The organism is Pseudomonas sp. B35(2017) (genome assembly GCF_002113645.1).
Lineage (GTDB): Bacteria > Pseudomonadota > Gammaproteobacteria > Pseudomonadales > Pseudomonadaceae > Aquipseudomonas > Aquipseudomonas ekonensis.
Genome location: NZ_NEIZ01000003.1, coordinates 424,200 through 510,072, shown reverse-complemented (window position 1 = coordinate 510,072; position 85,873 = coordinate 424,200). Strand labels below are relative to the sequence as shown.

General features: G+C 58.8%; 69 protein-coding genes and 7 pseudogenes. 41 read left to right on the top strand and 35 right to left on the bottom strand.

Annotation, left to right across the window (positions count from 1 at the left end):
• Together CAG41_RS08990 and CAG41_RS08985 are read left to right on the top strand one after the other, a co-directional pair.
• A partial coding sequence (locus CAG41_RS08990; protein WP_256575737.1) for a DUF6124 family protein occupies positions 1–208 on the top strand: 208 nt, incomplete at its 5' end.
• 263 nt (positions 209–471) lie between these two features.
• Positions 472–4,434 carry an Ig-like domain-containing protein gene (locus CAG41_RS08985; protein ID WP_085706891.1) on the top strand — a complete coding sequence of 1,321 codons (3,963 nt, stop codon included), beginning with the start codon at positions 472–474 and terminating at the stop codon, positions 4,432–4,434.
• A gap of 61 nt (positions 4,435–4,495) precedes the next feature.
• Here the strand turns inward: CAG41_RS08985 and CAG41_RS08980 are convergent, their stop codons facing one another.
• A complete protein-coding gene (locus tag CAG41_RS08980; RefSeq protein WP_085706890.1) occupies positions 4,496–13,915 on the bottom strand; it encodes a retention module-containing protein in 9,420 nt (3,139 codons plus the stop codon).
• 536 nt (positions 13,916–14,451) lie between these two features.
• On the opposite strand from CAG41_RS08980, the gene CAG41_RS08975 reads away from it, so the two are divergent.
• From CAG41_RS08975 to CAG41_RS08965, 3 genes are all read left to right on the top strand, one after another.
• Positions 14,452–15,810 (top strand): TolC family outer membrane protein, encoded by a 1,359-nt coding sequence (locus CAG41_RS08975; protein ID WP_085584948.1) that lies wholly within the window; start codon positions 14,452–14,454, stop codon positions 15,808–15,810.
• 83 nt (positions 15,811–15,893) lie between these two features.
• Positions 15,894–18,053, top strand: a complete 2,160-nt coding sequence (locus CAG41_RS08970; RefSeq protein ID WP_085641276.1) for a type I secretion system permease/ATPase — start codon at positions 15,894–15,896, stop codon at positions 18,051–18,053.
• A gap of 10 nt (positions 18,054–18,063) precedes the next feature.
• Complete coding sequence (locus tag CAG41_RS08965) at positions 18,064–19,425, top strand: HlyD family type I secretion periplasmic adaptor subunit (protein WP_085584952.1); 1,362 nt, start codon at positions 18,064–18,066, stop codon at positions 19,423–19,425.
• Between the two features lie 559 nt (positions 19,426–19,984).
• Here the strand turns inward: CAG41_RS08965 and CAG41_RS08960 are convergent.
• Positions 19,985–20,581, bottom strand: coding sequence for a tRNA-uridine aminocarboxypropyltransferase (locus CAG41_RS08960; protein WP_085633082.1), 597 nt, complete (start codon positions 20,579–20,581; stop codon positions 19,985–19,987).
• Positions 20,582–20,583: 2 nt separating this feature from the next.
• Entirely contained in the window at positions 20,584–21,477 is an 894-nt protein-coding gene (locus tag CAG41_RS08955; protein ID WP_085584957.1) for a LysR family transcriptional regulator, read from the bottom strand.
• Between the two features lie 347 nt (positions 21,478–21,824).
• Between CAG41_RS08955 and speB the strand changes: the two genes are divergently transcribed.
• The 6 genes from speB (at position 21,825) to CAG41_RS08925 (ending at position 27,411) form a co-directional block, all read left to right on the top strand.
• The gene (gene speB / locus CAG41_RS08950) at positions 21,825–22,775 is read left to right on the top strand and encodes an agmatinase (RefSeq protein ID WP_085584959.1); all 951 of its coding nucleotides are present in this window, start codon (positions 21,825–21,827) and stop codon (positions 22,773–22,775) included.
• Positions 22,776–22,784: 9 nt separating this feature from the next.
• Positions 22,785–23,207, top strand: a complete 423-nt coding sequence (locus CAG41_RS08945) for a nuclear transport factor 2 family protein (protein WP_085584961.1) — start codon at positions 22,785–22,787, stop codon at positions 23,205–23,207.
• Between the two features lie 54 nt (positions 23,208–23,261).
• Positions 23,262–24,773 carry a cytosine permease gene (locus CAG41_RS08940; protein ID WP_085584963.1) on the top strand — a complete coding sequence of 504 codons (1,512 nt, stop codon included), beginning with the start codon at positions 23,262–23,264 and terminating at the stop codon, positions 24,771–24,773.
• A 156-nt stretch (positions 24,774–24,929) separates the two neighbouring features.
• Complete coding sequence (locus CAG41_RS08935; RefSeq protein WP_085584965.1) at positions 24,930–26,309, top strand: sodium:solute symporter; 1,380 nt, start codon at positions 24,930–24,932, stop codon at positions 26,307–26,309.
• A gap of 84 nt (positions 26,310–26,393) precedes the next feature.
• A complete protein-coding gene (locus CAG41_RS08930; protein WP_085584967.1) occupies positions 26,394–27,119 on the top strand; it encodes an MBL fold metallo-hydrolase in 726 nt (241 codons plus the stop codon).
• A gap of 43 nt (positions 27,120–27,162) precedes the next feature.
• The gene (locus tag CAG41_RS08925) at positions 27,163–27,411 is read left to right on the top strand and encodes a phosphopantetheine-containing protein (RefSeq protein ID WP_085584969.1); all 249 of its coding nucleotides are present in this window, start codon (positions 27,163–27,165) and stop codon (positions 27,409–27,411) included.
• Between the two features lie 164 nt (positions 27,412–27,575).
• Here the strand turns inward: CAG41_RS08925 and CAG41_RS28800 are convergent, their stop codons facing one another.
• Together CAG41_RS28800 and CAG41_RS08920 are read right to left on the bottom strand one after the other, a co-directional pair.
• Positions 27,576–27,704, bottom strand: a complete 129-nt coding sequence (locus CAG41_RS28800; protein ID WP_003184145.1) for a PA1414 family protein — start codon at positions 27,702–27,704, stop codon at positions 27,576–27,578.
• A gap of 142 nt (positions 27,705–27,846) precedes the next feature.
• On the bottom strand, positions 27,847–28,740 hold the full coding sequence (locus CAG41_RS08920; RefSeq protein WP_085584971.1) for a LysR family transcriptional regulator: 894 nt from the start codon (positions 28,738–28,740) through the stop codon (positions 27,847–27,849).
• Positions 28,741–28,843: 103 nt separating this feature from the next.
• Between CAG41_RS08920 and CAG41_RS08915 the strand changes: the two genes are divergently transcribed.
• Positions 28,844–30,025 carry an MFS transporter gene (locus CAG41_RS08915; RefSeq protein WP_085584973.1) on the top strand — a complete coding sequence of 394 codons (1,182 nt, stop codon included), beginning with the start codon at positions 28,844–28,846 and terminating at the stop codon, positions 30,023–30,025.
• Here the strand turns inward: CAG41_RS08915 and CAG41_RS08910 are convergent.
• Complete coding sequence (locus CAG41_RS08910) at positions 29,970–30,902, bottom strand: DMT family transporter (RefSeq protein WP_085584975.1); 933 nt, start codon at positions 30,900–30,902, stop codon at positions 29,970–29,972. The genes CAG41_RS08915 and CAG41_RS08910 overlap by 56 nt on opposite strands.
• A 163-nt stretch (positions 30,903–31,065) precedes the next feature.
• Positions 31,066–31,902 carry a S1 RNA-binding domain-containing protein gene (locus CAG41_RS08905; RefSeq protein ID WP_085633078.1) on the bottom strand — a complete coding sequence of 279 codons (837 nt, stop codon included), beginning with the start codon at positions 31,900–31,902 and terminating at the stop codon, positions 31,066–31,068.
• Between the two features lie 325 nt (positions 31,903–32,227).
• On the opposite strand from CAG41_RS08905, the gene CAG41_RS08900 reads away from it, so the two are divergent.
• From CAG41_RS08900 to CAG41_RS08890, 3 genes are all read left to right on the top strand, one after another.
• On the top strand, positions 32,228–32,416 hold the full coding sequence (locus CAG41_RS08900; protein ID WP_170929956.1) for a hypothetical protein: 189 nt from the start codon (positions 32,228–32,230) through the stop codon (positions 32,414–32,416).
• A 197-nt stretch (positions 32,417–32,613) separates the two neighbouring features.
• The gene (locus CAG41_RS08895; protein WP_085584981.1) at positions 32,614–33,330 is read left to right on the top strand and encodes a TorF family putative porin; all 717 of its coding nucleotides are present in this window, start codon (positions 32,614–32,616) and stop codon (positions 33,328–33,330) included.
• A gap of 68 nt (positions 33,331–33,398) precedes the next feature.
• A complete protein-coding gene (locus CAG41_RS08890; protein ID WP_085584983.1) occupies positions 33,399–34,268 on the top strand; it encodes a DUF6279 family lipoprotein in 870 nt (289 codons plus the stop codon).
• A gap of 324 nt (positions 34,269–34,592) precedes the next feature.
• Here the strand turns inward: CAG41_RS08890 and CAG41_RS08885 are convergent, their stop codons facing one another.
• Positions 34,593–34,985: a transcriptional regulator gene (locus CAG41_RS08885; RefSeq protein ID WP_085656166.1), complete on the bottom strand. Its 393-nt coding sequence runs from the start codon at positions 34,983–34,985 to the stop codon at positions 34,593–34,595.
• A 174-nt stretch (positions 34,986–35,159) separates the two neighbouring features.
• Between CAG41_RS08885 and CAG41_RS08880 the strand changes: the two genes are divergently transcribed.
• A complete protein-coding gene (locus tag CAG41_RS08880) occupies positions 35,160–35,894 on the top strand; it encodes a thioredoxin family protein (protein ID WP_085656165.1) in 735 nt (244 codons plus the stop codon).
• 81 nt (positions 35,895–35,975) lie between these two features.
• On the opposite strand, the gene CAG41_RS08875 is transcribed toward CAG41_RS08880, so the two are convergent.
• The 3 genes from CAG41_RS08875 to CAG41_RS08865 are packed head-to-tail and all read right to left on the bottom strand — an operon-like array spanning position 35,976 to position 37,163.
• Positions 35,976–36,278: a hypothetical protein gene (locus CAG41_RS08875; protein WP_085656164.1), complete on the bottom strand. Its 303-nt coding sequence runs from the start codon at positions 36,276–36,278 to the stop codon at positions 35,976–35,978.
• A 28-nt stretch (positions 36,279–36,306) separates the two neighbouring features.
• Entirely contained in the window at positions 36,307–36,738 is a 432-nt protein-coding gene (locus CAG41_RS08870) for a DUF2846 domain-containing protein (RefSeq protein WP_256576716.1), read from the bottom strand.
• Positions 36,735–37,163 carry an Sbal_3080 family lipoprotein gene (locus tag CAG41_RS08865; RefSeq protein ID WP_085706889.1) on the bottom strand — a complete coding sequence of 143 codons (429 nt, stop codon included), beginning with the start codon at positions 37,161–37,163 and terminating at the stop codon, positions 36,735–36,737. The genes CAG41_RS08870 and CAG41_RS08865 overlap by 4 nt, the downstream gene beginning before the upstream one ends.
• Positions 37,164–37,318: 155 nt before the next feature.
• Between CAG41_RS08865 and CAG41_RS08860 the strand changes: the two genes are divergently transcribed.
• The 3 genes from CAG41_RS08860 (at position 37,319) to CAG41_RS08850 (ending at position 39,035) form a co-directional block, all read left to right on the top strand.
• A complete protein-coding gene (locus tag CAG41_RS08860; RefSeq protein ID WP_085584991.1) occupies positions 37,319–37,594 on the top strand; it encodes a hypothetical protein in 276 nt (91 codons plus the stop codon).
• Between the two features lie 247 nt (positions 37,595–37,841).
• Positions 37,842–38,423 (top strand): C39 family peptidase, encoded by a 582-nt coding sequence (locus CAG41_RS08855; protein ID WP_085584993.1) that lies wholly within the window; start codon positions 37,842–37,844, stop codon positions 38,421–38,423.
• A 12-nt stretch (positions 38,424–38,435) separates the two neighbouring features.
• Positions 38,436–39,035, top strand: coding sequence for a hypothetical protein (locus CAG41_RS08850; RefSeq protein WP_085633065.1), 600 nt, complete (start codon positions 38,436–38,438; stop codon positions 39,033–39,035).
• A gap of 63 nt (positions 39,036–39,098) precedes the next feature.
• On the opposite strand, the gene CAG41_RS08845 is transcribed toward CAG41_RS08850, so the two are convergent.
• Complete coding sequence (locus CAG41_RS08845; protein WP_085706898.1) at positions 39,099–40,436, bottom strand: DEAD/DEAH box helicase; 1,338 nt, start codon at positions 40,434–40,436, stop codon at positions 39,099–39,101.
• Between the two features lie 190 nt (positions 40,437–40,626).
• On the opposite strand from CAG41_RS08845, the pseudogene CAG41_RS08840 reads away from it, so the two are divergent.
• From CAG41_RS08840 to CAG41_RS08820, 5 genes and pseudogenes are all read left to right on the top strand, one after another.
• Positions 40,627–41,331 (top strand): annotated as a pseudogene (locus CAG41_RS08840) (mechanosensitive ion channel family protein); the annotation flags it as partial.
• A 76-nt stretch (positions 41,332–41,407) separates the two neighbouring features.
• Complete coding sequence (locus CAG41_RS08835) at positions 41,408–42,892, top strand: site-specific integrase (RefSeq protein ID WP_085706887.1); 1,485 nt, start codon at positions 41,408–41,410, stop codon at positions 42,890–42,892.
• Positions 42,837–44,720 carry an integrase gene (locus CAG41_RS08830; protein WP_085706886.1) on the top strand — a complete coding sequence of 628 codons (1,884 nt, stop codon included), beginning with the start codon at positions 42,837–42,839 and terminating at the stop codon, positions 44,718–44,720. Before CAG41_RS08835 ends, CAG41_RS08830 begins: the two co-directional genes overlap by 56 nt.
• Entirely contained in the window at positions 44,717–46,678 is a 1,962-nt protein-coding gene (locus CAG41_RS08825) for an integrase (RefSeq protein WP_085706885.1), read from the top strand. Before CAG41_RS08830 ends, CAG41_RS08825 begins: the two co-directional genes overlap by 4 nt.
• Positions 46,679–46,846: 168 nt before the next feature.
• Positions 46,847–47,269, top strand: coding sequence for a hypothetical protein (locus tag CAG41_RS08820; protein WP_085706884.1), 423 nt, complete (start codon positions 46,847–46,849; stop codon positions 47,267–47,269).
• A 300-nt stretch (positions 47,270–47,569) separates the two neighbouring features.
• Here CAG41_RS08820 and CAG41_RS08815 read toward each other — a convergent pair whose 3' ends face one another.
• Positions 47,570–48,418 carry a DUF2726 domain-containing protein gene (locus tag CAG41_RS08815; RefSeq protein WP_085706883.1) on the bottom strand — a complete coding sequence of 283 codons (849 nt, stop codon included), beginning with the start codon at positions 48,416–48,418 and terminating at the stop codon, positions 47,570–47,572.
• A 757-nt stretch (positions 48,419–49,175) separates the two neighbouring features.
• Here CAG41_RS08815 and CAG41_RS08810 point away from each other — a divergent pair.
• The 4 genes and pseudogenes from CAG41_RS08810 (at position 49,176) to CAG41_RS28795 (ending at position 52,236) form a co-directional block, all read left to right on the top strand.
• On the top strand, positions 49,176–49,865 hold the full coding sequence (locus CAG41_RS08810; RefSeq protein WP_085706882.1) for a hypothetical protein: 690 nt from the start codon (positions 49,176–49,178) through the stop codon (positions 49,863–49,865).
• A gap of 566 nt (positions 49,866–50,431) precedes the next feature.
• Positions 50,432–50,611 carry a DUF3606 domain-containing protein gene (locus CAG41_RS08805; RefSeq protein WP_085706881.1) on the top strand — a complete coding sequence of 60 codons (180 nt, stop codon included), beginning with the start codon at positions 50,432–50,434 and terminating at the stop codon, positions 50,609–50,611.
• 612 nt (positions 50,612–51,223) lie between these two features.
• Entirely contained in the window at positions 51,224–51,841 is a 618-nt protein-coding gene (locus CAG41_RS08800) for a pentapeptide repeat-containing protein (protein ID WP_085706880.1), read from the top strand.
• A 199-nt stretch (positions 51,842–52,040) separates the two neighbouring features.
• Positions 52,041–52,236 (top strand): annotated as a pseudogene (locus tag CAG41_RS28795) (hypothetical protein).
• Positions 52,237–52,299: 63 nt separating this feature from the next.
• Here the strand turns inward: CAG41_RS28795 and CAG41_RS08790 are convergent.
• Complete coding sequence (locus tag CAG41_RS08790) at positions 52,300–52,788, bottom strand: hypothetical protein (protein WP_256582547.1); 489 nt, start codon at positions 52,786–52,788, stop codon at positions 52,300–52,302.
• 466 nt (positions 52,789–53,254) lie between these two features.
• Here CAG41_RS08790 and CAG41_RS08785 point away from each other — a divergent pair, with 466 nt between their 5' ends.
• Positions 53,255–53,644: a hypothetical protein gene (locus CAG41_RS08785; RefSeq protein ID WP_139834960.1), complete on the top strand. Its 390-nt coding sequence runs from the start codon at positions 53,255–53,257 to the stop codon at positions 53,642–53,644.
• Between the two features lie 276 nt (positions 53,645–53,920).
• On the opposite strand, the gene CAG41_RS08780 is transcribed toward CAG41_RS08785, so the two are convergent.
• Positions 53,921–54,262 (bottom strand): rhodanese-like domain-containing protein, encoded by a 342-nt coding sequence (locus tag CAG41_RS08780; protein WP_218192173.1) that lies wholly within the window; start codon positions 54,260–54,262, stop codon positions 53,921–53,923.
• 79 nt (positions 54,263–54,341) lie between these two features.
• Here CAG41_RS08780 and CAG41_RS08775 point away from each other — a divergent pair, with 79 nt between their 5' ends.
• The gene (locus CAG41_RS08775) at positions 54,342–54,788 is read left to right on the top strand and encodes an NAD-binding protein (RefSeq protein WP_085706878.1); all 447 of its coding nucleotides are present in this window, start codon (positions 54,342–54,344) and stop codon (positions 54,786–54,788) included.
• A gap of 144 nt (positions 54,789–54,932) precedes the next feature.
• Here the strand turns inward: CAG41_RS08775 and CAG41_RS28250 are convergent, their stop codons facing one another.
• Positions 54,933–56,243 (bottom strand): hypothetical protein, encoded by a 1,311-nt coding sequence (locus CAG41_RS28250; protein WP_139834959.1) that lies wholly within the window; start codon positions 56,241–56,243, stop codon positions 54,933–54,935.
• Positions 56,244–57,012: 769 nt separating this feature from the next.
• Between CAG41_RS28250 and CAG41_RS08755 the strand changes: the two genes are divergently transcribed.
• Positions 57,013–57,375, top strand: coding sequence for an amidase family protein (locus tag CAG41_RS08755; RefSeq protein WP_218192172.1), 363 nt, complete (start codon positions 57,013–57,015; stop codon positions 57,373–57,375).
• 98 nt (positions 57,376–57,473) lie between these two features.
• Here the strand turns inward: CAG41_RS08755 and CAG41_RS08750 are convergent, their stop codons facing one another.
• A complete protein-coding gene (locus CAG41_RS08750; protein ID WP_085706874.1) occupies positions 57,474–57,875 on the bottom strand; it encodes a hypothetical protein in 402 nt (133 codons plus the stop codon).
• A gap of 737 nt (positions 57,876–58,612) precedes the next feature.
• Between CAG41_RS08750 and CAG41_RS08740 the strand changes: the two genes are divergently transcribed.
• From CAG41_RS08740 to CAG41_RS08720, 5 genes are all read left to right on the top strand, one after another.
• Positions 58,613–59,053: an XRE family transcriptional regulator gene (locus CAG41_RS08740; protein ID WP_256582545.1), complete on the top strand. Its 441-nt coding sequence runs from the start codon at positions 58,613–58,615 to the stop codon at positions 59,051–59,053.
• A 239-nt stretch (positions 59,054–59,292) separates the two neighbouring features.
• Positions 59,293–59,853, top strand: a complete 561-nt coding sequence (locus CAG41_RS08735; RefSeq protein WP_085706871.1) for an SLATT domain-containing protein — start codon at positions 59,293–59,295, stop codon at positions 59,851–59,853.
• Positions 59,850–61,214 (top strand): reverse transcriptase domain-containing protein, encoded by a 1,365-nt coding sequence (locus tag CAG41_RS08730; protein WP_085706870.1) that lies wholly within the window; start codon positions 59,850–59,852, stop codon positions 61,212–61,214. The genes CAG41_RS08735 and CAG41_RS08730 overlap by 4 nt, the downstream gene beginning before the upstream one ends.
• A 105-nt stretch (positions 61,215–61,319) precedes the next feature.
• Entirely contained in the window at positions 61,320–62,126 is an 807-nt protein-coding gene (locus CAG41_RS08725) for a hypothetical protein (protein WP_139834956.1), read from the top strand.
• 171 nt (positions 62,127–62,297) lie between these two features.
• On the top strand, positions 62,298–63,221 hold the full coding sequence (locus tag CAG41_RS08720) for a hypothetical protein (protein ID WP_256582542.1): 924 nt from the start codon (positions 62,298–62,300) through the stop codon (positions 63,219–63,221).
• 631 nt (positions 63,222–63,852) lie between these two features.
• Here CAG41_RS08720 and CAG41_RS08715 read toward each other — a convergent pair.
• From CAG41_RS08715 to CAG41_RS08705, 4 genes are all read right to left on the bottom strand, one after another.
• Positions 63,853–64,821 carry a hypothetical protein gene (locus CAG41_RS08715; protein ID WP_139834955.1) on the bottom strand — a complete coding sequence of 323 codons (969 nt, stop codon included), beginning with the start codon at positions 64,819–64,821 and terminating at the stop codon, positions 63,853–63,855.
• Between the two features lie 289 nt (positions 64,822–65,110).
• Positions 65,111–65,851 carry an HNH endonuclease gene (locus tag CAG41_RS28245; RefSeq protein ID WP_139834954.1) on the bottom strand — a complete coding sequence of 247 codons (741 nt, stop codon included), beginning with the start codon at positions 65,849–65,851 and terminating at the stop codon, positions 65,111–65,113.
• Positions 65,829–67,184, bottom strand: coding sequence for an AAA family ATPase (locus CAG41_RS28560; RefSeq protein ID WP_170930270.1), 1,356 nt, complete (start codon positions 67,182–67,184; stop codon positions 65,829–65,831). Before CAG41_RS28560 ends, CAG41_RS28245 begins: the two co-directional genes overlap by 23 nt.
• A 386-nt stretch (positions 67,185–67,570) precedes the next feature.
• Complete coding sequence (locus CAG41_RS08705; protein WP_085706867.1) at positions 67,571–68,503, bottom strand: hypothetical protein; 933 nt, start codon at positions 68,501–68,503, stop codon at positions 67,571–67,573.
• Positions 68,504–68,903: 400 nt separating this feature from the next.
• On the opposite strand from CAG41_RS08705, the pseudogene CAG41_RS08700 reads away from it, so the two are divergent.
• A pseudogene (locus CAG41_RS08700) lies at positions 68,904–69,506 on the top strand (mechanosensitive ion channel family protein); the annotation flags it as partial.
• A 91-nt stretch (positions 69,507–69,597) separates the two neighbouring features.
• On the opposite strand, the pseudogene CAG41_RS28790 reads toward CAG41_RS08700, so the two are convergent.
• Positions 69,598–69,751: pseudogene (locus CAG41_RS28790) on the bottom strand (DUF3077 domain-containing protein); the annotation flags it as partial.
• Between the two features lie 116 nt (positions 69,752–69,867).
• Here CAG41_RS28790 and CAG41_RS08695 point away from each other — a divergent pair.
• Positions 69,868–71,436 (top strand): TIGR04141 family sporadically distributed protein, encoded by a 1,569-nt coding sequence (locus CAG41_RS08695; RefSeq protein WP_085706866.1) that lies wholly within the window; start codon positions 69,868–69,870, stop codon positions 71,434–71,436.
• A gap of 129 nt (positions 71,437–71,565) precedes the next feature.
• On the opposite strand, the pseudogene CAG41_RS08690 reads toward CAG41_RS08695, so the two are convergent.
• The 5 genes and pseudogenes from CAG41_RS08690 to CAG41_RS08670 all read right to left on the bottom strand — a co-directional run bounded on the left by CAG41_RS08690 (position 71,566) and on the right by CAG41_RS08670 (position 75,767).
• Positions 71,566–73,099: pseudogene (locus CAG41_RS08690) on the bottom strand (IS66 family transposase).
• A gap of 63 nt (positions 73,100–73,162) precedes the next feature.
• Positions 73,163–73,498: an IS66 family insertion sequence element accessory protein TnpB gene (gene tnpB, locus CAG41_RS28785; RefSeq protein WP_170930269.1), complete on the bottom strand. Its 336-nt coding sequence runs from the start codon at positions 73,496–73,498 to the stop codon at positions 73,163–73,165.
• Complete coding sequence (locus CAG41_RS29135; protein WP_085706865.1) at positions 73,495–73,815, bottom strand: transposase; 321 nt, start codon at positions 73,813–73,815, stop codon at positions 73,495–73,497. The genes tnpB and CAG41_RS29135 overlap by 4 nt, the downstream gene beginning before the upstream one ends.
• A gap of 226 nt (positions 73,816–74,041) precedes the next feature.
• A complete protein-coding gene (locus CAG41_RS08675; protein ID WP_085706864.1) occupies positions 74,042–74,407 on the bottom strand; it encodes a histone-like nucleoid-structuring protein, MvaT/MvaU family in 366 nt (121 codons plus the stop codon).
• A 196-nt stretch (positions 74,408–74,603) separates the two neighbouring features.
• Positions 74,604–75,767, bottom strand: coding sequence for a hypothetical protein (locus tag CAG41_RS08670; protein WP_085706863.1), 1,164 nt, complete (start codon positions 75,765–75,767; stop codon positions 74,604–74,606).
• A 373-nt stretch (positions 75,768–76,140) separates the two neighbouring features.
• Between CAG41_RS08670 and CAG41_RS08665 the strand changes: the two genes are divergently transcribed.
• The gene (locus CAG41_RS08665; RefSeq protein WP_085706862.1) at positions 76,141–77,076 is read left to right on the top strand and encodes a hypothetical protein; all 936 of its coding nucleotides are present in this window, start codon (positions 76,141–76,143) and stop codon (positions 77,074–77,076) included.
• A gap of 126 nt (positions 77,077–77,202) precedes the next feature.
• On the opposite strand, the gene CAG41_RS29130 is transcribed toward CAG41_RS08665, so the two are convergent.
• Both CAG41_RS29130 and CAG41_RS29015 read right to left on the bottom strand, forming a co-directional pair.
• The gene (locus tag CAG41_RS29130; protein ID WP_371917406.1) at positions 77,203–77,442 is read right to left on the bottom strand and encodes an antitoxin Xre/MbcA/ParS toxin-binding domain-containing protein; all 240 of its coding nucleotides are present in this window, start codon (positions 77,440–77,442) and stop codon (positions 77,203–77,205) included.
• Positions 77,437–77,532: pseudogene (locus CAG41_RS29015) on the bottom strand (hypothetical protein); the annotation flags it as partial. The gene CAG41_RS29130 and the pseudogene CAG41_RS29015, both read right to left, overlap by 6 nt.
• Positions 77,533–78,228: 696 nt before the next feature.
• Here CAG41_RS29015 and CAG41_RS08650 point away from each other — a divergent pair.
• Positions 78,229–78,762 (top strand): HAD domain-containing protein, encoded by a 534-nt coding sequence (locus CAG41_RS08650; RefSeq protein ID WP_371917405.1) that lies wholly within the window; start codon positions 78,229–78,231, stop codon positions 78,760–78,762.
• A gap of 202 nt (positions 78,763–78,964) precedes the next feature.
• On the opposite strand, the gene CAG41_RS28230 is transcribed toward CAG41_RS08650, so the two are convergent.
• The 5 genes from CAG41_RS28230 to CAG41_RS08630 all read right to left on the bottom strand — a co-directional run bounded on the left by CAG41_RS28230 (position 78,965) and on the right by CAG41_RS08630 (position 83,727).
• Positions 78,965–79,834: a hypothetical protein gene (locus CAG41_RS28230; RefSeq protein ID WP_139834951.1), complete on the bottom strand. Its 870-nt coding sequence runs from the start codon at positions 79,832–79,834 to the stop codon at positions 78,965–78,967.
• Between the two features lie 186 nt (positions 79,835–80,020).
• Positions 80,021–81,838, bottom strand: coding sequence for a hypothetical protein (locus tag CAG41_RS08645; protein ID WP_085706861.1), 1,818 nt, complete (start codon positions 81,836–81,838; stop codon positions 80,021–80,023).
• A complete protein-coding gene (locus CAG41_RS08640; RefSeq protein ID WP_256582541.1) occupies positions 81,838–82,290 on the bottom strand; it encodes an ABC-three component system middle component 2 in 453 nt (150 codons plus the stop codon). Before CAG41_RS08640 ends, CAG41_RS08645 begins: the two co-directional genes overlap by 1 nt.
• On the bottom strand, positions 82,266–83,345 hold the full coding sequence (locus tag CAG41_RS08635) for an ABC-three component system protein (protein ID WP_085706860.1): 1,080 nt from the start codon (positions 83,343–83,345) through the stop codon (positions 82,266–82,268). Before CAG41_RS08635 ends, CAG41_RS08640 begins: the two co-directional genes overlap by 25 nt.
• A 52-nt stretch (positions 83,346–83,397) precedes the next feature.
• Positions 83,398–83,727, bottom strand: coding sequence for a hypothetical protein (locus tag CAG41_RS08630; RefSeq protein ID WP_085706859.1), 330 nt, complete (start codon positions 83,725–83,727; stop codon positions 83,398–83,400).
• 426 nt (positions 83,728–84,153) lie between these two features.
• Between CAG41_RS08630 and CAG41_RS08625 the strand changes: the two are divergent.
• Positions 84,154–84,756: pseudogene (locus CAG41_RS08625) on the top strand (mechanosensitive ion channel family protein); the annotation flags it as partial.
• Between the two features lie 108 nt (positions 84,757–84,864).
• Here CAG41_RS08625 and CAG41_RS08620 read toward each other — a convergent pair.
• A complete protein-coding gene (locus tag CAG41_RS08620; RefSeq protein WP_085633061.1) occupies positions 84,865–85,731 on the bottom strand; it encodes a carboxylate/amino acid/amine transporter in 867 nt (288 codons plus the stop codon).
• Positions 85,732–85,873: the final 142 nt, after the last annotated feature.

Below are 85,873 nucleotides of genomic sequence, written 5' to 3'. Positions count from 1 at the left end.
CGCCCCCGCCGCCGACAACGAGGAACTGCTGGCCGACGCCTGCGAGACCCTGACCTCGGCCAAGGTCATGGCCAACAACTTTGCGGGGCTGCTGGACGGCCAGCACCGGCACACGGCGCAAGGCATCGCGCAGCTGATCATGCTCGGCGAACTGGCGGTGAACCGGGTGCTGGACAGCCTGGAGCTGAAGGCCGACGCGGTCCTCTGAGCAGATACAAGACCCTGTGGGAGCCAGCCTGCTGGCGATGGCGGTGGGTCAGCCAACATCACATTCGACTGACCCACCGCTATCGCCAGCAGGCTGGCTCCAGGGTTCGCGGTGGGCTGAAACAGGCTTCGTGCATGCAGCCGGTCATCGGAAATCACCCTCCCCCTGTCAGATCTGACAGTGGTCAAACACCCCTGCGCAGTCCCTAATTCCGGTCAACGACCCGCCTGCACATCCATGCCCACCTCGGCAAGGAGCTGACCATGACCGCCTTGCGTTCCTACTTGCCCGCCCCGCTCACCCTCGTCGGCAACGCGCCCGGTTTCGGCGTGCTGGCCCTGCAGCCGTTGTTCATCGCCGGCATGACCCGGCCGATCACGGACGGCGACGGCGGCATCAGCATTGCGGTGGTCAGCGACCATGAGCAAGGGGTGATGTTCGTCATCGACCCGTGGATCTCCATGGCCGAAGGCGACACCGTGGATGTCTTCCTTGACCAGAGCGTGGTCTATCACCAGGTGGTGACGGCGAACGACGTCAATCAGCGGCTGTTCTTCTTCGTCGCGGCCGCCCGCTTCGTGCCGGGCTGGATCGAGGAGTGCTATTTCCTGCTGCACCGCGCAGGGGAAGCGGCACCGGACGATCCCTCCGTGCCGCTGCGCTTGCGGGTCAAGCTCGACCGCCCGGCCGGCATCGACAAAGAGCCGCACAAACCCGGCCACTCGGAGCTCAAGATCGTGCAACTGCCCCAGGAGGTGATCGAGCAAGGCGTCGACGCCGAGTGGGCCGCCAAGGGCGTGCCGATGACGATCCAGCGCTACCCCAACATCGCGTTGCGCGACACGATCCAAGTGAAGTGGGGCAGCGTGTTCCTGGCACCGCTGGTGCTGACGCAGGCCCACGTCGACGGCACCTTGCCCATCGTGGTGCGCGCCGAGCAGGCCGACATCCTTGCCGGCGGCGACAGCTCCGCCCTGCTGATCGCGTATGAGGTGTACGACGAGGTCTGGAACTATTCGGAAAAGTGGTCGCTCACCACCACCGTCGACGTCGAGGCCGGTGCCTCGCGCCTGGAAGCGCCGATCATCAGGGAATCGTTCAATGGCGTCATCGACCTCAAACAGCTCAACCAGCAGCCCGTCACCGTGCAGATCCACGTCCGCACCGAAGACTTCGCCGTCGGCGACACGGTGACGATGACCTGGACCGGCACACCGCTGAGCGGCAAACCGCTGGTTCACACGCAGTCGACGGTCATCGCCAACGTGCCGAGCATTCTCGAACTGCGGGTTCCCTACGAAGAGGTGCGGGCACTGGTCAACGGCTCGGTGGATGTGTTCTACATGCTGACCAAGAAGGACGGCCAACCGCCGCTGGCCTCCAAGCACACCTTCGCCAACGTGATCGGCGATGTGTACGCCCACCCTGCCCCAGTGGTGCGCGAAGCGGTGGGCGATGTCCTTGAGCCGGGCGTGAACCACGCCACCGTCGACATCCATTACCCCGGCATGGCGGACGGCGACACTGTCGAGCTGATCTGGGAAGGCACCCTGGCCAACGGCGCGCCCTATGTGTACACAGTGCAGTACGACGTAAGCCGCAACGACGCCGTGGCGAAGCTTGTCACGCTGTATGTCATGGGCGAGCACATCGGCTTGCTGGCCAATGGGCGCCTGGATCTCTGGTACCGGGTGATCAACGACACCTCGGCCTACGGCACGAGCGAGTCCGAACACCTGCTGCTGAAGGTGCAGGCGATCCCCGCGACCTTGCCGGCGCCGGACGTGCCCGAGGCCATCGAGGGCGTTCTCGACCCGGCCAGGGTGTACGAAAAGGTGACGGTGCGGGTCGGCTACACCGGCACGGTGAAGGACGACATTCTGACCTACTACTGGACCGCTGTGGACTCGGACATCAGCACCAGCGACTGGCTGCCCATCACCACCGTGTCGGCCGGCAAGCCGGTGAACTTCCGGGTGGACGCCCGCTTCGTCACGCCCAGCATCGGCCAGTACGTGAAGATCCGCTACACCCTCAAGCATGCGGCCACCGGGCTGCTGAGCTATTCGGCCACGTATGAGCTGCTGATCGGGCAACTGGTCGGGGAGCTGCCGCCGCCCGACGTGATCCAGGCCGACGGCGACAGCCTCGACCCGATGAAGGCGCTGGGCGGGGTGGATGTGGCGGTGGCGTACGCCAACATGGATCCGGCACTCGACACCATTGCCCTGAAGTGGCGCGGCACGCCCGGCGCCGGTACGTCGGAGGACCTGGAACTGCCGGCCGACGCCAGCGGCCGGGTGCAGTTCCATCTGCCGGCGTCGGTGGTGGGGCCCAACATCGGCCGGCCGGTGTCGGTGACCTATGACGTCAAGCGCTACAACTTCTGGACCACCTCGGAGCTGCTGACGCTCAACGTGCTGCGGTTCCAGTCACCGGAAACCGAGCTGCCGCGCCCGGAGGTGCCGCAAGCGGTCAATCAGGTGCTGGATCTGATGGAATTTGCCGGCGATCCGGATGTACAGGTCAAGGTCTGGCCTTACATCGCGCTTGAGCAGCGTTTGTGGCTGCGCCTGGAAGGCAAGGCGCTGGACGGCAGTGATTACCGCATTGTGTTGCTGGACGGTGCGCTCATCACCGCCGGACAAGTCAGCGCCGGTCTGAAGGAAACCCTGCCCCGTTCCGAGCTGCTGAAACTGGATCACGCTTCATCGGCGTCGGTCGTGTGCAAGGTGACGTTCGACGGCGACGTGCAGGAGCACACCGCCATTGAGTTTCCCCGGCTGAACCTGACGATCCGCACCCGCTACGACTACCTGACGCCGGCGATCACCCGGGTCACCGACCAATGGGGCACGGTGGCGAATGGCGGCGTGACCTACAACGACCAGGTCACCGTGACGGGCACGGCGACCCGTGGGCAGAAAGTGGAGATTCTCGACGGGGCCAACTCCTACGGCTCGGCGGACGTCGCCCCGGGCGGCACCGGTTCGGAAGGTGTCTGGAGCAAGGTGCTGAACAACCTGACGGTCAAGGCCTATCACCTCACCGCCCGGGCGCTGTATGACGCCAACCCGGTGACCAGCCCGCCGTGGGCGTTCACGGTGGCCGTCGCCAACAAACCGGTGATTTCCAACGTCACCGATTCCCTTGGCAGCGTCGCCAACGGCGCCACCACCTATGACCGGACCGTTACCGTCAGAGGGACGGCCAGCCCGAGCCAGAAGGTGCGGCTGCTCGACGGCACGCAGGCGCTGGGCGAGCCGCTTGCCAACGCTCAGGGCGACTGGAGCCACGTCGTCAACGGGTTGACCGCCAAGGCGTACAGCCTGACCGCGCTGGCGCTGTACGGCGACAGCCCGGTGTCCGCGCCGCCGCGCACGTTCGTGGTGGCCGAGCACGTTGCCCCGACGCTCACCTCGGTGAGGGATTCGAACGGTGAAGTGCCGAACGGCGGGCGGACGACCCGCACGACCGTGACCCTGCAAGGCAGCGTCACCCCCAATCACGAAGTGCAGATCCACGACAACAATGTGCCCAAGCACACGGTGCGGGCCGTGGGAAATGTCTGGAGCACCACGCTGAATGTGGCCTTGGGTGCGCACTCGGTCACGGCCAAGGCCGTGAGCACCGGGCAGGTGTCCAATGCGCGGAGCTTTACAGTGATTTCGCCGTTGAGCTTCAACACCAGTCCGGTGACGTTGAGCGGAAAAATCTATTTGCTGCCTGCCTATCCAAATTTACTGCCGGCCTTTGGCCCTGGCACCTCAGTGCGTTACCAGGCATCCAACGGCCAGCCACCCTACACCTACACATCCAGCAATCAGGCAGTGGCAGTCGTTGACGCAACCGGGTTGGTGACCGTCAGGGGGCGCGGAACCGCAAGCATTACAGTGAGGGATGCGACCAATCAATCGTTGAGCTATTCGGTGTCCGTCAGCGGTGTGATTCATGTTTTAGGGGTGGGGGCAGGCACCTGGGCACAAATGAGCTCAGCGGCCAGCAACTTGGGAGCGCATATCCCTAACGCAGATGAAATGCACGAGATCCAACGCACTTACGGTGGAAGCTGGCCAATGGGAAGCAACTTTTACTGGTCGAGCACACCTACCAGCTATTTCTTGAAGCCGGCCAAGGTCACGGTTCATCTTGTAACGGGAGCCAGGAGCGCAGCCATCGTAAACAGCTTCTTCAACAACCACGCCTTTGGTGTTGGAATCAGGTAATCAGCGAAGCCCCGTGCTCCCGTACACCGTGAGCGCGGGGCTATGCTGCCTCAACCGCCCCTCAGACCGTATCCACCTTCAAAGAATGATCATTCAGCATCCCGTTGATGATCGTCGCCGTATCCGCCCCGCCCGCGATCACCCCGCCCGCCCCCGGCGTCACGCCGTAGTGGCTGGCCAGGTTGACGCCGGCCAGGTCGATGGTCTGGTTCGGCGTGGCGCCGGCCATGGCGCTCACATCGATGGTGGTCACCACCGACGCGCCGCTGCCGGTGACGGTGAAGTGCAGGTAGTCGTCCAGCGACGCCGCCGTGCCGTTCTCCCCTTGCAGCAGTTGCGACAGGTCGAGCTTGTCGGTGCCGGGGGTGAAGTCGGTGACGGTGTCGTGGCCGCTGTTGCCCTTGAGCCACTGGAAGGTGTCGGCCCCCGGTCCCCCGGTGAGGGTGTTGTTGCCCATCCCGCCGATCAGCAGGTCGTCGCCGCCCCCGCCGTTGAGGATGTCGTTGCCCAGGCCGCCGTTGATGACGTTGCTGTTGCTGTCGCCGATGAGGGTGTCGTTGAAGTTCGAACCCACGAGGTTTTCGATGCCGGTCAGGGTGTCCGTCCCGGCGCCCACGGTGTTCTGCGCACCGAGCAGGCTCAGGTTGACCGTCACCCCGGCGGTGGCGTGGGCGTAGCTGGCGGTGTCGATGCCGCTGCCGCCGTCGAGCAGGTCGTTGCCGGGCCCGCTGTAGAGCAAGTCGTTGCCGGCGCCGCCGTGCAGTTCGTTGTTGCCGGAGCCTGCGGTGAGCACGTCGTTGCCGTCGCCGCCGTTGAGGATGTTGTCGCCGCTGCCGGCCACCAGCACGTCATCGCCCGAAGTGCCGGTGAGGGTGTGGCCGTCCTGGTAGCTGATGGTCACGTTGGCCGTGTCGTTGCCGCCGTGGTTGTCGTTGGCGGTGTAGGTGCCGTGGTAGTCCGGGGTGGTGTTCTGGGCCCCGGCGTAGTTCACGGTCATGGTCAGCTGGTAGTTCTCCGCCGCGTTGGCGTTGCCGCCGCTGGTGTTGGTGATGTTGGTCAGGTGGATCTGATAGGTGCCGTCGGCGCCGGCGGTGATCGTGCCGCCGTCGGCGATGCTGACGAACGCCCCGCCGTTGAGCGAGTACTCCATGGTGATGTGCCCGGCCGCCAGGTTGTGGTCCAGGTTGAGGGTCTCGCCCTGTTTCAGCTTGATGGTGATCAGATCCTCGTCGTTGGCGTTGGCGTTGGTCACCGCGCCCAGGTAACCGCTGACCACCAGCACGGCGGTCATGGTCGCGGCGTTGGCGGCGAACGAATTGCGCACGTCGGCCAGGCTCTGGTTGGCGGCGGTGTTGCTGGTGCCGGAGAAGTTGATGGCGCCTGAGCCGGTGAAGTCCGCGCCCTTGGCCACCCAGCCGGTGTTGAAGCTGGTGGGCGAGGCGTTGAGGGTGTCGCCGTCCGGGTCGGTGTCGTTGGCCAGCAGCAGTTCCCCCGGCACCACGATGTTGCCCGACAGCACGTTGGTGATGATGTGGTCGTCCACCGCCACCGGCGGCGAGTTGGGGATCACTTTGACCGTCAGCGTCGAGCTGGCGAGGTCGCCGTCGTTGTCGCTGACGGTGAAGCCGATGTTCTCGGTGATGACCACGGTGGTGGTCTTCTGCGAGGTGTAGCTGTAGTCGCCGGTGTCGAGGTTGATCACCAGGGTGCCACTGTTGTTGGTGGCGATGCTCAGGGTGTTGTTGACCGTGTTGAAGGTGCCGTGGTTGGCGCCGCCGCTGAAGGTCAGCGAACCCTGGCCGCTGTTGGCTTTGGGGTCGTAGGTGTAGGTGGTGCCGTCCACCACGATGGATTTGATGAAGCCGCCGTCGGCGCCGAACGTACCACCCTCGCCCAGCAGGGAACCGGTGACCGGCGCGCCCTGCACGGTGCCCGACAGCACCGAGTTGAGCTGGTTGAGGTCGGTGACCACCACCGCGTTGGTGTCGGTGTGGCTGATGCCGTCGTAGGCCAGCGGATCGAGGTTGGCGTTGCTCACGCCGTTGCCCAGGCCGATGGCGTAGTTCTTGATGTTGTTGGCGTCGAGGAAGGCCTTCAGCGCGGCCTCGTCGGCGGTGCCGATCTCCTGGCCGGTGGTGGGTTTGCCGTCGGAGAAGAAGTAGCCGACGTTCTGCGCCCCGGTGAGTTTGCCCGAGGTGTTGAACGCCGTCTGCAGCATGGCCACGGCGGCGTCGTAGTTGGTGCCGCCGCCGGCGCTGAGGCCGGCCAGGATCGTCTTGGCAGTGGCCACGTCGACCCACACCGAGGTGCGGTCGGTGGCGCTGCTGCTGAAGGTGACGAGCTGCACTTTCACATCGCCCAGGTCGTCGTACTTGTCGAGCAAGGCGCTGATCGCCTGCTTGGCCAGGTCCAGCCGCGACAGGCCCGGCACGCCGGAGGCGTCAGCCATGCTGCCGGAGATGTCGAGCACGATGAGGATGTTGGAGTCGATCTCCACCGCCGCCACCGAGCGGTCGGATGCCACGGCCTTGGGCACGTCGTCGACGATGTTGACCACGATGGTGCTGGTGGTGGAGTTGCCCAGGGCGTCGGTGGCCTTGTAGGTGAAGCTTTCGCTCAGCACGTTCGGCCCGTCGTTGGCGTTGGGCGTGGTCTTCGGCGCCGACGTCAGGGTGTAGGTGTAGGTGCCGTCGGCGTTGAGCAGGATCTGCCCGTAGGTGCCGGTGCCGCTGCCGACCAGGGTGTAAGTGATCGCCCCGCTGCCGCCGGTGACCGAGCCGACCAGGGTGCCGGACATGGTTTCGCCGGTGTTGCCGGGCTCGCTGCCGGTGACCGTGCCGGCGGCCAGGTCTTGGCCGTCCTTGGTCAGGTCGAGGGCTTTTTCGTAGACGGTCACATCCTGGTCGACCGACGCCTTGAGGTTGGAATCGGCGACGTTGATGGTGATCGTGGTGGTGCTCTCGTCGCCGTCGGTGTCGCGGATGGTGTAGGTGAAGGTGTCGGTGGCGCCGGGCGGGCTCACCGAGTTCGGGTTGCTGTGGTAGACCGCGTTGCCGGCGGCGTCCAGGGTCAGGTAGCCGTAGGTGCCGTTGATGTTGCTGTTGAGGCCGCCGATCGCCGAGGTCGACGTGTTGCCGCCGGCCCGCACGCCCACCACGGTGGCCGCGCCGTCGGCGCCGCTGACGTCGTTGCCCAGCACGCTGACGTTAACCGTGCCGCCCTCCGCCACCGAACCGGTGTCGGGTTTGGCGGTGGGCAGGTCATCGATGATGTTGACATTGATCTGCCCGCTCGCGGTGCTGCCGTCGCCGTCGGTGGCCACCACGTTGAAGTTCTCGGTGAGGCTGTTGGCGCCGTTGGCGGTCGGGTGGGTTTCGTTGTCCACCAGGGTGTAGCTGTAGCTCACGACGCCGGTCGCGGCGTTGAAGCCGGTGATGGTCAACGTGCTGCCCAGCGGCGTGGTGACCGATTGCGGGAAGCCTGCGGCCACGCCGTTGGTGACCACGGCGATGCCGCCCACGGTCAGGGTTTGCAGACCATCCGGGGCCGTCACGGTGAAGGTGCCGCTTTGGGTCAACGCGGAGGCATTGGGGCTGCTGCCGTCGCTGAGGTTCTTCTCGTAGACGGTCAGTTCGCCGCCGTTGACGTCGAGGCCGCTGAGGGTCACCGGATCGTCGTTGTTGTGGATGTTCAGCACCAGGTTCGCGGTGCTGGTGTCGCCGTCCGAGTCGGTAATGGTGTAGGTGAAGGTCTCGGTGCCGTTACCGCCGCCATGCAGGTTCTTGAAGTCCGGATCGTTGGTGTTGAGGGTGTAGGTGTAGGTGCCATTGGCGTTCAGCACCAAGGTGCCGTAGGTGCCAGTGAAGGTGCCCGCCGTGATCGGGCCCGCGTTGGGGCCGGTCGGTACGCGGTCGGCGCCTTGCACGTCGTTGGTCAGCACGTTGCCGGTCAGGGTGAGGTTGGTTTCCGAGGCCGTGCCAGCGTTGGAGTCGTTAACGCCCTTCGGCAGGTCGTCGATGATATTGACGTCGAGGGTTGCGTTGGCCGTCGTGCCGTTGTCGTCAACGACAGTCACGGCGAACTGCTCGGGCAGGTTGTTGGCGCCATTCGCGTTCGGATGGGCTTCGTTGTCGACCAGGGTGTAGCTGTAGCTGACCACGCCGGTCGCGGCGTTGAAACCGGTGATGGTCAGCGTGCTGCCCAGCGGCGTGGTGACCGATTGCGGGAAGCCTGCGGCCACGCCGTTGGTGACCACGGCGATGCCGCCGACGGTCAGCGTGGTGACGCCGTCCAGTGCGGTGATGGTGAACGTGCCGCTTTGGGTCAGGGCCGCCGAGTCAGGCGCGCTGCCATCGCTGAGGTTTTTCTCGTAGACGGTGAGTTCGCCACCGTTCACGTCCAGGCCGGAGATGATGACCGGGTTGTCGTTGTTGTGGATCTGAAGCACGAGATTGGCGGTGCTGGTATCACCGTCCGAGTCGGTGATGGTGTAGGTGAAGGTTTCGGTGCCGTTACCGCCGCCATGCAGGTTCTTGAAGTCCGGATCGTTGGTGTTGAGGGTGTAGGTGTAGGTGCCATTGGCGTTCAGCACCAAGGTGCCGTAGGTGCCAGTGAAGGTGCCCGCCGTGATCGGGCCGGCGTTGGGGCCGGTCGGTACGCGGTCGGCGCCTTGCACGTCGTTGGTCAGCACATTGCCGGTCAGGGTGAGGTTGGTTTCCGAGGCCGTGCCAGCGTTGGAGTCGTTAACGCCCTTCGGCAGGTCGTCGATGATGTTCACGTCCAGCGTGCCGTTGGCCGTCGTGCCGTTGTCATCCACCACTGTCACGGCGAACTGCTCAGGCAGGTTGTTCGCGCCATTCGCGTTCGGGTGGGCTTCGTTGTCCACCAGCGTGTAGCTGTAGCTGACCACGCCGGTCGCAGCGTTGAAACCGGTGATGGTCAAGGTGCTGCCCAGCGGCGTGGTGACCGATTGCGGGAAGCCTGCGGCCACGCCGTTGGTGACCACGGCGATGCCGCCGACGGTCAGCGTGGTGACGCCATCCAGCGCGGTCACGGTGAACGTGCCGCTCTGGGTCAGGGCCGCCGAGTCCGGTGCGCTGCCGTCGCTGAGGTTCTTCTCGTAGACAGTGAGTTCGCCACCGTTCACGTCGAGGCCGCTGATGGTCACCGGGTCATCGTTGTTGTGGATGTTCAGCACCAGGTTGGCGGTGCTGGTGTCGCCGTCCGAATCGGTGATCGTGTAGGTGAAGGTTTCGGTGCCGTTGCCGCCGCCATGCAAGGCCTTGAAGTCGGCATCACTGGGGTTGAGGGTGTAGGTGTACGTGCCGTTGGCGTTCAGCACCAACGTGCCGTAAGTCCCGACGAAAGTCCCTGCGGTGATCGGCCCGGTGCTTTCCCCGACCTGAACCCGGTCGGCGCCCTGCACGTCGTTGGTCAGCACGTTGCCCGTCAACGTCAGATTGGTTTCCGAGGCGGTCGATGTGTTGCTGTCATCCACACCCTTCGGCAGGTCATCGATGATGTTCACGTCCAGCGTGCCGTTGGCCGTTGTGCCGTTGTCGTCCACCACCGTGACGGCGAACTGTTCAGGCAGGTTGTTCGCGCCGTTGGCGTTCGGATGCGCCTCGTTGTCGACCAGCGTGTAGCTGTAACTCACGACACCGGTCGCCGCGTTGAAGCCCGTGATGGTCAGCGTGCTGCCCAATGGGGTCACTACGGACTGAGGGAACCCTGCCGCCACGCCGTTGGTGACCACGGCAATGCCGCCCACGGTCAGGGTGGTGACGCCGTCCAGCGCGGTGATGGTGAAGGTTCCGCTTTGGGTCAGGGCCGCCGAGTCCGGCGCGCTGCCGTCGCTGAGGTTCTTCTCGTAGACGGTCAGCTCACCGCCGTTCACGTCCAGGCCGCTGATGGTCACCGGATCGTCGTTGTTGTGGATGTTCAGCACCAAGTTGGCGGTGCTGGTGTCGCCGTCCGAGTCGGTGATGGTGTAGGTGAACGTTTCCGTGCCGTTGCCGCCGCCGTGCAAGGCCTTGAAGTCGGCATCGGTGGTGTTGAGGGTGTAGGTGTAGGTGCCGTTGGCGTTCAGCACCAACGTGCCGTAAGTCCCGACGAAAGTCCCTGCGGTGATCGGCCCGGTGCTTTCCCCGACCTGAACCCGGTCGGCGCCCTGCACGTCGTTGGTCAGCACGTTGCCCGTCAACGTCAGATTGGTTTCCGAGGCGGTCGATGTGTTGCTGTCATCCACGCCCTTCGGCAGGTCGTCGATGATGTTGACGTCCAACGTACCGTTGGCCGTCGTGCCGTTGTCGTCCACCACCGTGACGGCGAACTGCTCAGGCAGGTTGTTGGCGCCATTGGCGTTCGGATGCGCCTCGTTGTCGACCAGGGTGTAGCTGTAGCTCACGACGCCGGTGGCGGCATTGAACCCGGTGATGGTCAGCGTGCTGCCCAAAGGCGTGGTGACGGACTGAGGGAACCCTGCCGTCACGCCATTGGTGACTACGGCAATGCCGCCCACAGTCAGCGTGGTGACGCCATCCAGCGCGGTCACGGTGAACGTGCCGCTCTGGGTCAGGGCCGCCGAATCAGGCGCGCTGCCGTCGCTGAGGTTCTTCTCGTAGACAGTGAGTTCGCCACCGTTCACGTCGAGGCCGCTGATGGTCACCGGGTCATCGTTGTTGTGGATGTTCAGCACCAGGTTGGCGGTGCTGGTGTCGCCGTCCGAATCGGTGATCGTGTAGGTGAAGGTTTCGGTGCCGTTGCCCCCGCCGTGCAATGCCTTGAAGTCAGCATCACTGGTATTGAGCGTGTAGGTGTACGTGCCGTTGGCGTTCAGCACCAACGTGCCGTAAGTCCCGACAAAAGTCCCTGCGGTAATCGGCCCGGTGCTTTCCCCGACCGGAACCCGGTCGGCTCCCTGCACGTCGTTGGTCAGCACGTTGCCCGTCAACGTCAGATTGGTTTCCGAGGCGGTCGACGCGTTGCTGTCATCCACCCCCTTCGGCAGGTCGTCGATGATGTTCACATCGAGGGTTGCGTTGGCCGTGGTGCCGTTGTCGTCCACCACCGTGACGGCGAACTGTTCAGGCAGGTTGTTGGCGCCATTGGCGTTCGGATGCGCCTCGTTATCCACCAAGGTGTAGCTGTAGCTCACGACGCCGGTCGTCGCGTTGAAGCCCGTGATGGTCAGCGTGCTGCCCAAAGGCGTGGTGACGGACTGAGGGAACCCTGCCGTCACGCCATTGGTGACTACGGCAATGCCGCCCACAGTCAGCGTGGTGACGCCATCCAGCGCGGTCACGGTGAACGTGCCGCTCTGGGTCAGGGCCGCCGAGTCCGGCGCGCTGCCGTCGCTGAGGTTCTTCTCGTAGACGGTGAGCTCACCGCCGTTCACGTCCAGGCCGCTTATGGTCACCGGATCGTCGTTGTTGTGGATGTTCAGCACGAGATTCGCGGTGCTGGTGTCGCCGTCCGAGTCGGTGATGGTGTAGGTGAACGTTTCCGTGCCGTTGCCGCCGCCGTGCAAGGCCTTGAAGTCGGCATCGGTGGTGTTGAGGGTGTAGGTGTAGGTGCCGTTGGCGTTCAGCACCAACGTGCCGTAAGTCCCGACGAAAGTCCCTGCGGTGATCGGCCCGGTGCTTTCCCCGACCGGAATCCGGTCGGCTCCCTGCACGTCGTTGGTCAGCACGTTGCCCGTCAAAGTCAGATTGGTTTCCGAGGCGGTCGATGTGTTGCTGTCATCCACCCCCTTCGGCAGGTCGTCGATGATGTTGACGTCCAACGTACCGTTGGCCGTCGTGCCGTTGTCGTCCACCACCGTGACGGCGAACTGCTCAGGCAGGTTGTTGGCGCCATTGGCGTTGGGATGCGCCTCGTTGTCGACCAGGGTGTAGCTGTAGCTCACGACGCCGGTCGCGGCGTTGAAGCCAGTGATGGTCAAGGTGCTGCCCAGCGGTGTGGTGACCGATTGCGGGAAGCCGGCGGCCACGCCGTTGGTGACCACGGCGATGCCGCCCACGGTCAGGGTGGTGACGCCGTCCAAAGCGGTGACGGTGAACGTGCCGCTCTGGGTGAGCGCCGCCGAATCAGGCGCGCTGCCAAGGGACAGGTTCTTCTCGAACACCGTCACTTCGCCCCCTTCGACGTTCAATCCGCCGATGACGACGGGATCGTCATTGTTGTGGACCTGCAGCACCAGGTTCGCCGTGCTGGTGTCGCCATCGGCGTCCCGCAGGGTGTAGGTGAAGGTCTCGGTGCCGCTGCCGCCGCCGTGCAGGTTCTTGAAGTCGGCGTCGCTGGTGTTGAGCGTGTAGGTGTAGGTGCCGTTGGCGTTGAGCACCAAGGTGCCGTAGGTGCCGACGAACGTGCCGCCCACCACCGGCCCGCTGTCGGGGCCGACGGGGATGCGGTCGGCGCCCTGAACATCGTTGGGCAGCACATTGCCGGTCAGGGTGAGGGTGGTTTCCGAGGCGGTCGAGGCATTGCTGTCGTCCACGGCCTTGGGCACGTCGTCGGTGATGTTGACGTCCAGCGAGCCGGTCGAGGTGTCGCCGTTGCTGTCCCCGGCCACCACGGTGAAGTGTTCGCCGAGGCTGTTGGCGCCGTCACCCGATGCATGGGTTTCGCTGCCGTTGAGGGTGTAGCTGTAGGTCACGGTGCCCGTCGCCGGGTTGTAGCCGATGACGGTCAAGGTGTTGCCCAGCGGCGTGGTGACCGACTGCGGGAAACCTGCGGCCACGCCACCGACGATCACGTTGATGCCGCCGATGCTCAGGCTGGTCAGGCCGTCGGGGGCGGAGACCGTGAAGCTGCCGGTCTGGGTCAGCGCCCCCGGATTGGCGGCGGAGCCGTCAGGCAGGTTGGCTTCGTTGACGGTCAGTTCGCCCCCCGGCACATCCAGGCCGCTGAGGGTGACGGGATTGTTGACCGGCGGCACGACCGGCGCCGGGGTGTTGTCGCCGTTGTCGATCACGGCGTTGTGGCGCTCTTCGGGAAACTCGGGAATGCCGCCGAACCCGGCGGTGGGGAAACCGATGATCGGATCGACCCGCCCGCCCACTTCGGTCAGCAGCACGAAACTGTGGCCGCCGCCCAGTTCGCCGGGTGCGCCGCCGGTCGCACCGGGGCCGGCCGCGGTGGCTTCAGCGGATTTCGTCGGATCTTCGCCGGCGGCGATGGCTTTCTGGATCTGCTCGACGTCGGTCAGCTGCGCTTCGCTGGGGGTCAACGCTTCCGGGGTGTCGACATGAGTGGCCTGATGGGCCAGCAACTGGCCGGTCATGGTCAGGCTGCTGTCGCGGCCCAACGTCAGTTCCTGGCCGTTCTGCAGGTGCACCGCCACGGCGCCTTCGGCCCCCGTGACCAGCTGATCGCCGGCGTAGAGCCGGTCGCCTTCGACCAAGGCGCGACGGCTGCCGTCGCCCCCCACCGCAAAAACCTGACCCACGACCTTAGTGACGATCCCGATGAGCGTTGCCATGTGCATTTCCTCCGCTGCCGACCACCGTCGGCGCTGGTTCGCGAAGCAGCCCATGGCTCAAGCGGGTTGCCGGGGCGACGCTCTCGCACCTCGGCAGTTCGTTTCGCAGGTCGCGCAGGACCGGGAAATGTCAGTGCCCTCAAGCACTTGTGATCCCTGATCACTGCAGCACGCCCACTAGCGCTACGTAACGGTGGTGAATCACCCGAGTGACAAAAAACTGTCGCCCATTGACCGCTACGCGTCCCTCCCCTTTAGCAGTACTTCGCCGTATGTCGCAAAGTGAGTGGAACTTTCCTCAAGCCTTTCTGTGCTCCCTAAAGCTCATAAAACAAAGGCTTTCGAGAGGAACAATGTGCCGGTTTCGGCCAAGCGCATAAGTTTTTTTCGGCATAACCCATATGAAAAATTTTTCTTAGCTACGCTTCAGGATGTTCTTAGCTCTGTTGTTAAAGAGATGAAACGCTTTTTACAACAAAAATCGTCAATAAATTGGCGACAGTGAAACACCATCAGGACTCAGGGAGATGTAAACCATGCGCGTATTGACCCCCCTCTGCAGTGCGGTTTTGCTGGCCATGGCTTGCACTTCCCAGGCTCAGGCCATGAACCTCACCGAAGCCATCCAGAGCACCATCGCCACCCACCCGGAACTGGCCTCGCGCGTGGACGCCCGCCTGTCCGCGGATGAGCAGGTGAAGGTCGCCAAGGGCGGCTTCTACCCGTCGGTGGACCTGAACGCCGCCTACGGGCGCGGCTACAGCGACAACACCAATACCCGGGCCTTCGGCAACCACCACACCGAAATCCTCAACTACACCCAGTCCGAACTGCGCCTGCGGCAGATGCTGTTCGACGGCTTCAACACCGCCAACGAGGTCGAGCGCACCAAGGGCGTGTCCAACTCCCGCGCCTACTATGCGCAAGGCACCGCCCAGGACCTGGCCCTGCGCACCATCGAGGTCTACCTCGAAGTGCTCAAGCGCCGCGAACTGGTGACCCTGGCCAAGAACAACCTGCAGGCGCACCTGCGGGTCAACGACCAGATCGGCCTGCGCACCGAACGCGGCGTGGGCAGCACCGCCGACTCCGACCAGTCGGTGGCCCGTAAGGCGCTGGCGCAGAACAACCTCGACACCGCCGAGGTGGACCTGGCCGACGCCGAGTCGAACTTCTACAGCGTGGTCGGGCGCATGCCCGACGAGCTGGAGGCCCCGCCCTCGACCCGCGGCGAGATGCCCGCCGACCTGCGCGAGGCCCAGCAGAGCATGGTCGAGAACAACCCTTACCTGAAATCCGCCCAGGCCGACGTGCAATCGGCCGAGAGCCAGTACGAAGTCGCCAAGTCGCCGTTCTACCCGCGCTTCGATGCCGAAGCCGCCGTGGGCGCGAACAACAACGTGCAGGGCGACGAAGGCCACGACAACGAATGGCGCGTGGGCGTGGTGATGAACTACAACCTGTTCCGCGGCGGCAGCGACAAGGCTCGCCTGGCGTCCGACGCGCACCAGATCAACCAGGCGATGGACATCCGCAACAACGCCCTGCGCCAGCTCAACGAGAACATCCACCTGGCGTGGAACGCGATGGTCAACGCCAAGAAGCAGACCCCGACCGCCCGCGAATACGCCGAGACCACCAAGCGCGTGCGCGCCGCCTACCAGGACCAGTTCGGCCTCGGCCAGCGCACCCTGCTCGACTTGCTCGACAGCGAAAACGAGCTGTACAACGCCAACCGCCGCTACACCGAGATCCGCTACACCGAAGAGTTCTCGATGTACCGGGTGCTGGCGAACATGGGCCAGTTGCTGAGCAAGCAACGGGTGGTGCTGCCCGCCGACGCGATCGCCGCCACGGAAGTGAAGAACGAGGCGCGTCTGCCCGAACTGAAGTAGCTCGTCTGAAGTGATTCGCTGCGGCGAGGGCGCTTGCTCCCTCGCCGCAGGTCATCGGCCCTTCATCAAGGGGAGCGATCGGTATGACCAGCATGGAACCCGGCAACACCGGGATCGATCCGCGGCTGAGTTTCGACGACCCGTTGCTTGACGGTCTGTTGATCCTCTGCAAGCTCCACGGCGCCATCGTCAGCCGCGCCAGCCTGAGCGCCGGCCTGCCCCTGGACAAGCAACGCCTGAGCCTGGACCTGCTGCCCCGCGCAGCGGCACGGGCCGGTCTGCAGGCACGCCTGCTGCGCCGTGAGCTGAAGGACATTTCCCCGCTCAACCTGCCGGTGCTGCTGCTGTTGAACAACGGCCGCACCGCCGTGCTGCGGCGCCTGGCCGACGACGGCAAGGCGCTGATCCTGCCCAGCGAGGCCGACGGCGGCGAGCAGTGGGTCAGCCACGAAGAGCTCGCCGGGCACTACAGCGGCCAGGCCCTCTTCGCCCGGCCGCGCCATGAACTGGAAGACCTGCGCTCGCCGCTGGTGCCGCGGGTGCAGGCGTGGTTTCGCGACACCCTGAAGCTGTCGAAATGGCTGTACAGCGACGCGATCCTCGCCAGTTTCCTGATCAACCTGCTGGGCCTGATGGTGCCGCTGTTCGTCATGCAGACCTACGACCGCGTAGTGCCGAACCAGGCCACCTCGACCCTGTGGGTGCTGGCCATCGGTCTTTTGATCGGCACCGGCTTCGAACTGGTGCTGAGGGTTGTGCGCGCGCACCTGCTGGACACCGCCGGCAAGAAGACCGACGTGATCCTGTCCGCGACCCTGTTCGAGCGCATCACCGGCATGGCGATGAAGGCCAGGCCCGCGACCATCGGCGGGTTCGCCCAGAGCATCCACGACTTCCAGGGCCTGCGCGAATTCCTCACCGCCGTCACCCTGACCAGCCTGATCGACCTGCCCTTCGTGGTGCTGATGCTGGCGGTGATCGGCCTGCTCGGCGGCTGGCTGGTGGTGATTCCGCTGGCGGCGTTCCCGGTCACCATCGTGTTCGCCCTGGTGATCCAGGCCCGCCTGCGCGACACCGTGCAGAAGAGCCTGAGCCTGGGCGCCGAGCGCCAGGCGCTGCTGATCGAGACCCTCGGCGGCCTGGAGACCCTCAAGGCGTGCAGCGCCGAAAGCGAGCGCCAGCACAAGTGGGAAAGCACCCACGGCGCCCTCACCCGCCTCGACAGCCATGCGCGCAACCTCTCGGCGCTGGCGACCAACGGCACGCTGTTCATCCAGCAGTTCTCGGGGATGGCGACGATCGTCGCAGGGGTCTACAGCATCATCGCCGGCAACCTGAGCGTCGGCGCGCTGGTGGCCAGCTACATGCTCGGCAGCCGTGTGCTCGCGCCGCTGGGGCAGATCGCCGGGCTGATCACCCGCTACCAGCAAGCGCAGCTGACCATGAAAAGCACCGACGCCCTGATGGCCCTGCCCCAGGAGCGCGACGGCAAGCAGCGGCCCCTGGAGCGCACGCAACTGCAAGGCGCGCTGGACGTCAACGGCGTGACCTTCCATTACAACGGCCAGAACGCCCCGGCCCTGAACCACATCAGTTTCAGCCTCAAGCCCGGCGAACGGATCGGCATCATCGGCCGCAGCGGCTCGGGCAAGAGCACCCTGGCACGGCTGGTGATGGGCTTCTACGAGCCCGGCGAAGGCCAGCTGCTGCTCGACGGCCTGGACCTGCGCCAACTGGACGTGGCCGACCTGCGCCAACAGGTCGGTTACGTCGCCCATGACCTGCCGCTGCTGGCCGGCAGCCTGCGCGACAACCTGACCCTCGGCGCCCGCTACGTCAGCGATGCGCGGATGCTCGAAGTGGCCGAACTGACCGGCGTCACCGAACTGGCCCGCCAGCACCCGCAAGGCTTCGACCGGCCGGTGGGCGAGCGCGGGCAACTGCTCTCCGGCGGCCAACGCCAGGCGGTGCTGCTGGCCCGGGCGCTGCTGCTGGATCCGCCGATCATGCTGCTGGACGAACCCACCAGCGCCATGGACAACAGCAGCGAAGACGCCCTGCGCCAGAAGCTCCACGAACAGGTGCAAGGCAAGACCCTGCTGCTGGTCACTCACCGCACCTCGATGCTGAGCCTGGTGGACCGGTTGCTGGTGCTGGACAACGGCCGGATCGTCGCCGACGGTCCGAAGGAAGCGGTCATCGATGCGCTGCGCAAGGGCCGGGTCGGCTCGGCCGCGGTCTAGGAGTTGCCCCATGTCTGCTTCTTCGTCTTCAAAACAGCGCGGCTACTTCGACAGCTTCGGCAAAAGCGCCGAGGCCGAGTTCATGCCGGAAACCGCCGGCGCCTCGCTGCAGGATTCGCCGCGGGCCTCGCGCATCACCGTGTGGCTGGCGGCGGCGCTGCTGATCAGCGCGCTGGTGTGGGCCAGGTTCGCGGTGCTCCAGGAAGTGACCATGGGCGAAGGCAAGGCGATCCCGTCGAGCAAGGTGCAGGTGATCCAGAACCTGGAGGGCGGCATCGTCACGGAAATCTTCGTGCGCGAAGGCCAGATGGTGAACAAGGGCGACACCCTGCTGCGCCTGGACGACACCCGGTTCCTGTCGAACAAGGGCGAAAGCGAGGCCGACCGCTATGCGCTGATGGCCCAGGTCGAGCGGCTGTCGGCGGAGGCCGAGGGCCGGCCGTTCACGGTGTCCGCCGAAGTCAGCGGCAAGGCCCCGCAGGTGGCCGAGGACGAACGCTCGCTGTACGAACAACGGCAGCGGCGACTGGCCAGCGAACAGCGCACTCTCAGCGAGCAACTGCGGCAGAAGACCCAGGAACTGGCCGAGTTCCGCTCCAAGCAAGGGCAGTTCAGCTCAAGCCTGGCGCTGGTCAATCAGGAGATGAACATGTCCGAACCGCTGGTCAAGACCGGCGCGGTCTCCCCGGTGGAGATCCTGCGGCTCAAGCGCAGCGCGGTGGAGATCCGCGGCTCGCTCAACGCCACCACCCTGGCGATCCCCCGGGCCGAATCGGCCATCGCCGAGATCCGCAGCAAGATCGACGAATCGGAGCAGACCTTCCGCTCCGAAGCGGCCAAGGAGCTCAACGAGAAACGCACCGACCTGTCGAAGATCACCGCGTCGAGCATCGCCATCGACGACCGCGTCAGCCGCACCACCGTGACCTCGCCGGTGCACGGGGTGATCAAGCAACTGAAGGTCAACACCATCGGCGGCGTGGTGCAGCCAGGCAGCGACATGGTGGAGATCGTGCCGCTGGAGGACAACCTGCTGATCGAGGCCAAGGTGCGTCCGCAGGACGTGGCGTTCCTGCATCCGGGCCAGAAAGCCATGGTCAAGTTCAGCGCCTACGATTACACGATCTACGGCGGGCTCAGCGCCAAGCTGGAACTGATCGGCGCCGACACCATCACCGACGACAAGGGCAACAGCTTCTACCTGATCCAGGTGCGCACCGACAAAAACCATTTGGGCGGGGACGTGAAGCCACTGCTGATCATCCCGGGGATGGTGGCGACGGTGGACATCATCACCGGCGAGAAAACCGTGCTGGACTACCTGCTCAAGCCGGTGCTCAAAGCCCGGACCGAGGCGATGCGCGAACGCTAGTGATTATCCGGAATTTGTGCTGATAGGCATGGCCTCATCGCTGGCAAGCCAGCTCCCACAGGTTCAGCGCCGGGCTCGGACTTTGTGTTCGACAGGGACACTGTGGGAGCTGGCTTGCCAGCGATAGCGGTAGGCCAGGCAACAGAGATGTCGGCTGAACTGGCCTCATCGCTTGCAGGCAAGCTCCTACAGGTTGTGGGGTGTACAGGGATTCTGCGGACAGACTGGATCCTTTGTGGGAGCCAGCCTGCTGGCGATGGCGGTGGGTCAGGCAGCAGAAATGCCGGCAGTGCCGGCCTCATCGCTTGCAGGCAAGCTCCTACAGGTTGTGCGGTGTACCGGGATTCTGCGGACAGCCGGGATCCTTTGTGGGAGCCAGCCTGCTGGCGATGGCGGTGGGTCAGGCAGCAGAAATGCCGGCAGTGCCGGCCTCATCGCTGGCAAGTCGAGTCGTCGCACCGCAGCTCCCACAAGTGTTTGCGGTGTGCCTGGATTTTGCAGGCACCGGTGATACCTGTGGGAGCTGGCTTGCCAGCGATGGGGCCAGCAAGGGCACCGGTCATTTTTCTGCATGATTGCGCTGGAAGGTCTCCTCCCCCATCGCCGCGATCTGCCCCTCGATCAACGCCTCGAACGGCTTGAGCAGCGGCTCGAACGACGCCGGCGCCTCCAGCGTCTGCAAGGCCTGGACGATCGCCTCGACCGTGGACAACGCCCCGGGCCCGGGCGCCTTGCGCAAGCGGTAGCGGGACACCCCGCCGTCGGCCAGCGTCACCCGCGGCAGCGCCGCCAGCAACGGGTTGAGGTGCAGCAGCTTGCGCGCCTTGCGCCAGGTGCCGTCGGGCACCACCAGCAGCAGCGGTTCGTCGGACGCGCCGTAGGCCTGCAGCGGCTGCGCATCGTCCGCCGGAAACAGCAAGCGCGCCTGATACCCCGGCCGGTTCAGCAGCGCCGGCAGACCCTCGAACACCTCACCGACGATCAGCTCGGCGTTGGTCAGCCCCAGCGCCGCCAGCCGCGCCGTGTTGAGCGCATGGTTGACTTCGCTCGGGTGCTGCAGCAGCAACACGCGCGTGCGGCTGTCGAGGCGGGGGATCAGCGCGCACAGGCAATGGGTTCGGGGGCGCAGACAGCGCGGGCATTGGGGTCTGGACATTTTCAGGCCTGATTGAGCTGGGCTTTGAGCAAATCGCGGAAGGTCTGGATCAGCGGCTCGCGGCTGCGGCCACGGCGCATGATCATCGAGAACGGCGCCTGGTAGCCGAAGGTCGCCGGCAGCAGCACGCGCAGGTCGCCCTTGTCGGCCCAGGCCTGGGCGTAATGCTCCGGCAGGTAACCGATGTAGGCGCCGGACAGCACCAGGATCAGCTGCGCCTCCATGCTTTCCACCGTCGCGGCGCTGTGCTTGAAGCCGTGGCGGGCCAGTTCCGCCTGGCTCCAGTAGCCGCGCCCGACCATGCGCTGCTGGGTGATGACCTGCTCGGGGATCCGCCGCTCGGTGAACAGCGGATGACGGTTGCTGCAGTACAGCCAGTGCTGCTCGCGGTACAGCGGCATGTACACCAGGCCGCTCATGCGCGTGGAGAACGCGCCGATGGCCAGGTCGAGGCGGTTGTCCTGCACGCCCAGCTGCAATTCGTAGGGGCTCATCACCGACAGGTGCAGGTGCACCGCCGGGTGCTCCTGACTGTAGGCGCCGATGGCCTCGGCGAACGGCAGGGCCTTGTCGCTGACGGTGGAGTCGATCACCCCGAGGTTGAGCGTGCCGCGCAGCTCGCCCTTGAGCGCGGCGGCGTACTGCTCGAAGCCTTCGAGCTCGGCCAACAGGCGCAGGGTCTCCTGATGGAACAGCTCGCCCTTGCTGGTCAGGCTGAACCCGCCGCGCCCGCGGTGGCACAGCACCAGGCCGAGGGCGGCCTCCAGCTGGCTCATGTAGGTGCTGATCGCCGAGGTCGACAGGTTGAGCTCCTGCTGGGCGTTGGCGAATCCCTGATGGCGCACCACGCTGACGAAGATGCGCAAAAGTTTCAGGTCGGGTAAAGCGTTGGCCATACAAATGCTCCGGACTCGGGTAAAGCGCTCAACTCAACACAACGGAAAACCCTGCAGGAGCGAGCCTGCTCGCGATGGCGGTGGCTCAGTCAACGTTGACGCTAGCCGCCAGTCCGTCATCGCGAGCAGGCTCGCTCCCACGGGTTTTGTATTCGTCATCCCAATTGGGGATGGCCGAGAAGTCTATCTCGCGCCTCGCCATTAGTTCAGAAAAATCTGAACTAAGTATTTGCCCGCAGCGATTCTTCCGACCTGCGGCATTTCGCAGAATCCGCCCACAACGGTGCCCGAACCTTGCGTAAGCGGCGTACCCGAACAACTAAAACAAAGACGATGAGGCCCTACCCGTGGACAAGATTCTTCACCAACCACTGGGCGGCAACGAAATGCCGCGCTTCGGCGGCATCGCCACCATGCTCCGACTCCCCCACCTCGACACCGCCGCCGGCCTCGACGCCGCCTTCGTCGGCGTGCCGCTGGACATCGGCACCTCCCTGCGCCCTGGCACCCGTTTCGGGCCGCGCGACATCCGCACCGAATCGGTGATGATCCGCCCGTACAACATGGCCACCGGCGCCGCCCCGTTCGACTCGCTGTCGGTGGCCGACATCGGCGACGTGGCGATCAACACCTTCAACCTGCTCGACGCCGTGCGCATCATCGAAGAAGCCTACGACAACATCCTCGAGCACAACGTGATCCCGCTGACCCTGGGCGGCGACCACACCATCACCCTGCCGATCCTGCGCGCCATCCATAAAAAGCACGGCAAGGTCGGCCTGGTGCACATCGACGCTCACGCCGATGTGAACGATCACATGTTCGGCGAGAAGATCGCCCACGGCACGACCTTCCGTCGCGCCGTCGAAGAAGGCCTTCTGGATTGCGACCGCGTGGTGCAGATTGGTCTGCGGGCCCAGGGCTACACCGCCGACGACTTCAACTGGAGCCGCGACCAGGGTTTCCGCGTGGTGCAGGCCGAAGAGTGCTGGCACAAGTCGCTGGAGCCGTTGATGGCCGAAGTGCGCGAGAAGGTCGGCGGCGGCCCGGTGTACCTGAGCTTCGACATCGACGGCATCGACCCGGCCTGGGCGCCCGGCACCGGCACCCCGGAAATCGGCGGCCTGACCACCATCCAGGCGATCGAGATCGTGCGCGGCTGCCAGGGCCTCGACCTGATCGGCTGCGATCTGGTAGAAGTCTCGCCCGCCTACGACACCACCGGCAACACCTCGCTGCTGGCCGCCAACCTGCTGTACGAAATGCTCTGCGTACTGCCTGGCGTGGTCCACCGCTGAGGGTTCGCCATGAACGAACGTGATCAGGTTCTGCAGGCGGCCGCCGACCTTGTGTCCGCCTTCGCCCGCAACGACCGCGAAGCCTACTTCGGTGCCTTCAGCGCCGACGCCAGCTTCGTGTTCCACACCCTCGAACAGCCCCTGCTGTCGCGCGACGCCTATCAGGCGCTGTGGGACAGCTGGCGCGCCGAGGATGGCTTCGAGGTGCTCTCGTGCACCTCAAGCAACGCCTACGTCAGCCTGCAAGGTGACGTGGCGGTGTTCATCCATGACGTGGCCACCGAGCTGCGCATGCAAGGGGAGCAACACTTCAGCCAGGAGCGCGAGACGATTGTGTTCAGGAAACACGCGTCGAGCCTAGAACAACAAGGCCTATGGCTGGCCTGCCATGAACATTTGTCCGCAATGCCGGAAGGGCTGCCACCCCCTTAGCCAAACAGGCGACGACCACGCACGATGGGCGCGCCTTGATGATCGGAGCAGATCATGAATAACAAGAACAACGACCAAAGCCTTACGCAGATTGAAACCCACGGGGTCGAACAGATCCCGGACCACGAACGCACCGCAGGTCCCGTGGACTTGTTCCGCATGATCTTCGGCGGCGCCAACACCTTCGCCACCGCCGTGCTCGGCAGTTTCCCGGTGCTGTTCGGCCTGTCTTTCCAGGCCGGTGTCTGGGCGATTGTCTCGGGCGTGCTGCTGGGTTCGCTGATCCTTGCGCCGATGGGCCTGTTCGGCCCGCTCAACGGCACCAACAACGCCGTGTCGTCCGGTGCGCACTTCGGCGTGCACGGACGGATCGTCGGCTCGTTCCTGTCGCTGCTGACCGCCATCGCCTTCTTCTCGCTCTCGGTGTGGAGTTCGGGGGATGCGCTGATCGGCGGCGCCAAGCGCCTGATCGGCCTGCCGGAAACCGACCTGACCCTGGGCCTGGCCTACGGCCTGTTCGCGGTGCTGGTGCTGACCGTGTGCATCTACGGCTTCCGCTTCCTGCTGTGGGTCAACAAGATCGCGGTGTGGAGCGCCAGCCTGCTGTTCCTGCTGGGCGCGTTCGCCTTCGCCGGCCCCTTCGATGCGCAGTACGCCGGCACTGTCAGCCTCGGCCAGCCGGGCTTCTGGGCAGCGTTCATCGGTGCGGCGCTGGTGGCCATGAGCAACCCGATCTCCTTCGGCGCGTTCCTCGGCGACTGGGCCCGCTACATCCCGCGCGACACCTCCCGGCAGCGGATCATGACGGCGGTGATCCTTTCGCAGATCGCCACCTTCATCCCGTTCCTGTTCGGCCTGACCACCGCCACTATCGTGGCGATCCAGGCGCCGGACTACATCGCGGCCAACAACTACGTCGGCGGCCTGCTGGCGGTGTCGCCGGGCTGGTTCTTCCTGCCGGTGTGCCTGATTGCGGTGATCGGCGGCATGTCCACCGGCACCACGTCGCTGTACGGCACCGGCCTTGACATGTCCAGCGTGTTCCCGCGGGTGCTGTCGCGGGTCAAGGCGACGCTGCTGATCGGCGTGCTGTCGATCGCCTTCATCTTCATCGGGCGCTTCGCGGCCAACCTGGTGCAGAGCGTGTCGACCTTCGCCGTGCTGATCATCACCTGCACCACCCCGTGGATGGTGATCATGATCATCGGCCTGGTGGTGCGCCGCGGCTTCTACTGCCCGGACGACCTGCAAGTGTTCACCCGCGGCGAGCGAGGCGGCCGCTACTGGTTCCACCACGGCTGGAACTGGCGCGGCATGGGCGCCTGGATCCCCAGCGCGGCGGTCGGCCTGTGCTTCGTCAACCTGCCGGGGCAGTTCGTCGGCCCGCTGGGCGAACTGGCCGGCGGCATCGACATCAGCCTGCTGGTGACCCTGGGCCTGGCCTCGGTGCTGTACCTGATGCTGCTGAGCCTGTTCCCGGAGCCGGCGCTGGTGTACGGCCCGCAGGATGCCCGGAGCCGACAGACAGATGCACAGAGCAAGACGGCCATGCGCCAAGCCGCCTGACCAAACGCTGTACCCCTGTGGGAGCGGGCTTGCCCGCGATGACGGCGGCACATCCGGCAATGATGCGACGGATGCACCGCTTTCGCGGGCAAGCCCGCTCCCACAGGGAATCGAACTCGGCCTCAACATAAAAAAGACAATCGGAGACACGCCATCATGGCTTTGGATTTATTCGTCGTCCTCATCTACGCGGCCGGCATGCTCTTGCTCGGCTACTTCGGCATGCGCAAGGCCAAAACCAACGAAGACTTCCTGGTCGCCGGGCGCAACCTGGGCCCGAGCCTGTACATGGGCACCATGGCGGCGACCGTGCTGGGCGGTGCGTCCACCGTCGGCACCGTGCGCCTGGGCTATGTGCACGGGATCTCCGGCTTCTGGCTGTGCGCGGCCCTGGGCTGCGGCATCGTCGCGCTGAACCTGTTCCTGGCCAAGCCGCTGCTGAAACTGAAGATCTACACCGTCACCCAGGTGCTGGAGAAGCGCTACAACCCGATGGCCCGCTCGGCGAGCGCGGCGATCATGCTGGCCTACGCGCTGATGATCGGCGTGACCTCGATCCTGGCCATCGGTACCGTGCTGCAGGTGCTGTTCGGCCTGCCGTTCTGGATCTCGGTGCTGCTGGGCGGCGGCGTGGTGGTGGTCTACTCGGCCATCGGCGGCATGTGGTCGCTGACCCTGACCGACATCGTCCAGTTCATCATCAAGACCGTGGGCCTGATGTTCATCCTGTTGCCGATCTGCCTGTACCGCGTCGGCGGCTGGGACGACCTGGTGATGAAGCTGCCGGCGGCGGCGTTCAACTTCACCACCATCGGCTGGGACACGATCATCACCTACTTCATGATCTACTTCTTCGGCATCCTGATCGGTCAGGACATCTGGCAACGGGTGTTCACCGTCAAGAACGAGAAAGTGGCCCAGTACGCCGGCAGCTTCGCCGGGGTCTACTGCATCCTCTACGGCCTGGCCTGCGCCCTGATCGGCATGGCGGCCCACGTGCTGATCCCGGACCTGGACAACGTCAACAACGCCTTCGCCGCCATCGTCAAACTGTCGCTGCCGGACGGCATCCGCGGCCTGGTGATCGCCGCCGCGCTGGCCGCGATGATGTCCACCGCCAGCGCCGGCCTGCTGGCTGCGTCCACCACCCTGACCGAAGATCTGCTGCCCAAGCTGCGCGGCGGCAAGCCGTCGAGCCTGGGCATCAATCGCCTGTTCACCCTGCTGACCGGCGCCGTGGTGCTGGCCATCGCCCTGGTGGTGAACGACGTGATCAGCGCCCTGACCCTGGCCTACAACCTGTTGGTGGGCGGCATGCTGATCCCGCTGATCGGCGCGATCTTCTGGAAGCGCGCGACCACCGCCGGCGCCATCGCCAGCATGGGCATGGGCTTCGCCACGGCGCTGCTGTTCATGGTCAAGGACGGTCTGGACGCCAACACCCCGATCTACTACAGCCTGGCCGTGGGCCTGGTGAGCTTCGTTGTGGTGAGCCTGATGTCCCGTCGCCCTGCCCCGGTGGCCAGCGCGATCTAAGCTTCACATAACGACTCGATGCTTTCTTCGGCGGGTGTGGCGTCGGTTGCCACACCCGTTTTTTTCGTCTGGAGAAAATGATTGATGAAGATCGTCAGCCGCGACCGGTGGTTCGAAGTGCAGTCCCTGGGCGACGGCATCCGCCTGATCCACGAGCCGTACATCCGGCCGTTCTACCGCTGCAACCTGTGGCACATCCAAGGCCGCGACAAGGACCTGCTGCTCGACAGCGGCTCGGGGCTGGTCAGCCTGCGCGAACAACTGCCCTGGCTCACCGAGCGGCCGCTGGTGGCGGTGGCCAGCCATTGCCACTTCGACCACATCGCCGGCCACCACGAATTCGCCGAGCGGCTGGTGCATCCGGCCGAGGCCGACATCCTGGCGGCGCCGGACGGCGACAACGACCTGAGCCGCGCCTTCGTCGGCGACGACATGTTCGAGGCCCACCCGGACTGCCCGCTGTGCTATGCCGAGTACCGGGTCAAGGCAGCGCCGGCCACCGGCTTCGTCGAGGACGGCGACGTGCTCGACCTGGGCGACCGCACGCTGCAGGTGCTGCACACGCCGGGGCATTCGCCGGGCGGGATCAGCCTGTACGAAGCGGCGACCCAAACCCTGTTCAGCGGCGACATCATCTACGACGGCCCGCTGATCGAAGACGCCTACCACTCCGACCTCGACGACTACGCCGCCAGCCTGCGGCGCCTGCACGGCCTGCCGGTGCGCACGGTGCATGGCGGGCACTTCGGCAGCTTCTCCGGGGAGCATCTGCGGGGAATGATTGACCAGTGGCTGCGCCGGCACGGGTGAAGCCTGCTGTACTCCATCAGGTCGACACCTTCGAATGACTGCCATGAACAGAGCCGCCGTGCGCGCCGCCGTGCACCGATTCATCTTTCGCCTGCTGGAGAACCGCGAATTCGACGACAACACCAGCCTGGCGCAATTGGGGCTGGAGAAAGCGGACATCGAAGATCTGATCTTTCATCTGGAAGATGAATTCGGACTGACGGCGTTCACCGCGGAGGAAGACCGAATGCTCAGGCGCGCGAAAACGGCGAATGACTTGAGCCGGTTCCTGATGGAAATCAGCCGGCATTGAGAACGGTTGTCTGATACGTGCTTGAGGACGAGACCGGCTGAGTCGAAGAGCAGGTCTGTGTGGCGAGGGCGCTTGCTCCCGCCGGGCCGCCAAGCGGCCCTGTGATGGGTGGCGGCTGAACCGTAGGCGGGAGCAGGCGCCCTCGCCACAGGATTGCGCCTTGGTTACCGGCGACGCGGCTGACGCCGGCGCTGTTCGTCGTCGGTGCGGATCGGTACGGGTTGCAGAGGCGGTTCGATCAAGCCGAGGGCAACACCCAAATCGTGCAGCCAGTTCTGAATTTTCTCTTTCATCGTCATGCCCCCTTCAGGGTGGTGCCGAGCGGCCGGAATTCTGAGGCCGCTTCGCACTGATAATAGTCTGAAGTCCTACGCAATGCGCAGTGAAATCCGCAATGATCTGTTACTGAATCGGACGAAATCCCTGACCGTTCGCTCAAGCCGTTTCCCGCGTGTCTTCACCGGCCACGGGATAGAGCGCCCGCTGCTGTTCGATCCAGGCATTGAGGTTGGCGCCGACCATCCCTCTGCGCCACATCAGCCACGTCGTCGCACTGGCGAACGGCTCGGCCAGCGGGTGCACCGCCACGCCTTCGCGCCCCGGCAGGCTGGCGAGCATCGACTCGGACATCAGCGCCACCCCGCTGCCGGCGATCACGCAGGCCAGCATGCCCTGATACGACTCGATCTCCATCGCCCGGCCCATGGCCGCGTGGTAGTGGGCAAACCAGGATTCCAGCCGCGCACGGTAGGCGCAGCCATGGCGGAAGGTGAACACCGCGCGCCCCTCGACATCCTTGGCGCTGCGCACCGGCGGGTGCTCGGCCTCGCTGATGAGCACCAGCCGCTCGTTGCACAGCGGCACGCCGTCGATGCCGGCCAGCTGCGGCGGGCCGTCCACCAGCGCCGCGTCGAGCCGGCCGGTGAGCAGTCCTTCGAGCAGCTCGCCGCTGGGCCCGGACTGCACTTGCAGGTTCACCGCCGGATAGCGCTTGTGATAGCGGGCCAGCAGCGCCGGCAGATGGATCGCCGCCGTGCTGTACAGCGTGCCCAGCACGAAGTCCCCCGCCGGCTGCCCGCCCATCACCGCCGCGCTGGCCTGGTCACGCAGGGCGAACAGCTTGCCGGCGTAGTCCAGCAGGACTTTTCCCGCAGGCGACAGCTGTAAACGCTGACGCTCGCGGACGAACAGTTCGACGCCCAACTGCTCCTCCAGCTGTTTAAGCCGGGTCGACAGGTTGGACGGCACCCGGTGCAGGCGTTCGGCGGCGCGGGTGATCGAACCTTCCTCGGCCACCGCCTGAAAGATCCGCAGTTGGCTGAATTCCACGAGTATTCTCCGTAACAGAACAAGTTACTCACTATTATTCAATTTTAAAGAAAGTCAATCAGTCCTAGCCTGACGGTCATCGAACCTTCCTGGAACTGCGACCATGTCACCGCTGATTCGCCTTCTCGCCAGTTTTGTCGCCCTGATGATGGCCATGGGCATCGGGCGTTTCGCCCTCACCCCGCAAATGCCGCACCTGCTCAGCGAAGGCCAGGTCGACCTGACCGCCGCCGGCCTGATCGCCGCCGCCAATTACCTCGGCTACCTGCTGGGCGCGGTGGATGCGATGTTTTCCCGTCGGCCGGAGCAGGTGCGCGGCCGCTTGCACGGCGGCCTGTGGCTGTGCGTGCTGCTGACCCTGGCCTCGTTCTGGGCCGACGGGTTCTGGTCGCACCTGATCCTGCGCTTCGGCACCGGCGTGGCCAGCGCCTGGGTGCTGGTGATGATCACGGCCTTGAGCCAGCCGCTGGCGTTGGCCGCCGGTCGCCCACGGCTGGGCGCGGTGGTGTTTGCCGGGCCGGGATTGGGGATTTTTCTGACAGGCCTGCTGGCGCTGGCCTCACACCTGTTGAACCAGACGTCCGCCACCTTGTGGCTGATCTACGCCGCCGTGGCGCTGGCGATGCTGCTGGGCATCGTGCGGATCCTGCCGCAACCGGCCGTTCCGGCGGCCGCAGCCCCCGAGGCCAGCGGCGCGCCGACCCGCGGCATCGCCCGGCTGGCCGCGGTGTACGCACTGTACGGGGTGGGTTACATCATTCCGGCCACGTTCCTGTCGCAGATGGCCAACGCGCAGTTCCACGGGCAATGGCAGGCGGATCTGTTCTGGCCTTGCTTCGGCCTGGCGTCGGCCCTCGGCGTCGTGCTGGTGAGCCTGCGCAAGCCCGATGGGGGCACCACCCGCCATTGGCTGCTGGCCACCCTGTGGCTGCAGGCGGCCGGGGTGTTCGCCTGTCTGTTGGGCAGCGGCGCCGGGCTGGCGCTGGGGGTGATCCTGTGCGGCACGCCGTTCCTGGCCTGCATGCAACTGGTGATGCAGCGCTCGCGGGAACTGGCGCCCCACGCCACCCAGCGCAACGCCGGGCTGCTGACCGCGTGCTTCGCGGTCGGTCAGCTCAGCGGCCCGTTGCTGGCGGCGCTGAGCAGCCATTTCGGCGGCGGCCTGCAACCGGCGCTGGTGCTCGCCGGCAGCGGCCTGCTGGTCGCCGGCGGCCTGGCCCTGCAACCGCTCAGGGCTGACCCAGAGCTTTGCGCAGGCGCCGGCGCACCCACTGCTCGGCGCTGACGAAGGTGATGCCGAGCAGCACCAGCACCGCGCCGGCGATGAAGTTCAGGCTCAGCTTCTCGCCCAGCAGCAACACGCCGAACGTGACGCCGAACAGCGGCGTCATGAACGAAAACACCGCCAGGTTGGCCGCCAGGTAGCGCCGCAGCAGCCAGAACCAGATCAGGTAGCTGAAGAACGACACCACCACGCCCTGGAACAGCACGCTGGCCACCGCCACGCCGGTGAGGCTGACGTGGGTGATCTGGCCGCTGAACAGCGCAATCGCCAGCAGGCCGAGGAAACCGACGATCAGCTGATAGAACAGGGTCAGCGTCACCGGCGCCTCGGACAGGCGCGAGGCGCGCACCACCACCGTGGTCGCGCCCCAGCAGGCGCCGGCCAGCACGCCCAGGGCATCGCCCAACAGCATGCGCCGGTCGAGGTTGTCCCACGACACCCCGCCGGCGAAGGCGATGGCGATGCCGACGAACGCCAGGCAGATGCCCAACCACTGCACCGCGCGCAGACGCTCGCCGGGCAGCAGGAAATGCACGCCCAGCGCCGTGAAGATCGGCGCGGTGTAGAGGAACACCGACATGTGCGCCGCCGTGGTCAGTTGCAGCCCCTCGGCGATGAAGAAGAACTCGAGGCCGAACAAGGCACCGGCCAGCAGGCCGCCGCGCCAGGTCGCGCCCACCTGGTCCCAGCCGCCCTTGACGCAGATCAGCAGGCCCACCAGCAACGCCGAGATCCCCGACCGACCGGCCGCCTGCATCACCGGCGCGATGTCGGCCGCCGCCCACTTGATCATCACCTGCTGCACGCCCCAGACCAGGCACAGGCCGATCATCACTTGCAGGGCGAAACCGTCGGCGTTGCGCCGCTCGGCGCTCATCGCGACACCTCGAACACACAGGTCATGGCAGATTTCCCCAACGCTGAAAATAAAGCCCCGGACGGATCCGGGGCAAATGGATGACGGCTGCGCCGTCCATCGCGAGCAGGCTCGCTCCCACAGGGAACGAGGCCGGTTCGGGCAGCACAGACAGCGGTAAAACTCAGGTCAGCTCGATGCGGTCGGCATGGATGACGATCTGGCCGTTCTTGTACAACGCCCCGATGGCCTTCTTGAAGTTGCCCTTGCTGACGCCGAACAGGCTGCTGATCAGCGCCGGATCGCTCTTGTCGCTCACCGCCAGGGTGCCGTTGCTTTCGCGCAGCTTGGCGAGGATCTTCGCGTTCAGGCTGCCCGCCGCTTCCTGGCCGACCGGTTGCAGGCTGAGGCTGATCTTGCCGTCGGCACGCATTTCCTTGATGAAGCCCTTCTCGCGCATGCCCGAGCGCATGTACTTGAAGATCTCGTTCTTGTGGATCAGGCCCCAATGCTTGTTGTTGATGATCGCCTTGTAGCCCATGTCGGTGGACTCGACGACCAGCAGATCGACCTCTTGCCCAGGCGCGTAGGTGGCCGGGGTCTTGTCCAGGTAGCGGTCCAGCCGCGCGGTGGCGGTGATGCGGCGGGTGCGCTTGTCGAGGTACGCATGCACCACGCAGTAGTCGCCGGCGCTCAACTGGCGCTTTTCCTCGGAGTACGGCAGCAGCAGATCCTTGGGCAGGCCCCAATCGAGGAACACGCCGATGCTGTTGATCTCGACCACCTTGAGGCTGGCGAACTCGCCTACCTGAATTTTCGGTTTCTCGGTGGTGGCGAGCAGTTTGTCTTCGCTGTCCAGATAGACGAACACGTTGAGCCAGTCTTCATCTTCGCTGGGCACATCCTTGGGGACGTAGCGGTTGGGCAAGAGAATCTCGCCGTCGGCGCCGCCGTCCAGGTACAGGCCGAAGCTGGTGTGCTTGACCACTTGCAAACTGTTGTAACGCCCGACTAAAGCCATTTCCAATACCCTCACTTGCGTGGGCGGCATTCTACCCGGTTTTGTCCGGTGCGTTGACGGCACGAACGGCCGGCGAGGCAGATTCGCCCATGGCTTGCGCTTCCTTTCAACGGTGCCGTTCGTCCGATTGTCGAAAGGGCCTGCTGCATGCTGCGCTTGCCTCCGTGCCCGCCTGCGTTCTGATTCAAAACAGGAGGTTAGCGGGTCGTTTCAACCTGCGGGCGACAATATCCGACTTTTCAGGTTGGTCTTTGCCCTGGACATTCACCCAGATTTTGTCGGGGAATTACGGTAGTCTGGCCGGCCGAGCCACTTCTACAGGTCAATGCCCGCCATGCGTGTCAAAGCCTCCGCCAGCAAAGCCAAGCCCGCTCCAGCCGTTGAAACCAGCGAATCGCTGAACGACCAGATCGCCGCGTTCCTCAAGTCCGGCGGCGAGATCCAGCAGATCGCCAAAGGCGTCAGCGGCCAGACCTACGCCCCTTCCCGGCAGATCAGCCTGGGCAAGAAGTAACCCCCTCCGTCCACAGGCGCTTTGAGTTTCGAAGCGTCTGGACCGGCCCCTCGCTGCACCTCCCTCGCGTTTAATCCCTCACCGACAATCGACGAACGGCCCCCGGCGCCGATCATTCGCCGGTATCCTTGCACGCGTCTGGATAAAGCGTTTCAGCAGGCCCTACCGCCCTGCCCTCGCTGTTCAAGGAGTGACGCATGTTCAAACCCTTCTGTTTATTGCTTGTCGGCCTGCTGGCCTGCCCCGGCGCCGTTGCGCAGATCTTCCAGCGCGAACTCGGCGACTTCGACCTCAAGCTCGGCACCAGCCCCAGCCGCAGCATGGCCCAAGGCCTGGTCAAGCCTTCGGCGGTCGGCGCCTTCCACGGCGGCCTCGACCTGAGCCACGACAGCGGCTTCTACTTCGGCCAATGGTCGCCCAGCATGGGCATCACGCCGGGCAAAGACCTGGAAGTCGATTCTTACCTGGGCTTCAAGCAACCCTTCGACCAGACCCTGGGCTACGAAGTCGGCACGATCCGCTACAGCTATCCCCGCGTCGACACGCCCGACAGCCAGGAACTGTTCGGCGGCCTGACCCTGCTCGGCAGCCGTTTCGGCCTGGCCTTCAGCGACGATCCGGACAAGCGCAACAACACTCTGTTCGCCGACTTCGGCGGCAACCAGCCGTTCGGCATCGGCATCAGCATGAAGTACACCCGCCACCGGCTGAACACGCCGGTGTCGGTGGACGGCGGTTATGTCAGCGCCTTCAGCGACTGGTCGCTGAAGTTCTCCCGCCCGTTCATGGGCATCGACCTGAACCTGATCTACAGCAACTCCAGCCTCGGCGGCAGCGACTGCTCAGCCTACTCCGGCCACAACAGCCAGTGCGACGGGCTGGTCACGCTAAAGGCCGAGCGCGCGTTCTATTGATCGGCTGAACCGGCGGGGCCATGCTGCGTTCACATGAACATCAGACTGGCTTTCGCAAGGATTCGCCCATGTCTCGCCGGTTCAAGCACCTCTTTGTCCTGTTGGCCTTCATCCTCGCCCTCGGCGCCTGCAGCCGCATCGGCCTGGCCTACCGCAACCTCGACGTGATCATTCCGTGGACGCTCAGCGACTACCTGGACATGAACGGCGAGCAGAAAGGCTGGTTCAACGAGCGCCTCAAGGCGCACCTGAGCTGGCACTGCACCACGCAGTTGCCGGGTTACCTCGACTGGCTGGACCGCCTGCAAACGATGGTCGAGCGCAACCAGGTCACCGACGACGCCCTTCAGGCCCGCACGGCGGAAGCCAAGCAGGCCATCGCCGAGACCGCCCGGCAGATCACCCCGTCGGCCGTCGAACTGCTGCAAGGGCTGGACGACCGGCAGGTCGCCGAGATGAACGACGCGTTCGCCAAGGATCTGCGCAAACGCGAGCAGGAATACCTCAAGCCGCCGCTCAACCAACAGATCGCCGAACGCGGCGCCCGCATGGACAAGCGCCTGAACGACTGGCTCGGGCCCCTGAGCGTGACGCAAGAACGACGGGTAATGGCCTGGTCTACGGCGCTGGGCGACCAGAACACCCAGTGGATCGCCAACCGTGCCCACTGGCAAAAGCAGTTCAGCGCGGCGGTGGCGCAGCGGCAGAGCCCCGGGTTCCCACAAAGGATCGAGACGCTTCTGGTCAACCGCGAGAGCTTATGGACGCCGGACTACCGCACGGCCTACGCCAACACGGAGGCCCAGGCCCGTTCGCTGATCGTCGACCTCATGGCCGAGAGCACACCGCAGCAGCGTCAGCGGCTGTTGAAGAAAATCGAGGGCGTGCGCAAGGACTTCAACGACCTCAAATGCCTGAAAGCTGCCCAAAGCAGCTAGGCCAGCGGTGCCTGGGCGGGCGCCATCGCCAGCAGGCTGGCTCCCACAGTGATTTGGGGTGGCCGCCGGTCCTGAGTCCATCCGCGAGACCTGTGGGAGCCAGCCTGCTGGCGATGCGGCCTGTCAGCCACCGGAGAGGTCGGCTGTGATGGCCCAATCGCTGGCAAGCCAGCTCCCACAGTGGTTTGAGGTAGCCGCCGGTCCTGAGCCCAACCACAGGTTTGTGTGGTGTACAGGGATCCTGCGGACACCGGGGATCCCCTGTGGGAGCCAGCCTGCTGGCGATGGCGTCAGTGAGGCCACCGCAATACGCTGGCGAAAGGCTCAGGCAATCTGCGCCTTGGAGGCCACCCCGTCGAACGTCAGCTCGTCCAGCGCATCCTCCTGCTCGTCCAGCACCTGCCGAGGGTGGTCGTTGCCGGGGATGCTGCTGTCGATCAGGCTCAAAAGGCTCGCGCCGCGCGGGGTCAGGATGAAGTTCTCTCCGGTGCCGCCTTCCTCTTCCGGCCGGGACTCGATGTAGCCGCGCAACAGCAGCAGTTTTTCGTACTCGCAGGCCAGGGTCTTGAGGTGATCCAGGTTGTCTATCGGCTCACCGGCGGCGGCCTTCTCCGCCGCGTGCTGCTCGGCGTAAGGCCGTGGCGTGAAGCTGTGGCCGGCGCTGTTCTGCGCTTCGTGCAGCAAGCGCTCGATCAAATCCCAGTTGTAAGTCGTCATCCGATTCAACCTCCGGTGTGCGTCAGTGAAAACGCTCTCAAAAGGTGTGACCGGAGGCGTCCGGTGCCGTTCAGCCGGATTCACGGCGCCGACCGACCGGCGGTCTGTCGAATTCCCCCCTGAGTGAACGACTAGTCTGAGACAGACGGTTTCAACCCCGCAGGAGAAATCATCATGAACGTGCAGAATCATCCGGTGGTGTCGCGCGAAGAATGGCTCGCCGCCCGCCAACGACACCTGGCCGACGAAAAGGCCTTCACCCGCGAACGCGACCGCCTCAGCGCCCAACGCCGCGCCCTGCCCTGGGTGAAGGTCGACAAGGACTACCGCTTCCACGGCCCCGACGGCGAACTGAGACTGGCCGACCTGTTCGGCCAGCACAGCCAACTGATCGTCTACCACTTCATGTTCGCCAAGGGCTGGGAAGAAGGCTGCCAGGGCTGCTCGTTCCTGGCCGACCACTTCGACGGCGCCGACCTGCACCTGGCCCATCACGACATCGCCCTGGTGGCGGTGTCCCACGCACCGTTCGCCGAGTTCCAGGCCTTCAAGCGGCGGATGGGCTGGAGATTCGATTGGGTGTCGTCAGACGGTTCCGACTTCAACTACGACTTCGGCGTTTGCGCCCGGAGCGAAGACGCCGCCGCCGGAAAAGCCACCTACAACTACGAAAAGACCGACAGCGCCGAGGAGGAAATGCCGGGGCTGAGCGTGTTCTACCGGGATGAGGCCGGCGCGGTCTTCCATACCTATTCCACGTACGCGCGGGGCCTGGACCTGCTGGTGGGCGCCTACAACTTTCACGACCTCACGCCCAAGGGCAGGAACGAGGACGAGATCATGGAGTGGGTGCGGCATCATGACCGGTATGAGGGTGGGGCGAAATCGGCGTGCTGCCACGGTGAATGAACAGGAGCGCGAACGGGGAGATAGCTTCCCCGTTGTGCCCATGAAGCTCTTCAATCTGGGGGCCGGTAGAGATGTTGCCTCTCAATAGTTGAACTTCATGTTCACCTGTTCTCCCTCACGGTAGGAAAGCACGAACGACTTCCAAGGCTCACCACGCCGCGCAGCATTGATATTGGCTTCTTCCACCAGGAAATAGACATCGGATATATCGAAATCGATTTCCACGTGAGTGGTCTCGATACCGTCTTTTTCGACGGTCAGTTCGGTTTCCATGTAGCCCTCACCGACCTCGACCTCATATCGAAAAGCGTCGTACCCGTGAACAATGCCGCCTTCGACCATCTGGAACACTTTTTGGAATATCTCAGAATCTTCTGCAATCACTTGACCACTGCTCCACTAAGCCGCCGCATCACTCGACCGGCAAATACCCATAACCACGCACCATGGCTTTGCCTTCTTCAGCCTTGCGCACCCGGATGAATTCCATCGAGCGCTCTTGCGTGTATTCGACGAAGTACTCCTTGCCCGCTTCGACCGGCAAGGTCAGGCGCACATTGCGTGGGTTCGGTTGCTGGCCGGCAGAAACCTTGTGCAGGCCCGGGCTCACGTATACCCAGGAGTAGTTGCGGTCGTTGAGGGCGACGACGGCGCTGTCGTTGATGCTGAACACGCTGTCGTACAGGCTGCCTTGCAGGACCTGGGTGCGCATCATGTAGACCAGCGCCTTGCCTTGGGGCGGCGGGGGCGGGTCGAAATAAGGCTTTGAAGGTTTGTTGTGGCCGCAAGCGGTCAACACCGTCATCAGCAGCAGTGCCGAAAGTCCTTTGATGAAGCCGTTCATTGGTTTTGCCCCAGCAGTTGATTGAGCACCGGCCCCATCTTTTCTTCCACGGTGGCGAGTTTCGACAGGTCGAAACCGCCTTGATTGGTCAGGTAGTAATGGGCAAAGCCGATCTGTTGGTCGCCCTTGTAGAGCCGGACGCTGGCATCCGACAGGTACATGGACAAGTCCCACGAACGGATCGCGGTGTAGCTCATGCGGTATTCGCAACTGGCCGGAACGGGCGCGGCGTAGAGCTGACTGTCGATCGAATGGCGGCGCAGCAGGTTCTGCATCCCGGCGACGAAATCGCCCACCACCACTTGCGGGTTCTCTTCGATGCACAGTTTCGTGATCTTGTATTGAGGCGCGACCGGCTCGACCTTGATGTTGGTGCAACCGATCAGCGCCAGCAGCAGCCCTGCCGTGACGACTCTATGCAGCATGTGCAGTCCTTTGGATCGCGAAAGATATCAAAATAGTGGCGCATGCTAGGTGAAGCCCCGATGACGGTCAATCGGCGGCCGATGCGAATGAACTTTCAGCATCGACGGCGCCTCAACCGGTTAACCCGCCTTGACCGCCACGTGAGGCCTGACCGATGAAAACCCTGCTCAAACTGACCCTCGCCGCCACCCTCGCCTGCGCCCTGCCCGCCTGGGCCTGCACCCCTGAAGAAGCCACCGCCAAACGCGAAGAGCTGGCCCGCCAAGTCACCCGCCTCACCGAACAGAACCCGGCCAAGGCCAAGGAAATCAACGACGAGTTGCAGAAGATGGACCTGGGCACCGCCAGCGCCGACCTGCCGGACAAGTGCCAGTTGATCGATCAACGCCTGAAGGAACTGAACACCGCCGAGAAAAAGGCTGAGGGCTGACCCGCCGTCGTCGCCTGCAAACACCTCGCGCCCCTTCGGACACGGCAGCCGGTCGTCGTCCGCAGCCCTCGAATTTGCATCAATGCAATTATTTTCTTGCATTAACGCATATCCATCCTATGGTTACGTTGAGCCCGTCACCGGAACCTGCCATCAGACATGGCACCTCTCGTGCGCCGGAGGGCTCTGCGACAACGCAACGCCTACGCAAGCCGGAGGCTTGTCTTCACTCATGGAGGATTGAACGATGTTGAACACAGAAACCCCATCACGCCACGCCGACGCACTGCCAAGGTGCCTGGCCGGCCGTCTGCTCGACCCGCAGCTGGAGGAGGTCGAAGCGGCGGCCCTCGCGGCACCGCTCGCCGCCAGCCTGAACTTCACCGTGCAGCAGCAGACCCAGACCAACTGGTGCTGGGCCGCCGCGTCCGCGTCGGTCGGCAACTACTACGGCACCGGTTCCTGGACCCAGTGCGCCGTGGCCAGCACCGCGCTGGACCGCAACTGCTGCAACCAGCCGGGGCCGTGCAACATCTACGGCTACCTGGACACGGCACTGCGGATCACCCGCAGCTACAACGGCATGAACCAGGGCTCGCTGCAGATGGCGGCCATCCAGAACCAGATCAACATGGGCCGTCCCGTGTGCCTGCGCTGCGCCTGGTACGGCGGCGGTGCGCATTTCCTGACGATCTACGGCACCAACGGCAACTATGTGCTGGTCGCGGATTCCATCTACGGCTACTCGACCCGCGCGCTGAACACGTTCCCCGGTTCCTACAACGGCGGCGGCAACTGGACCCACACTTACTTCACGGCCAAAAACTAGGAGGGCCTCGACATGCAACTGACTTATCCGAAAGCGCCTTCCAACGGCGTGCAGACCCTGCGCCCGGCCTTGCAGGCCGCGTTGCAGACCCAGGGTTTCGGCGTCAACCGCCAGTTCGCCAATGCCGCGGCGGGCCGGATCAGCCTCAGCGAGGCCTATCGCGGCTACTCGCTGAGCCTGGAAGACCTGAGCCAAGGCAAGGGACTGAAGGACGCCAGGATCGGCAACTGGCATTACCTGGTGTTCGCCGATGGCGTATCGATTGCCGATGCGCAGTTGGCCGACGTGCGCGGCCATGTCGAGTTCGCGTCGCTGAACCACGGCAACCTGGCGGCCGCCACGGTCGATGCGTTGAAACTGGCGGAGCAGTCTGCGCAGTTGCAGGGCAAGACCGTCGAACTGCGGGTGCTGTTCGTGTCGGCCCTGAGCGTTGTGGCGATCTGGCTGCACGGCAGCGGTGAGGACGTGCTGATCCCGATCGCGCCGACGCCCAAAACCCTGGCGACCGCCCAGGTGTACGACGCCGCCGCCCTGCTGGCGCGGCTCAAGCCCGCGGCCGATCAGGCGCGGCAGCACTATGATGCGGACACCACCGGGCTGTTGGGAGGCTGACCCGCGGCGGGCATAAAAAAACCCGGACGCTGTCCGGGTTTTTCGTTGGCTGTGCGCGGTGGCTCACTCAGCCGCAGGCGCTGGCTTGCGGCGCTTGAGCGGGGCCAGACCGTCGCTGCTCACCAGCGAATCCGACTTCGGCCGGTTGACGGTCTTGCGCTTGTTCGGCGCCTTGGCGGCGGCTTTTTTCTTGTCGCCCTTGCCGTCGGTCTTTTTCTTCTTGGTGCCGGCGGCCTTGCCCGACGCCTTGACCTTTTTCGGACCTGCGTAGGTGCCTTTGACTTCCTTGATGGTGCGGCGCTCGAAGCTCTGCTTGAGGTAGCGCTCGATGCTCGACATCAGGTTCCAGTCGCCGTGGCAGATCATCGAGATCGCCAGGCCTTCGGCGCCGGCGCGGCCGGTGCGGCCGATGCGGTGCACGTATTCGTCGCCGCTGCGCGGCATGTCGAAGTTGATCACCAGGTCCAGGCCGTCGACGTCCAGGCCACGGGCCGCCACGTCGGTGGCCACCAGGATCTTGACGCTGCCCTGCTTGAGGCGGTCGATCGCCAGTTTGCGGTCCTTCTGGTCCTTCTCGCCGTGCAGCACGAACGCTTTGTAGTCTTGGGCGACGAGGCGGCCGTAGATGCGGTCGGCCATGACCCGGGTGTTGGTGAAGATGATGGCCTTGGCGTAGGTCTCGTTTGCCAGCAGCCAGTTGACGATCTGCTCTTTATGCTGGTTGTGGTCGGCGGTGATGATCTGCTGACGGGTGGTTTCGTTCAGTTGGCTGACCGCGTTGAGCTGCAGGTGCTCAGGGTTCTTCAGCACCTTGGCGACCATCTCGCGCAGGCCCGAACCGCCGGTGGTGGCGGAGAACAGCAGGGTCTGGCGCTGCTCGGGGCATTCGTTGACCAGGCGCTGCACGTCGTCGGCAAAGCCCATGTCGAGCATGCGGTCGGCCTCGTCCAACACCAGCACTTCGATTTCCTTGAGGTCCAGGTTGCCGGCGTTCAGGTGCTCGATCAGGCGACCCGGGGTGCCGATCAGGATGTCCGGCACCTTGCGCAGCATCGCGGCCTGCACCTTGAAGTCTTCGCCGCCGGTGATCAGGCCGGACTTGATGAAGGTGAACTGCGAGAAGCGCTCGACTTCCTTCAGCGTCTGCTGGGCCAGTTCGCGGGTCGGCAGCAGGATCACGGTCTTGATGCTGACACGGATCTTGGCCGGGCCGATCAGGCGGTTGAGGATCGGCAGGACGAACGCGGCGGTCTTGCCGCTGCCGGTCTGCGCCGTCACCCGCAGGTCACGCCCCTGGAGCGCCAGCGGAATGGCCGCGGCTTGCACAGGCGTTGGCTCGACAAATTTCAGCTCGTCCACGGCTTTGAGCAAACGTTCGTGCAGGGCGAATTGGGAAAACACGGGGGCGACCTCGAAGATGGGCAAAAAACAGCTGCATAGGTTACCGGTTTCGAGCGCTCAGGCCGAGTTTCTTTGTACAAACGGTGGCAAACAGTGGCTTTTTTGTTGCCTGATTTGTCTCCAACGGTAATACACAGCGTCTTGAATGCTCTAATCGTCCCTCGCGTCCCACAGAAGAATCGCCCCACCCATGGATTTCAAACAGCTCTGGCTCAACGCCCAAGACCTCTTCGGCACCCTCGAACAGCACCCGATCCTGCACGCCGGCCTGGCCCTGGTGCTGCTGCTGGTGATCGCTCTGGTGCTCGGCCGGGTGGCGCGCTACCTGATCCTGCACGCCAGCCGCATGCTCGGGCGCCAGCCGGCGCTGCACTGGATCAACGATTTCCGCCACAACAAGGTGTTCCAGCGCCTGGCCCAGATGACACCGTCGCTGGTGATCCAGTTCGGCCTGCACCTGGTACCGGAACTGAGCAAGGCCGCGACGGTGTTCCTGGGCAACGTCGCCCTGGCGTTCACCATCCTGTTCCTGATGCTGGCGGTCAGCGCCCTGCTCAACGCGCTGCTGGACATCTACGCGCGCACCGAACACGCCCGCACCCGCTCGATCAAGGGCTATGTGCAACTGGCGAAAATGGTCTTGTACGTGTTCGGCGCGATCATCATCGTCGCCACCCTGATCGACCGTTCGCCGCTGTTGCTGCTGTCCGGCCTGGGTGCGATGTCGGCGGTGATCCTGTTGGTCTACAAGGACACCCTGCTGTCGTTCGTGGCCAGCGTGCAACTGACCAGCAACGACATGCTGCGGGTCGGCGACTGGATCGAAATGCCCCAGGTCGGCGCCGACGGCGATGTGGTGGACATCACCCTGCACACGGTCAAGGTGCAGAACTACGTGTGAACTCCGGTCATTTGACGTTACCCCGGAGCTGGACTTCAATGGACAGACACCTCTTCTGTAGGAGCCTGCCATGCCAGCCCAGAGCCCCCAGAATTCCGAAGATCCTCCCCGCTACCGCAAGGTAGCCCTCAAGAACGTCAGGCTTTGGGAGCCCTGTAAGCCCGAAGAGGCTTTTGACTGGATGGCTGCATCCGATGCTGATGAAGGCCAGGCCGATCCCTATCCCACCAGGCCAATCCCCCTTTCCGACGAGTACGCCCCTCATCTATACGTAATCCTGCGCCCTGATGGTGCGTTGTGGCAGGAAGGGAGCCTCTATCTATTCGAGTCAGTTACAGAACAGGGCATGAGCAAATCCTCTGCAGAGAACGCTGCGGGTGACCTCGCTGACTTCATGAACAAAATGGATGACAGCGGCTTGGACTTCCTGAACTTTGACGGCCCCCAATCCCTCCGCCCCACATACCGATACAGGGCGACACTCAAAAGCCAAATCATGAGCGGTGCTCGCAGCAAGGGGTATTGCAATCGTAAAATTTACAGTGTCCAAGGACTGTATCGCTGGCTTACCACCACTCGGCATTTCAAGCCGAAGCAGCCGATGTGGATAAGTACGACTCGGCAGATCCCATACACTGACAGGCATGGGAATACCCACATAAAAGAAGTCATTTCAACTGACCTGACCTTCAAAACAAGCAAATCCATACCGTTAGGCAAGTACATCGTTGATGGTGGGAAACTGCGTCCCATGTCTCGTGAAAACCAAGATCGCTTGATGCAGGCGCTGTTTGAACTCGGAAACCCAGAAATGCTGTTAGTGCACATTGTCAGCCTGACAACCGGCATGCGAATTCAGACCAACCTTACACTACGCTACGATTCCATCACCCAAGGGGTGGGGGATGAAGATGATTCCGAAAAATATGCATTGTACGGAATTAACGTAGCCTTCGAAGATAGCCAGGTCGAGGCCAAAAACAGCAAAGAGCAAGTGATCATGATGCCCGCATGGGTTCACCATATGCTGCACGTTTATATCAATTCCGACAGGCACAAACAACGCGCTGCCAAGTCCCCAATCACCGAAGATTCTCAGCAATATATTTTCCTGACTCGCACAGGAAAACCCTATTACGTGGCTAAGGCAGACGAGCATTTATTCGACTTCAGTACCGAAAAAGGCTCAGCATTACGTCACTTCTGCAAGAAAGTCATAGAGATAGTGAAGCGTGAGAACAAAAGATTCAACTACCACCTTCATGATCTAAGAGCCACTTTTGGCATGAACCTTATCGAAGACAACAGCAGTGAAGTGGAGAACGGCAAGATGAACCAGCTCGAACTTTTAGACACCTTGAAAAATAGATTAAACCAAGAGGATATAAACGTGACTATGCGCTACCTCAAATACTACCAGGATCATCCACGCCTGGCCCAAGCACAATCAGGCTTCGAAGTTCATCTCGAAAGCCTCGTCCGAACGGAAATGACGAAAAATGAACAGCGCCGAGCAAACCGTCCACCTCCTCAACCTGGAGGCACTGACGAATGACCAGTACCAAACTGTCATCTCCACTTGCGCGATTGAACGCCTTGTAATTCGCTGCACCAGTGACCGACAAATCAGTATCGGTTCTCTCTGCTATGGCGTTCGCGACGCCGACAGCCGAAAGATCCCAAAACCGGTAGATGAGTCATCTCTCTGCCCTGAACGTGCACGCGCTGTACGTGCATGGTCCGCAGAAACGGGCAACCGACACATCGGCAGTGGGTATACCTTTTATACCAACGCGACCGAGTTTGTGAGTTTCAGCGACTGGTGTGATGCCAATCACCACTCGGGCTTCCTAGCCAACGCAGAAGCCTACAAAGCTGCCTTGGACGGTTTCTCTATCCACCTGCAATCGCAAGTTCTGAGCACCACAGGTATAGGCACCTTTACGGCCAATCGCCTTCAGAGTCAGGCGATCAAAAGCGCCTACGTTATTTTCCCAGGCTCTCCCCTTAATTTCCTCACTGACCTGCCCATCATCTCTCACAGCAGTCTCAATAAGGAGACAACTGAAACACCCTCAATGGCGGAAATGGCCGCCCATCTCACTCCCTACCAGTATCTATTCGACGGCTTAACAGACTTCGTGCTCAAAGGGCGGGCGTTTCCGCACCGTATTCCTTACATGGACACCGAAGCCACTCTCCTTCCAGCAGAGTATGCGATCACCACTTCGGCAGTTCATCAGACAGCAAAAGTCGGCAATCATAACTTTTGGAATTACCGCGACGGGAGGGTTAACTCCCTAGAAGAGTGCAAGGCAAGGTCATCACAGACAGAACGTCACTTAATCAGGCAGAGGCACGAAGCGTTACGCGAGCTGGAAGATGCAAACTTTAACCTTCGCCACCGAAAGCGGATCTGGCTAGCCGCCTTGGCTCAAGAAGCATTCATTTCTCATTTTGTAGCCAATACTGGGATGAATGAAGCACCATTGCGCGAACTCGTGTGGTCGAATGACTATACAGTAGAAAACAGTGAAAATGCCGGCTTTGTCGTTATCAAGCAACGTGCGGGCGGCATGGAGCAGTACTTTGAGATTCAAAAGATATTTCTGAAAGACTTCAAAAAATTCTTGGAACTTCGCGAGTACCTCACCAATGGTCTGCCTCACCCCTACCTCTTCATAAATATCACTAAGGACGCGGCCAAACCAATCCCTATCAAATCCTCATGCATACACTTCGCAAACGGTAAAATCAGGAGCTTTCTTGAACCAGCATTTTCTGGACTGGGATATCAGAAGCTGCGTAAGTACAAGTCCGTTTACTTGCTCAGCACTGGCCATCCGGTAGAAGTAGTCTCGGCCCTCATGCAGACAAGCGGTAAAACTGTCCTCAAGCATTATGCTGCCGCAGAAGAAAAAAGCGCCATCGATGAGATCACGGAGGTTATGACACTCGCGCGTGAGATCTTTGAAAGCCATTATGCCCTGCCTACCCCAGCATCAGGTTGCGCTGGTGGAGAACCCGAAAAGACCATAGAGCCTCCGGAGGCCTACCAGCCAAACTGCAAAAACTTCATAGGATGCGTCTTCTGCAGCAAGTTCCGTCTGCATGCTGACGAGAAGTCAATCCGTAAGGTGCTGAGTATGCGCTGGGTCACTTCGGAATATTTAAACGCCTGCACCGATGTGCATCAGTTTCACGCTGTCCATGGCAATGCGATTCTTCGTATCGACGCGATCATGGCTGAACTCGTCCAGTTCCGACCTGAGGCCAAAGCGCTAATTGAGCGAATCACACAGGAGATTTCTGAGAACTTTCAGCTTACCGAGTATTGGGAACGACTCTATAGCCGACTCATCAGAACCAAGGTGATCCAATGAGCAAGTCTAACAGCGATACCCAATCCAATAGCTTGCGCCAAGCGAAAGACCTTCACACCAGCATTTATTACGGCATGGATTTTCGCCGACTTAGCGCGGAGACAGTGATTTCCAGGGATGAACATGGTGTTACCTTGCTTGCTGACGATGAGTGGAAACTGGCTGATTTCGCTTTCCACGTGGGCGACAACCCTTATTTCAATTTCTCGCCGTTCTACACCCCTAACACGCACTCCGTAGCCAATACTCTAATGTGCAAGAAAATTTTCATCACCCGGATGTTTGCGCCGAACAACAAAACCGGGCTTCCCCTTCGCCTCGTCACAATGCATAAGACAAGGCAATTACTGGAGAAGGTTTGCCAGTACTGCTCACGAGCAAACATACACGCTGAACTCGTCTTTTCATCATTTGCAGCATTCAAGGAATTTCAGCAGTCCATACCCCAAACCTTGAACCGAGACCTTGTAGCATTGGTCAGAATGCTTAACCAACTTGATAGCAGCCAGCGGGGATTCAAGCTGGATGGAAAAATCTTTCCCTACATGCAAAAAATCGCACGAGCCTCCCGCAAAGAGGGTCAACAAACCCCTATCATCCCGAGCCGGATCCTGCTTGCAAAACACAATCAGTACACCACTTGCTTGAACGACTACATCCAAAACCATTACAAGATCGAGATTTTTTTGCGTCGTTCAGAAGAAGACCCCTATTATGCCAAAGACGAAAACACCCACTACAGAGAATTAAGTCGCCCAAGCACTCAAGCTCAAAAAGTCGCGCACATGCAGAACCCAATCACCTTCGAGCAAGCGATTACAGATTTAAACTTGACCGAACTATGCCAGCGTTACAATCTGGTCAGCGCCCCTTCGCTTCTGAGCTTCCTTTCACTAGCTGCACATTGCGCAAAAAACCTCATTCACCTTTTCACCTTGATGCGCGATCATGAAGTGACAGGGCTGTGCAAAGATTGCTTAGAGCCGGTTGAAGGATGGAATAAAAAAGGACTTTATGTAGTCGGCATCAGTACAAAGCTGCACAGCAAACCCAAGCCAACAAAGTGGATCACAACAGATGCCATTTTGAAACCCATCGAGGTACTCACTAAAATCAATTCTATTCTATCCCCCTTCTCCCCTCACAAGGACTCACTCTTTCTGACCACCTCCATACACCCTATCAGCAATGGCAGAAAAGGCTCCAAGGCCGGGCACTTTAAAAAACGGAACCTTGAATTCCGTCTGGATCCTATCCTCATAACAAACGAGGACATTTTAGAACTTGAGACGATCGAGCCGCTACGAGACTGGCGGAACGACAAGAAGTACCAGATCGGAAAACCGTGGCTCGCATCCAGTCATCAGTTTCGACGCTCAATGGCAGTATTCGCGGCTCAAAGCGGGTTAATCACCCTGCCTTCGTTGAAGCGTCTTCTGACTCACCTAACCAAAGTCATGTCCCAGTACTACACTAAAGGGTGCTCAGCGAAGAACTACTATTTTGCCTTGATCAATCCTGAACTAGCCAAAGAGCTTCGCAAAGCCAAGCAGGAAGCCGATGGGGCCATGTACATTCGCGATGTCTACAAGTCATCCGAGCGCCTTTACGGCGCCCGAGGCCGTCAGCTCATGAAGGAACGTAATGACTCTGTCTGGTTGAATGAAACCGAGGAGGAATCGCAGCGCCTGGCAAAGCTTGGACTCAGGGCTTACACGGAAAGCCCTCTCGGAATTTGCACCTCGTCAGATCCTTGTGACAAGCGGGCTCACGGCAATTTCAAGACATGCCCAGGGTGCTCAGCATTAGTAGCCAAGGAATCCGTCATGAATGAAACCATCAACATCATGAAGTTCGACCTTGAGGAGCTTGATCCCGAAAGCATAGAGTACCGAGCAGAGCAGCAAAACCTGGCTGATTTCATTGAGATACGAGACCGGATTATCGCCAAGGGATAGAGCTGCATTATCGATCCAAGCCAGTTTATCGGTGGTATGACGGGCATCAGGTGCAACCCGCGCCAATAGCAGATCCTCTGATGCCTCTCAAACAAGCCGCACTGGCAAGGGCTCCTACATGACCACAATCACCACTGTAGCCATCACTGGATTTCAAAGGAGTCACCAATGCCGGACAGCCCTGAAGAATCGAGCACCCTGATGCCCTATTACGCTGCCCTCAATCGTCTTGTGGCTGGTAAGAGCGAAGTGGTTCCACCAGGCACGAAGATCACTCTCAATGCAGTGGCCATGGAAGCAGGTAAGAGCGCCGGAAGTATCAAAAAACAGCGCCCCGTGTACGCTGCGCTGATTCGCGAGGTCAAACAGCGCGCCAAGGAGCAGGAGGAGCAAAGCCTTCCTGGCGCCCTGAAGATCCGTGAAGCCAAGGCCAAGGCTACAAAAGCCAAAGCTGAAGCAGAATCCTTTGAGGACAAGTACAAAGCGGCCCTGGGGCGGGAGCTTATGTTGCTTCGTGCATGGGAGAAATTGGAAACTCGTTTACGCCAAATCGACAACGTGGTGCGCATTAAACCGCTGAGCCGCCCGTAAACTATTTGCACGAATGGGCAGGGGCAGGCCAAAGCAAGCCGCCCTGCTCCCCTTCCTGGAACGGACAAAGTCCGAACGAGCTGAGGCAATGCAAAGCATCAAGGGGGAGCACTGGACGAAACTGAAGAAGCAGGGGGCGCTCAACATCGTGAACGACCTGCTCGAAAGGCTGCTGCCTGAAGCCCCCAAGTTCGAAACGCCTCGCTGATTGAGCGCTACTGTCCACTGGCATATTGCTCCGCCAAGGGCGACATTTCAGCCTCTGCCCGGAGGCCAGTACAGAACCGTTGCGCCAGGCAGTCAGAGTTGACGCATCAGCTCACGCACCAGTCGCTCGAACTCCTCGACTGACGCGGCCATGGCATCCAGAGGCCGGATGCGTATGAGCTTGGTGTTCGCTGCGCGGAAGATGGCGTCCTTCAACTGGTCATTGGCTTGCGCCTGTGGATCATCATGGAAGCTACTATCCAGCTCGATGAAGTACTTCGGCTGGTAGCCACTGCCCACGTCGAACACAACGCTGTCGACGATGCCTCGGAAAAAGTACGACCTGGCCTTTTCTGACAACTGATCTTTGATCGCTGGATAATCCAGTACGCAGCTCAGTGCCACATTGGGGTACGGGTGATAAGTTGGGAAAACCCGCCGTACCGCCTCGTAAAAGTTCTCTTCCTGCTTCGATTTGAACAGCCGGATGGTCTTTGGCTTTCCGGGCACCACTTCCGTGGCACGGACAGTCATGTTTTCTCGCATGCTCGCCGCAACCGCCTCTGGCTTAGCCTGCATGAAGGACTGGATGATCTCCTTAGCCAGTGGACGGTGCTGATGAGACTGGGCGTAGCTCAGCAGCGCTAAGTGCTTGGTCTCTACCATCAGCTTAAGCCGCTCATCAACAAATCGATCCACAAAGCCCTGGCTGAAGCCATGCTGATTCAGCTCAATGAGCAGGTTGGTGGACTCGAATTGTCTGGAGCGCTCAGCAGGTGGCAGTGGCTCAGCGAAGGAGAAGAACTCGGTCTCAAAGAAGCCGGTCATTTGAGCCAGATAGGGGTCTTGCACCTTGGCCCTCTTCTTCTGATAAAGGAGCTTGCCAATCGCCTCCCAGTCCTGCTGGGCCAATAACGTAAACCATTGTTCTCTGTCTTCCATGGCCGCGCTCCATGTCTGTTGCCGAACGTCGGGCTAGGATATGGCCGGGGCCGAAGCACATGCAACGGGAGGATGCGGTTAGCCAGCGTCTCAGCAGAACCCTGCTGGAGCATGTGCAGGCAGACTCGGGTGTCCACGTTTCTTAGGTGGACACCATCGCCTTCATGGTTGGGATCGGGTAGGTGAGTTCGTCTGACGCTTACTCATCTACGACATCATTGCTCATCCACGTCCGTTTCGACACATCGTTCTCCACCTGGACGACTCATGGCACGTGGAACGATAGATATCCCATTCCGCAGTGCACCTCGTGGGCATAACCGCCTCAACGCGCTCCTAAGACTTTGCGAGCATTCATCACAATCCTTTAACAATTAATTGACCCCTGATGCGAGCCAACCACCTGTTTAATATAATATTTTACTCCCCTTAACCCCCCAAAAAAAATACCAACTTCCTGCCCAACCAAACAAATCAATAAACGGAATAATCATCTATCTCCTGGCAAAAACGCGGCTTTCCAAATATTGCAAAAACCCAATTAAACCCATTACCTCATACATTGCCCATACATCACACCAAGACACCAAAATAAAAAATTCTTGACACCTCCAAACTCCTGAACTTAATTGAGTAGGCCTTCACCGACACATGACCACGCCATGAAACACTTTCGAATTATTCAGACAGAACAAGATGACCATCAAGGAGCTCCACTTCAGACACACCCTCAACACCAGCAAGATGGGATTTATAGATGCGCACACCAAACCAGTATGTGACTGACGCCTTTTCATTGCTACGTGAACTTGGCGTTTATAAAACCCCCACTAACACGTGGGCATTCACCGACATTCAAACGGCAAGCTCATGCTACATTCATCACTCTCAGACCCCGGCTGCCATAACTGCCTATGCAGCTATTGACCCCATCTTTGCAGCAGGTCGCATCCCTAACTATGCACTTATCGACTTGGTCGATAAAACGCCATGCATGGACGGAGTTGAATACACTGCCCTAGCCATGGTCTGTGGTGCCGAGCCGCCTATCTACCCATCGTCAGACTTGCGAGGCGAAGTTTTTGGAAATACCGCGTGGCGGATCGTCGATGAGTACCAACTGGAAAGTTGCTTCATCCAGGTTGCCCCCTATGGCTCACAAGGCCGTCATTTCACCATGCGCCCACAGGGATTCGACTACCAGCAATCAGTACCAATACCCTCTTTGATGAAGGCAATGCGCAAGTCGTACAGATCGATGGAGCCCGTCCAGCAGATCATGGTTCTGACCCTGATACATCTTTATCACCCGGGGCTGGACAAGTGCTTCCTGATCGGGGGATGCCCGACCAAAATTCCTGCTGCGAAGGCGCTGCAAATCCTCAGAAGAGACGGTCAGGCGCTGACGACCTGGGGTCAACTCTTGAGCCATTACGCGGGCTGGTGACCCCTGCCCCCACACGACCAGGAGCGCGACGCGATCACCTGACCGCAATAGACGCTTCCAAATACCCATCAGACCGAAGCTTTAAGAGCGCTATCCGAGGCGCTGGTCAACGCGTCAGATATGTCACTTCCTACAGCGTCGCGAGGCCTCTCAGCGGCACTACGAATAAATGCCTAGAGGATCAGCCTAAGCCCCCAGCAGCAAGAAGCACAGAGCCCCCAGCCCATTGAATGACGGGTTAAATGCCACCCGTCAATGCAACGTCCAGGGGAAGGTGATGCCATATGAGTAAACGGCCACAGCCACCTCCATATAGCCGCGCCAAGCAACCACTCTGCGGGTGATTTCGGTATCCAGCAACCGGACATCTGCAGCCGTCAGAGGCGGCAGGCTCGTGGTTCGGTGCGCTAGCACCGGTCGATAGCTACCCCCCCCCTTGAAGCCCACACTCCAAAGCCTTCCGACAACCATTAAAAATGGATCCAAACAGGGTTGAAAAGCCCAATACTGCCCCTATCAATACCTACGGCACATCGCCACCACGCAGTACCACGTTGAGGTTTTCCATGTCGGATAACAAACACATCACCCATCCTGAAGATGCCAAACGCATCGACGTCAATGACCCGTTCGAAGTCCGCAACTGGACTTCCGCGCTCGGCTGCACCGAGGCACAGCTGAAGCAAGCTGTTGCTGCGGTGGGCACGTACGCGAGCAAGGTACGCGAGTACCTCGGCAAGTCCTGATAGCAGGCGGCCCTTTCACGAGGGCCGTTCTACCCGGACAGGTCAATCAATGCCAGATGAAAGCTCATAGCGAGGAGGCGATTGCAGGATGGTGAAGGCTAACCATGGAATGTTGCTGTGCAGCGGAGACGCTTGCTACTGCGGTAGTTCCCAGCCAATGATGGGATTGAGGGCGAGATTGCCCAACGGGGTACTTGAACCACCAGCTCCGCTGGGTACCCAGCAGTATTACGGCATCTCAGATCTGCTCCCCGAGGTCGCGTTCACACAAGGGTTGCCTATCAAAGGCTCCTGCATCGACCTCCTATGGCATGCAAGCAAAGGCTATGGCAGTCGATTCCGAGGGACAACATCCTTTCTGATGGTGAGTGAAAAACTGGGCCAGGGGGCGATGTGCTGGGCAGACGTAGGTGGATGGGTGTATGAACTGGACAACATACCAGGCTGGGATGTTGAAAAATTGCTGTTCGGCATAGTACCTACTCCCACTGGATTTACCGGCGCTCCGTTTCCTGGCGAACTGGAGGGGGCAATCGATTCAAGGATTCCGCCCCATATGATTCGACGGGCCGGACAGGTCATTAGGCGTCGAAAACATCTAAAGGTGGAAGAATGGACAGACAACAAAAACTGCCCGAACGTGGTGTGATCGAACTGCGGAATCGCTGGAAGACGCCTGCAGGACGACATGTTCAGCAGGAGTTGCTGTTGGCCCTGCGCAAAGGAAACGATCACTGGCCGGAGCTGCTAGCTGACCTACCGGCTGTCAGCTATCCGCTATCTCCTGGTGATCTCGATGATTTGAGGGGTATTGAGTTACAAAGGGAGATCCTCGAAGGATTCGAGCTGTCATGTTGCGACCTGAGCTACAGTGACCTCCGACACTGTGATCTGAGCAAGGCCTCATTGCAGCGATCGAGGCTGAACTGGGCATATCTCCAGAGCAGTCTCTTCGAGAAGGCCGACCTGCTTAACCTAGAAGCCCTTTATGCCGATTTCTCCAGCTGCAAAATGCGGGGAGTGATGATGATGTCGAGCAATTTACGACACAGCATCTTCACACAAACCGAATTCACACATTGCGTTCTGAACGGTTCAGACTTCACAGGCACTCATCTCATGCCCTCGGCCTTTAAACGCAATGAGTTTCACAACGTGACCTTTCCCAAGGACTTCAACTTGAAGCGCTACTTAAGGAGTCCTCGCCCTAATTCGGGCCCATCGCTATAACCGGTGGGTTGCCCCCTATGCAACGGCCCTGCATTTCCGGGCCGTCATCCTAATTGCCTAAGCATGACTGCTCCCCGCTCCTGGCCAAGGTAGGGTGCAAACCATCTGGCTATCGCCCCTGGACTTATCCGGCATAATGCGGACACCCAACCCTCTTGCACCTCTACTCTAGGTGCGCATCACCCGCAGTAGGTCACGCATGACTCTCACCGACGCCATTCTAATTTTGATGCTCGCCGACCGGATCCACGGCACAGACCTGGCAATCCGAAGGGCTGGCAAGAATGTCGTGAAGAAGCTGCCCCGGGGCCAAACGAGACATCATCTACAACCTGATTGACAGCCCCAGCCCAACCAAGCTGATCCAACACATTGCTGCTCATCTCGACGATTGACCTGAGTAACGCCACACGAATTCGCCCCTCGCCTGATTCCTGTGCGAGCGCCGGGCAACAAAGCTACCTCGAACGCTTCAAAGCGATCAGCGCCTTAAAAGCCTCCAGGCCCGACAGCCCCTCTCTTTGCTTGGTCACCATGAAGGCTGCGTCCGCCCCTGCTGGATCAAAATACTCGCGGGCATGTCTAACCAATGTTAACCATAACGCCCATGGCAAAGCCGTGTACTGGTCGTTGCGACACCTATAGCTCAGGCGCTCCAGCAACAACGGATCACGTTCGATCAGCGTATCGCAGGTGCGTTGAAGCACCTGAAAAACTGCTTCATTCATTCCAATGAGGCTGGGGTGGGTTTGAATCCTGATCGACTGAATCGTTGACGTGGGGTCAACAGCGTGGAGCTCTGCCAGGCGCTGGACGTCCGACTCAAATGCTTCGAGGCCGATCGTTGAGGCCAGCCGCTCGATGACTTCCAGCTCATCCAAGTTGTGGCGTTCCAAGCCTATGACATGCTTTTCCATGACGCCTTCTACCCTCGCGATTGCGTTCATCCACTAGGCCCCTTCCCTGGCCTGCCGAACACTCCCATCATCTCGCAGATTTCGGCGTTGGTCAGCGCTCACGGCTGTTCGATGCGACTCAACACCATGTGCCTCCAGCAATACCGCCGTGACCGCCTGGCCAACCCATGGGATCATGCGTTGTACGACCGCGCTCCGCAGTCGTGCCCGAACTGAAGCAGACGGGAGCACGGCATAAGTTTTCGGCCTAGCGAAATCGCAGATCTCCTTGAAACTCAGGTGGGCCGATGCGAACGCGGCAGAATGCCCTTGATTACCTGGGTCACTAACCGCTTCCACGGCCACAAGGAATTGAAAAAAGCTGCTCGTGACCTACTTCAACTGCCGTCGAAGTTGATTGAGGATTACGCTGCTCGGTTAGAAACCCTCAAGCACGGCTAGGGCATGCTGAAGGCCTTGAGCAACGAGAGAACATTTGTACTCCAGCGGAGATGACATGAACGAGAACTGGCTTCGAGAGCGTGAGAGAAGGCAGGTGATTTGGGAGCTCGCTGAATTGCAGCCTGGCGATCACGCCGCCGTGGAGATTCTGCAGCGGCTGGATGACCTTGAGCGGCTCGATAGAGAGAGTCCCTTGAGCGAATGCCAGCTGGACTTACAGCAGCTTGGCGAACTACCTCACGAGGCTCACCCGATCGGTTGTTGGATCATCCGCGACACTACTATCCCCGAACCTTGGAAAAGTCGTTTCGCGGTGGCGTTGGGGCCTGCTGCGCGCGTTCAGGAGGGCTGGTACTGGCACGACTGGACAGATTTCCTCCAAGCCTGGGAACGTGATACGCAGCATATCGAGCAGCATCGACTAGCACGCGATGACGAGGATTGAGCTCAAATAGCTGTGTTTAGATCTTACCTGGACGAATTAAGGCTGCTCGGTTCGACCTGAAAAAGCTGACCATCGTTTTCGACCACCTTGAGCACTCAGTACCAATGCCTCGAAGAGGCGGCGGAGAGAATCAGACCGACCAGCTGTATTTTCTCTCAGAGGAGTCCTACAAGCAGTCGAAGGTACGATATTGAAATCTGAGCCCAAGCGCACTGCCGTACAGTCACCGGGGCAGCTACTGATCCCGGTGACTCAACTTCAATGCGCAGGTGGGTTCTAGCTTGAAACCGGCTGCCCAGCGTCACGCCAATCCATAATGCCACCGAGCAGTCTTTTAGCGTGGAAGCCACGACGCTGCAGCACGATTACGGCTTCTGCAGAGAGCATGCAATACGGCCCTCTGCAATACGCGATCACCTGCGAATCTGCTGGAATATTTGCCAGCGAGTTGACGAGTTGATCTATAGGAATGCTGATCGCACCAGGCAGATGCCCTTCTGCAAACTCATCCTCAGGACGAACATCCAGCAGCACCGTAGAGCCGTCCTCCAATCGAGCGATCAACTCTTCGATGGAGACCACATCCTGCATGTCCTGCTCATTGATGAGCTGACGCATGATGTTCTGCTGATGAGCAACAAACGCCGTCAGCGCATCTAGGATAGGGACAATGGGGGCACTCCCAATCCGATAGATCATGCGCTTGCCATCACGGCGAGCCTCCACCAAGCGTACGGTCAAATGCGGTGACGTCGGTGCCGGCCAGGCAGCCAAGATCTGTAACAACCTCATCCTCGGCATCAACATCGTGGCCGTATCCGAAAGCTTCGCCTTGGCTGAAACGCTCGGGCTGTCGCATCAGGCGCTCTTCGATGTTGTGTCCACCTCCACCGGCCAGTGCTGGGCACTCACGTCGTATTGCCCGGTTCCAGGCCTCGTGCCGACTTCCCCGGCCAACAATGACTACAAGCCAGGCGCGCCCGCGACCATGTTGTTCAAGGATTTGCTCCTGGCCAAGCAAGCCGCTGAGAACACGAGCGCGAAAACGCCTCTGGGCAGCCGGGTAACCGAGCTCTTCGAAGAGTTCATCGAGGCCGGGCATGGTGGTGAAGACTTCTCAGCGATCATCCGCTACCTGCGATAAGCCGCTGTAGCAGACCTTCAGGAGCAGGCTATCCCAACGACTGACCCAAGTCTGTCAGCGCCTGCCCCATCACCCTGAGTGCTCGCGGGACGAGCACTCCCCGGTCAGCCATGCGACCCCTCCCGTACTCAGGGGCGGGTTGCCCTACATGTTGCTCTTGACCACCTCATAATCAGCGCTCGACAGGTGGGAGTGTTCGATCATGTGATCAATCATCGTCCTGATATAGCCATCAAGTTCAGCGAACAATTCCTGGCGCTCACTCCGAGTCTTGACCAACTGTTCAAGCCGCGCACCAATGTGCACAATCCTTGTTCTAAAACCTATTTCTTCACCGGTTATCTCATCTTTCTTGCCCGTCAGACACTCGAACCTATCCAAGATCCGCTTACGCTCTGCAAGGCCTTCAACCATATACCTGGACACCACTGTTTTTACTTTTTTGTATGTCACACATTCATCCGGAAAAGCCAAAAACTCTATTAAGCTTAACGCCTGGACAAATTTTGAGGTGGCGGATTGTGTCTGAAGCATCTGAGAGTACAATGACAATGCATGCGTTGCTATCTTCCCGACCTCGCCATCCTTCGGAAACTGATCCCATTCCGGCTGACGCAAGTCCAATCCCAACCCTTTTGTGTTGATCTGGCTAAACGCAGCCCCGGCTAGTAATACAGAGTCCATCGCGTCAGACTTTACAAGCACTGCCGCAGACATCATCGATTTGGATGCCAACTGACCGGGCAATGCAGGTTTTGTCTCAGACGCCAGGTGTTCAAGTCGACAACCGAGGTAGTTAATAAAGTCATAACACAAGCCATCAACAAGCTCGGACACCTTGACGATCATATCCATGTGAGCCTCATGATCGCCCAACCTCATCTGCTCCCAAGAAAATTTCAAAGGAATCACAAGAAGGGGGTAGTTACCCAGGTGACCAAGCCGTACACCCGAAGCAGAAATCTGAGATGACGCCACTCTGTCCAGCTGACGCTTTTCAAGTTTAAGATGCTTCAAATCCAGCCTTCCAACCGGATATATCATCACCCCACGGGGTAGGAATATTGATCGATCGGTGATCAATCGAGACAGGGGAAGGATTGCCAGGTGGCAGCCTTGATGCAAATACTCACTGTACGCAGCTGACAGGTCGGCCTGATCGATCTCACAGTATATTGTGCGATCATACCAATGCTCATGCTTGTCAGGGACAGAAACCTCTATGTCTACAGACCTCTTCTTTTCCTGAGGAGGATCCATCTGTTCAGTAACGCCAAGCCAACACTCTAAACATTTTCGCTCACAACCATTTTTATAATTAACCGGCGTATAAAAATGATGCTCAGACAGCTCGAAATAGTCACGAATACTGTATTGCTTCTTACACTCAGCACAACCTCTAATAAGCTTGGTATCATAGGGGCTAAATGTGAGGCCATCAACGGTGATTCTCAAAGTAGAACTATCCTATCCAATGCAGCATTACAATGCCGCTTTGTGTGATCCATCTTCACCCAGGAAATGCCTGGCAACACTGCGACCTTGGTTACTCAAACCCCAAATGTGCTTACGCCCCCACATCGATTGAAAACAGCGAGTCTCTCATCTGCTCACTGGCCAGCTCGTCCATCACGAGTCGCCGCAACACGACGTAGCAGAGATACTCGCGTTTGTGATTCCGTAGCCAGAGGAACTCAGCCACTGGATCACTGTTGCGCCACTCCGCTCCGAAACAGGCTCGCAACGCCGCAAAAGCCTCACGCCTTACGTCGGACATGTGCACCCGGGTCAAGTCATCATGGCCAGGAGGCCGCGCATAGGCCTCAACCGCTGCCGCCACAATTTCCACCAGTCGCTCACGGTAGGATCGGGCAGCCAGTTGCCAGACCTCGTTTTCAAGTTCAGCCCTAATCAAAGCACGGCTACCACAGACTCCATTTGGGCCCAATTTTCGGCCAAACCGAATCTCAGCACCACCCCTGCAATGGGCGGGATGAGCCCGCTGCCCCCTAACCGCTCTCAAAGGATGCCCACAGAATGCTCGTAAAGCTTGATCTCAATCACAATGATCGAGACGCCCTGCTCCGCCACTGCCAAACGTTCCGTCCAGCCACGGGCGACGCACGAGAGGATGCTCGCTTGGCGGACGCACTCGAAGCACTTGAGGAGGCGCTGCAGCGCCCTGTGGTCGAACAGGGGGAGGTGCGAGGAAAAGCGAGGTGATTTGCCCAGCAGCCACCACGGCTCAGTGTTGTCTGAAATGGGAACGCCTTGGCCGGCCTCTGCCCTGCCAACACCACCTATTGGCGCGAAGGAGTACCTGACCATCAGTGACAATCCGGATGTCCGGGACTGGTTCGACAATCTCTGGAGGTTCTTCGCTTACACCCTGCTGGCGAACCTTTGCGGCATCCCTGGGATTTCACTCCCCATGGCACGCCAGGAAAATGGATTGCCGTTTGGGATTCATGCGTTGGCTAAGCAGGCAAACGATGGCCTGCTGCTTCAACTGGCAGCTCAGATTGAACGAGCGCTTGAGGGGCAATGGAACGGAGGCAAAAAACCTCAAGTGCATGTAACGGCCTGACGGCTCATCGCCCACCTGTCTTCACTCGAATTGGTGGGCATTCCTTTCTGCTCTAAGTCGCTGCAGTTCCAGCGTGCATCACATCGGGCAGTTGGAAATCAATCCATGGCCGGTGCCAAGAAGGCGCTAATGGTATTGGGTGAGGCTCTCTTCCTATACCCATTGCCCAACAGCACGTACACGGTATCCACAGTCTCCAAGACGCCTCGACCGTCATACTTCAGCGCATAACCACTGCAGACAGCCTCACCACTCTTCACAGCCCCGGTGCTGTGCGAGACCGCATGGTGTGCATACATGATCATGGGAGCGTTATCGCCAACGGCTATGGTATTGCCATAAAACGGCGTTGCTTCTACGACGACCCAGGCGCGCACAACGCAGTAAGGCTTTCCAGACTCAACGAGCAGTCTTTCCAGATGCTCAGCGTCCTTGGCCGATGCACCGGTTGTCAGCTGTCCATCCAGCCTTGTCATCTCGACGATCAACATACCCAACATCACGCCACGCTCCCTGTCACACCTATGTGGTCAGTACTTCATCGCCATGGTCACGCTGGCACCAACTGACTGATCTCGATTACCGGCGCGCGGGCCCAATCAAGCCCCCTCAGTCCTCTCCCACGTACTCGGAAACCAGAACATAGTGGTCTGCCCCACTTTGGCTTTGCAACAGCGAAAAAGAGCCAACAGTATGGATTGATCGAGTCGGCGGTGTCACCACAGTCATTCCATTCTCGATCGTAGAGGAACGGTCGCCGTAGGCCTTGGCCGCGTAGACATCGCCAACCCTAGCGGCTGAACACAGGTAGGCGTCCACGACCACGCCCCAATCGATCGACATCGCCTGTTCGACCTCAGCTGGAAGGGGTTCGCCTGCAACCAAGCATTCAGGCACAGTTGCTGGGAATGGAAATGCACAGGTAGTCATCAATTCTCAATCAAATAGCAGGGAGCAAGCCCTGTTGGGTTACACGGAGAGCGAGGCCTTTTCATCCATGACCCGCAGATGGTGACCGAAGACGACGACCCTCATCACTGGGCTATCATCGGTTTGGCAGTAAATTGGAAGGCGTCCACGCCCCGGCCCCTTCGTCACAGATCAGTGCCGGTTCAGCAAAACGCTAAGCAACCAAATCCCACTCCGCCCGGAAAGGGAACTATAAACCGTCGATCCGGGCATCGCAACATGGCTTGATCCTCGCTTTTTGGGGAGACCTATGTCACGGCGTGATGGCTTGGCCGCCGCTCTGCGGGCCATACGAGCAATCAAAGGTCTCGCCCAGAACGATCTTGCCTCGGCTGCTGACCGAAAATTCCTCTATAAAATCGAGCAATCGAAGACCGATGTAACCATAGGGAAACTTGAGGAAATCGCTCAAGCGGCGGGCATGGAGCTAAACACGCTGATGGTGCTGGCAACCATTGCGGCAAGTGGGCGACCAGCAGCTGAGGTTATCCAGGACATCGCATCGGAGCTTGCCTGGTTCGAAGGCCAAGGTGGCCTTGAGGAACTGGCGCTCCAAGTGACAGCGGGCTCCGTCGAAGCACGGGCGCACGATCGGCTGAAGCGGCGAGAAGCCGTCCAGTCCTGCAAAGCAGCGGGACTTACGCAACGACAGACAGCGACCCAGCTCCAGCTCGCCAAATCGACCGTTGCTGATCTCTGGAACGACTGATACTCCGCTTGCGCGCGACTCCTGGACATATACCGGCCCCGGAAACGCCCTCCTTCCAGTGCGAATAATGGCACTGTAGAATCGCCCCCCCGGAAGAGGCAGGTTCTTCCTCTCGCTCGCGCGAGGGTGGTTCTGATAATGAACGGTTTCGACCGTTGAGCGCACGCTCACTGATCCCCTAGGGGATGTTCAAATGTACTCAAATCCTCCTGCCTTCTTCCCCCTATTGCTAAGGAGAGATGCGGGTGAAGGACAAGGTCTGGTTTACCTACAAGGCGCGCATCCAGGCACATAAACGCCTGGAGTGGTTGGACTTCCATTCTCAGATGCTCCTTGTCTGGTATGCCATCCTCAGTACGATCCTTGGCGTGCTGACCATCCGCTACTCTCACATCATTGGCCCTGACACTGATGTCATGGCTGCCGTGCTTTCTGTTGCATTGCTCGGTGTCTCCCTCGCTGTGACCAACCGCGACTTCCGAGGTCGGGCCATGGCGATGCGCAACAATTACCTGCAGCTGCAGAACCTCTACAACGTATTGGTCGTTGAGGAAGCTGCTAAGACCCCGCCGACGCCGCCCCAGATCAGCAAGTACGGCGACCTTCTCGCCGAATGCGAAAATCACCGGGAGATCGATGACCGTGTCGCTCGGGTGTTCGCCAGCAACCTCAGCAGTCGCCATCCAACCAAATATGAAAAAACATATGCCATCTGCTGGCTCGGTATTCGCCTGATCGTCACCACGGCGCTCTACGCCCTGCCACTGATCGTGGGCCTGTACGCCTGGGTAATCAAATGAGCGCTGCGCGTAGCTTCAACAAGCACTTTGCCCGCAAGCCGCTGCTCCGGATCTACACCGACAAGATCAAGACGTCGGGTGCCATAGGCCTTGATCGTACGCGGCCCGCCAAGCTGGACGATAACCTGAGCGAGGAGCTCGACCTCATCATTCAGAAGGCTCATGAGGGCACGTACCGCTTCACTGCGTACAAAGAGAAGTTGATCCTCAAGGGCGCCACCTCCAACCCTCGACAGATTTCGATTCCAACGGCCAGAGACAGGATCGTGTTGCGAGCGTTGTGCGATAGCCTCGCGGAGGTGTTCCCCGCAGCAAAGCTATCGCTGCCTCAGGAGGTCATCGATGACCTGAGGGCCGGGCTGGAGTCGGGCAAATACGCAGAATATGCGAAGATCGATCTGAAGAATTTCTACCCATCCATCCCGCATTCCCTGATCAGGTCGACGATCTGGAAGAAGGTGCGCAAGCCACAATTCAGGCACCTGATCGAATCTGCGATCACCACTCCAACCGTGCCTGAATCCAAGGGACGAAAGGACACGCCCGACTCCACGCTCGGCGTACCTCAGGGCTTGGCGATATCCAACCTGCTGGCTGAGATCGCCCTTCAGGACATTGACGCAAAATTTAAGGCCCGTCGGAGCATCTGGTACAAGCGCTATGTCGACGACATCCTGATTTTGGCGCCGAAGGGCAAGGCAAAAGGTGTGGCCGACAAGCTCATAACGGACTTGAAAGACCTCGGACTTTCTCCCCATGACTTCGGCCACGATTCCAAGTCGAAGGTGGCGGATCTCACAGAGCCTTTCAGCTTTCTGGGATACCAGGTCGATGGCGACCAAATCATGATTCGCCGTGAGAGCATCCACCGGTTCGAATCTTCACTCGCGAAGATCTTCACCGCCTACCGGCACAGGGTCACGGGCCCGCAAACCAACAAAGACCGGCAGCGCGCTAGGGCCTACTGTGAATGGAAGGTCAACCTGCGGATCACTGGCTGCTTTTTTGAGGGCAAACGACGAGGCTGGGCCTCTTACTTCTCCCAGATCACCTCGACGAAACAACTGCGATCGGTCAATCACACCATCCGCAAGCTCACCCAGCGCTTCTCCTTGGAAGGAAAGATCCAAACGAAGTCACTCATCAAGACCTTCTATGAGCTGAGGCGAGGCAAACCCGAGAGTCACTCCTACATCCCAAATCTGGATAATTTCGACCTCGAACAAAAAAGGTCGCTGCTGGCGATTTGGATCGGCAATGAAGCGTGGGAAATGTCTGATGCCCACGCTGAACGGCTCTTTGAGATCAAAGTCACCAAGGCTGTTCGGGAGCTTGAAGAGGATATCGCTCAGGCTTCGTGATGTGACCATCTGCACAGTCATCACCGTGTACTTCCGGGGCATCCTCCTGGCCTTTCATCGGCCTCCTACCCTCCCCATGTACCTTCGCATTTTCGAGGAAAGCAGATGAAACACCGGACACTCGACTGGCGTAATCGCCGCAGTTGGCTGGGCTCGCTACGCTTCTACGCAGGCGATCTGTTGGATCCTGCAATGCGCCGGCACCTTGAGCGCAAACGCCCAAAATGCTGGTCAGATGATCTGTCGTGGCTGCCTGATCATGAAGAGCTCGTTCCCGCTTTCTGTGACAAGCTGGCGAGCTACTACAGCCATGCGAAAGCGTTTCATGGCTGCCGACCAGAGAACATCCGATCGTATTACGAGCACGGCCTGCAGGGGCATCAGGCTGACCGGATCCAGGCTCGTTTCCGTGAGCTGTTCAGTGATGTCGCTCCCGACCAACTCCAGAAAGCTATCGATGAGTTGGGCAACCGAAGCACCAGCGAGAAAGGGAAGATCTGGTTAACCGGGGACGATCGCAAAATGCTGGATGACTTCGGCCACTACTCGATCAACGGCAGCGAATACCTGCTGTCGCTCGCTGCCAGGCTGACCCGTTTTGACCGGTATGGGGAGGACTATCGCTGGAGGCTTCGCGAGATTGGTGTGCCCACCGTCCTTGAGGTGGACATCCCCTTTGCCCTTATCCGCCCCGGGCAGCAAGCTGAAGTGGCGAACATGATTCTATCTGTGTGGGGCCAGAACGTGACAGGCAAGCACCTCGGCATGGACTTGTCCCCGTGCTACGTCATCCATGGGGATATTCCGGCTGACTGCATCAAGGATCACTACCACCCTGAGCGCATTAGGGACGTCCACCGCGAACCGGGCATGTACGTGAGCACCGTAACCCAGTGTGAGATGTGTGCGTAGCATCGAGACGCAGTGCGGCACTTTAGCAATAGAAACCGCAGTATCCACCTGCCATAGACTGCGTCCTCGACCAATTTTGATCTTCACCGATTCATCACTGCAATCGCCTCGCTGCACAGTGTCCTGCAAGGCGAGCAGTAGTATGCAAGGAGTTGTATGGCCGGTATTAGAATGAGTTACGCCTTCGATCGCAATGGCATCAAATGGGCTGCAGACAACTACTCCAAAGGCAAAGGCGCGGAGCCGCTAAACTGTGAGAAGTGCGACGCCACTGTGAGCCATGTCCCGTCGTTCACCAAGAACCATTACGACAAGCCGTCAACAGTTCGAGCCTTCTTCCGCTTGCTAGCTCACGGAGAACACGGCCCCGACTGCCGCTTCGGCGTCGACAAGCAAGTCGTTGAACTAGCCCGCACTTCTGAAGGCCTGATTGAAAGCGTCCAAAAAAATCGTTATCGAATGCGCCTCGTTGCCGTGAAGGAGGCATTGAAAGCAATCGCAAAGCAGCCCAAGGACGATGACGACCAAGAGAAGCCCTCCACCACTTCCAAACGCTATGCACCCAGTCCCGGTCAACTTGCCGCCTACATAAACACCGCGCAGCGCGTCCTTAAGCTGCGCGCTCTGTGCGATGAAGACGATCAGATCGAGGAGCACCTTGAATTGGTCTTCGCGAAGGACAAAGTCGTCACTTGGAACGAGTTTTACTTCGAACATTCCCGGCAAATGGCGGCTTACTTCACCGTCTTGCACACGGCAACTCAATACCCCATCGCGATCCAGGGCCGGGTCGCCAAGATCACCCTGGGTATCAAGGACGATCCCACCAGCAATGTCCTGAACCTCCGTAAGCTCAGAGCCACCGAGGATCCGAAAGAACCAACCAACGGCATCAGTCTGCAAGTGAGCTTATGGTCTGCTAACGCAACCTGGTTCGAAGGCTTGAAAGAGGACGATGAAGTCATCGTATTCGGCTTGTGGAGAACCCCAGATCAGATCCTAACCAAAGCAACCAAGCCAGGAGCCTTCAAGACATACACCAACCGGCGACTGACGATGACAATGGCTGTGAAATCTCAGATCACCAAAATCTGACAGTACGCTGTTTTCAAGCTCTGCGTGGCCGACCCTCAGGGCAATCTACACCCAGGTTCGGCCCTCACCACTTGAGCGCTACCGCCAAGCTGAAGTCGATCCTACAGTGCCGACACAGCGGGTCAGTGATATTGGGCAGTTGCTGCCGCATCAGTGGATACCGGCCTGACTTACGCAAGGTGAGATGGGCGGACGCTTACGAATACACGTTAAAGCTGGAGTTCGGATGCTGACGAACAACAGTACATCCATTTGCACACCCATTTCGCAGCACGCGCTGACCGGCGCTCTGCGAAGCATCTTACGCTTTAGCTTCCAGCCGATCATCCGCCTACCTGGTCAAACTCGTCGATGGACTGATCAAGAACGCCAAGCAAGGGCAACTGCTGCCTGCTCACACCATCTTGAACGTCAACTACCCCATTGCGAATGCAAAGGGCACGAAATACGTAGGGCTGGACGATTCGCTGAGTTACAGGGCTCGACAATACATTCAGCGCCCCCTGGTAGACCTGGTTCCACTCGGCCCCCTTGGGGTTACGAGGCGGATGGCCTGCAAGCTTGGGAAAAGCATAGCGGTGGAGACCAATGCCTTATGAGCATGACCAACGTTGGGAGGCGGCATCACCCACTATGGCACCACAGCTGACTGGAATAATTTCCTCACCTTATCCATCAGCTGGGCATCGCAAAACCTTTCCATGTCTAAAGTGGAAATCAGGGCTTGAATCTGGGCTTCGCTTCCGAGCTCGAATGACATGATTTTTTCAATCTGCTCTGGTTCCAAATAACGCGCCAAGTACTGGAATGGGTTAAGACCTTGGGGCAAGTGGCCCAATATCATATTCCAGCTCATCCTTCGATTTAGACCGTCATGAATTCGCTTATACTCAAAATACCGCCTCAGGATCTCAGCATAACTTACTAGCACCACGCCTTTGTGCCATTCATAGAAAGCCTTCACCTGTTTGGCGTACTCAGCCAATGTAGCGCCAACATCAATAAACTTATCCGAACTTTCGATGAATGATTTAGCGTCAGACGTCCATCGCCCCCAAGCCAGTAGATCCTCACGGGTCACCACGAATCGAGCGATGCGACTTCCTTTCTCAAAATCGTAGTCAATCCTCCAGTTAGCCTCAGCAATCCGCCAATGAGAATTATAGTTCCGAAGATCCTGAAGAAATTTATGCAGCCCAGGGGTAGCAAAACACGCCCCCAACTTCTCAGTAAATCCAGCCACGGGGTATTTTTTGTGAAACACCCGTGAAACCTCGACCAATGCCATCACAGACGTCGTGGAGTAGAAAAGCTTTCTCTTTACCTCTCTGGCAAAGTGCTCGGCATTTGTCCTATTGGTAGCATCCCAAAAACCAGGATCTTGTGTTCTTTGGGCAAACAAACCAATTATCTGAAACAAGTCCTCCACACTACATTTAAATATCCAGACAGTATCATCTAGCTCCTTAATTGCCTGCCAAAGCTGTCCCCCCTCTGTTTCCTCAATGGAAAGCCGAGCATCCATAAACTTATGCATGATCGCAGAACGGATATTATCGACAGACCATGGCTCAGGAATATTATCGAGATAACGGCTCATAGAATCCTAATCAAGTGATTGAGTAATTTGCTTTCAGCTTACACCTGAATGGAGCCCACGCAACACCGGACACCTCTACGGAGTCTCGCTGCAAGCGCTTGCTGGCCAAGCCTGTAGTGGGGTGCATCCAGGCGGTCTAAGCCAGCAATGGGGCAATTTCAGGGGAAGGTTAACCTTCCCCTCTTTTGATGATGGCGCCCTAACAGGCCGGCACGAGCGACGTCCTCTTGGGCTTGACCTCGTCCCAGTTACATCAAGCGATGGGGGATCGCAAACCGAGGCTGGCCAGTTAAACGCCGGACGCCTCTCGGCGTTTCCACAGTTTCTTGGCCACCAGTTGTAAAATGTGGCCCGCTCGGTGATTGTTCAATTCAGCACTTGCCCCCACCAGCATCGATAACCGACCAGGCCGAGCCTCCAACCGCTCCATGAGGGCCCTGCGCTCAATCTGAGCTAAGGCATTAAGCTTCACTGCACGAATAGTCCTGATCCCCTTCCTTGACTTACCAATAAAAATCCAACCCTTCTGGATCTCAATATTATCCGAGTACTGATCAAAGTAAGGATGAACCCAACGATAGCTTTCAGGCGTAGTGGGCAATGGTGCATTAGCCGGAATCTTGACGGCAAGCGCAGGGCAGTGTTTCTCAACGTTCAGAGCCCTACGTTTTGCACGCCTTCCAACCCAACCATTTAAAGTTTTGTTGTGCGCTTGCTTCTTTATATTGCACGTCCCGCAGGATAAAGATAAATTCCTCACCTCAAAAGTGTAATCGCCATGTATGTTTTTTTCGATGAAATGCTCTAGATGGACGGCATAATCATCGTAAAGCATACGTCGACAGAGACTACATTTTGCCTTTTGCGCCTTGCGCAACAATGGCTTCAAGGCCCCCTTAAATGCCTTAACTGCGTTCCCCTTACTGTCCCAATCAAGACCTAGTAGGTCTGCGACCACAATACTATTGGGCAGAACCGGGATGGGATGAATCCGTTCAAAACCAATATTAATCATCTCCAGATGCCCCAAGAATCGCCTCGATCACTTCAACGAGGGGGTCTTCGGATTTCAGAGCTGACTTGATAGACACCAACTCATCGGTCAAGGCGAGCAAATCTGGATGTTCAAAGCCATCTTTTTCTATAATAGACACCGCACGCTGAACCACATCCACTACGACCCGATTTCGGCTGGAAGTTATCCCGAACTGCTCCAACAGAATGTCGTCAGAAGAGGCGCCAAATGAAGCCACGCTCACGATGGGCTCATCATTAGACAAGTCCACTATCGTGCTACCTTCCAGCGCGGCACCGACAATAAGCGGAGAATGGGTACACACAATCAAATGTCCAGTCCTCATCCCTACTTGGCAGATCCCATGGACTGCGGCCATGAAATCTCGCTGCCACTGTGGGTGAAGGCTATTATCGGGCTCATCCAAAAGCATCAGCGAACCTTCCTCCACCCCGAAGCCAAGCCCCATGAGATTCGTATACATATGATACTCGCCGGAGCTTAACTCAAATATGGAGAAAGGCTTTAGGCTACCTACTCTCTGAACCGTCACATCACGAAGAGAAAAAACATCAAGCATAAAACCTAGTCGAACCACATCATTAGACGCTGCATTACAGCGTATACCATGACCACCCATATTTAAAACAAGCTTAGACTTGGCAGAACGCATGAATTCGGAGAAGTCCTTAAACACGCGCTCATCAAACTCATTTAAAACATTAACAGCAACACTCTCCGGAAAATATCGAGAAACTTTAAAATCCTCAAGACCCAATGAGCGCCTCAACGCCTCGACTGAAACTCCCTGCTCTATTCTTGAGGGAATTCTCGTAGTCCGACTGACTTTATCCTTGTTTACATTAACTGATATTTCCAGTTCCGGAGCAATGTTAGCAAACTCATGCGCTTTCTTATAAAACGCCCACTCATAGCGCTCAGACTTTCTTCCGTCCAAAGCAAAAACCAGCACCGTCTCAAAGGGTCTTTTCTTGCTGAGTAGATTCGCCCCAACCCTTTGCCCAATGTAAGCATATTGCTCTGTCGCAAACTCGGTGCTACCGCCACCCGCCTTTTCCTTCGAAGGAAACCTATCGGCAACGGAACCTGAGGCGCAAATGACATGCTTCATGCTCAAGCCATCACTTACGTTTACCCTGGCCGACGTAGATTTAGGAGCAATCACACCCGCGACCAACTCCCTCAACATCGTGCTTTTATAGCATCCATTTTGACCAGTAACGATGGTACTTCTAAATCCGCGCTGATCTATTAGTCCCTCATCTGCCACAAATGGTATAGTTCTCCAAAGCTCACTCCAATCCTGAAACTTTATATTATTAATCATTCAGCCGAATTCCTTTTTCTAGATTTTTACGAAGTCAAGGCAGTAACTTAAAAGCATTCTGGGCACCCGCCAACCTGTAGCTGAATCGCCCCGGATTCTTACAGCACCTTGCGAGTCTATGTGTAGACACACCAACGCGTGCTGCCACCTCAGCGAGAGGCAGCTTCCAATCGGCCACCTGATTGACCGATTGAATTTTAAATTCCAGGCAACGGAGATCGCTCATGGCACCGCTCAGCTTGCCTCGCTATAGCGCACAGAGGTGTCTAGGACACCAGAGGTAATTCACGCCTCTAGTTAGAGGCAGCTACACTTACCAGATATACCAAAAGCGCAGATCTTGAATAGACTTGCGCTTTTGCGAGGATCATTAGGGTATATATGGCTTACCCTTGCTGTCCTAGCACCGCTCTGCGATAGACCTGTGCCAGATACTGGGCATTACTTCCGAATTGGCGTGCTAATTTCTGCCAGCCGTTCAAATCGACAACAGTGAGAATCGACGAGCCGTCAAGTGCGAACCCACCTACGATTTGAGCTCTCACAGACTGGACGAACTCCGCCAGTGCGAAGTAAAAATCTTTTCCTGCCAGCAATGAAGCCTGGATTTCAGGGTAACCAGCACTGTGCAACCACTCCGTGATCCCCGACCGAAGAGCGTCCTCTACCCGCTGGAGATCCATGTACAAATTTTGGAACGGATCGAACGCACGCTCAGGCATCGACCCGCAGCTAAAATCATACGTTTCCAGCCAGGCCAGATCTGCCGAGGTTATGCGAGAAGGGATATAGCTTTGCAGCGCCTTTAGCGAGGCAATGTAATCGCTCGCAGAGGCTGGCTGAACAATCGCCGCTAAATTGAAGGCATTCGGAAAGATACTGCGCAGTACATCGCCAGGAACGGCGCTGAGATCACTCGTCTCGTAATCTGCCCAGTGCTTCACATGCACTGGGAAGGTAGAGCCGTCGGGCCGCTGATGATGATAGACAGTGCCGCTGTTCTGTTGATCCTGGATAGTGGTGTGCCTATTCGCGGTCGTGAACAGTACGTAGCATTTGATCGCGCCTTGGTAGCCGTCAGTTTTTGCAACTTCAGCCAGCACGTCATTCCAAGTGAAGGATGTCTCTACCATCTTGCACTGACCTACCAGAGGCAAGGGCGAATTGACGGGCACCAAATCAATGCCAAACTGGTTTTGGCCCCGACTGCCGTAAGATCGGTAGCTAACTGAGTGACCATGCTTTCTTGCAATATCTTGCATGAAGTAGCAACAGAGCTGTTCCCACTGCTCCCAAAACTGAGGCTTCAATCCATTCATAGCGACTCCGATTCCATGTAGATGATACCGCCGATGGCGGTGGCCAAATTCTCGCCAGGAAAGTCTGCCGCAGTGGCTCAATGATGTCACCCCGACTTTGGTGTCTAGATGCGATACTGGCGCCCTATGTATACAAGCTTCGCCTGAGCCGGTTCCTCGCGGAGATCTGATAGGTCGTGGGGCACTCCTGTAACGAGAGCTTTGGGCGTACGAGGGGTTGTTGGAGTGCATGTGATTGGTACATACAGGTGCTCGGTTGAAAGGGGTGTGAGCACTGCAGCTTGCGGGACTGGAAGGATGGCAAGGGTGTCCATCGATGTCAGAAAAAAGGACAATGGACAAAAAAAATTAACCTACTGATTTGTAAAGCTTTGTGTTGTCCATTTCCGCGCTGAGCTCACGCGTGCAGAACTTCGACAAGACCATCGTCTCCATCCCCACCTGGCGCCTGATGAGCGAGTCGTTCCGCAACTACCGCGGCATGCAGCAGTCCGGCGGGCGACGCATCAAGCGCAGCCTGTTCATCGACGCCACCGGCGTGCGCTTTCTTACCCGCGAAGAAGAACAGCGCCTGGGTCAGGTGCGTCTGCTGGGCGATTACCTGGCCGGCAAGCGTCAGGAACTGCATGACTGGAACCAAGCCCTCGGGCCGGTGGCAGAGTTGTCGGCCAACCGCCGACAGCTGACCAACGTCGGCACCTTCCGGGCGTTTGCCCTGGCTTATCTGAAGAACCACCCCGAGGTGCACAAGGGCATGACCTGCATGGTCCGCCAGATGCAGACCACCGCCGAAGGCGTACCGCTGGAGATCTACTGCTTCACCACCACCACGGTGTGGGCCGACTACGAGCGCATCCAGGGCGATATCTTCGATTACCTGCTGGCGGTGCTGCCGGAGTTCGGGCTGGGGTTGTATCAGCAGCCCAGTGGCAATGACATGCGAGTGGGGTTGGCGGGGCGGGTTGGGGAGCCTGTGCCGCGTCGGCTGGAGGAGATGGGCGAGGTTTGCGGCCCATCGCGGGGCAAGCCTGCCCCGCGAAAGAGCCACCAGCTACCCCGCAGAACCACAAAAAGGAAGCTGCAAAGTGGCTGTTTCAAGAGCTCTTCATCAGACCCATTTCGGCATCATCGATGCAGGGCCTTGGCGAAGGCGCAGAGGTAGTACGAAGCCTAAAGTAGCTGAGGTTTATCTCGATTCAGGCCGTCGATGGACAGGTCACGGGCATAGCTCATCAATTCTGAGGCCTGTAGTTGATGACTCCCGCCCTGGACTTTTCATGTCGCCCGCATGTCTCTGACGTAGCTTGACGGAGACAGAGGTAGATGCCAATTTAACATCAAGTCGAGGGGTCAAGGAGTGACACGTGAAGATCACTATCAATGTGTTCTTGCTCAAGGATGGGCGAACCATCCAGGACGCGCTTTCCGACGAGGTCAACCTGCGACCTATCGTGTTTTTATTAGGCGAAGTTGAATGCCTCTTCTATCACCAGAAAAATCCTTCCCATCCAAAGTGGACTCAGCTCTTCGGCGCAATCCCAGAGGTAGCCGGCCTTGACTTGACCGGTAGATCGCTCAAAGCACTGCTCGTTCTAGCAATCAACGGCAGAGTCTTTTGCTTTACCTTTGGCCATGCCAGGCATCTGATTGATCCGCTCGCGATTGAGCGCTATTTCGGACTACGTACGGCGCTCAGCTTGACGGATCCTCTGCTGATCAAGTCCGTCGAAAAATCCAATATTGACCGCACCCCGCTGCGCTCAAAGGCGCAATCCTCAAGGCTGTTGTCAATATCGGAGTTCGATTTTAAGTTCGATTCGGAGATCCTCAAGTCGCTAACCGGGATCGTGGAGAACGATCAGGATGAAGGCGAGTACGTCAGCGGCTCCGACTCATTGGCGCTCCATTCCGATGTAAGGCTCGAAGACTTCCCTGAGATCGCGCTTCGCCTCTTGACAGCCTACGAGGATGAGCACTGCAAAGAAAAATATCCTTGGATGGATTTCATCGTCCCGGTTCGCGATGCGGCACTCAAAGGCGAATTAGACGGGGTTCTGGTGGAAGCGATGAATACCGAGCGGTTCGATCGCGTCCGCGCGGCTGCACCTGAACTGCTCGGAAATGACGTTAGCGGCTTCGGCTATGTCAAACGCAGTGCCCGAGCGCACAACGGCCCAGCAATCTCATTCGATCTGGATCTTCGCCAAGCGCTGCTCGCCAAGCACCTGCTGGGAGGCATCACTCGCCCACTGCTGGATTCTGAGCGCATCTACCTCTACGGAGCGGACGAACAGCGACTTGCCACTTGGCCTTTGTACATTTGCCTGGAGGCGGAGATCGACCACGAAGGCAAAATATACCTGCTCAGCGAAGGTGATTGGTATCAGATAGATCGCGACTACACCGAGCAAGTGAATCACTTTTTTGAGGCCGCGACTCCGTGTAACCTGGTGTTTCCTCCCTACCGTACTGATCACGAAGGCGCCTATCTTCGGCGCATCGCTGACAACGTCAATTTCTACCTACTCGACCAAAAGCTTGTGAGACTGACTGGCGCAGGCGGCCCGTTCGAGTTTTGTGATTTGCTCACACCGGATAACCACATCATCCATGTCAAAAAGTACTCATCGTCGAGCGTGTTGAGCCACCTTTTCTCTCAGGCCTACGTGTCTGCTGAAGCCCTGATCAACGCCCCTGATGTCGTTGCGCAGGTGAATGCACATCTGGCAGAACTCGGCGATTTCCAGTTCGCTTTCAACCCGGCCACTCAGCCGCGTAACAAAATCGTATTCGCCATCATGCAACCCAACGAAGCGCTGCACATGCCGTTTTTTTCTAAGGTTAACTTCAGGCAATTTGCCCAGCGGCTTACCGCAATGGGTTACCAGGTCGAGGTGTGCCGAATAAGCAATAGAGACGCTGCTGCTGCCTGAACACTGAAAGCCTAACTGGCGCACGTGACTGCGGTGAAAGGTCAGAGGTTACCAGCATTTTTGTAAGGCGAAGTTCCTAAGGCCTTGTGCATAAGTTTGTAAGCGTCCGCCCAACTCACCTTGCGTAAGTCAGGTCGGCACCCACTGATGCGGCAGCAGCTGCCCGATCTCACTGGCCCGTTGCGTCGGCAGCCGCGTCAGAACATCTTTGAGATAGGCATACGGGTCATGCCCATTCATGCGCGCCGGCTGGATCAGGCTCATGATTGCAGCCGCTCGTTTACCACTGCGCAGCGACCCGGCAAACAACCAGTTCGAGCGACCGAGTGCCCATGGCCGTATCTGGTTCTCGACCTGATTGTTGTCGATGGGCACAGCCCCATCGTCCATGTAGCGCGTCAGCGCTACCCAGCGTTTCAGGCTGTAATCGAGGGCTTTGGCCGTGGCTGATCCGTTCGGCACCAGGCCGCGCTGGGCCAACATCCAGTCATGCAGTTTTTTGCTGATCGGTACCGCCATTTCCTGACGTATTCGCCAACGGTCTTCGTTGCTCATATCCCAAGCCTGGCGTTCAACCTCGTACAAACCGCTAATCGAGTGCAGCGCCTGTTCGGCCAGCTGACTTTTGTTCGCGACATGCAGGTCGAAGAACTTGCGGCGAGCATGAGCCATGCAGCCGATTTCAGTGATGCCTTGCTCAAAACCGGCTTTGTAGCCCGCGAAGTCATCGCAGACCAACTTGCCATTCCAGGTATCCAGGAAGTTGCGCGCATGTTCGCCTGCGCGGCTTGGGCTGAAGTCATACACCACCGCATTGAGCGCTGAAAACGGCGTCGTGCTGTAGGCCCATACATAGGCCCGGTGGGTTTTCTTCTCGCCTGGCGCAAGCATTTGCACCGGTGTTTCATCGGCGTGAATTACGCCTTGGCTCAGCACCGCTTCACGCAGTGCATCGACCAACGGCTGGAGCCGCACGCCGGTTTGCCCGACCCACTGGGCCAAGGTCGAGCGGGCAATGGCCAGCCCGGCACGGCCAAAGATTTCTCCTGCCGGTAGAGCGGCAAGTGATCGGCAAACTTGGCCACCATCACGTGAGCCAGCAGGCCTGCGGTCGGGATACCTTTGTCGATAACTTGCGCCGGAACCGGCGCCTGAATCAGGGTTTCGCACTGACGACAGGCCCATTTGCTACGCTCATGTTGCTCGACGGTAAACACGCCCGGCGTGTAATCCAGCTTCTCGCTGACATCTTTGCCAATGCGCTGAAGCTGGCAGCCACAGGCGCACTGAGTGTTTTCGGGTTCGTGCGAATCACGGTGCGCGGAAACTGCGGCGGCAATGGCGCACGCTTGGGCGATTGCCGCGACTCGGCCTGTGACGAAGCGGGAAGAAGCTGTTTTAGCTCTGCCTCGATAGCTTCAAGGTCTGTATCGAGCAGGTCATCCAGCAAGCTGCCTTGCGCCGGGCTGATTTGTTCGCTGCGCTTGGCAAACTTGTGGCGCTTGAGCAGGGCGATTTCGAACTTGAACTGTTCGATGAGGATTTCATCGTTCTGGATCTTCTTGCTCATCGCCTCGACCTGGGACTGCAACTGCAACGCCTGTGCCGCCAAGGCACGAAGCTGTTCCGGGGTCATCTGGTCGAGGTTGGGCGAGGAAGTCATGCCGCCGATTGTGCCAGAGCAGGCACGTGACGACGACACGTAGAGCGGCCAAATGCACGGCGGTTATAGCATGCTGATCACACCGCCTGCACCAACGCGCTGCCACGGCAAGCCCAGCACCAAGGCCTGGAGTTGTTCACTATCGAGTTCGACCTCGCAACCATGACAAATGCCGGGCCAGTGAAACTTGCCTTGATTCAGGCGCCGCGCGGCAAGCCAGACACCCACGCCATCGTGCACCAGCACTTTCATCCGGTTAGCCCGGCGATTGGCGAACAGATAAGCGCAGTGCGGCTTCGCCGCACTGAACACCGCGGTCACTCGGGCCAATGCCGTTTCGGTACCGGCGCGCATATCCATCGGCTCGGTGGCCAGCCAGATCGCATCAATGCGGATCATTGAGCGACAGCCCGGATAAATTGCGCGCAGCCCTCGGGATCTGAGGTTGGCCATTTCACCGTGATCACTTGCCCGGCCATGGGCAATTCGATGATCACTAACGCTTCGACTGGCCGTTTAGGCGCGGCTCTTAGCGGGACGAATGCCGGCAGTGAAGCCGCTGAGGGCTGATCTCGATATAGCGGCAGCCACTTGCGGAAGACGTTGGCATTTATGCCGTGACTGATGGCGACACTGGACACAGTTGCGCCAGGTTGCAGGCATTCTTGAACGACCTGGGCTTTGAACGGTTTCGGATAAGAGCTTCGTTGGCGCATGGAATTCCCGGCGATAAGGGTGATCGCGTCCGCTTAAAAATACGCGGACACCATCGCCCTTAAAGCTGGAGTTCGGAAGGTGAGTTCGCCTGACGCTTACGGCCTATCAACGGCTCACTCGCTTTGCAGGCCACAGATATGCGAGCCAGACGGTGACGTCCGGTGGGCCAGGAAGCATGAGCTGCCTGGCCTCGCTAGAATGAAGGCTCCTAACGCGGCTGATCGATCAATTGAGCCACGACTCAACAGTATCCGCACCATACTGCTCTTTCCAGGCCTTCAAGCCTTTGTGATTTCCGCCTTTGGTCTCGATAAATTCGCCCGTGTTGGGATTTTTGTAGATCTTGACCATGCGAGCTTTACGAGTGCGTTTGTCGGGCTCTGTGCCTTTCGCCGAGGTAAGCACAGCGTGTGGATCGAGAATGCTGATCACGTCTTTCAAGCTTTTGTTGTACTCGCCTAGCAGGGAACGCAGCTTGGTTTCAAACTCCATTTCTTGCTCAAGACCTTTATCGGTCTTCATCGCCTCTAAGGCAGCGAGCTGCTCGGCAAGGTCGCGCTCAAGTTTTCGGAATTCTGCAAGCTTGGACATAGCGCCTCCTAAATATCAAAATAATTGAGTTAGGCTAATTGTCGCTTACACACCAAAATATAGCTAGATTTTTATATGATGTACCCATTAACTCGGCGCGACCTTCTGAGAGCTCTGCTGACGCGAACACTCAAACCCTAGACAAACCAGGGAGCTAAGACCTTCACAAAACAACACATCTTCTTAAACGGCGCACCTAGTACCTGATTGAATATTTATCAAGAAGAAATTTCAAGCTTGCATATGTTGGCTCATAAACTTGTCGTGACACCATTGCACCATCAGGATGCTCCTGAACAGGGTAATCAGACTCAATATCATAAAAGTTATGTGTAACGCCCCTGACATCGAAAAGATCGGTAGCCAGCGGATTAGTAGCATAAGGATTATAATATACATGCAAGCCATCAAAATGACTTTCCCGATGGCAGGACGAATGGTAAACATGCATATCAGAGCCTGCCACACTGTCACCAAAAACACTTCGACTGGAGACGACATAATTTAGCGGCCCAAGTTTTTCTTTACGCACCCCAATCCCACCCATACCATGAAGGGCAAAGAATTCCTCTTTCGCAAAATGCCTAAAGTTCGTAACCCTGACAATCCTCTCCACCCCACTCTCTACTACAGCCTTACCGAAAGTTCCCGTAGTAGAAAAAACTACTGCACTAATCTCCTTATAAGAGTCATTTGTAAAAATCCCAAGATCAATTGGCGCCCCCGATGGCTTCCTGATAACTGAAACCCTTCGCTGCCTGCCTGTATCAAGAGTATATCTATCAGGAGGCTCGATACCAAAAAGAACTCGATTTATAATTTCGTTATTTTGCGTAAGCGATAAATCGCTATCGAATGGAGCAATTGCAACGACGAACGGCCTGCCGTGCACGTGGTCAAGGGACGCATAGGGAAACTTCTTCCCATTGGCACCAGTAAAAAGATCTTTTTTGTCTTTCAGCTTCCCCATGAGCTTAATGGTACAGTGATCTCTAAACTCTTTCGCCTTGAAGGGCCTTCCTTTGGCAGTTGGAATTTTTGGGCGATCCGACACAACCGCCTCAATATTAAACCGATACCCACCCGGCGCATTCACACAAAAGTCAGGACTTGCCTTGGTATAGTCAACAGAAAACCCAAGCTCAATAATCAGCTTATTGAGATACAACTCCCAGAATGCGGAATTGAAAGTAGTCTGAAACTCATTGACGAATTTTGTTTGCTCCCCTGAGCGCTCCAGCAAACCTTCACCCCATGACTGGATGACGCTCCTCACTGGTGCATAAGCAGGATCAGTGACGATCTGCTTGAAAGACTTATGCAGTTTATCCTGTGGCAGATTAGTTTCAAAAAGATCCATCTCATACGCCTACTGAAGAAAGTTTTAAATCTGGGGTTTTTTAGGGCCGCGCAGCAGAGTTTAGATATTTCCTGTCCCGAGGAGCAATTTATTTGAGTCCTCCAAACAAGCACCTAAATCAAAAAGCCCCACGAAGGAAAGGCTCCTCCTGCTCAACCTCCGGCTTTTCCTAGTCAAGCCTGCTCGGCTTCGTGCTCCACTCGACCTCAGGGGACATCTGCCCAAAGGTGTACTTTCATCCCCAGTTACAACAGCGTTTCGGGCTATTAGACTGCTGCCCTCGACCGACTTCGGCATGAGAATCAACTCACCACTGCAATCGTCAGGCTGGGCGATGCCCCAGCCGGAAGGTAGCAAGCGCATAAGGATTTGTATGGCCGGTATCAAGATGACACACGCCTTCGATCGAAAAGGCGTGAAATGGGCTGCAGACGACTATTCGAAGGGCATGGGTGAAGAGCCCCTGAACTGTGAGCGTTGCGATGCCACAGTCAGCCATGTCGGTTCCTTCACTCGAAACTGCTACGATAACCCCTCAAAGGTGAATGCCTTCTTCCGCTTGCATGCTAATGGAATGCACGCCCCCACCTGCCGTTTCGGCGTCGACAAGCAAATAGTTGAACTCGCCAGCACCTCTGACGGCCTTGTCGAAAGCATTCAGAAAAACCGCTTCCGCATGCGCTTGGTGGCCGTGACAGAAGAGCTAAAAGCAAGCGCAAGGCTCCCCAATGAAGATGACGGCGGCGAAAGAACCCCCACTGCCTCCAAAAGCTACACGCCAACATCCAACCGGCTGTCCTCATACATCAATACCGCACAGCGCGTCCTCAGGTTGCGTGCAATGTGTGACGAGGATGATGGCATCGAGCAGCACCTCGAACTGGTGTTTGCTGGGAATACCGTAAGCTGGAACCAGTTCTACTTCGAGCATGACCGGCAAATGGAAGCTCTCTACGCCGTCTCTCAGAGCGCGAGTCAGTACCCCATCGCCATCCAAGGGCGCATCGGCAAGATCAAGCCGGGCGTTAAAGACGATCCCAAACTCAATGTCCTGAACCTCGAAAGACTCAGGGTCACCCAGGATCCCAGTGACCCCACCAACGGTATCAGCCTGGAGGTCAGCGTGTGGGCTGCCAAGGCAAGCTGGTTTGAAGGGCTGAAGGAGAACGACGAGGTCATCATCTTCGGCCTGTGGAAAACCCGCCCCCCGGCCCAGACAAAAGCCACCAAGGAGGGGTTCTTCAAGACATTCACTAACCGGCGCCTGTCCCTCACGCTGGCCGTAAAGTCGCAGATCGCCAAAGTCTGACCACCAGCCTCAAGTCGAACGTGACGATTCCATCAGATTGAACATGACCCCAGCTGTGTTTTACATCGAGAGCATGTGGAACTGGGTATTGTCCTTCGACAGGGCCTGGAGCGCGGTTACGCGTGGCTAAGCCCCAAAGCCGTGCTCTATGCGAGCCAGTAGATCAGTGACCTCCGCAATGCCTGCATCCAATGGCCGCTCATGGCCCAACGCTCGTGCTGGTGTGGACAGCCAGTACACTGCACGACGCTCATCACCAAACACCCCAATTGCTGCAGCCAGCAGAGCTGGGTCAATCTGATCTACAGATTTGCCCCCCGCGCTGTTTCGATTCACGTCAGTACCCCGCTCACCTTCTTGGGCCACAGCAACAACGTCGATCAGGGCTTTTTCCAGAACGTCGGAGAGGTTCAATTCCAGCTCCACTGCCCTGCTCAGCAGGTCACCATTGATGAGAAGTTCGACTGTCCGCTAAGGGGCACTTGGGTCGTAGACGATGGACATAGCCAGCTCCGTGTTACACAGAGTGTGAGTAGTGGTTGGTACCAGCCTCAAGGCTAGATAGCCCCATGATTGAAAGGCTAGCTTGACAGAAAATCACTTGATTCGCGGCTGAATGAGCTTTCAATCCGCTCCTCAGAGCCCCTGCGCATAAACTCCAGCATAATCTACCGTTGACGCCCCAAAAGACTAGATCGCAGGACCAGTCCAAAGCCTTTTCACCTAAACGCGCACGTTCTCGCGGACTACGATCACACCTGGGTGCGCACTATGAGCGCGAGGGTATGAGGGCGTTGAGCTGGCGAGAGCAGGTGGTCAACAGGCTGCGCAGCGTGTCGAATGTGCGTGGGCGTGAAGAGCTTTTGGGTGAGCTGGGGCGGATGGGCTTCGCTGATGCTTTAGCCTGCCCCCGAAGGTGCAGCCCTGCTTCAGTTGACCATCGGGGGAGCCACTGACAAAAATGGCAATGCTCCGCTTACGACGAAGGTGTTATACATGAGCAGGGCCGCCCAGGTAGTGCGCCCGGAAGTAATGCCGGGTTCAGCTAACACCTGAAATACCTAACAGGAGCGTGGATGCGCTCCGCTAGACAAAGATTCGAATACATTGATAGACAACCGCCCAGTAAGCACAGCCAAGGTCTCTGAGACGATGATGGATCCCAGGCCTCGCAAGCTGAGAGCTAGCGACTTAGCGCTCTTCCTCGATTACGACGGCGTGCTGCATCCAGACGCGGTGTACCGCACAAAGCACGGCCTGGAACTGCGCGCACGGGGCGAAATGATGATGCACGCCCACATCCTGACTGATCTGCTGCAAGACTTTCCAGATATTCGAATAGTGCTGTCCACGAGCTGGGTGAGGCTCCTTGGCTACAGCCGAGCTAGGGCAGCACTACCCGCCAAGCTGCAAGCACGCGTGATATCGGCCACATGGCACTCCCGAATGACTCGATCCCCAATCGAAGGATACGACAGCTGGTCGAGGCATGAGCAAATACGTGCCGCTGTTACACGCGCAGGGATCACTCATTGGTTGGCAATTGATGACGACACTGATCACACTTGGCCGGCCCACGACCACCGTCTGATACGCTGCGAATCCAACATGGGGCTAGGCAGCGAGGCTACTCAGATGGAGTTACGTGACAAGTTGCAGGCGCTGATAGACACCGCTGCTGGCTAGTGCTGACGATCACCAGCACGCGGAGCTCATTATCAACCGAAAGGCTGCATCTAACTGATCAGCGTGGTTGCCGGCATCGTGATTCACTGAGCCTATGAGCCGAAGATCGCGCTACCTGGGCGATGAAAAATTCGCCGCGAAGTAATCGATCAACGCTGTAGCCTACGTGATACGCGGATTGCATCAGGGCTAGTAGCGTACCTTAATCCAAGGAGGGGATTTTCACTGGCATACCCAGAATCGAATTTATCTCCGTTTGAAAATCAAATCCTAGCCAGTTCTGCGCGGGATCACCGTATTGGTCATGCATCGCGCCATAGAGATCTAAGCGGCCCCATCTGGTACTCATGACCCCAAACTGCAGTGTTCCACCAACAGTATCGTGTTTCCTTGCCCGCATACGTGCCTCTAACGCTATACGTGGTTCTTTACCTTTCTCTTCAACTCCGGGATCGTCCTGCAGTGACTTAATCTCGGCACGGAGACTCTCGGTATCATCACCTATAACAGCGACCTCCCCCTTCAACAGGTCAATTGGTTGAGCGACTTGAGAAAACTCTTTATTCTGATTGAACTCCGGGTGTATCCAGTAACACTCAAGGGGGCGGCAATTAAGCATATCGTCTGGGGCAATACCAAAGATTACAAACTCACAAAATGGCGCTCTGCCCGCTGCATACCCAACGCTTGCGTCTTTGGTGTAGCGCTCAGACAAATGTCGTATGAGATCTGCAACAGCGCTTAAGTCTGGAGTCCTTATCTGTGAATTTTCTTTTGTCTGGGGATGTAAATTATCCAGCATCATTGCCGCTGCTGAGTATGTCATAAGCGCGGGTGTAACCGCTCCTGCGTAGACCATACCGACTTCGTAGCCTAACATCGGCCCGCCAGCTATAGAATTCTCGGTGACGCCCCAGGCCCCTACTTTTAACCGCAATACTTTCATTGCTTGATCCGTAACCCTACTGACTGACTTGTGATCGCCATTCTTGGATATTGCGGTAAGCAGTGAATCAGCTACAGCCCACACGGACGAAGAGTCATGATCATACCAGACTACAGCATTGGTCATCTAATTAATCCTCTCAAACACAAAACCCACTAACTATTTAAGCTTGCCACTACCATCAAAACTCACAAACCTTTAAGACGCCCCTTTCATCAGAAAATCCGACATCACTCTCTCTCAACTGATAACCAAACACAGAGCATATCGATCAATACACCGAGTGACGCATGATCGACTTGCACGATTGGATCAACCTCTCAGCGGGAAGAAACCATACCTCCCAATCTTTTTACTTTTCGTAAAATGCTGATAGTTCATATGGGGAATGAGCACCATATCAGGCTCCTTGTTCTCAAATATAATCACTTGAGAATCTTTGAAGTTATCAGCGATATCCTGATAGAACGCATAAATCACGTCCGCTGCTACTTCTTCATCATCTTCCTCAGGCTCTGGATCCCCTTCCTTGTATGTGGTCAGTGGCGAATCAAGCACTACAAACCCAGGGTGGCGCCCAGAAAGCTTCAGCAGATTCATCAGCCCCAGAGCAAATGCAGAGGACGCAATCGCCCGATACCCTTTGCCGAAATTGCCTCTCTTGCTTCCACCAATGGTGATGTCACGCGCACCGAAATCGAATTCCACTGGGGAGTGATTCGGGAAACTCCAGCGCTGCAAGATATCCTGAATCTCTTTCACCAGAGGCTTGGCAGAGTCCTCAAAGCTTTCAGGGGTATAAGTGTTTTGCTCTTCAAGCAGCAGAACACCCAGTCGGTTTAACTCCTCCCTCAGCTTGGCCTTATCCTTCACGAGTCTACCTAGCGCCAAGTGATCGTGCTTAAGGCACGCAGCGAGTTCCTTCAGGTCACTCACTGCCTGAACCAACCCCTGGAGCTCCGAGGTGATAACCTTCTCCACTGCCGCGATAGACGTCTTGGTGCTCTCAGCGCTAGAGGTGTTCCGCTCAATCGCTGCCGTCAGAGATCCCTGGGCTTCCGCGAGCTCGTAGATATTCTTCGAAATTCGATCCAACTCGATGGAGACACCTTTCTTGATGTCATCTACGTCCGTCGTACATGACTCGGAGTCGAAATGATTCCCACAGGTCGGACAAAGCACCGCGTCCGCACCATCAAGGAGAACTGCCGCCTGCTCAATGCCCTGAAGGCGCTGGCGATCTGATTCGTACTTCTGGCCAAGCATGTCAAATCGGCTAAGCAGAGCCTTGTCTTCAGCAATTTTGCCTTCGACCAACTCCAGTTCGGTGATATGGTTGGCTTTCTGGGTGAACAAGTCTTCACTCGAATGGAACGCGCCTTCCAGTTCCTGCTCAGCCAGTTTCAGCCGAAGCGCGACCTGGTCGACAAACGAACTGAGCTTCTGAAGTTCAAGGCTTTCAGCGGCATCATTTCCTGGATAAAACTGCTTGATAATTCCTTCTACAGCAGTAGCCTTATGTCTCAATGCCCCCTTTGACTCCAACTCCTTTTTAGCCTGTTTAACCCCGGTATCGTCATTACCGGTTAACAGTAGCTTCAGAATGGATTGTTCCAGAAACCGCTCATCCTTCTGGCCCGTACCTAAAGGAGAGTACTCAGCCACGATTCGCGTCTCATCCATCAACAAGACATTCTCAAAATAACGAAGAGAGAACGAGGCATTACTTAGCGACTCTGTTCCTTTCAACAAAATCTTTCCATTCAACCCCAACCTGTGCAAAAACTGGTTGGAAATCGAGTTCATTCTCTTAGGATTGTGCTTAACCCCCAAGATCAAAACCTTCCCATCTTCATCGTAAAGTGTAGGCTTGGAACTTTCTGAAAGGTGCCTTTCGATGGTAAAGGAGCGCCCATCATCATGCACAAACTTCACCTTGAGCGTGGTGTAGCCCTGCGACTCCTTGATGGACTTCGGTGGTGTATTTGAACCAAGGGCAAATTTCAAGCACTGTACAATGTATGACTTACCGGTATTGGAGCCACCCTGAACAACGTTTGCGCCCTTTTCAAAAAAAACAGCAGCATCTGCAAGGTCAGGGCCGCTCACAATAACACTTTGGATAAACATCAGACCGCCCTTTCAACTTTATAAATAGCGCGACGTTGAACCGCGAGGTAATCCATATTTACCTGAACCCAAGATACGCGCCGTCGAAAATCAGCGTGATACTCAGTATTTAACTTGGCGGCGAATTCACTGCCTGCGCTAGTGATGGAATATCGAACACCGCGCTCATCAACCTGACAGGTCACCAGCCCTTTAGCGGTAAAAAGCTTGATTGCGCCAGGAAATGTTTCTCTTCGACGAACCAGTTCCGTCAGACGATTTACCATCATGGGATGCAGGCTTGGCCCTCCCTGAAAGTCACCACTATAAATTGACGCATAGTCCAAGAAGATCAGCTCATCCAGATCAAGCGCCTGGGTAAGGCCAGCAAGCATGAGAACAATACGCGCCCCAATTTCCACAGGGCTATTGTACAAATCCTTTGATTTCATGATTTTTTCTTCTTCACCCAAGTGAATTTACGGTCATTCACTAACTGATGACACAGCCCCTTACGATCGGCGGTTTGCAAGAAATGGCGAAGCGGATGAGAGTTATAGGGTATGAGCACCGAGTGCGTGCTCACTTTGAGAAACCGCTGATATCCATCCTCGTGTTTTTCTTGCAGCACACTGTCTATGCCCTCATGACATTCCTCTTTGAGTTTGTCATAGCAGTCTGTAGGAAACCCATCCCGCGAAAAAGCTTCCAGATACTCGGCACTAAAGAAATTGATCCTAGCCCGCTCCAGAACCTTTTCATACTCACTCTCCATAACGCTTTCAAATGAATACTCAGCACCATCGGCCTCTGACAATGCGTCCAGGAGCGCCCCAATGTAGACCTTCTCGTTATCAGCAACTGCACCTGGCTTGACCTTTGGGACTGCCGGGCGTTTGAGGTGATAACTCCCAAATCGCGACGTGTGGTACGGCGTCAGGGAGTGCATCCTTATCAACTCCAGCGAAGACATCTCATCAACGAACGAAAAATCGATGGTCTTCAGATAATTTAGAAGGTCGCCTTCTAGAGGAATTGACTCCTTGCTAGTAATTTTATCCCTACACGTCTTATCCCAGCGCTTGATTATCTCTCCCTGAATGCGAGATTTTTTGGTGAATATACCCATGCAAGGCGCACTGCACCCTTTCGGGGTTACAAAACGGTATTTACGTGGCAGGGTATATTCTTGTTTCCAGGTGTAGTAGACGAGCTTGCCCAGCTCTGCAGCGACGTCGGCAATGCTTAACTTCTCTTTGTAATGCTTACACTGGAAGTTATCCCACCCTGTCGCGAACTTGGCGATGACGTCACGCCCCATATCACCACCGCCGCCACACAGCGTTACCGATTCATAATCCCTATCCAGATAAGATACGAATTCGGAAGTAAAAACCTCCCACTCTGGCGCAGACATGATCTGCAGACGATCTAGCGGCTGAACTGGCGCCCCTTTCTCCACATCCAATGCCGTAAGCTCGAACTCAGGGGCTGGAGGAGTCTTGATGGGCTTTTCACCAATTGGCATTAGCAGCACCTCCGGAAAGGTACTGTGCTTGCTGAATTACAGTATGAGAAAATCATAAGCCGAGGTCGCGCTCCACCTGGGAAGCTCGGATCCGTTTTGGCATAGCACCAATAATTGTCTTCGGATTTTTCCGCAAAGCACCCGTGAGCTGCTTCAGGAAACGCTGATTCAACTCCATGTTCCCAGCCAGTTCATCAATGATGATGTCAGGATAAACATCAGCGTCTTCCAGCCCAATTCTCAGTGCTGCGCGGGCTGCGCCAATGGGCTTGTCCATCGCGTATTCGACTAAATCAGCAGGATGAAAAGCGTACTCCGGGTTTTGCTCCAGCTCTTGCTTGGGTTCCTGCCGTTGTTCCAGTTCCTTTCCCTGCTCACTCATGCACGAGTACCTTAGCTGTTGAAATTTTGTTCAGCTGTGCGATTCGTTAAATCTCAGGCACGACGAAACGTCCCGAGTTGATGCTTCGGGATGTAGTCGTTCTGTGACGTAGCTGATCCATGCCATGCTCCTACCGCCCTCCTCACCTATCAAGCGAGGTTGCTAGGCGTCCGGGTGTCCATGCGTAATGGCACAATACTATCGTCATTGCGCTGCTCTGGGGAGCCCGGTGACGTGCCGCTACAGCTACCTAGAGGGGGCGCGGGGCTTAGGTGGTGCAGCAGAGGGGGAGTGGGCAGGCGGCGGTTAGGGATTGCAGGGAGGAAGGGTGTCCATCGATTTGAGGAAAAATGGACAATGGACAAAAAATCTTAACCTGTTGTTTTGTATATATTTGCCATGTCCATTTTAGGTCTTAGCTCACACGTACAGAACTTCGACAAGACCATCGTCTCGATCCCGACCTGGCGCCTGATGTCCGAGTCGTTTCGCAACTGGCGCGGCATGCAGCAGTCCGGCGGACGGCGGATCAAGCGCAGCCTGTTCATCGACGCCAGCGGCGTGCGCTTCATCCGTGACGACGAAGAGGCGAAGCTGTCCCAGGTGCACCTGCTGACCGACTACATGACCCGCAAGAAGGCCGAGCTCAAGGCCTGGAACGAAGCCCAGGGCAACGTCGCGATGTCGGCCAACCGCCGGCGCATGACCAACATCGGCACCTTCCGCGCCTACGCGCTGGCCTACCTGAAGAGCCATGCGGAGGTGCAGCCGAACATGACCTGCATGGTGCGCCAGATGCAGACCACCGCCCACGGCATTCCGCTGGAGATCTACTGCTTCACCCGCACCACCGTGTGGGCCGACTACGAGCGGATCCAGGGGGACATTTTCGATTACCTGCTGGCGGTGATGCCGGAGTTCGGCCTGAGCCTGTACCAGCAGCCGAGCGGCGGGGATCTGCGGGCGGGGCTGTTGCCGGCGGTGCTGGGTTCGGCCAGCCTTCCCGAGGCCGACAAGCACGTGATGTGACCCCCGAAACGGGTGGGAGCGAGCCTGCTCGCGATTGTAGCCTGTCGGTCAGCCCTCCATCGAGTGACCGTCCGCCATCGCGAGCAGGCTCGCCCCTACAGGGAAGCGTCAGTGTGCGACCAGCGGCCTGCGCACGCCCAACCGGCTGATCCACACCGCCCCCAGGATCACCGCGCCCCCCAGGAACAAGCGCCCCAGATCCTCGTGCCGGTTCCAGATCAGCAGGTTCAGCAGCAACCCCACCGGCACATGCAGGTTGTTCATCACCGCCAGGGTGCCCCCGTTGACCAGGCAGGCGCCCTTGTTCCACCAGTACAGCCCCAGCGCGGTCGCGACCAGGCCCAGGAACACCAGCACGCCCCATTGCAGCGGCGCTTCGGGCAGGAAGTCGGCTTTGCCGAACAGCAGGAACGCCGGCAGCACCACCGCCAGCGCGCCTAAGTAGAAGAAGCCGAAGCGCCGATAGTGCGGCAGGTCGCTGGGGTGTTTCGCCACCAGGTGCTTGTACAGCACCTGGCCGGCGGCATAGGTGAAGTTGGCCAGTTGCAGCAGCAAAAAGCCCATGAAGAAGTCCGGGTTGATCCGGTCGAAGCGGATCACCGCCGCACCGGCCACCGCCACCAGCGCCGCGATCAGCGCCCAAGGGTTGAAGCGCCGGTTCAGGGCGTCTTCGATCAGGGTCACGTGCAGCGGCGTGAGGATGGTGAACAGCAGCACCTCCGGCACCGTCAGCACGCGAAAGCTCAGGTACAGGCACACGTAGGTGATGCCGAACTGCAGCGCGCCGATCAGCAGCATGCCGCGCATGAACGCCGGCGCCACCGAACGCCAGCGGGTCAGCGGGATGAACACCAGCCCGGCCAGCAGCACCCGCACCAGCACTGCGAAGTAGCTGTCGACATGACCGGCCAGGTATTCGCCGATCAGATTGAAGGAAAACGCCTGGATCAGCGTGACAAAAAGTAGATAGCCCATGCTCGCCTCGATTTCGGATGGCGGCGACGATAGCGGTTTTTGCCCCGGGCCGCGAATCCCGAACCCGAACAAAACCTTGTGGGAACCTGCTGACGATGGCGTCTGCTCCGGCCTCATCGCTTGCAGGCAATCTCCCACAGGT

Excerpts from the sequence above, each read along its gene's own strand:
- CAG41_RS08985 (WP_085706891.1), top strand. The coding sequence starts at position 472 with ATGACCGCCTTGCGTTCCTACTTGCCCGCCCCGCTCACCCTCGTCGGC.
- CAG41_RS08980 (WP_085706890.1), bottom strand. The coding sequence starts at position 13,915 with ATGGCAACGCTCATCGGGATCGTCACTAAGGTCGTGGGTCAGGTTTTT.
- CAG41_RS08975 (WP_085584948.1), top strand. The coding sequence starts at position 14,452 with ATGCGCGTATTGACCCCCCTCTGCAGTGCGGTTTTGCTGGCCATGGCT.
- CAG41_RS08970 (WP_085641276.1), top strand. The coding sequence starts at position 15,894 with ATGACCAGCATGGAACCCGGCAACACCGGGATCGATCCGCGGCTGAGT.
- CAG41_RS08965 (WP_085584952.1), top strand. The coding sequence starts at position 18,064 with ATGTCTGCTTCTTCGTCTTCAAAACAGCGCGGCTACTTCGACAGCTTC.
- CAG41_RS08960 (WP_085633082.1), bottom strand. The coding sequence starts at position 20,581 with ATGTCCAGACCCCAATGCCCGCGCTGTCTGCGCCCCCGAACCCATTGC.
- CAG41_RS08955 (WP_085584957.1), bottom strand. The coding sequence starts at position 21,477 with ATGGCCAACGCTTTACCCGACCTGAAACTTTTGCGCATCTTCGTCAGC.
- CAG41_RS08945 (WP_085584961.1), top strand. The coding sequence starts at position 22,785 with ATGAACGAACGTGATCAGGTTCTGCAGGCGGCCGCCGACCTTGTGTCC.
- CAG41_RS08940 (WP_085584963.1), top strand. The coding sequence starts at position 23,262 with ATGAATAACAAGAACAACGACCAAAGCCTTACGCAGATTGAAACCCAC.
- CAG41_RS08935 (WP_085584965.1), top strand. The coding sequence starts at position 24,930 with ATGGCTTTGGATTTATTCGTCGTCCTCATCTACGCGGCCGGCATGCTC.
- CAG41_RS08930 (WP_085584967.1), top strand. The coding sequence starts at position 26,394 with ATGAAGATCGTCAGCCGCGACCGGTGGTTCGAAGTGCAGTCCCTGGGC.
- CAG41_RS08925 (WP_085584969.1), top strand. The coding sequence starts at position 27,163 with ATGAACAGAGCCGCCGTGCGCGCCGCCGTGCACCGATTCATCTTTCGC.
- CAG41_RS28800 (WP_003184145.1), bottom strand. The coding sequence starts at position 27,704 with ATGAAAGAGAAAATTCAGAACTGGCTGCACGATTTGGGTGTTGCCCTC.
- CAG41_RS08915 (WP_085584973.1), top strand. The coding sequence starts at position 28,844 with ATGTCACCGCTGATTCGCCTTCTCGCCAGTTTTGTCGCCCTGATGATG.
- CAG41_RS08910 (WP_085584975.1), bottom strand. The coding sequence starts at position 30,902 with ATGAGCGCCGAGCGGCGCAACGCCGACGGTTTCGCCCTGCAAGTGATG.
- CAG41_RS08905 (WP_085633078.1), bottom strand. The coding sequence starts at position 31,902 with ATGGCTTTAGTCGGGCGTTACAACAGTTTGCAAGTGGTCAAGCACACC.
- CAG41_RS08900 (WP_170929956.1), top strand. The coding sequence starts at position 32,228 with ATGCCCGCCATGCGTGTCAAAGCCTCCGCCAGCAAAGCCAAGCCCGCT.
- CAG41_RS08895 (WP_085584981.1), top strand. The coding sequence starts at position 32,614 with ATGTTCAAACCCTTCTGTTTATTGCTTGTCGGCCTGCTGGCCTGCCCC.
- CAG41_RS08890 (WP_085584983.1), top strand. The coding sequence starts at position 33,399 with ATGTCTCGCCGGTTCAAGCACCTCTTTGTCCTGTTGGCCTTCATCCTC.
- CAG41_RS08885 (WP_085656166.1), bottom strand. The coding sequence starts at position 34,985 with ATGACGACTTACAACTGGGATTTGATCGAGCGCTTGCTGCACGAAGCG.
- CAG41_RS08880 (WP_085656165.1), top strand. The coding sequence starts at position 35,160 with ATGAACGTGCAGAATCATCCGGTGGTGTCGCGCGAAGAATGGCTCGCC.
- CAG41_RS08870 (WP_256576716.1), bottom strand. The coding sequence starts at position 36,738 with ATGAACGGCTTCATCAAAGGACTTTCGGCACTGCTGCTGATGACGGTG.
- CAG41_RS08865 (WP_085706889.1), bottom strand. The coding sequence starts at position 37,163 with ATGCTGCATAGAGTCGTCACGGCAGGGCTGCTGCTGGCGCTGATCGGT.
- CAG41_RS08860 (WP_085584991.1), top strand. The coding sequence starts at position 37,319 with ATGAAAACCCTGCTCAAACTGACCCTCGCCGCCACCCTCGCCTGCGCC.
- CAG41_RS08855 (WP_085584993.1), top strand. The coding sequence starts at position 37,842 with ATGTTGAACACAGAAACCCCATCACGCCACGCCGACGCACTGCCAAGG.
- CAG41_RS08850 (WP_085633065.1), top strand. The coding sequence starts at position 38,436 with ATGCAACTGACTTATCCGAAAGCGCCTTCCAACGGCGTGCAGACCCTG.
- CAG41_RS08835 (WP_085706887.1), top strand. The coding sequence starts at position 41,408 with ATGCCAGCCCAGAGCCCCCAGAATTCCGAAGATCCTCCCCGCTACCGC.
- CAG41_RS08830 (WP_085706886.1), top strand. The coding sequence starts at position 42,837 with ATGAACAGCGCCGAGCAAACCGTCCACCTCCTCAACCTGGAGGCACTG.
- CAG41_RS08825 (WP_085706885.1), top strand. The coding sequence starts at position 44,717 with ATGAGCAAGTCTAACAGCGATACCCAATCCAATAGCTTGCGCCAAGCG.
- CAG41_RS08820 (WP_085706884.1), top strand. The coding sequence starts at position 46,847 with ATGCCGGACAGCCCTGAAGAATCGAGCACCCTGATGCCCTATTACGCT.
- CAG41_RS08815 (WP_085706883.1), bottom strand. The coding sequence starts at position 48,418 with ATGGAAGACAGAGAACAATGGTTTACGTTATTGGCCCAGCAGGACTGG.
- CAG41_RS08810 (WP_085706882.1), top strand. The coding sequence starts at position 49,176 with ATGCGCACACCAAACCAGTATGTGACTGACGCCTTTTCATTGCTACGT.
- CAG41_RS08805 (WP_085706881.1), top strand. The coding sequence starts at position 50,432 with ATGTCGGATAACAAACACATCACCCATCCTGAAGATGCCAAACGCATC.
- CAG41_RS08800 (WP_085706880.1), top strand. The coding sequence starts at position 51,224 with ATGGACAGACAACAAAAACTGCCCGAACGTGGTGTGATCGAACTGCGG.
- CAG41_RS08790 (WP_256582547.1), bottom strand. The coding sequence starts at position 52,788 with ATGAACGCAATCGCGAGGGTAGAAGGCGTCATGGAAAAGCATGTCATA.
- CAG41_RS08785 (WP_139834960.1), top strand. The coding sequence starts at position 53,255 with ATGAACGAGAACTGGCTTCGAGAGCGTGAGAGAAGGCAGGTGATTTGG.
- CAG41_RS08780 (WP_218192173.1), bottom strand. The coding sequence starts at position 54,262 with ATGCGTCAGCTCATCAATGAGCAGGACATGCAGGATGTGGTCTCCATC.
- CAG41_RS08775 (WP_085706878.1), top strand. The coding sequence starts at position 54,342 with ATGCGCTTGCCATCACGGCGAGCCTCCACCAAGCGTACGGTCAAATGC.
- CAG41_RS08750 (WP_085706874.1), bottom strand. The coding sequence starts at position 57,875 with ATGTTGGGTATGTTGATCGTCGAGATGACAAGGCTGGATGGACAGCTG.
- CAG41_RS08735 (WP_085706871.1), top strand. The coding sequence starts at position 59,293 with ATGCGGGTGAAGGACAAGGTCTGGTTTACCTACAAGGCGCGCATCCAG.
- CAG41_RS08730 (WP_085706870.1), top strand. The coding sequence starts at position 59,850 with ATGAGCGCTGCGCGTAGCTTCAACAAGCACTTTGCCCGCAAGCCGCTG.
- CAG41_RS08725 (WP_139834956.1), top strand. The coding sequence starts at position 61,320 with ATGAAACACCGGACACTCGACTGGCGTAATCGCCGCAGTTGGCTGGGC.
- CAG41_RS08720 (WP_256582542.1), top strand. The coding sequence starts at position 62,298 with ATGAGTTACGCCTTCGATCGCAATGGCATCAAATGGGCTGCAGACAAC.
- CAG41_RS08715 (WP_139834955.1), bottom strand. The coding sequence starts at position 64,821 with ATGAGCCGTTATCTCGATAATATTCCTGAGCCATGGTCTGTCGATAAT.
- CAG41_RS28560 (WP_170930270.1), bottom strand. The coding sequence starts at position 67,184 with ATGATTAATAATATAAAGTTTCAGGATTGGAGTGAGCTTTGGAGAACT.
- CAG41_RS08705 (WP_085706867.1), bottom strand. The coding sequence starts at position 68,503 with ATGAATGGATTGAAGCCTCAGTTTTGGGAGCAGTGGGAACAGCTCTGT.
- tnpB (WP_170930269.1), bottom strand. The coding sequence starts at position 73,498 with ATGATCCGCATTGATGCGATCTGGCTGGCCACCGAGCCGATGGATATG.
- CAG41_RS29135 (WP_085706865.1), bottom strand. The coding sequence starts at position 73,815 with ATGCGCCAACGAAGCTCTTATCCGAAACCGTTCAAAGCCCAGGTCGTT.
- CAG41_RS08675 (WP_085706864.1), bottom strand. The coding sequence starts at position 74,407 with ATGTCCAAGCTTGCAGAATTCCGAAAACTTGAGCGCGACCTTGCCGAG.
- CAG41_RS08670 (WP_085706863.1), bottom strand. The coding sequence starts at position 75,767 with ATGGATCTTTTTGAAACTAATCTGCCACAGGATAAACTGCATAAGTCT.
- CAG41_RS08665 (WP_085706862.1), top strand. The coding sequence starts at position 76,141 with ATGGCCGGTATCAAGATGACACACGCCTTCGATCGAAAAGGCGTGAAA.
- CAG41_RS08650 (WP_371917405.1), top strand. The coding sequence starts at position 78,229 with ATGATGGATCCCAGGCCTCGCAAGCTGAGAGCTAGCGACTTAGCGCTC.
- CAG41_RS28230 (WP_139834951.1), bottom strand. The coding sequence starts at position 79,834 with ATGACCAATGCTGTAGTCTGGTATGATCATGACTCTTCGTCCGTGTGG.
- CAG41_RS08645 (WP_085706861.1), bottom strand. The coding sequence starts at position 81,838 with ATGTTTATCCAAAGTGTTATTGTGAGCGGCCCTGACCTTGCAGATGCT.
- CAG41_RS08635 (WP_085706860.1), bottom strand. The coding sequence starts at position 83,345 with ATGCCAATTGGTGAAAAGCCCATCAAGACTCCTCCAGCCCCTGAGTTC.
- CAG41_RS08630 (WP_085706859.1), bottom strand. The coding sequence starts at position 83,727 with ATGAGTGAGCAGGGAAAGGAACTGGAACAACGGCAGGAACCCAAGCAA.
- CAG41_RS08620 (WP_085633061.1), bottom strand. The coding sequence starts at position 85,731 with ATGGGCTATCTACTTTTTGTCACGCTGATCCAGGCGTTTTCCTTCAAT.